The organism is Anaerosporomusa subterranea (assembly GCF_001611555.1).
Taxonomy (GTDB): domain Bacteria; phylum Bacillota; class Negativicutes; order Sporomusales; family Acetonemataceae; genus Anaerosporomusa; species Anaerosporomusa subterranea.
This window is the reverse complement of the sequence record NZ_LSGP01000023.1, coordinates 1-115,343: the sequence shown is the minus strand read 5'-3', so window position 1 is coordinate 115,343 and position 115,343 is coordinate 1. Positions and strand designations below refer to the sequence as shown.

Below are 115,343 nucleotides of genomic sequence, written 5' to 3'. Positions count from 1 at the left end.
GTTCACGATTTTTACAGGAAAAGTACAGTAAGCCTATCTATGGAGCACAGGGCGGAATTACAAGCTTGAACTATAATAATTGGAAATGGATCGAATTTGTTGATGACCGGGTTAAGGACCCTTATAAGTTGTTGCCCAAAATGTTTCAAGATGTATCTGAGAAAGATTTCGAACTGTTAAGTGACAGCGAGGATTTAAATAACGGCGGTGCGGCCTTAACAGCATATGCACGATTGCAATTTGAAGAAATGACGGATTATGAACGCAAAGAGATCCACCAGGCATTACTGAAGTACTGTGAATTGGATACGCTGGCAATGGTAATGATTTACGAGGCATGGAAGGATATGATTTTCCCGTTGGAGCATTCTGGCGAAGACAGATTAAGTTAGTCAAAGGGCGAGAACAGTTGGAATGCTACTTAAGAATCTCTAGTAAAGGGTATCATAAGTGATAAAATTAGCGGCACGATTACCAGATTGCGGTAAATAAGAGGGAAGTGTAAGTTTATGGCTGATAAAACAGTCGATGGAGAAAATATTATATATTTCTTTTTCAATAATTTGCAGAATAACCTGGATGAAGAAGATGACTTTTCAAAACGCTTAATAGAAAAGTTGCTTATTGACCTATCAATTTGGATACCCGTAGATAGTTATAAAGCACTACCTATTATGCTTCCGTACGTGGTTAGAGACGCAAGTTGTAGAATTAAACGGGAGGGAATGGATAGAGATGAATGGGGAACAGCAAATGATAAGGGATTTTTAAGGGATGATAATTCACTTGTAAAAAGTATAGTTAAGTCTTTTAGAATTAACAGCCCGAAGATAAAAAATTATAAAAATGCAAAAATTGGTACTGGATTTGTAGCAAGTCATATTTGGCGAGAGTTAAAAATAGGGAAGGGAATTACTCTAGCGTCGACCTTTCACATGACAAATACCTTTATTCCCAATCTAGTGTGGCTACCTAAGCAGATATCAAAACTAACCGATAGGGAAGGTAGCTATGCACAAAAACTATTACAGACAATGTCCTATAAAATTTATAATGAAAAGGTTGCAGAAGAGCAAACAATTTCAGAGATATGGTCATTCCTAGAAAACCCTGCTTTGCCTGTAGACTTTGATGTTAAGAATCTAAGCTATTTCAATGTTCCTAATGAATGGGTTATGAAAAAACGAAATACATTAAAAAAGGAATTTGGTTCAATTCGACAAGCTTTAGAGGGGCGGAATTTAGAAAATAAGAAAGTAAAGTGCTCTCAATATTTACCTACATTATGTTCTGCGAATAATGATAAGAGTGATTTTTTAGCATGGTTAGAGAATTACGAAAAAGCATTTTTAATGTAATCAATATTTCTTTGGAGGTTGAGTATATGGCACAAATAAGTAAACAAAATAAACGCTATAGAGAAAAAGATACGATGATTAGTGATTTAGTTGGAGTATTAAATAGTGACTTGAGTTATGGAACAAAATATGCTGTGCTTTTTGAAATATTATGGATATGGACGGAATTTGATGGGAAGTATATGGGGTGTCGCTATTGGTCAAATGAGGCATTAAAACAATTAGATTCATCTACAAATGTAAAGTTAATTCATGACCATACAGTTCCAAGAAAAATTATTATTGATAAAATATTTGGAATAAATAGCCCTACTGAAAACGATGTACGGCAAATCTTTGATAAATATCTTAATGGTGTGATAATTACAAAAGACGAAGATAAACAATTAAATGCAAATGGATATAGACAAAAAATGCCCAGTGAATTTCAAGATAGAAATCAATCTGATTATGATAATTCATGGTTAAGATATAAGAAAGTAGGGATAAAAGTTGTGCAAGTTCAATGGGAGGATGAAAAAATATTATTAACTGATTCCGTTGAGTATTAAAAAAATGGGAGCACTAACGCTTCGAGGGCTGTGCCCTCTGACGTAGCTGCCGAATGTGTGTCAAAGTGCTGCCAAATCGATAAGGCCGTCGGTCGACTGAAAAAGGAAAATTAGAAATAAAGAAATAACCTAAAAAGCCGTTACCCATTGACATGGTCAAGGTAACGGCTTTTTTACGCTTACATGTTATAAAAAATTACTTACTCATAATTTTTGAGTGACATACACCTGGCATTATCAAACGTTACAATCAATTATGAATTAAGATTTAAGGTATTGCTCTTTGAAAATTAAATAGTTTAGGTTGTTTTTGGTTGGATAAAAAAGGAGGTAGGTATGGTTGGATAGAGAGGAATTTCGATATTGGGTGGATTATGTAATGGAAGATGGGCTAAAGCCTCCACGGATTGTTGTTGAGGGGAATGGGGTTGACGACTGGAAAAGTAGGGTAAGTCTGGCTAGATGGCTATCCCGAAAAAGGTATGGAAAGCTTGAGCCAGCTATAAAATTATTTTCCTCGATTATAAATGTTGGCGTAACCGAGCCTGAAGATATTGAAAATAAGGCTTGGGCGTTATCAGACTTAGGGCTTTGTATTTGGTTGGTTGATGAAGACGCGGCAAAAGCGCTTACATATCTTGATATGTCGATTGAGCTAGCCGAAAGTACACAGGCGGAATTCCATTTTATCACAAGAGGGGAACTGTGGGCTAAGCGGTGGCAATTATTAGTGAAATCAGGAAATGGGGAGAGGGCAATTAACGAGGCGAATGACAAAATCGCGCAGGAGTTCCGTATGGGTTTAAAAAGTAATAGTTATTTGTTTCATTCATATGAGCTTAAAGCCCAAGTGGCTTATGAACAAGGGGATATACACTTGGCGCTATGTCATTACTATCAAGCACTCGCGTTCTTCCCGCATGAATATGAGGATATGAATCAACTCGGAGAAATTTGGGAAAATCGGCAAGATAACCCGCAAGAAACATTTGATGACATGCAAAACCTGACACATCACGAGGTTTGTTGGGATATTTAGCACCAAATAGAACGTTGAGCTAGCAAAGGCGAAGCTTTCTTTACTTTCAACCGACAGAATGATTAACTTTATCATTAGCGTTACTACATCTAAAGAGAGGGTGAATATTATGGCATTTATTCGGGAAGGACACAGTGGCGGAAGAATATTGGCTCATAGTGACGGTGATATGATACGGGAAGGCGTTGCTGGCGGATATGTTGTCGTTAGCATTGATGGAGAATGGATCAGGGAAGGTGCTGCCGGAGGAAGCGCAATTGCGTATGTCGATGGTGATTTTATAAGATATCCTCTAGGTGGAAGCGTAATGGCAGTTATTGACGGCAATTATATTCGAGCTCACGGATCAGGCGAAGTTTTATTTTATATTGATGGTGACGCTACAGATATGGAAAAGGCTGCATTGGCTATAGCAGTGTGGGATGTAGTACCTTGATCACACTATCACTTAGGATTGATGACGGTCAAAACGACAAAATACGGCGTCAGCACCTCCTAGCAGACCCCTTCCAGTATGCGTCGTCGGCGCTTCCTTGTCTTTTGCCGTTTTGCCTCGTCCTAAAGCTAACTTTTAACGCGGTCAAGGTACTATTTTAATGAACGGTCACGGGGTAAGACGCCAAGACGAATAGCAAATCTTGGACTACAGTACTCGGAGCTTTGTTAGAAGTTACATTAAGGCTACGGTGGTGGGCGTATTGGAAGAACAACTTGCGAAATGGCCTCTCATCCTATTGTTTTTAAGCATATTTGTAATTTCCATATTGGCAAGTAAAGTTAGGAAACTGAAGCATTGCCTAAAGTTTCAACAAGATATTGAACAGGACTTGCGTTATTGTAGTGAGCATGACGCTCTATCCGGTGTAAAAAACCGGAATGCCCTTGCAAAGCAGCTGCAAAGTCTGGAAGGAAAAGAAATTACGGCACTTGTTTGTGATATCGATGGGCAGAAAATTATCAATGATACTTTAGGTCATTGGGCAGGTGATCAATTGATTTGTAAGACCGCAGAAGTGTTAATTTCGACTAGTCCTCAAAATGCTAATATTTTTCGTACTGGCGGGGATGAATTCCTTATTTTATTGCCTGAAAAGTTATCTTCGAAACATCGAACAGAACTATATCAGAAAGTAAAACAAGAAGTTGCCATATATAATCAAAATCCTAATAGTTTGCCTTTTAGCCTGTCAGTGGGGATAGCTATTGGTGGACTAGAGGGAGAGACTGTTATGGATGTTATTCGCGAAGCTGATTATGTTATGTACCAAGAAAAACGTCAGTGTCAGGAGCGGGTCAAGCAAAGCTTAAAGCATGCTTTGAAAAATATGTAGCACGCCTGTTAACTTTATACGTTGTTCCTTCTAGAAACAGACTAAATTCTGATAACCGGTTTTGAACAGTTGAAAACATTTAAGATGACAGGAGGAAAGATATATGCTGTCAAATAGAACACGAGCTTTAAAGAGCGGCTAAGCAAGACGGCAAATGGGGTTACATGAACCGCAACGGAGAATGGTTGATTGCCCTGATACGGTTCGCGTGATCGACAGTCACGTTTGCCAGTATGTGCCGCAGTAATTGAAAACAGTATAAAAAATTCAGTGAAGGAGTGGCTATCATGAGAGCAGACATTGATAATAACGCATCGAAACATCCTATTCACAGCGGCAAGGAAGAAATGGACCGAATGATCATTGCTCCTCAAGATGCAGAGGGTAATGCAGCGGTAACCTTAATCAGGAATGGCATAAAAAAGTCATCGATTATGGAGTTTGATGTAGCTTTAGAAAAACTGTTTACATTAAAAGTAACGTACTTTACGGGGCGTGCCGATCATTCTCCTAAATGAAACGGCTTTTTTGGGGAGAAATGCTCCAGAGAGAATTGGATTTTTGTGGGATAATGATTTTGGCCTTCCCAAACCGTGGCCATGCGAGTTCGAATCCCGTCGCTCGCTCTAGAAGAATCAAGCCTTCCGGCGAATTGCCGGAAGGCTTTCAGGCCGTTGATAAAGCCCCATCTACGTTACTTCAGCGCCTCGCGATCCCATTGCTAGCGTACCCTTTAGTACGCGTCACTGCTGGGTTCGCGAGGCCGCCTAGTATCTGGGGCTTTCTGAACGGCCTGGGAACAAGGTTTCCCAACAAGCTGCAAATTTTCTGCGTTTTATCAATCACCGGCACGCGGTTTAAATATCGATTAATCTCTTACGAAGTTTGTTAATATTTTTGCCTCAGGTAACACTGGCTCTACGTGGTCTTTGCCGGCTGCCAGTACTTTTAACAGCCAAGCCATGTTTTTACCCAAGACCCTCATAATTTGACTTCCTTCCTCATCTTTTATAGCTTCTCCGGGTTGCAGGCCATGAGTTACGTTCCAGTAGTTTGACGTTGGCATAATCATCTCAGCATACATCAGATAATGATTCAGTGAATCAAAGGTCGCCACTCCGCCGGACCGTCTTACGGCTACCACCGCCGCACCAACTTTGTTCCGCATCATGGGGCCGTTGACAGTGGCAGCGAAAAATGCCCGATCCAGGAACGATTTCATCGTTCCTGGAATGCCGGCATAATGCACAGGTGCCCCTAGCAAAATTCCGTCTGCTTCTTTCATCTTTTGAATCCAGTCATTCACTTCATCATTGGCGATTACACAGCGCTCATTTTGATTCGTTACACACCCGCCGCAGGCGGCACAGCCTCTGATGGTTTTATTGCCAACGTGGATAACTGTAAATTCAATACCTGCTTTTTTGAGCTCTTCACCTACGGTGTTTAGCGCAAAGCCGGTATTGCCATCTTTGCGAGGACTCCCATTAAACGCAACAACTTTCATCATTTTGCCTCCTCAATAATTGATGTTTTCGATTTGCTTGACCTCTAATGACCTTTGCTCTCAGTTTGCTGTACTCGCAAACACTATCTATTCATGCTATAATCATAGATGGTAATATGTTAGTTAACAAGTACGCACTTTTTCGTAGCATAGTATCTATTTGTATACTATTGCTTGAAATACAACCATAACAAGGAGCGATATGAATGCTAAAATTCGGGAATACAGAATATCAGTGTGCGATGGAACTTACCTTAGACCTTATCGGCGGTAAATGGAAATCGTTAATTCTTTGGCATTTAGGTGAAAACACTCTGCGGTTTAGCGAGCTCCGGAGATCGCTGCCACAGGTAACCCAAAAGATGCTGACTCAGCAGCTCAGAGAACTGGAAGAAAACGGGCTGATAGAACGCTTTGTTTATCGGCAAGTGCCGCCAAAAGTAGAATACTCTCTCTCAGAGGCTGGTCGCAGCCTTCTGCCAATTCTTGCGACACTTTGCGAATGGGGAATCAACTTTGTCAATGAGGCAAACGCTGTTAAGAAGGCTGCTTTAAGTGACGAATAACGTCCGTTTAAACTGTAGAAACCGCAAAATAGATACAAAGGTATTATATGCTGATATTGCAGTGAAACTATACTGAAAAAACAAAGTCTCCGAAGATCGAAAATCTTCGGAGGCTTTGTCTGTCAGGCAATCTCGTCCCCGGAACGCTAACCTTTTTTGGCGGAGCTGAATCCCGTACAGCAGTAGTTGTTATCTTTGCCAGCTGTCAACCCCTGTCGATGGTGCTGGCGAAGTTGCTAAATGTAGATAGTACCATCTTGAAAAAGCAAAAGAGAATGCGCGGGCTAGCCCCAGTCCGTCATTCTCTTTGCTATTTAAGCATTACAAGACATTGATATGTTTTTGCGTTTTGACTCTCTACTACTTTATATACATAGTATATGGGTAACAGTATAGAATATTTCTCTGAAATGTATAAACGAATTGGGGTCACAATATGAACAAGAATTACTACACGATTGAGCAAGCAGCAGAGACGTTAGCTATCGACCCTTCTTACGTCGAAGATTTATTAGTGTCAGGCAAGCTATTGGGGCACAAGTCTGATACTGGAGGATGGGTCATAGCCAGCACAGCCTTGGCAAAGTTTATCAAGAGGCAATAGTCGGTGATCTTCAGGAGACACTATGTTGATTTGTGGAGGGACTGAGCTAGAATGGAAAGTTACCCTGGTTATCTTAACTGTTTGGGAAATGGCACCTTACAGCAGACTGCAAAAACGCTTATGGCAGAGCTCGATGACTGTACAGTCTGCCCTCATCAGTGTCACGTTAATCGGCGGAAAGGCGAGTTGGGCTATTGCCACAGCGGCTGGAATGTTGAAATCGGAGGCTATGAGCCTCACTTTGGTGAGGAACCTCCCCTTGTAGGTACGTATGGTTCGGGCACTATTTTTTTTAGTCACTGTAACTTAGGCTGTATATTTTGCCAAAACTGGGACATTAGTCGTAAAAAAGGCCATGAGCTATCACCAGAGGGCCTGGGAACTATAATGCTTGAGTTGCAACAGGAAGGTTGCCACAATATTAATTTGGTCAGCCCTTCGCATTATGTACCGCAGATCGTTGCAGCCGTTCTGTACGCAGCGGAAAGAGGACTGCACATACCGCTTGTCTATAATACCAGCGGCTACGATAACAAGACTACGTTAGAGCGTATTAGCGGTCTTGTTGATATTTATATGCCTGATTTTAAATATGCTAGTTCGGAAACAGGTAAACAATTATCCTGTGTCCCTTCTTACTGGGAAGTAACAACTATGGCAGTGAAAGAGATGCACCGACAGGTTGGCGATCTTGTTATTAATGAACAGGGGATTGCGCATCGGGGCTTAATTATTCGTCATTTAGTTTTACCTGGCAACCTTGCTGAAACTGCGAAAGTTATGAATTTTATTTCCAAGGAAATTTCGCCCACTTCATATATAAACATAATGGACCAGTACTTTCCTGAATTTAAAGCGAAACAGTACCCTTCGCTAGATCGCCGCATCACGCGTACCGAATTCTTAGAAGCTGTTGATGCTGCTAAGAAAGCGAGTCCAACCCTTCGTTTAACCCATGAGTTGTTGCAGTAGGTGCGGATATTATGTATGCTTATAGGTAAAGCAGCGCGATCACTCGTATAATGAGTTGGCGTTATCATAACCGTTGAGACTTGTATACTTCGCATTATTCAGAGCAAAAAGATTTCGGTCAAGTGTTTGACTGTGCCTGTTTGCTGGGCAATAACCTCTACGGCTGACCGGAGCCACCGCTGGCTGCTTGCTGATTATTTAATGAAAAAGTAGTCGGACTTAACATTGTCCATTTATAAGTCCCCTTCAGGAGGATATAGATGTCAGATCGATTGATTGAAGAAATTGCCTCTAGTTGGCTGACTGCTTCGAACGTTGTTGTTTTTACCGGTGCCGGCATGAGTACAGAGTCCGGCTTGCCGGATTTTCGCTCGGCGCAGGGATTGTGGAAACAGCGGCCGGAGTCGTTGGCGACAATGGCGGCCATGCGGCAGATGCCGGATGAGTTTTACTTTTTTTATCAGTGGCGTATTCAACGGCTTTGGTCTGTGGAACCCAATGTGGGTCATTTGGCGCTGGCGGAGCTGGAGGCAGCGGGGCGGGTACAGCATGTGATTACACAGAACGTGGACGGGCTCCATCACCGGGCAGGATCGGTCCATATCTCCGAGCTGCATGGTACATTAAAGACTGTCAGTTGCCTGAACTGCCGAACTCATTACGACAGCCGGCAGCTTTTGCCGCAGCGGGAGGGCTGGGAAGCTGAGTATCAAAACGGCGGCTATCGTCATGGTTCAGAGTGCGTCTGTCTGCAGTGCGGAGGATTTTTGCGGCCTGATGTGGTGCTATTCGGTGAAGCCTTGCCGGAGGATGCCTGGCAAATGGCACAGGCATGGAGCCGTAAGGCGGATTTGTTTGTGGTAATCGGCTCATCTTTGGTTGTCAGCCCGGCTAATTATCTGCCGCAAATAGCGGTTGATGCAGGTGCCAAACTGCTGATCATCAATCAGGAGAATACCCCGCTGGATCATAGAGCCACCTGGACCTTGCGGACAAAAGCGGCGGAAACGCTGCCGGTGATCGCGAGAAGGATAAAAAAAGCCGGTAATGGCGTTTAGAGACTGTCAATGACAGCTATTAAATCATAAGGGAGGTTTGAAAATTGAAAGAAATACCGTCAGTTAGCAATGCTTTTCAAACATTTATAAAAGAAGCTCCGGAGCAGCAGAAAATATGGTTGGAAACAGTACAACAGTTAGGGGCAGTCAGTAAACTGGACGCAAAAACCGAAGAATTAGCGTATATAGCTGTTTTGGCATCAGCCAGGCTTGAAGGTGGATTACCCTTTCACGTAAAGCATGCCAGGTCACTTGGCGCGACAAGAGACGAGATAATCAGCGCTGTTTTGGTAGGTCTGCCTGCGGTGGGAAACACCGTTATCCAGGCTCTTCCTGTTGCAATAAGCTCATTTGATAGTGAGTGATAAAATAATGAAGCGGGACAAGCAGTTAGCTCTGAAGGAACTGCGAAAAATCCCAGGGGTGGGAGAGTCAACTGCCAATGACCTTTGGAACATAGGGATTCAATCTATTGAAGAACTGCGGGATAGAAGTCCAGAACATTATACGGACAGTTGTATATTTTGGGGACGGTTCTTGACTTGAATGGAGTTTCTTAATAAAATTTTTCCATATAGCGGGAAGCGAGGATTATTATTAAGAGGAGGAAGTATGCCGCGAGTTGCAAGGCTGAAATATAACAGTGAAGCATTGTATCAGCTTAATGACGAATCATCTCTATATGCTGGCAGCTAGCCATGGTGCAGATATTTCGCAGGTGATGAAAAGTATTAATATAAGTTACGTAATTTATTAATCGTAAGTATGAGCGCTGTGGTCACCGATTCCAAGTTTAAGAGTGAACTCGTTGATAACAATGGATATGTAATAGAAGTATCAAGATATTCCACCTCAATCCCACGCGAGCAGGTAGGGTAACCAACGACAGAATACACGAATATCACAACGATAGCGGCAAACTGTGCCGTAGGTTGGGAAAACGAGTAGAGAGAACGGAGCCGTTCAGGAGCGGAATAAAATGATACGTGAGACACGGAAACAAATACAGACGACATTAAAAGAGATTGGGATACTATTCGGCAGACTGAGCGCATCAATGGTCAGTAAATCTTAAAAAAGGATTGACTATTCAAGTCAAGAACTGTCCCGGAAGGATACGGCAGCCAATTACATCTCCGACGTGCTGGAAAGCAGCGCGCCGGCGTATGCTACGAATCCTGAAGCTACGAAAGTAATGCATAAAACAATTAAAAATCCTGCTAAATTCTACAAATATTGGCAGGATTTTTATTGTTTTTCATGAATGTTGAATAGTAAAAGCATGGTAGCAAAGCCCGTGACTTCCAGAGAAGAATGCTACCCATTTCGATTCAAGTCAAGAACCCTCCCGGATCAATTAAAATTACGCAAGCTGGCACCGTTTTCATACGGTGTCAGTTTTGTTTTAAGTTGGCAGAACTGCTCGTTGGAGAGACTTGGGGACGTCAGACTGTGTGAAAACACTTTGCCTCAATTTCCATTCACCACTTTAACAGTAAAAAAGGCATTAATCTGGACATAGATGCCTTAAAAAGAACGAAAATACAGGTGGATCTCACCACTTTTTCAGAATCACTTCAGCAAATGTGGACTTTTCACACAGCCTGCCGGCCCTATGTCCTCATAACTATTCGGCGAAAGCAGAAGAGTCAATTAACCCGGAAGACCTTAAAATTTAGGACTTTGTACTACTGACAGCGCCAAAAAGGAAAAACTTAACCGATTGCCACATTTTCAAGAGACTTATATAAAAAACAGGGGTATGCGTTGGCAGATTGATAAAAATGGCCAGGAGTGTTGATAAGCTAGCGGCTAAGCCTTCCATTTGGCCGGTTAACGGAGTGGTTACCTCTGGTTTTAGCTGGCGCAACTCACCTTGGGGTGACGGTAATGAATTGCATCAGGGGCTGGACATCGCCAACAGTCTTGGTACACCTATTGTTGCTACTGCTGATGGTCAGGTTGTTCAAAGTGAATGGGCAGGGGACTACGGCAATGTTGTGCAAATTGATCATGGCAATGGTATTGCAACTGTTTATGGGCACAATTCCAGCATACTAGTAAAGGTCGGTCAAAGTGTAAGAAAAGGTCAAGTAATTTCTTTACTGGGCAGCACTGGGAAAAGTACGGGTCCACATGTTCATTATGAAGTCAGAGTAAATGGCACCCCTGTAGATCCTATTCGCTTTTTAGTTTTGTAGGGAGGACCTGTCCCCTCGTCCCTACAGACCGGGTATTCCCTGCCGCATTATTATGCGGCATCAGAGAAAAAATACCCCGGAGATCGTTATTACAACATCGGCAACGTAATGGATAGAGGCGATGAAGGTGGCAAGGTACAACCCACTAATAATCGGGTTGACCCAGTAATTGACCGCGTATTTGATGAAGTGCGCGCCCGTTCCGGGGAGTGCCATTCAATTGGAAGCTTGTCATCGTGCCTGGAGTAGGCCACTCTGACGCTGGGATGTCGACGATGGCCGCAAAACTGATCGCTGGGGAACAATAATTTATCCACTATTCTGTAAGTTATGGGTAAGATTATGCTATAATTAGCATAACAGGTTGTCTAGGGACGGTTAGCCACACCCTTTTAGAAAGGGGGTGGTAATTATGACTACTTATGAAGCCTTGACATTTGCTATCGCATTTGCCACGCTCATGGTATTAGTCGTAAAAAAGAAATAACCGCCCCTGGCTCAATAGCGGCGGTTATTCTTTAACTCCGTAATTCAGGGCTAGCCGTTCGGTTAGACAACCTGCTGGGCTGGCGTGTATCGAGCACGTCAGTCCTTTTCTTATATTATACCCATAGATTGTAAAATATGCAACCGGTCAGAGAAAATCGTTTTTTACTTGTATTATCCCCCCTGGGGGGATAATATATAAACAGGAGGGATTCACCATGCAGAACCATACACACGCTTATCGAAGACAGGTTGTGAATAGGCTAGCGCGGATTGAGGGGCACACTAAAGCCATTAAACAGATGGCTGTTGAAGGACGTGACTGTCCTGATATATTGCTCCAAATAGCCGCCGTTCGCAAGGCCCTTGACAATACTGCAAAACTTATTCTGAAGGATCACCTTGAACATTGCCTTATTCATGCGGTTAACGAGGGTGATCAGGAAAAATTTCTGAAAGAGCTCCAGGATGCAATTGATCGGTATATCAATTAGATAGGGGGAAAGATTATGCGGTCTCTGCTATTGGTTTTAACCTTATTAACGATTCCGTCTGTAGCCTTCGCGCATTCGGGCACAGTGCTTAGAACAGCAGCTAACTATTTCCCGTTGCTCTTTGCTCTTGTACCCATCATATTCAATCCATTAGTCAAGTTGGTTAAAAAGTTTCAGGCATTTTTCGCAAAGTGGAATCACCGTAACTAGGCAATCGCTAACTTACGGCCCGCTAACTTACGGGGACGCTCCTTTTTTGGCAACATTTCACCGCTAGCAGTGAGATGTTGCCAAAATCTCGCTCATGACCAGCACTAAGCATGATAGGCTGGCTGGATTCATGTCGGTCATCTGGTGAAGGGAATTATCATCTGTTGCCAAACGGAAGATTACTCAAGGGCGCTTTTTTGCTGCAGCGGTGCTGCCATCCGGAGAGGTGGCTCACATGCCGGAACGGTGGCTCATTATATCAGGCCGGATTATCTGAATAATACGAGCGAAACAGGCCACTTTCAATTATCCACAGGCGGGGCCGGGTTCATGCGAATCAATATTGCCTGCCGGAAAGCCGTGCTGGCCGAGGCGCTGCGGAGAATAGAAACAGCGGTAAATATTCTGCTGAAGTAGAATGAATACAACGCTGCATGGCTATTGCTAAATGAATAACCAGTTCACTTACTGATGCGGGAGACTGACGAGTCGATATCCCAAGCGATAAAACGGATTAGCAAGTTTCTCACCGCAGACTATTGCTCATCGCAAGCGGGAAAGCAGCCTGGCTCAAGCCCTCTAACAGGGATTGAGCCAGGCTGCAGACAAACTTATTTATCCTCCTGTCACCTACGGCAAATTCCATTATAATGGTTTGCCGTCTTTCTTTGTCAGCGATAAAACAGGACTGATAATATACTCGGAAATTAAGAAACATAAGGTAACTGCTGCAACAGACACTCCTAAATATTTAATCCATATATTAAATTGTATTTTCTGTACTGCAAAAGCCAGAGGAATAACCACACACTGGTGGATAAAATAAATCGTATAGGAATTGGCTGCCAGACGGCGCCATAAATAGGCGTCGCTGTCAGCAAACCGTTGAAATAAAGCGATAAAGGAAAACGCAGCAGTTAAAGAAAAGAAAGAAAAGACGAGCGCATGACCTGCTTTAAACAATACCGGAACATCAGGCATAAGCGTGAATGTCACACGATAATACAAGAAGACAAAAAGCATGATAACCGCCGCGATGCTCCAGGTAAATGGGCATGGTCTATAGCCATCCCGGGTAAACCAGGCATTCTTCCAGGCGTATACTCCTAACGCAAAGTAGCAAAGATATAACCCGACTCGTACCGGCTGAATCATAATAAGTCGTTTAACATGGATCCACGCATCCGACCAGAAGAATAAATTACCGATGAAAAAAGGTACAGCGGAAAACAAGGCAAATAAAAGGAAAAACCAGACCGAGGGAATCCGACTTTGAGGTTGTTCTCTGAAGTATGACGGGCGTAATACATAGGCAATAGTAAACAGCAAAAAGAAGATGGCCAATAATTCTAAAAACCAGTAATGTGCTTGCTGATAATACTCACCGAAGAAATCATTCGCCCAGAACGAAAGGTAATTGGGTTGCGTATCCGTATTGCTTACGAGCGCACTATAACCAATTAAGGGAGCAATAAATAGCACACCCGCCAGCCAGGGAAGAACAATACGCCGTAATTTATCCTGCCAAAATAGTTTTATCCCTTTGTTAAGCAAAAGCACAGGTGTAAAATAGCCGGCGATCAAAAACATGATTGGCATGATGTAAACATCTGTTGCCCAAACAAACAGATCGAAGAGTTTGTTTTTTTGCATGTCGTTAACCCACCAGACAAGATCCCAGGTTGTATAGGCCATTCCAACATGAAATACAACCATCAAAAGAATAATGAAGACTCTCAGATTGTCAAAGAAATACATCCGTTGCACAGTACCGTTCATTTTTCCGGTTCCCCTTTCGATCTTGCTGCAGGACTCTATCAGCAAAGATTGCGTTCCCGTCTATGCCTATCCACTCTTGCTAACTTATATGATGGAACCGGTAATTTGATAACCATCGCTGTCGGAGCCGCTACAACGGTGGCAGCCCGACAGCGACGAGGTGAAGGTCATCCACCCAGGGAAGGAATGGTAGGGGAGATTGAAGGTAAGGCTGCGTAAAAGCTGTTGCGGGTGCACAATCAGATAATTTAGAGGAAGAAATTATGCCCTACAGCCGGGAAAGGCTGTAGGGCATTTGTTGTTGTTTTACATACCATCATATTCACCTCCTTTAGTAGTGACATTCGAATCACAGACAAGAGGTTTGGCGCATAATATGAAAATGAGATGGGCACAATTTATAGAACAACTTCCAAAAGAAGGAAAATTGATTAGCTATATAGAAGTCCTATGCATCAGGCTTAGGGAGACGAAATTATGACTCGTTTTTCTGGGAATAGATGCGTAGAGTCACAATGCATTCATTTTCTTGCGCCGAAATGCAATGGCGAGAATTGCGAACATTATATTCAGTCTGTAAAGCCTAAAGTGCTCGGCCTGGGTTTTCGAATCTTTTACACGATTATGGGTTGGTTAGCACTTAAATCTGCTATCGGGTTAGGACTAGGGTTTTTTGTGGGAATAATGATATTTGCAATCCCCTATGTCATAGACTATCTTGACTGGGTTAATTTTCGAGGCGAACGGCGGATTTCTAACTTTTTAGCTTTTATTACTTTCTCTGTTTTGTTCATCATTGGTTTTGCTGGGATAGTAGATCACATGGAAATGTCGGTAGCGAAAAGTCAACTACAGGTAATTCATGCTGCTTTATCAGAAGATACTTTGCCTTCAGAATATGGGCGGGTATCTGCTCTGATCGATCGACTTCAAGCTAGTATTAAAAATGATTTGACTAGCTTGCAGAAAGGTAGTAACGCTGAGGGGATCGCAAAGAATCTGGGACACAGTATTGACACTATGAATAGAGTTCAAACTATCGCTACAAATAAAGCAAATCTGACCTTGAGGTTTACAGACGGTGCAGAGGATGGATTCGAATTTGGTGCACTGGATTTTTGGTATATTGTTGGAGCCGTTGCTATATCATTTACCACATATGATTGGGCAGCGCATAAGTTTATAAGAGATTCTACCGCTGCTGCACCTGGCAACACTTCAAGTCTGGGGGGAATATAGTGCTATTCGACTTAGTGTATCTCTTAATTTTTGCGTATGTTGGCCTTGCAGTTGGCACTATGATCAGGTTAAAGGGTAAAATGAGTATGTCGATATTACCTTTGTTTGGACTCTTTTCGCCTGCAGTAATAATTGTTGCACTACCATTACCACTTATGAAGAGTTTTTTATGCGATAAAGAAGACCCTCTCTTGATGAGAACGTTTAACGCGTTACTAGTTCCGGTATTTTGCCTTGCATTTTACCCGAATGTAATCGACATAATAGTGGATTCATTCACTACTAGTACTCACTCTGCATGCAATCTTACAACTATGATTCTCCAAGATAATTCAACGTGCGAAGTGATCCATAATGATAAGCTGAATACACCTTTAGAAGAGGCGGCAGGCGAACAGGCAAACGACCATGCAAGGCTCAGCCTAGGCTGTCTGCAAGATGTTGCTATCGTACTTGAACATATAATATGTCTCTTTAAAGAAAAATCTATTTTTGCGTCTGTATAATGAAATAGAATCGTATAAACACCAAAAAAGAAATACCGCTTACTAGTGGTATTTCTTTTATATTAGGCGCAGGTGGTCTCGCAACTCGTAATTAATCCACTGTTTCAAAAACGTTCTGTGTCGATGTAACAGCAGGCTGATCCTGTACATGATTGGCGGTACGATTTTTTCTTATCAGCCAATCCATAATGACGTTTTCTTGCGATGTTTTTTTGCCGATCTTTCTGGCTTTACGGAAACCTAGATACGAACCGTTGTCCCGATAGGTCATGATACCACTCCTTATATCGAAAAGCTGGTTGTAATCAGAAAGCTTCCCGAACCGATCAGCCCCTTTATATGAAACAGGTGAGCGATTACTTTATGCAGGGATGTTTCTTAGTTAGTATAGCCAACTCATGGTATTTGTTCAGCCGCCCCCACCTTTTGACTCCAAAATCTCTCTCAAAGTCAAATCTTTGTATCGACCATTTACTATTTTCAAATACATGCAGACTTTTAGGATTGTAATATATAATGTTGACTTGATTCCCTCTGGTGAGTTCTCTTACTTTTTGTTCGAATTTGACTACTTTTTCTTCATTAAATGGGTTATAGAAGTAGAAAATTGTACCTTCGGAGGGGAGGGTTTCAATTGCGTCTCCAGGGATCACTTTTACGTTGGCATGGTTTGCGAGTTGGCGAGCGGTGTTTGCAGCTATATCAGGGTCAATTTCAAGACCGATAATTTGATTTTTGTATTTTTGGCTTAGCCAGTAGTTAATTACGCGTCCTTTTCCACATCCGACGTCGACAAGGACATCATCTGGACTAACAGGTAAATTGCGAAATAACAAGGGCATAACACTATAGTCCGTATGAAAGACATCATTGGCTCCAAGGTGTTTAAAACTACTTACATTGTTACCACGCAATAGCCTGTCGCTATATTTTAAGTCTAAATACGTATCCCGTAAGTAGGCTGTGAAGGAATCAGCGCCTACCAAGACACCATATTGTAAGGTTTTTGCGTAGCCCTCTTCTCGCACTCTAGAATTTATGCGACTCAGCAGGCTCACTTACATCATCTCCTTTTATTTTGTTAACCTTAGTTTTCCCCATCTGCTTTTGAATTCTCCTGTAAGTTTCTGGCGTATACGTGCGAACTTAACCAGAATCAAAAAGCCAAGTAGACAATGATCTACTTGGCTTTTTGATTCCATACATTGTAGTGATCCTTCTTCGATGCTTGGAAAGCATATCTTTGTAAATTCTGCCTAAGTTCGTACTCTGACAGCTTTTTTAAGAGTAATTTTTAATGTATTTTTTCTGCAGGCGGATTAGTCTTACAGATAGAACGATTGCCCCGACGGCTAAACCTGTGATCAGCCCGATCCAATAGCCATATGGACTGGTATTATATTTTGCCAGGATATAACCAGTTGGCATGCCAATGATCCAATAAGATACAATGGCCATTATCAACGTAACCTTTACGTCTTTATATCCTCTTAGTGCTCCCTGTATTGGTGCGGCGAATGCATCTGACAATTGGAATAATACTGCATAAGCCAGAAAGCTCTGTATTAATTGCAGAACAATAGGGCTATTTGTATATAACCCGGCAATTTGGTGACTGAAAAGGGATAAGCCCCCAGCAAAGAACAATGCAACGGCAATTGCAATGCCAACTCCTAATAAACTATATTGCCGCGCGTCTTCATACCTTCTCGCTCCGACTTCAAACCCGATTACAATTGTCAGTGCCATGCCGATGCTTAATGGTATTATATAGATCAGACTAGCAAAATTAATAGCTGCTTGATGTGCGGCTATAATTTCCGTACCGAATTCGGCCATTAGCAGTGCTACCACTCCGAAAATACTAACCTCACAGAAGATAGAAGACCCGATAGGAATCCCTACCATTAAAAGTTCCTTCCATATGATAAGTGAGACACCATACAACCGGTTAAATATCCGGTAATCTTTAAATGGTTTGGTACGATGTACCACTAGTAGGCTTATGAAGAGTATGCACCAGTAGGTTACAGCGGAGGCGTAGCCTGCTCCGGCGCCACCCAGGCGAGGGAATCCGAAATTACCGAAAATAAGTAGATAGTTAAGGACAATATTGATAGGTAACGCACAAAGCGCAATGATCATAGTTACTCGAGTATATCCTAACGCATCAATAAAATTCCGTAAAACAGCAGATACAAATAAAGGAAACATACCAAGAGATAACGCAGCCAAAAACTGATAGGCAATGTCCCGGACCGAACTTTCTAGTCGCATTACAGCAAATATTTGCGTTAAGATAAGTGGCCCGCAGATAAGCAGGAGCAATGTGAGCACTACTGCGAGATAGATTCCCTGCATTACAATGATCGGCATAGTTTCTTTTTTCCCTGCACCATGCAGCTGGGCCAAAATGGGCGTTATACCAACGAGAACTCCATTTACCCCAGTAAATATTGGCATCCACAGGTTAGCGCCGATAGCAACCCCTGCTAAATCATTCTGACTGGCGTTTCCTGACATTACCGTATCGAAAAAGCTGGTTGCACCTAGAGAAAGCTGTGTAATCAATATTGGAAGCAAAATATTCAAGAACTGTCTAACCTTTTCCGATAATAAAGAAGCTTTTTTCATTTTCCACCTCGTTTAGTAGGAACAATAGCAGGTTTCGTTTTAACATAAATGATAGTAATCGCAATGCAACAGTACAACCCTGGTCTTTCGGAAAGCCATCTGTCTGTAAAACTCCGGGATAATAGCTCAAATATAATTCTCGGGGATCTAATGTGTAAAAGAAGGCTGTGAGTAGTTGGACCACATTATAACATATATCGATTTGTGTATTCACGTCCCATTCTGCATTTACTACTTTATCGTCTAGAGGAAGGGCGATATTTCTGGGGATATTGATGAAGTATGGGAATACTATTTTCGTAACCTACGAACAGAAAGGGAGCGCGGAAATGGCTATTGAAATAATCGGAGTACCGATGGATCTTGGAGCAAGTCGACGGGGAACGGATATGGGGCCAAGCGCCATTCGGTACGCTAGTTTAAGCGAAGTTTTGCGCAAAATGGAACTAGAGGTTATTGACCGCGGTAATATTGATATTCCAGTTCAAGAAAGTCTAAAAGTTGATAATCCTAGCCTACGGTTTATTAATGAAATAATCGAGGGATGCTTAAAACTTGGCGAATTTGTATCTGCTGCTTTAGACCGGGGGAATTTCCCGCTTGTCTTAGGTGGGGACCATAGTATCGCGTTAGGTTCTTTGCTAGGAGCATCTAGAAAGATTCCTGATATCGGGCTAATATGGATGGATGCCCATGGTGACTTCAATAGCCTGGAAACAAGTGAAACGGGTAATATTCACGGGATGTCACTCGCCTCCTCGTGTGGACGAGGAGATGCCAAGCTGGTTACTATCGGTGGATTCTCCCCGAAAGTCAAGGAAGAAAAAACGGTAATTATCGGTGTTAGAGACTTGGATCCTGAAGAAAAAATTCAATTGAAGCAGTCTAAGGTAACCGTATTTAGCATGAAGGACATTGATGAAAGGGGTATCGCCCAAATCACCAGAGAAGCTATTGCAATTGCCGGAAGCGGGGGAAATGGGATTCATTTGAGCTTTGACATGGACGTCGTAGACCCTTCGATTGCCTCAGGTGTTGGGACACCGGTGACTGGTGGACTAAATTACCGGGAGGCGCACTTAGCACTAGAGTTAATCGCAGAGGCTAAGATTTTGAAATCAATGGAAGTTGTCGAGGTGAATCCTATTTTAGACGGAAGAGCAAATTCCACTGCTGGTGTCGCAGTGGAATTTATCGCGTCTGCCTTAGGAAAGAGAATTTTTCCATAGGCGCTAGAAGGCTTGATGGGGTTCCGTTGCTTTCTTAAAGGATGAGAATTGGAATGGAATAATCGCCTCCACCCAATAAATTCACCCGAAAGGGTAGGGAGTCTTGCTTGGACGAGGATTCCGGATTATGGTTATAAGCAATAAAATAGTTGATTTTCAAGGCCGCGTATCGTCTCCATCATGTAAATCCGGAAAACCTCGGAACCCGTGAATTTCGCGGGTTCCGAGGTTTTTATGTACAGTCTCGTACGTCCGCTAGATATGTAATGCGAGAAAGTAAGGAGCTGTCCGGGTAGCAGGTATTATACAGTACAATGTGGAATGCCTATAGGTTAAAAATGCGTATAAGAGGTGTTGTTCATTGTATCATATAGGGATTTTACAGTTGACCCAAAACCTGGATGACGCAGTGCAAGGCTTTAAGTCTGGCTGCGCTGAACTCGGCCTGCCAGCTGAATTTTATTATAAAAATGCTGACGGTAACCTCATGGTACTTCCCGAATTGGCCGCTAATCTGGCTGATCTCAAGGTAGACCTTATTTTTGCTTGCTCCACTCCTGCAACCGTTGCTGCTGCTGGACTTGACGGTAGCATTCCGATTGTCTTTACACCTGTATTTGATCCAATTGGCGCCGGCTTAGTGACCAGCCTAGAACATCCTGGAGGCAAGTTGACCGGTGTTGCCGGCATGGTGAAAGCCGATGCTAAAGTTGCCTTTATTCACCGCCTTTTACCTGCTGCGCAAAATCTTGGCGTATTATACCATGCTGCAGATAGCAACTCACTGTTAGAATTAAAACACTTCCGGCAAGCTGCGGACCCATCTTTTCATGTAGAAGAAATATCAATTCAGCGTCCAGAGGATTTATCGCAACTGGCTGATATGCTACCGCCGGACTTAGATGCTTTATTTCTACCGATCGGGAAAATCGTGGAAGATAATTTTGCCACCATCGTTTATTATGCTGATGCCGTCAGTCTGCCAATTATCACATCACATGCTCCGAATGTAGCCGCCGGAGCACTTGGCGCATTGGTGGCTAATCATCGTCAGCTCGGCCATGATTGTGCCGCTAAAGCTGCTAGAATACTGAATGGTACTGCACCTGGCGATATAGCGATCAGTATCGTAAAACAGCCTGAAATTTGGTTAAATCACTTTGCCGCCCAAAATCTTGGTATTACACTATCAGCCGATCTGCTGTCAGAAGCAACAGAAGTTTTCGAATAAAGGGGTAGACATATGCGATTAACACCCACTTCAGTTGAACTATTGGCCCCCGTAGGTACCTGGGAGGTACTAGAGGAAGCAATTGCTGCCGGGGCGGATGCCGTATATTTAGGTGGAAAACGCTTTAACATGCGGATGCACCGCACTGATGCTAATTTTGATGACGAAATGCTTGCCAAAGCGATCAAGTATGCTCATGATCGCAATGTGCTCTTGTATATAACCGTGAATAATCTAATCAGTGACCGTGAACTTGACAGTATGCGTTCTTACCTTAGGCTCCTAGAGGAACTTCAGCCAGACGCCCTAATTATTCAAGATTTGGCTGTACTGGAGCTGGCTCGAGAACTGAATATTACGATACCCTTGCATGCTTCTGTCATGATGAATACCCATAATGAACATGCCGTCCGCACCCTGCAAGACTACGGGATCTCAAGGGTAGTAGTGAACCGGGAAATGACGCTGTCGCAAGTGCGTTTACTGAAAGAACGCACTGGTATTGAAGTGGAATATTTCATCCATGGTGATATGTGTGTCGCCCATGGTGGTCAGTGCCTACACTCCGGTGTGCTTTTTGGCCAAAGTTCTAACCGTGGCCGTTGTTTAAAAGGCTGCCGTTGGCCCTACCAATTAGTTGACGCTACCGGAAAGGTACTTAGCGACCGTGACCCTGGTCCTTACAAACTGGCAGTGAAGGATATGTGCATGTATTTACATTTGCCTGAGCTCATTCAAGCAGGTGTAACTTCCTTTAAGATCGAAGGCCGTATGCGGACCGCTGCGTTTGTCAAGCGGATTGTCCAAGTATACCGCCGGGCGATTGATCGCTATATCGCTGATCCGACTGGTTATACCATAGATCCGCAAGACTGGCAGGATTTGAATGAAGGACGATCGCGCGACTTCTCTACGTGTTATGCGTTAGGTAAACCTGGAACTGAATTGATTGGCTATAGCGGTGAACGCGAACCCCGTTTTTTCAGTCAAGCTGTAAAAGAAGCAAGTATGTCGACTTCTGCTTTTGTACCTAAAGCACTACCCGCACCTAATACGATGGCAGCAGATACAGGCAAAGAACTGGCTGTTCGGGTAGCTGATCGGGCCTCACTCACAGCTGCCTGCCAACACGGCGCCAACATAGTCTACATCGGCGGCGAGGCCTTTAAACCAGCTAAGCCCTGGACTCTTGCCGAAATTGCTGAAGCCATTGACGAAGCTGCTGCTTATAACACCCGGATAATTGTCACCACGCCGCGGATTACAACAGAACGAGAGTGCGGAGAATTGGAACAATTCATTGCTGCCGTAGACCGACTCAAACCCCATGGCCTGATGGTTAGCAACATTGGTATGCTCCGGCTGGCCCGCCAACTCTCGTCGCTCCCCCTGGAAGCTGATTTTTCTCTAAATGTATTTAATCATTTGACGGTGCGATGGCTGCAATCGCTTGGCGTAACAAAGGCCACCATTTCACTGGAGGCTACGCAAGAACAAATTACCGATCTACTTGACAACAGCTCGTTGCCACTGGAGCTCATTGTCCATGGATCGCTGGAAGCAATGGTGCTGGATCACTGTGTTCCCAGCGCGGTGCTTGGCTCCGATTACGGTTGCCATACACTTTGTCAGGACAACCAGTATGCTTTATTAGACACGGCCGGGGAGCGCCACCCGATCAAAATTGACCAATACTGCCGTAATCACCTGCTTTTTGCAAAAGACTTATGTTTGCTGCCTTATTTACAATCACTGGCCGGCATTAGTCGTTACCGCATTGAAGGACAGCATTATACTGCCCCGCAAGTTGGTCTGATTACTGCAATCTATCGCCAGGAACTGGATCAATGCGCTTCTCAACAAGAGGACTACCACTTCGACCAAGCCTTGCTAGACAAACTTGCTGCCATCGGACCGCGCGAACTAGGAATTGGTACATTCCGCTATCGGGTATCACGCTAGAATATAGCATAATTGAGGTGTTTAGCTTGGATCAATATATCGGACCAGAAGAAGTATTACGCAAAAAACGCGAGTATTTGATACCCTGCGTGTATCATTTTTACGACCAACCCATGCAATTGGTGCGGGGCGAGATGCAATACCTATACGACCATACAGGCAAGAGATATCTGGATTGTTTTGCCGGGGTTTCGGTCGTCAACTGTGGGCACTGCAACCCGGACATCACGAAAGCCATTTGCGACCAAGTTACCACACTGCAACATACTTGCACTATATATTTAACCCAGAATATTGTTAACTTGGCAGAACGATTATCCCAGATTACACCAGGACGACTACAAAAATCCTTTTTCTGCTCCAGCGGTAGCGAAGCTAATGAAGGAGCCGCTCTCTTGGCTTCGATTTATACTGGCAACCATGAGTTTATCAGTTTACGGCAGGGCTTGCACGGACGCACCAAACTAGGCATGAGCCTGACTGGGCTCAGTCTCTGGCGTACTGACGCATCACCGGTTGGCGGTATCAGTTTCGCTTCCAATGCCTACTGCTATCGCTGCCCGCTCGGCAAACAGTATCCAGTGTGTGATCTGGCTTGCGCCGATGAAATCGAGACTGTGATTAAAACCGCCACATCGGGGAAGGTAGCCGCCATGTTTGCTGAACCCATTCAGGGTAACGGCGGCATGATCACCCCACCGCTTGGCTATTTCAAACGAGTTAAACAAATTCTTGAGGCCTATGGTATTCTTTTCATTGTTGATGAAGTGCAGACAGGATTTGGCCGCACCGGTAAAATGTTTGCCATTGAGCACTACGAAGTGGAACCAGATATTATGACAGTAGCCAAAGCTCTGGCTAATGGTACGCCGGTAGGCGCCTTTATTGCTAAACCAGAAATTGCTGACAAGTATACGCGTCCCGGCGCCTCTACGTTGGGTGGCAATCCGGTTACCGCGGCAGCGGCGTTAGCGACCTTGGACGTAATTGCTAACAATGATCTGCCAGCCCGAGCCGCTGCGCTTGGCGCACAATTAAAAGCGGGCCTTTTGGCTTTACAAGAAAGATACCCGCTAATCGGTGATGTACGCGGTCTAGGCCTGATGCTTGGTGCTGAACTGGTATCTGCCGATAAGTCACCAGCAAGCCACGAACTTGATACTATACTAGAAAAACTAAAAGACCGGGGCATATTAGTCGGGAAAAATGGTCCCAACCGCAATGTCCTGGCCTTTCAACCTCCGTTGGTTATCACGCGTGAAGATGTTGATTATCTCTTAAATCAGTTAGATGATGTATTAGCTGAAGTATAGGTACCAGAGAGAGAAGGGAAGTTGCGTTTTATCACGGGTACACAGAGGGTGTATCGAATCCTCTGCAGGTACCCTCCGCATACTCTGCGTACTCTGCGGTTAACGCTCTCCGTCCCCGTCTTTAGACTACTTAACAAAGGAGGTATCGACCACCTCTTGATAGGAGTAGGCTTTCTTAATTAATTGCTTTGCCTGGAGCCATTGCATGACTGTCTCCACATCTTTGGGATCAGGTGCTGAGGCCTTCTGATAGGCAGGCAGGACAAGATTCCCCTTTACCTCTTTCGGGAAGCCACCCTTTGTGATCAGGATATCAATATAATTTTCGACAGGTTCCCGGGACAAATAATCAACAGCCTTGTTATAGGCATTGTACATGGCTTGTATTTCTTTGCCTTTTTCCTTTGTTGCCTTGGTTGTAAATATCATGATGCCGGGATTTATGCCTAATTGGTCAGTACTGTTTAGTACCTTTGCCCCATTCTGGACGGCAATGGTTGCTAGCGGTTCTGGCAAGGTGGCAGCCGCGATCTTGCCGTTTTTTAGCATCTCCAAACGGGCAGGCATTTGGGGAATAATGATTTTGTTGATATCATTAGAGTTCATTCCGGTCTCTGCCAGCATCTGATCGGTTACGTACTCAATGATTGTGTTTTTTGAAATCCCCACATCTTTACCCTTTAGGTCCTTGATGGAGTTTGCGGTGACATCTTTGCTGATAACCAGTTTGAAGCTGCCGTTTGTCAGCGAGGTAATAGTGGTATTAAAGCCACCTTCTTTTGTAAAGGCTTCTGCTAAGATATCAGAGTTGGCTCCGTCCAGGTTGCCGCTTTGCAGTGCGCTATCGCGTTCAACCGCGCCCTTAAAGGCTTGAAGCTTCACTGTTACTCCCTCTTCACGGAAAAATCCCTTTTCCTGGGCAATAACAAATGGGATAGAATTAACATCAGGAAAAATGCCAAGTGTAATTGTCTGTAACTGTGGCGTTGCTTTGGCGGGATTATCGCCCTTGTTGACAGAGCAGGCAGCGAGAATACTAGTAATAGCAACTAGGACAAGAACAGCAGTGAGCTTCTTCATTTTGATAGTCTCCATTTCAGCGAATAATGATTTTTTATAGTGATGGTATTTGTATTTTCGCTATCAGGTGGCATATTCCTTCTGAAGTCAAGCCCATAAATGCGGGGACGTAGGAATCTCTCAGGCCCAGTTTGAGTGGATTTGCCGGTCGCAGCTCACCTCCAACATCTAATCAGGAATCCCTGGAGCCCGCGAAATTCGCGGGCTTTTTGCTATGTGTGGGTTTGAACGATTCCCGCTTCTAAGGAGAGAATTTATGTAGAAATGGATAACTATAGTTAAATGCTGTTATGAAGCGGATGTCTTAAAGGGCCCGCCCGGTTCTGTGAGGGGGGCGTGAGGTCACTTCTATACGGCTATATGGGATTGGGATTTTATAGGATTAAAAAATATATATTGTAAATAATAATTTCAGACAAATTATTTGGAGGTTCATCATGGCAGTAGAATTAAAAAATAGTGTAACAAAAGACAATCTGATGAGGGCTTTTGCTGGAGAAAGCCAAGCAAGAAATAGGTATACCTTTGCTGCATCACAGGCAAAAAAACAAGAACTTCATGTAATTGAAGCTATCTTTACCTTCACTGCTAATCAGGAAAAAGAACATGCAGAGATTTTTTACAACCACTTAAAAGAAATGGTGGGAGAAAATATTCTAGTAGATGGAAGATATCCTGTGGACCTCCACGATGGTGCAATTCAACTACTTAGAGCTGCTCAGCACAATGAGTATGAAGAGTATGATCCTGTATATAAAGCTTTTGGTGATAAAGCAAAAGAAGAAGGTTTCTCAAAAATTGCTGCCTCCTTCCATTTAATTGCAGAAATTGAAAAAACACATGGTGACCGTTTCGGTCATTTTGCAGACATGTTAGAGCAAAATAAATTGTTTATTTCCGATGTACAAACAAAGTGGATGTGCTTAAATTGCGGCTATGTCTACAATGGTAAGGAAGCTCCCAAGGTCTGTCCTGTTTGTGATCATAATCAAGGCTTCTTTATTCGTTTAGAATTGGCACCATTTCAAAAGTAACAATGATGAATTGGAGAAAAATAGCTAAAACGTAGTGCTCTAACTAAGAAAGATGCCTTTGCCTATTCGGCATCGGCTAAAGAACGGTAATCCTAGATGATACTACCGTGGACAAAACAGAGGACGTTCCTCAATTGTCACTTAAAAAGGTGTGATTTGCAAGGCCACGGATCGTCTCTGCAAATTAAATCCGGAATGCCCTGGAGCCCGCGAATTTCGCGGGTTTTTTACTTTGTGTGGGTTAGGTGGGTGATCGCCTCCGCTAGATTGCTCCATAAAGAGACATTAAACAATTAAGTCCGAGCGTCCGTAGTGTCCGCAATAGAAAAAGCAGCCTCTTCCTAATTTGGAAGGAGCTGCATGCGTTTCATGAAGTAAAATAGAATGTTCTTTTACTGTTGAGCTTCGTCTTTTTTCTCCGCTACGAAACCTTTAATACTTTCTTGGCGTCGATCATTTTTAGCTTCAATCGCTTGCTTCTCGTCAGCAGTAATCTCACTTGCATGCTCATCCAGGTACTCCTTTGCTTCATGCAAGTTTGCTATAGTGTGGTCGATATGTTTTTGCAGATGCGCCTCATTATCTGCCCGATTATCCGGTTTGGCCAAAGTAATCCCTCCTATCGAATCATGACTGTATAATTATGATGACCTAAATCGCATGATTTTATGCAGATAAGGATCTAGCACGCTACTGGCTTAGTAAGTCATCCTTGCCACATTGCGCGGAATATGAAATTGCAATAGTAGTATGTTGGACCAATAACGTGCGAGATAGGCGACACCGATCATTCTGTGGAAGAAATCACCAAAAGCTACGCAATCAAGTCTCGCAATTATTACAATTTTCAAACAAAGTCTTAGTACAGCCTATTTTATGCTCTATTGCCCCACAACTGCATCTTTCTGAACATCAAAAAAGGAACTGTTCAAAATAGTATTTTCATACTATCTTGAACAGTTCCTTTATAGATTTTCTTAACAAAAGGTAGTAGAGCATAATTCGGCTTTATGCAATGAATCTCATTACAATCATGGCAATACAAGCATTTATGATACTTGCTAGCATTAATAGGGGCCAATATTTCTTAGGGACATCGGCTACGCCAAGTAAACGTCCCATATATTGTAACTGGGATCCAATTAGGAAAATGGCGGGAATCAATATGGCAGCATGAGTACCATTCAGAATTCCTTTATTTAGTAAGCTGACAGCAATACCGGTACCGGCTGAGGAGGAAAGCCAAGCTGTAAGTAGTACGGTAGCTGCTTCACCCGGTAGGCCGAAAAATCCCATCAGGGGACCGAATAACCGACCAATAAATTCCATAGCGCCGATGAGCTGCAAAATTTCGGCAATTACGTAGGCCATTAGTACATTTGGCATCAAATTGTTGATGGCAACATTAAAGCCTTTTCGTGCGCCGATTACAAAAATGTCAAAAGGATTACTTGGTGTAGTTGTTTTTGTATCATTGCTCATCTCGGAAATCCTCCTTGTATACGGTGTTTAATACAAATCGAACAAACATGGCTCCCACAAACTTCAAGACGAACATCAGCAATAAGGGAATGATGACCGGTGCCGTTAAAACGGCAAATAAGGCTGAACCGATAGCGAAATAATTGTTGATCATGCCAGCCCCGGAATACTGCCAAGCACTCATAACCACGAGTTCTTTTTTTGTAATTTGTTTGTCATCATATAAATTCTTGGTCAGTGCTGCACCGGCATCGGTACTTTGTAAGTCGGTAATAAGTGCCAGTCCAGTAAGACCCGGAAGGCCCAACAACGGCTTAAGGAAAGGTGTGAGCAACTTATGAGCGGCTCGGATAGCTCCGTAATGAGAAAAGATTTCTAAACATCCCAATGCCAACATTACGGTAGGAACTAACGATAAGGCGAATAAAAATCCCGCCTTTGCACTGACTCCGCCGGCACCTATAAAGGTGTTTTTTGCCGGATCTTTCATTGTACCGAATGTACCACTTAAGGAGGTAAAGTCAAAGGCGCTTATCCACTTCATTCCGTCAACTTTCATAAAGATGCCTGAAAAGAATAAAATTGCAACAAATAATGCGATGTATGCGCCTATGCCGACCTTTCGTCCATTGGTAGTCTGCAGATTTGTTTCTTCTGCCACTGCTATCACTCCTAGTTTGAATTTTTGTTCTGTATAAGTTATTATTATATGTAGGATCAATCAATAAGTCAATGGTTTGTCCGACTATCTTAGATAACATAAGAAATACTGAATCTTTGCAGAGTATAGTAAAAAGAGCCTCTCTTTCTTGAATAATAGCAATATATTCGATACAATTTAGCTAGGAGGTGATTCAATGTCAAGTGTGATTGAAGTATACGACTTTTTACACACTATACCGGAGTTGGGTTTTCAAGAGTATAAAACTGCTGCATTTTTAGCAAATGAGCTTAAAAAAGCCGGATTTACCGTTATTGAGAAAGTCGGGGGTACTACCGGAGTTATCGGAGTTTATGACAGTGGTGTAGACGGTCCGACAATGGCATTGAGAGCGGATATTGATGCTTTAGGCCATATGGTTGACGGTAAATTGTGTGCTATGCATACTTGTGGGCATGATGCTCATTCTGCTATGGTGCTCACTGCTGCCGAGGACTTGATGAAAACAGGTTCTGTAAAGCAGGGAAAACTGAAAGTCATTTTTCAGCCGGCGGAAGAGTTGGGAACCGGCGCTCTTGCCATGATCAAGGCCGGTGCTGTTGACGATGTGGACATGATTTTAGGGGTTCATTTACGCCCCGGGGAAGAAGTAAGTATGGCGCAATCGGTCCCTGCCTTATATCACGCTGCTGCCGAAAGACTGCAGGGTGTGTTTCATGGCGTTCCGGCTCACGGTGCACGGCCGCACCTAGGGGTTAATGCCATTGATGCGGCCGCTGCGGCAATCACTGCAGTCAATGCCATTCACTTAAATCCGAATGAGTCCTATAGTATCAAAGCGACTCGGTTTACCTGTGATGCGGGTGTTACCAATGCGATTCCTGCGGAAGCAACTGTCATCTGGGATGTGCGTTCTGAGTTAAACAGTACGATGGCAAAATTAATTGAGAAAGCAAAATCAGCCATCAAGGCAGGGGCCGCTACTGTGGGAGCCACAGTAGCGGTAACTAATTATCAAAGTATTCCCGCTGCTGAATATACGGGCGATATGATTGACTTATTATCAGAAGCAATTACGGCCGTATATGGTCCCGAGGGGCTTCGTGAGCCCGTTAAAACAGCCGGCGGAGAGGATTTTCATTTTTACATTAAAGAAAAGCCATCAATTAAAGCCGGTTATTTTGGCTTGGGCTGTGATTTAACACCGGGGATTCATCATCCTGATATGAAGTTTAACAAAAACGCTTTGGAAAAGGGAAAAGATGTTTTGATATATGCTGTTCGAAAAGTTTTGAATTCATAAGGAGGCGGTTCTGTTGTCAAAGGTAATAAAGCATTATGAGTATTTACATACTATCCCGGAAATTGGGTTTGAAGAAGTCAAAACCTCCGCTTACTTGGCGGACCAATTGGAAAAGGCCGGATTCCAAACAACCAGTCATGTCGGCGGTACGACAGGTATTGTCGGCGTGTATGACAGTGGAACTGCGGGGCCTACGTTAGCGTTGCGTGCGGATATGGATGCTCTGGGACATGTGATTGACGGCGTCCATTGTGCCCGCCATACTTGTGGCCATGATGCTCATTCCTCTATGGTATTGACTGCGGCCGAAGAATTAATTAAAGAAAAGGCGATTCAAAAAGGTCGTCTGAAAATTATCTTCCAACCGGCAGAAGAATTGGGAACAGGTGCCCTGGCGATGATCAAAGGCGGTGCCATTGATGATGTAGATATGTTGTTAGGCCTCCATATTCGGCCGGCAGAAGAATGTAAGACTGGCCAGGCAATCCCCGCCATGTATTATTCCGCCTCGGGAACCATAGAAACTGTTATTGCGGGTGTACCGGCCCACGGTGCCCGTCCTCACCTCGGGGTCAATGCTATTGATGCCGCCGTGGGTGCCATTAATGCGGTTAATGCGATTCACCTTAACCCCAATTTTTCCTATAGTGCCAAGGCGACCAAATTTTTGTGCGATTCAGGCGTAACCAACGCCATACCTGCAGAAGCCCATGTGTTTTGGGATATCAGAGCCCAATTTAACAGCACCATGGATGAATTGAGGACAAAGGTTTTACAGGCCATTCAAACAGGTGCGGCTACTGTCGGGGCGAAGGCAGAAGCTAAAGTGATCAAGGAGATTCCTGCGGCTGAATTGGATGAAGAAATGACGGCAATACTTGCGGATTCGATTCGCGAAGCTCTGGGAGATGAAGGGCTGCTCAAACCATTTTCCACGCCGGGAGGCGAAGACTTCTTTTTCTATACCCGGGAAAAGCCCGAAATAAAAGCAGGCTTCTTCGGACTGGGCGTCAATGCCACGCCGGGACTGCATCATCCGGATATGCATTTTGATATAGAAGCCCTCGATAGTGGAGTGGAAATTTTAAAGATCGCCGTTAAGAAAATATTAGGCTAAGGGAATAAACAGAGCTTAGGCCAAGTATGTAGCTCATTGGTAATCCGGTGCAAAATTGGGGGCGGTGGCATAAAACTCCCAGTAGAGCCAAAACCTTAACTTCCGCAATTTTATAGAGATATTTTAGTGAATTTGTATACCTCCACCTGTCCGGTGGAGGTATTTTCAATTACTATTAAAATCAATTTACTTAAGCCCTCGTCGTACTGTTCAAAATGATGCTAATGATAAGAGCCCAGTCGAAGACTGGGCTACACCGGTCAGTTGGATGACGGCTGTCCTACTGGTGATTGGCGCAATAATCGATAGCTTTAGCAAAATCAGCAGGAAGAGGGGCATGAATCGTAAGCTCTTCTTCTTTTTTTATATGGTTGAAGCTTATCGCTTCGGCATGCAAAGCTTGCCTTAGCATCCACGAAACGCGCACGCCATACATGCCATCTCCGATAATTGGATAGCCAAGATGAGCTAGGTGGACGCGAACTTGGTGGGTTCTTCCAGTCTCTAGAGTTAGTTCCAGTAGTGAGGCATCCGGAAAGGTGCGGAGCGTCCGGTAATGGGTAACCGCGGGTTCACCTTGCTCGTTGATAGCTCGCCGGTTTGGCTGGTTTGGGTGAGACCCGATGGGAGCATTGATCGTTCCTGATGGCGGCGAAACGACTCCTTTGACTAAAGCCCAGTATGTGCGTTTAATTGTCCTTGCTGATAATTGCTGTGCCAAAATGAATTGACTATGAGAATCTTTGGCAAACATTACACAGCCGGAAGTGTCTCGATCTATTCTATGTACAGCGCGAATAGCGCTTAGTATGCTGCGCTGCTGTAGCTCGAACGCTAAGAAATTCGCTAGCGTGCCGCTTGTTGTTTGTCCGGTAGGATGAACCAGTTGGCGAGCTGGCTTATTTATGACCAGCAGATACTCATCTTCGTAAAGAATTTCGACTACTCCTTGCTCCGGCTTTACTCCAAAACCGGCATCTTCAGAGATGAGGACCTGCAATTTATCCCCAAGCTTTAATTTTTTTTGCAGGAAAGTTGGCTTACCGTTTAGGAGCAGCCCCTTTTGTCTGGTCAGTCTTTGAATTTTTCTGCCGGAACATTGTAAAATTTGTTTCAGATAATTTTCAACAGTTTTGTCCTGGTGTTCCATAGCGATCATATATGAAGAAAATGATTTCATTTTCCCACCTTCCTTCCTAGGTAGTTTAGCAAAAAAAGATATATTCAGCAAATCACGTGGCGAAGCACCGGAGAAATCTGACGGCATAGTGACGCTCGTGCTATGCTTCCTAATGAATTATTTCCATCATATCCTAAGTTTTTACTAAATTTGGCAGGATTCTTGAAAAAAATAGCGAACTATCAAATAATTCGGACTTGAGTCTTTAGAGGTGCCAACATAGTGAAAAAGCTTACTCTAACAACAGCGCTGAACGCTAAGATAGTCTGTGTTGTATTATTATTAATGATCGCTGTTATGGCGTATAATTATTGGCTATCTTTGCAAGAAGAAAACGAAAAGAATAGTAAATGGCTTGCAGCGGTTACTGAGTTTCTTGTTAGAAAGGACGTAGTTGATGATTTTGCGGGAAATCTGAGTAATCAGGTTATTGCCAACAAACCGAGGCAAAAGCAAGTCCTTATAATCAGCAAAAAACTCCAACCAATTTTGGCTGACATCATTGTGCCAGTAAGCAATATCAAATTCGGCCTCTATTCTCGTCAGCACGAAAGCATTGTTGCTGTTGGCCCGCAGGCGGATGCGTCGTTACTGCTCAGTGTTGACCCCGATCGGTTCAAATATATCTATGAAACCAATACTGATCAGTTTCGGGAAAATCCCAGTTCACTGATCTGGTATGGCGCAAGAACAATCAGCCATATCAGACCAATCGAAAAAGATGGCGTTATTCTTGGCCATGCTTTTGCTTCTATCAATCAAGATGCAGTTTATACAGCCATCTGGAAACGGACGTTAAATACATTTTTAGGCGCGTTTCTTATGTTATTAGTCTGTATCGCCATCTTTCGCGAATTGTTTGTTAAGTTAAAGAATGACTTGAAATTATTCGCTGAAGCGATTCTGGACGAGCGCGGCAATGATTTTCACAGTGAAATCGCTGAATTCACTCCTATCCTTAACTATATTAATGAACAAACGAAGAAAATGACCCGCTTGGACAGATTAAACATTATTGGTGAAATGGCGGCCAGTATTGCTCATGAAGTACGAAACCCAATGACAACAGTAAGAGGCTTATTGCAGTTTATCGGCAATAAGCCGGAGTTCACCCGTCAAAAATACAATTTTGATCTAATGATTGATGAAATAGACCGTGCTAATAGTATTATTACTGAGTTTTTGGCTCTGGCCAAAAATAATGTCATGGAGTTTAATGAGCACAATCTGAATGACATTATCCATAGTATCTATCCTTTGTTGCAGGCAGATGCTTTACGCAACAACTGCGAAATGGTACTTTCGTTAGGTGATATTCCAAATATTTTGGTGGATCAACATAGCATTCGTCAACTCATTTTAAATATGGTACGAAACGGGCTGGACGCTATGCCCGAAGGTGGAACAATTACCATAACTACGCAGACAGATGAAGCAAGGGTCTTGTTATCGATAAAAGATGTTGGCATTGGCATTCCTCCGGAAATCAGAGACAAACTGGGCACCCCTTTTTTTACTACAAAAGAAACCGGCACAGGACTGGGATTGGCTGTTTGTTACCGGGTTGTGCATCGGCATCAGGCAACACTTACCGTGGAAAGTGAACCCGGCAAAGGCACTGTCTTTACAGTGGGGTTTAAGCCAATCGGATAGAGACCACTCGATATTCAGGTCGAACTGACTACGAAGGCGGTAAAACAATGGCTGACAAATTAATTACTCTATCAGTTATGCTTGGCAGTATTATTTATCTATTTGAGGCGCGGCAACTGACCTTCGGCTCTCTGGGATCACCTAAATCGGGCTTTTTGCCTATGCTGGCAGGGGCAGCTGCTCTTTTATTGTCTTTGGCAATATTTATTAGTCAATTGCGATCAGCTAAAAAGGAAACCCAGGAGCCGGTTGACTGGACAAAATTCATTTTTGTTATCATCGGTCTATTGTTTTATGTTACCATTCTAACAAATATCGGCTATTTTGCTGCGACGCTGATCCTGCTGCTTTATCTGTTCAAGGTGGCAGATACGGCAGGTTGGCTGGTTCCTCTGCTGCTCGCGACAACTAGCTCGATCGCATTTTATCTACTGTTTGCGCGCTATTTAGCGATTCCGTTGCCGTAAAAGAGCGTGTTTCAAAAAACACGCAACCATAAAAAAGGGAGGCTGTTAGAAAATGCCCAGGTGTTGTTACATATGCGACTACAAACATCGCTGTAGTACATAAGTGTAGTAGTATCACTAGGAACAGCGAGGCTTGCACCGCGCCGCGTACATAAAGGTACGCAAGCAAGCAAACGTAGTCGTGACAACGCAGATGGGCGTTTTGTAACAGCCTCTAAAAGCAATGTGAGGGAGTGGAGCTTTGGAAGTTATACATCTGCTGATGCAGGGAGTGTATGTCAGCCTCTTGCCATATAATTTGCTGGCCTGCGTGGTTGGCGTGCTGATCGGCACACTTGTCGGTGTATTGCCAGGAATTGATACCATCAGCACTATCGCTCTGCTGCTGCCGTTCAGTTATGGACTTGGCAGCACCCCGGCCTTAATCATGTTTGCAGGTATCTATTACGGATCAAAGTATGGCGGCTCCACCACGTCGATTCTGCTGAATGTCCCCGGTGAGGGATCATCAATGGTTACCTGCCTGGACGGCTATCCGATGGCGCAGAAGGGACGGGCGGGAGCGGCGCTGGCGGTTTCGGCGATCGGCTCATTTATCGCCGGTACCATCGGCGTAATCGGGCTGACGTTTCTGGCGCCGCCTCTAGCGCAGGCCGCGCTTGCCTTCGGCCCGCCGGAGTATTTCTCGCTCGCTGTGGTAGGACTGGTCGTGCTGGCTAAGCTTACCGGGACATCCTCACTGAAGTCCGCCTTAATGGCCACTATCGGGGTCATTTTTGGTACCGTTGGCATGGACAGTTTATCAGGCATCAGCCGCTTTACATTCACTGTTGGTGAGCTGGATCGTGGCATTGATTTGTCAATTATAGCGATGGGATTGTTCGGCATTGGCGAGATTTTGACTAGTATGACTCAGACGAAAATTCGCCCTAATATGCCGTCGATACGTTTGCGGGATCTATATCCCACCAAAGAAGAGCTGCGTCGGTCAATAACGCCGATATTTCGTGGCGGTATTATCGGTTTCCTGATTGGGCTGCTGCCTGGTCCGACGGGAACAATTTCCTCATTTGCCTCTTACGCGCTGGAAAAACGCTGCAGCAAAAATCCGGCTGAGTTTGGTCATGGAGCGATTGAAGGAGTTGCCGGACCGGAAGCGGCGAATAATGCTGTCACATCAGGCGCGATGGTCCCGCTGCTGTCACTGGGATTGCCTTTTTGTGCCTCAACGGCGATTTTGCTCAGCGGCTTCATGATCCACGGCATTCTCCCCGGCCCGGCGCTGATCAGCGAGCAACCTGACTTGTTTTGGGGACTGATCGCCAGCATGTATATTGGCAACGTGCTATTGCTGGTGATCAACCTGCCGCTGATTGGGATTTTCGTGCAACTGCTCAAAACCCCGCTCAATATCCTAATGCCGCTAGTCGGGGCTGTTACCTTAACCGGCGCCTATGTCGTCAATAACAGTGTATTTGACGTGATGTGGGTGATTGTATTCGGCGTGCTGGGGTTTTTGTTGCGCCGCAGCGGGTTTGAACCAGCCCCGTTGATCATCGGTCTGGTGCTGGGACCGGAGTTGGAGCGGGGCTTGGTGCAAGGCTTGATTATCCTCGATGGAAGTATCTGGTCACTGTTTACCCGGCCGATTTCCGGCGCTATTCTGACGTTGGGAGCTATGTTTATTCTATATCCTGCCGCCAGTTGGCTTGGCAAAGTCATCTGGCGGCAAACTGGGACAAGCCAATAGTTCAGGTTTATTAAAGCAAAGGAGGCGGTTGCGTGCAAAAAAAAACGATATTCTTACTAACAGCCTGTTTACTCGGTATTTCGATTATGATGGGAGGATGTGCAGGTATGCAAAACAAGCCAGTAGAAACAATAAGCAAATACCCGGATAAACCGATTACCATCATTGTCCCCTACAGCGTCGGCGGCAGTACGGATCTGACCGCTAGGGAGTTAGAGAAGACGGCGACCAAGCATTTGGGGCAGCCGCTGGTTGTGGTGAATAAGCCTGGCGGAGCGGGCACCATTGGCTGGAACGAACTGGCTGGCGCCAGTCCGGACGGCTATACGCTTGGCATTGTTGCAAATGAAATCGTGTTGCACCCGTTATACAGCCAAACCAAATACCACTATCCAACCGCCCTGGAGCCAGTGGTCCAAATATCATCGGTATCCTCAGTTCTGGCTGTTCAGGCTAAACAGCCATGGCAAACTCTTGACGACTTAGTTGCATATGCAAAAGAACACCCAGGGCAACTTAAGTTTGCTCATGGCGGGACTGGCTCAATTAACCATGTCGTTGGCGAAATGTTCGGCAAAACTGCCGGCATTACTATTGAACAGGTTCCTTTCCGAGGAGGCGGCGAAATAACTGCTGCGTTGCTGGGTGGGCATGTTCAGATTGCGGTTGTTGGTCCTGCGGCAATCAAAGAACATGTGAAAAGTGGCACAGTACGTATTTTAGCGGTTTCAGGCGAACAACGGCTGAACGATCCGGTCCTTGGCAATGTACCGACTTTCAAGGAACAGGGGCTGGATGTTGTTTGCACCTATTGGATTGGAGTAGGAGCGCCTAAAGGCCTGCCGGCCGAGGTGAAAGCCAAACTAGCCGCAGGTTTCAAAGAAATCATTACCAGCCCTGAGTTTAAAACCAATCAAGAAAAACTCGGGCTGCAACTTGATTATTTGGATCAACAGGCAGCAGCGGCAAAATGGCTGGAGGAAGGCCAGAAGTTTGCCAAAGTTGTACAAGAAACCGGCATCGCCGACCTAATCAAGGCGCAAAAGAAATAGTTAGTTTGTAATAGGATAAGCAAGGTAGCTTTACTGGATCGCCTCCGCTAATTGCACGAACACCTCCGCCAGTGTATGATGGTAGTGATACATTACACTGGTGGAGGTGTTTGGCTATCCAATTTGATTTCTGCTTCAAGCTGGTTATCATGTGTCTGTACCAGCAGCTTCTACTGATATGAATGTGGATGATTCTGCAATATAATAAAAACTAAAGCATAAGCGAGGGGAATTGAGCTAGTATGCAGAGCGACAAAGTTTGTGGGCCATGCCCGGGCAACACGTATCCAATGGCGGGACAGCCACGGGTCTGTTATATAAAAAACGTGGTTAAAAATCCTAAAATTATTGTTGGTGACTATACATATTACGATGATCCAGAGAATCCAGAAAAATTCGAGGACAACGTGTTGTACCACTATGACTTCATAGGAGACAAGTTAATCATTGGGAAGTTTTGCGCCATTGCAACCGGAGTAAAGTTCATAATGAACGGTGCTAACCACAATATGAGCTCATTCACCACATACCCTTTCGGCATATTCGGCGCTGGCTGGCAAGCGGGACTTCCTGGGATAACGGATTTGCCTAACAAGGGTGACACGATAATAGGGAATGATGTCTGGATTGGTTATGAATCGATCGTGATGCCTGGCGTTAGGATTGGCGATGGAGCCATTGTTGCCGCAAAGTCAGTTGTAACAAAGGACGTTCCACCGTATACCATAGTTGGCGGAGATCCGGCCCAAATCATCAAGCAACGATTTGATGATCAAGTAGTGGTGAAGCTGTTGTCAATCAAATGGTGGGATTGGCCTGCCGAGAAGATAACCAGCAACATACCATTGCTGGTTAGTAATGACATCAGGAAACTACAGGCGTTGGAAGAATAGTCGGTACTTACAGAAAAGGAGAATGTAATATGAAACTGATTCAAGTCGATCAAGAAAAATGTATTCGCTGCGGTTTATGCGGTAAAGCCTGTCCGATGGGCATTATTAATCTGGGAGAGCAAGGGCCGCACTATTCAGGAGGACACTGTATTGCTTGCGGACACTGTGTAGCTGTTTGCCCCACAGCAGCCTTAGATAATAACAAAGCGCCTTTAGCCAATCAACTGCCAATAGAAAATACGCCTGTTCTCGATGCAGATACGGCGGCTCGCTTTTTGCGTTCGCGGCGGTCAATCCGTGCATATAAGGAAATTGCAGTACCACGGGATAAAGTCTCTCAGCTTTTAAATATTGCCCGCCTTGCACCGACTGGCGGAAATTCGCAAGGCGTCGCCTACTATGTCTTTGATCAGCCAGAAACATTACGCCAGGTTACGGCTTTAACAATTGAGTGGATGGAGGATGCCATCAAAAGCGCTTCGCCTTGGGCTCCTTACTATCTCGGAGTAGTCGAGAAGTACCGCAAAACAGGTGCAGATGTAATTTTGCGAGGGGCCCCCTGTCTGATTGTGGCCACAGCTGCCAAGAGCCTTTTGGGCCGCGGCCGTGATAACACCCATTTCTCGCTGGCTTATGCCGAACTGTACGCGCCAACGATCGGGCTGGGTACCTGTTGGGCAGGCTTTTTTGAGGCTTGTGCTGCCAGCGGCTATCAACCGTTGCTCGATCTGCTGGGCTTGCCAAAGGATGTAGCTGTCACCGGTGGCTTGATGGTTGGTTATCCCCAATACACATATAAGCGATTGGTGGATAGAAATCCATTGCAGGTAACGTGGCAGTAGTGCAGGCAGCAATAGAAAATCAAACCCCTGCCCCAAGCGGGGGTTTTTTGTTATGATAATGAAATCAGGTGATTACGGGTTTGTTGCCTTGTAGTGATTGGAGTGTTTATAGTGGATTTGCAAACTAAATTATTGTACTTATTCATTGATCTAATCTTACCGCTCGCTATCGGGTATTTATGTCGCTTCCAATCAAAGCTCGATAAAAACTTCTTCCAGCGCTTGATTGTGATAAACATATGTGTAATATACCCGATTTTATCAGTGTTGACTTTATGGGCGCTGTCGCTAAATTACTCGTTAATTTGGTTGCCGATTATTGGCGTATTGCTTTGCATTATTCCGGGGATAGCTGCCTATTTTCGTGTGCAAAACAAATTCCAAAGTGAACTCGATAAAGGTAGCTATATTCTTAGTGCGATACTGTCTAATACTACCACGCTAGGCGGCTTATGCGCATATATACTGTATGGTGAATTGGGGTATGCCTACGCACTAATGATTGTCATGCTGCAAAACATTGTTATGTTCACGTTCTGCTTTCCACTGGCACAATATTATTATCAAAAAAGTGTCGGTAGCAATTTTAGTAAGCAGTCAGTATCAACTCTGTTTATGAACCGCACTCAGCTACCGGTTGTCGGCATGACTATCGGCATAATCCTGAACGCAACGGGTATCGTCCGCCCTGCTGCTTTGGAGCTAATGGTCGACCCTTTAGTGCATCTCGGGGCATGGACGGCCTTAATACCGATCGGCTATGCTATTGACACTGCCGGCATGCGTGAATACTATTTGAAAATTCTAGACCTAATTTCCATCAAATTTATTTTGACGCCTGTAGCTGCTTACATGATAGCAAGCTTATTGATCTCAGACGAGATTATTTTGAACACAATTGTTATTCTGGCAGCTATGCCTACGGCGATAAACACTGTAATAGCCGTACAAGTCCATAAATTAAATGTCAATATTGCCACGGCTGCTTTTGTTCTAACCACAGCAGTGTTTATTGGCATCGAACTTCCCGTGCTGTTTGTCTGGATGAGTGGTCGGTAGGTCTTTTCTGTTTCTATGCTCGTCCTGGAATATGTAGGGCGGAGTGTTTTTGAAATATAACCTATTGCTTTATAAAACAAATTTAGATATACTGAAATGGGAATATTATACATATTTACACGCGACAATGTAGGCACTTTACGCTGAATTAACTTATGCTGATTTGCATCTGCACTATCAGTTTATGTAATTCGGCTTTTTTATTGGACAAAATTGGCTTGACAGGAGGCGTCAGCGATAGTTCCAGGGGTACAGAGATTCTTATAGATAATAGGAGGTAAATATGGCCAATGTTAAAATCCCCTTTGGCAAGACCTACCTTGAGGCAGAGATCTCCGAGGATAGGTTGGCAGGCATACTAGTCTCGCAGGCTCATCACTATCAGCCGGAGAGTAGCCAGGAAGAGTTGGTCCGAAATTCCTTGATACAACCGATTGCTTCTCCACGATTGCGAGAACTCGCCAAAGGGAGAAAGAAGATTGTCATTGTTGCCAGTGACCACACCCGGCCTGTGCCTAGCAAAATCATTGCTCCACTATTGCTGGAGGAGATTCGGGCAGGCAATCCGGATGCAGACATTACTTTTTTAATTGCCACCGGATTTCATCGACCAACCTCTAGAGAAGAACTTATCGTTAAATTTGGTGAAGAACTTGTCGCCCAAGAAAGAATAGTGCTGCATGATTGCCGGGACGAGTCTATGCTTATCTCTATCGGCAAACTGCCGTCAGGCGGAGATCTTGTTATCAACAGACTGGCCATGGAGGCCGAATTATTAATTGCCGAAGGTTTTATTGAGCCGCACTTCTTTGCAGGTTTTTCCGGCGGAAGAAAAAGTATTCTTCCGGGGATTGTCAGTCAAGTAACTGTACTTGCTAACCACTGCGCCAGCTTTATTGCCGATGAGAACGCGAGGGCTGGCATTATTGACGGGAATCCTTTGCATATCGACATGATAGATGCAGCACGCCAGGCCAAGCTAGCCTTTATTCTTAATGTAGTGATTGATTCTGATAAAAAAATTATCAAGGCATTTGCAGGAGATATGGAAAAGGCACATCTGGCAGGTACGGAGTTTGTTGGGCAGATGGCAACCGTTAAAGCTATCCCTGCCGATATTGTTATTACCTCAAACGGGGGTTATCCACTTGACCAAAATATCTATCAGGCTGTCAAGGGGATGACCGCGGCAGAGGCGTCTTGCCGTAAAGGTGGAGTGATTATTATTTGCGCAGCCTGTAATGATGGGCATGGCGGAGATGCTTTTTATCGCTGGTTTGCTGAATCGCGGGGTGCGGATGAGGTGATGGCTAAGATTATGGCTATTGATGCCGACTCAACGATTGCCGATCAGTGGGAGGCCCAGATCGCCGCCAGGATATTGCTTAACCACACGGTAATTATCGTGACTGACCAGTGTTCTCACTCCATCGTTACAGATATGTACTTTAAAGCTGCCAGAACATTGGCAGAAGCGTTGACCATGGCTGAAGAGATCATGGGAGACGATGCGGCAATCACCGTCATACCTGATGGTGTTTCGGTCATTGTCAGATAGCTAATATTTATGGAGGTGGAATGAACCATGTCAAACTATAATCCTGTTACTCCGGAAATTATTAAGACGCTCGTGGACATCGTTGGCAGTAAATATGTGATCAGTGACATCGAGAAAATGGAACCGTACTCTAAAGATGAGGAAACCGATGCTCGCTATCAGCATATGCCTGAGGCCGTGGTGTTGCCGGAATCCGCCAGCCAGATTGCGGAAATTCTCGTCTTGGCTAATAAGGAACTTATCCCTGTGGTGGCAAGAGGCGGCGGTACTGGTCTGGCCGCAGCGGCAGTGCCCTTATACGGTGGCATTGTCATCAGCACTGAGCGGATGACCCAAGTACTTGAAATCAACACTAACAGCATGTATATGGTCGTCCAACCGGGTGTTCGGACTGATGATGTGCAGAAAGCGGCTAAAGAACAGGGGCTGTTTTATGCTGGTGATCCCTGCAGCGGAGACAGCTGTTATATCGGCGGCAATGTCGCCACCAACGCGGGTGGCAATCGCGCGATTAAGTATGGTACAACAAGGAATCAGGTCTATGGGTTCCAGATGGTAACTCCACAGGGGAAAATTCTCAATTTAGGTGGTCGCCTAGAGAAATCTACGACTGGCTATGCTCTCGATCAATTGGTGATCGGTGCGGAAGGTACGCTTGGGCTTATTACTGAAATCACGTTAAAACTTAAGCCTTTGCCTCCAAAGGTTGTTGACTTGTTGGCAGTTTTCCCTGATGTTGACTCTGCCATTGATATTGTGACAAAGGTAATTAAAGCTGGCATTACCCCGACCTGCGTCGAATTTATGGATAATGGCACGATTAAAAGCGTAGAGAAGTTTCTTAATGAGAAATTACCGAACAGTGAAAATGGCAACTATATCATCATTCAGGTAGAAGGCAAGGATGATGACGACCTTGATGACAAGAGCGTGATTCTCGATGAGCTGTGTAATGAGAATGGCGCATTGGCAGTACTCGTGGCCGACCCACAAAAGATTTGGCAGTCCCGTAAGGCTTTCTTGGAAGCTGCCCGGGCGGAAAGCTTGATCCAATCAAAAGAGGATATGGTTGTGCCTGTCGATAAGATTGCTACTCTTATGCATGAGGCAGCTGCCTTAAGTGCAAAACATAAACTTGCGGCGAGGATTGCCAGTCACGCAGGCGATGGCAATGTCCACTTCCATGTATTAAAAGGCAGCATGTCAGATGAGGAATGGGACAGCACCTTGGAAGTCTTCCAACAGGAAATATATACCTTGGTATATTCATTAGGCGGAAAGCTATCAGGCGAGCACGGCATTGGCTATAAGCGGCGCAAACTTATGGAACAGTTTACCAACCGGGACGAATTGGATATGATGCGGGCGATAAAAAAAGCCCTTGATCCCAATTTGATTCTGAACCCAGGTAAGATTTTCAATATGTAAAAAATAAGTACGTGGGGTTAGTTTTAGATGGAGGCAAGGCTTCAGGATCAGGCGTAGACAATAGCCAAGGAAGATCGCCGCGTTTTGGCGATGACACATATTAGTAGTCTTATTCACGGAGATGTCATCGCAAGTAACGTAGTGACGTGGCGATCTTCCTCGTAAGATGACTATGTTGATAGCCTGGGATGGATGTTAAAGACATTCATCTGAATTAAGTCTGTTTATCCAGAACGAAAAGTGAGGAGGGTTATTATAAAATGCAATGGCAACAAATATATGATCCCCTAAATAACATCTACTTTTCGGCCATAGTCTCATCCATTCCCCTGCTGATATTGCTCTATATGTTGGGAATCAGGCGCTCAAAAGGGCATTATGCAGCAATGATCGGCACGTCTGCGGCCGTAATGTTGGCTATCGCCGTTTGGAAGATGCCGATCTCTCTTGCCATCAGTGCTACCCTGAATGGGATGATGTTTGGTTTGTTTCCGATTGTCTGGATCGTAGTCACCGCAATCTGGGTATACAACATGACGGTTGAAGCGGGTGAGTTTGAGATTATTAAAAATTCTTTAGCTTCCATCACTGATGACCGTCGTCTCCAGGCGCTTTTGATTGCGTTTGCCTTCGGATCTTTTATTGAGGGCACAGCAGGTTTTGGGACTCCAGTGGCAATTACTGCGGCGATGCTGGTGGGACTTGGTTTTAATCCTATTTATGCAGCTGGTATTTGTCTGATAGCCAATACTGCTCCGGTAGCCTTTGGCGCTATCGGGATACCTATTGTTGTTGCTGCTCAAGTCTCAGGACTTGATATGATGCATATCAGCCAGATTGTTGGTCGGCAGTTGCCGCTCCTGTCGTTCTTGGTGCCCTTGTGGTTGGTAGTGACAATGTGTGGCTGGAAACGGTCGATGGAAGTGATGCCGGCTGTTCTGGTCGCAGGTGGATGTTTTGCTGTCACTCAATTTCTCACATCAAATTATGTCAATCCATACCTGCCTGATATCACTTCTTCTGTTGTCACTATTGTCGGTATGCTACTATTTTTGAAGTATTGGAAGCCCGAAAATGTTTGGCATTTCCCTGATGAAAAACCAGCTACCGGTGGTGCCGTCAAATTGAAGTATTCCACCGGTGAGGTCCTTCGCGCCTGGGCGCCATACATCATTTTGGCTGTTTTAGTCTTTTTGTGGGCAGACGATAAGTATCTCAACTTTAAATCCTGGCTGCTAAGTCAAGATAAACTGCTGCCCTTCTTCCTAATTAGTTGGCCTGGCCTTGATGGGCTTGTCATTAAGACTAGTCCGGTAGTCGTAAAGAATACGCCGTATGCAGCAAAGTATATGGTCAATATATTGTCTGCAGCCGGGACGGCCATCTTATTTTCCGGCATCCTGTCTCTGTTTCTTATCCCCAATTATGGCTTTAGTCGTGCAGCAACCTGTTTTGTCAAAACAGTGAAACAGTTAAAATTCCCTATCTGCACCATTTCGCTGATTCTTGGCTTGGCTTATATCATGAATTACTCTGGCATGAGCTCGACGTTAGGGCTGGCGTTTACCGCAACTGGGGCATTGTTCCCGTTCTTCTCGCCAATTTTAGGCTGGCTGGGAGTTTTCCTGACCGGTTCGGACACATCCTCGAATGCCTTGTTTGGTTCAATGCAGAAAACGGCGGCTGAACAGATTGGCGTTGACCCGAATCTGACAGTTGCCGCTAACTCTACTGGCGGCGTTACCGGCAAAATGATCTCTCCGCAGAGTATTTCCGTCGCTACGGCTGCCACCGGCTTAGTTGGACGGGAAGGGGATTTATTCCGATTTACTCTTGGTCATAGCATTGCCATGTTGCTAGTTATATCCGTCATCACCTATTTGCAGGCCTATGCGCTGAGATTTATGTTGCCATAATAGACATAATTCCTCAAATGTATACATCAAAACCCGCGAATTTCGCGGGTTTTTTGTACCTATTAGATAATCGTTTCCCGCATTCTCTTCAACGACAGGCAGGGGAAAGATGACAGTCTTCTTTATCTCTGTTATGATAAAGAAGACTTGATTCAATGCGATCAATAAGGAGTGCGGCGGATTTGAGGAAATTCACGAAGCTAATACTATTGCTTTATTTATGCGTATTCGCTTTCTCTACAGCGGATGCTAAACCAGCACCTAATCTGTCAAGGGTTCAAATTACCCATGTTGGCGCTGATCATACAGGCTGGATACCGGCAAGCGAAATCCCCTCGACAACCTTGTACGGACAAAAGTTTTACATAGCAGTTCAGTTTACAGGCTATCCTAATCCTAACCAGATACTCCTCTATCAAAACGGTCATTTGATTCCGAAAAGCGAAATTACGGAGCCTTTTGGCCGGACAGGGATCGGTAATCCTTTTACAGGTTGGGTATATCAGTTTGCTATGCCTATTTCCTATGGCAATGGAACCATCGCCGTGCAGGCGAGCGGTATTAACGGCGGTCAGCTTTTTGACACCCTCTATAGAGTTAAATCAAAAAACCAACCGTAGTGATACTTGGGATAATCTTATTCTCCAGCTTAAATAAGTATCCCTACCAGTAGTTGTCGTTACACTGGTAGGGATGCTTTGTATTTATGTAGAATTTTGATTTCGCAGGTTTTTTGGGGTTTTATCATAATATGAATAACTTTTCTGTTTGGGGCACATCCTGGCCTTCGCTAGCTTATTTGCCTCTGAATGTTCATTAAAGGAGGGCTTAATTTGAAAGGGTATGTACAGGTATATACTGGTAACGGCAAGGGAAAGACTACGGCTGCTATCGGAATCTCTATCCGAGCGTTGGGGGCTGGTAAGCGTGTGCTGTTTCTTCAGTTCATGAAAACGCGGGCGTACAGCGAACATAAGATCATGACAAGCCTAGAGCCTAATCTGATTACGAAAGCACTTGGCAAACCGTTTTTTGTGGCGGTTGAAGGTATGATGACTGACGAAGAAAGGGGAAAATGGCAGGATAAAGTTGTGATTTTTCCACCCGGTCAGCCGCCCAAGGAATATTTGACGGTAATTAATGCCGGATTACAAGAGGCAAAGCAGGCTGTGCAAAGCGGCGAATATGACCTAGTGGTGTTAGATGAGATTAATTGCGCCTTGCATTTTGGCTTGGTTTCTTGGGACGATCTACTTGATATTATTGATACAAAGGCGTCAACCACTGAACTTATTTTAACAGGCAGGGGAGCCACTGCAGAACTGATAGAACGAGCTGATCTGGTCACCGAAATGAAAGAAATCAAGCATTATTATGCCACAGAAGGCTTGGAAGCTCGACTTGGCATTGAGAATTAAATGAACCAGTGAATAATTACTTGCCTCAGGTTTAGACTATTCATTATGCTGCACTTTATTATTTACGGACTATTAGGCTGGTGCCTTGAAATTATCTGGACTGGTTTAGGTTCGCTGTTAAAGAGAGATGTTCGCTTGACAGGCAAAACCTATTTATGGATGTTTCCCATATATGGCTCAGTTATATTATTTGAGCCAGTGCATGATTTCATCAGACACTGGCCGGTGTGGGAGCGCGGTATAGTCTGGATTTTGCTTTGTTTTAGCGTTGAATATCTGTCAGGCTGGATGCTGCGTAAGATACTCGGCAAAGTACCTTGGAATTATTCCCGGGCCGCCCTCAATGTACATGGGCTAATTCGCTTGGACTATGCACCTGCTTGGTTTGTCGCCGGTTTGTTATTCGAAAAAATCCATGACTGGTTAGACCAGATGAGTCTAATTAATAGTCTTAGCCAACATTTTATTGAAGTCTTTCTTTGGCTACAGCCAACATTAACTTTATGCGGTTTAGCTGATTAACCTGACTAGCCCCAGGATCATAATCGATGGCGACAATATTGGCGTCCGGATAGCTGCGTCGCAACTCTCTCATCATACCTTTACCGGTAATGTGATTGGGTAGGCAGGCAAATGGCTGCAAACAAACGATGTTATCGACGCCGCTCTGAATCAGTTCTACCATTTCTCCGGTTAGCAGCCAGCCTTCTCCAGTGAGATTGCCAAGCGATAAGTGGTTTTCTGCCAACTTAGCAATATGCTCAATTGTGTATGGTGGCGCAAAGCGCTTGCTGGCGGCCAGCGCCTTGCGGAGGTGGCGGCGGTAAAATTCAACGACTTTTCTAAACAAGATACCTTTTGCCTTATTCATTAAGCTGCCTGCCAGCAAGTCGTAATGTACTTTGCTGTCATAAGCGCAGTACAGGAAGAAATCCAGCATATCAGGCACAACGGCCTCCGCGCCCTCGCTTTCCAACACATCCACCAGATGATTGTTAGCTGTAGGATGATATTTTACCAAGATTTCACCAACTACGCCGACTCGCGGTTTAATCATTTGTTCGTCAATATCTAGATTGTCAAAATCACGAACAATGCCGTAAATATTGTTTTTGAAATTATACTTTCCTCCTGTTAATAGGGACTTGCGACAATTGGCTGCCCAATAGTCATACAACTGTTGGGCTGATCCAGGCTGTTTTTCATATGGCCGAGTCCGATATAATACCCGCATTAGTAAGTCACCATAAATAATACTAATGATCAAATTCTCGAAAAGAGAGAGTGACAGGGAAAAGCCGGGTTGACTCTCTCCGCCCAAAGCAAGCACCGGAATCTGAGGCATGCCGGCATCTTTGAGAGCTTTGCGAGCTATCGCAACATAATTGGTTGCGCGGCAGCCACCGCCAGTTTGGGCTAAAAGGACTGATGTATTTCTTAAATCATACTTTCCGGATTTCAAGGCTGTCAGTAATTGGCCAATCGCAATAATGGTTGGATAACAGGCGTCATTGTGGACAAACTTTAGACCTTCCTCAATCGCGCTTTGGTCAGACGTAGCGGTTATTACGAGCTGATGGCCGGCATTACGAAAGCCAGCTTCTAAAAATTGAAAATGAATCGGAGACATTTGCGGCGCCAGTATGGTGTGGCTTTTTTTCATTTCAGCGGTAAAATCGGTCTGGCGCGTGACAGCAAGCTCGGCGGTTTGCTTGACAATAGACTTTTTGTCTCTGTCATTCAAAGCGGCCAGCAGTGAACGTACTCGAATTCTGGACGCGCCTAGGTTATTAATCTCATCCAGTTTAATTGCTGTGTAGAGTCGATTATGTGTCTCAAGAATTTCTTTTACCTGGTCCATGACAACTGCATCAAGTCCACAGCCAAACGAGTTAATCTGAATTAACTCGATAGCAGGTTCTCTGGCAACAAAGCTCGCCGCCGCATACAATCGGGAATGGTACGTCCACTGATCAACAACACGCAGTGGACGATCGATGCTGCCCAAATGCCGTACCGCATCCTCTGATAATACAGCCAATCCATACGATTGGATTAGCTCAGGTAAACCGTGATTAATCTCAGGATCGATATGATAGGGTCTACCAGCCAAAACAACTCCTTTCATATTTTGATCGGCCATATAGGCAAGTGCCTCTTGTGCTTTTCGTCTGACATCGGATTTATAGCGGTTAAGCTCAGCATAAGCCGCATCGACTGCAGCAATAAGCTCTTGTTTAGTGATATTCTCAGCCGCCAGCTCTTGTGATAGTCGGCTGATCAGTCGATTACGATGGTTAAGCGGTAAAAAGGGGTGTAGGAAAACGATTTCTTTTTCGCGCAGGACATCCATATTCGCTTTGATATTTTCCGGATAAGAGGTAACGATCGGGCAGTTATAACAGTTGTCGGCAGCGGGGTCTTCCTGCATGTTGTAAGGAATGCAGGGGTAAAAGATTTTTTTTACCCCTTTTCTGATCAAATCAGATATATGCCCATGTACAAGTTTAGCTGGATAACAAATCGAGTCTGAAGGAAGGGTCTCCATGCCCAACTCATAGAGCTGGCGTGACGAACGTCCGGATAGTATAACCTGATAACCAAGTTTAGTAAACAGAGTATGCCAGAAAGGATAATCTTCATACATATTCAACACGCGGGGAATACCAATAACCCCAAGCCGTGCTTCTCCGTCAGACAATGGTTCGTACTGAAACACGCGTTGATATTTGTAAGTATACAGATTCGGCAGCCGATCACTCGATGGTGCTTTGCCAATACCTCGCTCACAGCGATTGCCAGCATGATACTCTTGACCATTAGAAAAGCGCTGGCTGGTAATTAAACAGTGGTTACCGCATAATTGGCAGCGGTGATTTTGGGTATTAGCAGTAAAGCTATCAAGGTCAGTCGCCGACAGCAGCGAGGTCTCGGCTCCGGCGCAGCGTTCTTTGGCAATCAGCGCTGCTCCGAACGCCCCCATGAGGCCGGCAATATCAGGCCGGATAACTTCCCGACCAATCGTTTGTTCTAGAGCGCGCAGCACGGCGTCATTGTAAAAGGTTCCACCCTGGACAACGATTTTATCACCTAATTCATCTGTATTCTTCAAACGGATTACCTTAAATAAGGCATTTTTTACAATGGAAATGGAAATTCCAGCTGCAATATCGCTAACATCAGCACCTTCCTTTTGGGCTTGTTTAACCTTCGAATTCATAAACACAGTACAGCGGCTGCCGAGATCCACAGGCTTTTCCGCTTTCAAACCAAGCTGCGAAAAATCGCTAACCGTCATCCCCATTGCCTGGCCAAAGGTTTCAATAAATGAGCCGCAACCGGCTGAACAAGCTTCATTTAACATAATGGAATCAATGATGCCATCACGCACAAAAAAGCTTTTCATATCCTGGCCGCCGATATCCAGCACAAAGGTGACATCAGGTGAAAAATGTTTGGCAGCCTGGAGGTGTGCTACTGTTTCCACTTCGCCGAAATCTACCTGTAGAGCGGCCTTGATAAATTGTTCACCATAGCCGGTAACCGTCGAGTAGGCAATCCGGGTCTTATTATTTAGACGCTGATACATATCAGTAAGGGCTGTCATCACTGTTTCCAGAGGCTTGCCGCGGTTACTGCCATAATAGGAATACAATAAGCTATCGTCCTCACCAATCAGCGTCAGCTTCGTTGTTGTTGATCCGGCATCGATGCCCAAATAGGCGTTGCCGCTATATGCTTGTAGGTCTCTTCGTTTAACAGTATGTTGCGCATGGCGAGCAACAAACTGTTGATATTCTGCGTTGTCAGCAAACAGCGATGGCAATGATTGTTCACTTTTATGCTGTAAGTTGAACAATTTAGGTGCTTTTTTTTGCAACAGTTCATAGGAGCCCGGCTCTTTCTCTAAAGCCAGTGCCGCCCCAATCGCGACAAAATAAGGGGAAGATTCGGGGTTTAGTACCTGATCCGCGTTAAGTCCTAGGGTTTCAATAAATCGCCGCCGCAGTTCAGATAAAAAGTGCAAAGGCCCGCCAAGAAAAGCCACATTGCCGCTAATTGGACGGCCTTGCGATAAACTGCTGATCGTTTGATTGACAACCGCTTGCAAAATAGAAGCGGCGATGTCTACTTTGGAAACGCCTTCATTCATCAACGCTTGAACATCGGTTTTGGCAAATACCCCGCAGCGGGATGCAATGGGATAGATCGTGCGGTAACTTTTTGCAAGCTCATTTAACCCGTGCGGATCAGTATTTAAGAGGGCGGCCATATGATCAATGAATGCGCCGGTACCCCCGGCGCAAACTCCGTTCATACGCTGTTCCACAGTTTTGTCAAAATAGGTGATTTTGGCATCTTCGCCACCAAGCTCAATGGCGGTGGTGGTAGTAGGGATAATATGTTTGACAGCATTGGTGGAGGCAATTACCTCCTGGATAAATGGTAACTCAAGCAATTGGGAAATACCCATACCTGCCGAGCCGGTAAACATAATGGAAAGAAGTTTTTGCTGCAAGACATGATAAGCATTAGCCGCTACTGCCTGAAAAGTGCTTGTTATATCTGAAAAATGGCGCACATATTCTTGAAATATTATTCTGTCTTGTTCGTTGAGGACAACCATTTTTATCGTTGTCGAGCCAATATCAACACCAACACGCAATGCTTTATCCACTTGGTATCTCTCTCCTATTATCCTCAGAGATTCTTTAATATTAATTATAGAATTGGCGAAATAAAATGACAATTATTATTTTGCAAGAGGTGATCTTAGCCTCAATCTTGTGACATAAATCACCGACGAATTTTGGCGCGTGTTGTATGATATAGCCATGAGTATAATATGTGAGGAGAATACAAGATGCTGAGGAAAATTGTTCATATAGATGAAGAAAAGTGTAATGGTTGCGGAGTATGCATCGGTGGCTGTCATGAAGGCGCCCTGCAATTGATCAATGGCAAAGCGAAACTAGTAGTAGACTCCTATTGTGACGGTCTTGGCGCCTGTTTGCCAGATTGTCCGACAGACGCCATCAGCATCATCGAGCGCGAGGCACCTGCTTTTGATGAAGAAGCGGTAAAGCAACATCTCGCTACCCTAAATACTCAGACTAAGCCAGTAACAATGGCGGGTGGCTGCCCTGGAAGCAAGGCTGGTGTTATCACAAGAGAAACTAAGAATAATCAAAGCAAGGGCAAAGACGACTATCCATCAGAATTGAGACAGTGGCCATGTCAATTGCAACTTGTGCCGGCAAACGCGGCTTACTTTGACAATGCCCACCTCTTGGTGGCGGCTGACTGCGCGGCTTACGCTTACGCAAATATGCATGCCGATTTTATGCATAACCGGATTACTGTTATTGGCTGTCCAAAGCTTGATGATATGAATTATGCATCCAAGTTAACAGAGATACTGCAGTCGCATGAGATTAAAAGCGTCACTGTGGTTCGTATGGAAGTGCCTTGCTGCGGCGGCATAGTCAATGCGGTTAAAGAGGCGCTGGTAAATAGTCGCAAGATGATTCCTTGGCGTGTGGTGATAATTGGTACAGACGGTACAATTAGAGAAGATTGAACAAGGTCCCTGGATAAGTGCGACTTGCTTCAGATGGAGTTCTAACTCCACCTGAAGCAAGTCTTTTTTTATGCATTTGACACCATAATAAATCAATGTTAAAATTTAATTGATAATAATTATCAGTAGATAATCGAATAACTATAAAAAACGTGTTGAGGAGTGATTTACTATGGCAATGATATACACACGGACCGGTGATAAAGGAACTACCAGTCTATTGGATGGCAGCCGGGTTCGTAAAAATAGCATCCGAGTTGATAGCTATGGAACAATTGACGAGTTAAATTCTGTGTTGGGTTTTGCTAAGCATTTTGTCAATGATGCAGAAATCTTTGAGAGAATTCATACAGTGCAAAAGGAATTGTTTAAGGTTGCAGCCGAGTTGGCAGATCCCTCAGGCCAATCGTATCCATCACACTTGGGCGATGACGAAATACAGCGATTTGAGGTTTGGATTGATGAATATGTCAAAAAGCTAAATCCTGTTGCTAAATTTATCGTACCAGGCAGCAGTCAAGCTTCCGGTGCTTTGCATATGGCGCGCACTGTGTGTCGGCGAGCAGAACGAGCCATGATCGCACTTGATGAGATTGAACCGATAAATCCCTATGTTATTAAATATGTTAATCGACTGTCTGACTTGCTGTATAGCTTCGCGCGTTATCTGGAAGACAAACAGGAACTAGTCAACGCAGAGTGACTCAGTGAAAGAGTAGCTAATCACCTTCACCGTGTGTATAATGGTATTGATGCCAGTACACCGGTGGAGGTGTTTTTTTCTTAAACGTGTATCAGAGAGTATACGTATGCGCAGAGGGCGAGGTTACGTAGCGCGAAGCCCGCAAAGAGCGCAAGCGTCGCAAAGCGATATTTTTACTATAGCAAGTTCCTTCGCGCTCTTCGATTCTTCGCGTGCTTTGCGCTATACGTTTCCCGTTCCCCGTTTCTCAAAGACCGCCGTAGCGGTTTTACTACGAAGTATTGCAATTGTGAGGTGTGCGGAATGGATGCTAAAGAACGGCGGAATCAATTGGTGGATAAGCTCAAAAAGGCCGGCACTCCGGTGACAGGATCAGCTTTAGCGCAGGAACTTGGCGTAAGCCGTCAGGTTATTGTTGGCGATATCGCCATACTGCGGGCTGCCGGGGTTGAAATATACGCTACTCCCCAAGGGTACTTGTTGCCTACTGCAAAGTCGCAGTCTGTCAAAACGGCTAAAATAGCCTGCCATCATGGCTGGGATAAGCTAACAGATGAACTAGAAATTATTGTTGATAACGGCGGTAAAGTTCTTGATGTGATTGTCGAACATCCCATATATGGTGAATTGAAGGCCAATCTCATGCTTGCTTCACGACGTGACATCGCTGAGTTCTTGCATAACTTAAAGAATAGCGGTGCAGAGCCATTATCAGCTATAACCGGAGGAGTACATCTGCATACTGTTGAAGTCCCGTCGCAAAAAGTGCTTACCAGAATTGAAAAAGAACTGCAAGAACAAGATATATTGTTCTTGTAAACAAAGTGGTTACAAACCTTCCTAATATGCCTTGTCATTTGTAATGTGCAGCCGTATAATAACTATATCTGACAAGACACCTGTATTGTCAGATCGGTGAAATGTTACATATTTTTCTTATGATGAATAGCTAAAAACGGTCGGTAGGAGGGAAAGACGTGAGTGAGCTAAAACGAGCAGTAGAAAAGCTAAAACGGGAGCGCAATGCTCTTATTCTTGCGCATAACTATCAACTTGATGAAGTACAAGAAGTTGCTGATTATATTGGTGATTCGTTTTATTTGAGCAAAGTCGCGGCAAACATAGATTGCGATGTCATTGTGTTTAGCGGCGTGCGTTTTATGGCAGAGACAGCGAAAATACTCTCACCAGATAAGACTGTGTTACTGCCTGAGATAGATGCGGGGTGTCCATTGGCTGATACGATTACAGTCGAAGATGTGAGAAACCTTAAGCACTTGCATCCTGGCGCTCCGGTTGTTTGCTACATTAATTCATCGTCGGAAGTAAAGGCTGAGAGCGACATTTGCTGTACTTCGGCGAATGCCATTAAAGTAGTATCCTCGCTGCCTGATCGCAAGGTGATCTTTGTGCCTGATGAAAACTTAGGCGACTATGTGGCTAAACAATTGCCTGACAAGGAACTGGTTTTGTGGAAAGGGTGTTGCGTCACCCATGCGAAAGTGAAGCCAAGTGCTATCCTCGAGATGCGGGAAAGATACCCTGAGGCTAAAATTCTGGTTCATCCTGAGTGTGAACCGGCGGTAGTAGAACTGGCTGATTTTGCTGGCAGCACATCGGCTATCATTCAATATGCGGAAAACTCCGATGCGAACGTCTTTATTATCGGTACAGAAGTTGGCGTATTGTGCTGGTTAAGAAATTCTCGCCCGGAAAAGCAGTTTTTCTTGCTGCATCCCGGTTTGGTCTGTCCCAATATGAAGAAAACAAGACTGCAGAGCATTTATGATGCATTAGCAAACAATCATTACCAAATACAAGTTGATGAGGCCATTGCCGCTAAAGCAAAACATGCGATTTCTCGAATGCTGGAGGTGGTTTAGATGGCAGAAAGAAGCTATATCACTCCCGTATGGCAAAATCATAAACAGCTAGACAGTAAGAGCTATGATGTCATTGTTGTTGGGACAGGTATAGCCGGAATGACTGTGTCTTTATCGCTAGACTCCAAGCTTAGAATAGCTCTTGTCAGTAAAGAACAGTTTACGGAAAGCAGCACCTACAAAGCGCAGGGTGGAATGGCTGTTGCGGTAGGTCCGGACGATAGCGCCGAGGAGCATTTCGCAGACACAGTAAGGGTTGGGCAAGGGGTGTGTCGTGAAGAAGCCGTAAACCTATTAGCAGGCGAGGGACCTGCGGCATTGGAGTTCCTGCAATCGCTGGGGGCAGATTTCTGCCATAACCAAAATGGACTGGATTTAACCAGAGAAGCGGCGCACTCACGCAATCGGGTGGTACATTATTACGACTATACCGGAAAGTATATTGCTGAACTATTAGCTGATGAAGTCAATAGGCACAACAATATCGAGCGGCTTGACAGATCTTTTCTTGTTGATATAGTCACCGCGCAGGATGGATGCTGTGGCTGTATTGTTGAACATAACGGCAGACTGGTTTATCTCCGAGCCGCAGCGGTTGTAGTGGCCACAGGCGGCTACAGTGGGCTGTTCAAGCGTTCAACTAATGAGGTTTCGGCTAGTGGTGATGGTATTGCTGCAGCTTACCGTGCCGGCGCCATGATTGCTGATATGGAGTTTGTTCAATTTCACCCGACAGCTTTTACCACGTTGTCAGGGAAGGTTTTTTTATTAACAGAGGCGCTGCGGGGCGAGGGAGCGGTTTTACTAAATTCGGCGGGCGATCGATTTATGTTTAACTACCATCCCAGCGGAGAACTCGCGCCGCGCGACGAAGTATCAAGAGCTATCTTGCGTGAATCCACACGACAAGGTGGAGAAACGATTTATCTCGACGCTAGACATCTTGGTAAAGAGTATTTAGCGGATCGGTTCCGACAAGTGTATAGCGAATTAGCAAAAAATAACTACTTTATAGAACGAGACACAATTCCTATTGCACCGGCGGCTCACTATACGATTGGTGGAATTAAGACCGACCTTTGGGGTAGGACTAGCGTAGGCTCTTTGTATGCGTGCGGCGAAGCTGCAGCGACAGGGGTTCATGGTGCTAACCGACTGGCAAGCAATTCTCTGCTTGAAGGCATAGTATTCGGACGTAGGATTGCCACATATATTAATGAAACATATAGTGCAAAACGAGAACCCTCTGAGTTGTCTGCTGGTGTCACTGCAGCAACCGGTAGCTATACAGATCTAAATGCTTTGAGAACCAAGTTGGATGGTGTTGCAGGGGTCGTACGCCGGGGAGAAGAGCTGGAAGCTATGCTAAAGTGGCTAAGTGTTGGTGAGACAAATCATCAGGTTAGTCCGGTTGATCATAGCTATCATGTCTACAATACCTATCAATTAGCGGGGTTACTGGTGGAAGCGGCGCTACTGAGGACGGAAAGCCGAGGAGCCCACTACCGCTCGGATTTTCCCGGTAAGAATGATGAAACTTTTAGAAAACACATCTTGCAGCAATGGGGAAGGAAGGCTGTTATAGCATGAACAAGCTGGTCTTAGATCAATTATTACGCCAAGCTTTAATTGAAGATATCGGACAAGGTGATATCACCAGTGAAGCGATCTTTTCCGGGAATCATGAGTCTAAGGGCTATCTTATCGCCAAACGAGATATGGTCTTAGCTGGGTTGGAGGTTTTCACACGGGTATTTTCATTACTGGATGAGAACGTGAAGGTAACTCTTTACTATGTCGACGGTGACCGGGTTCAAAGTGGTCAAAAGTTTGCTCACATACAAGGACCAACTCGATCATTACTGGCAGGGGAAAGGGTGGCTCTAAATTTTCTGCAACGCTTAACTGGTATCGCCAATGAAACCAATCGTTATGTAGAGGCATGTGGAGGTTCTGGCACGATCATTGTCGATACTCGTAAAACGACACCCGGTCTGCGTATGCTTGAGAAATACGCTGTTACGGTGGGCGGGGGCAAGAATCACCGTTACGGTTTAGATTCAATGGTTTTAATTAAAGATAATCATATTAAGGCCGCCGGCGGCATTTTGACAGCTGTACAGAAGGTGCGTGATCATATATCGCCGTTTATAAAAATTGAGGTTGAAGTTGAAGAAATGCAGCAAGTGCATGATGCGTTGACAGCAGGTGTCGATGTGATTATGCTGGATAATATGTCTTTGCCGATGATAGAAGAGGCTGTACGGGTAATTAATCATCAAGCATTGGTAGAGGTGTCTGGCAATATAACAGGGGAAAAAATAGCTGGATTGGCGTCAAGAGGAGTCAATATTATTTCAAGCGGTGCACTCACTCACTCGGCCAAAGCGGCAGATATTAGCATGAGGCTAGAATAAAACAATTTATGTATCATTCTAGGGCTTAAGTCTTGAGCATTAAGTCCTATTTTTCTTTATTAGGTTGACGAAAAAAGATATAACAGTATAAAATTTTAAAATACCATATATCTGGCAAACCTACCGAAAGGTAGCGACGCAAAGCCATGGGTCTAAGGGCGTAAGCCAATGATTGCCAGGTTGCAACTTGTGAAAAGTGAGACTGGCATCTCACTTTTTTATTTTCAAATCACATTAAGGGCTGAAGGGTGGATCTTATGCGGGAACCAAGTGAAAAAATACGAGTACTAATAGTGGATGATTCTCCGTTTAGTCGTCAACTGCTGGCTGATTCACTAGATTCGCACTGGTTTGAGATTGTCGGTTTTGCGGATGGCTTCCGGTCCGCTCTCGAAGGTTATCGGACGCATATGCCTGACGTTATTACAATGGATATTGCTATGCCGGAAATGGACGGTCTGGAAGTTACGCGGCGGCTTATTAAGCAGGAGCCGGATGCCAAAGTTGTTATAGTATCCAGCATGAAAGATGATGATTTGGAAAAATTGGCAAAGTGTAAGGGAGCTGCAAAGTTTCTCCAAAAGCCATTTGAACCAGAGGTGTTAATGAGCGTTTTAAGAAGTGTGTGTGACGCCGACGTGGTGGATCATGATTTCAAAAGTTGCTACCCTGCCGAATTCATTGCCTCTTTTTCTAATTTCATGAAGAGATTCATAACAGATGTAACTGCTCAATCAACTGTTGATGATACAAGACTGTATTCTAGTGGTATTTCAATTCTTGTGGGGATAACTGGACAGTATAGTGGCAGAATGGTTTTGGACTTATCTGTTGAGACCGCTAAATGTATAGCCACAAGATTGCTTAAGCAAGAGCCTAAGGACTCTGATCAGATTAATGATGTAATTGCGGAGTTAGCCAATATTGTAGCCGGAAATGCATCATCAAAGCTGAACAGAGAATTCCGAGGGGCTTTTCTGCGTGTTTCACCACCAGCGATTTTTACCGGTGAGAAATTCTCAATAGCCAGCCCTAATCTAGAGATTCATGCGTGGCAAGTTGATACTCCTTTCGGAAAAGCCCGCCTGAGCGTTGGCTTTAAGAAGGAGATTGTCTAATGGATGTAAAAAGTATTGCTCCGTTCTTTGATGCAATCTTGAATGTTATGCCGCAACTAGGATTCCAAAACGTCACGCGTGGCCGGATGAGTGTAGCTGATGGCAATAAGATTGCAAGCAATGGAGTCATGGTAATTGTGGGCCTTACGCATCAGCTTCGCGGCACTATCGTATATAATATGACTGAGGAATCAGCCAAAAAGATTGCAAGTAAAATGATGATGGGGATGCCGGTTCCAGACTTTGACGCGATGGCAGAATCGGCGATTTCCGAGATGGGTAATATGCTGGCAGCAAACGCAGCTATATTATTTGAAGCACAAGGGGCAAAAATTGATATTTCGCCGCCTACTCTCATTGTGGGGGACAGCTATACCAGTACATCAGGTAATATGCGAAGGATAATTGTTGAAGTTCTTGTTGATGAGATACCCTTGGAAGTAAATATATCGCTAAATTCCTGACGTTAATGCGCTGTGTAAGTAAGCTGAATAGAGTAGTAGAAGCAACGCCGCTTGTCGATTTTGACAGGCGGCGTTGCTTCATCCCAGCGAATTCGACGGGCGTACCTTAAGCGTGTCTGTATTCGATACGTTAAATAAATATTGCCAACATGACGCTATAATGAGAAACTAAATAAATATAGATAGTTTAAGGGGGGACGTAAATGTTCAAAGAAATGAGACGCCATGATAGAGGACTTACGCGAAGTGAAACAGACGAAATTTTGCTAAATGGCGTTTATGGTGTGTTATCGATTAACGGCGAAGACGATTATGCCTATGGTGTACCGTTAAGCTATGTTTATACAGGTGGTCATATATACTTCCATTGTGCTCAAGAGGGGTATAAATTAAATTGTACCCGCAAAAGAAATAAAGTAACATTCTGCGTTGTGGGAAAAGCCAATACTTTACCAGATAAGTTCAGTATGGAGTATGCAAGCGCTATTGTTTTTGGAGAAGTTAGTGAAGTGCATGATCAGGAGAAATTAGCAGCGTTGATGGCTTTCGTAGAAAAATACTCTAGCAGCTACATGGAAAAAGGAAAAGAGTATGCTGATAGTGTCCATCATAAGACAGTGGTCCTTAAAATAGATAGTAAACACATTACTGGAAAAGCCAGAAAATAGGCCTATTCCTCCTCAAACTCATCAGAACAGTGCCACGTATTTTGGCGCTGTTTTTTTCACATCCTATGGATGTCCCAGGATTCAATTTGTCAATCTCACAGGAATGTTTCCGTCGGTTGAGACAATTATGACATATGGAGAGTGTTCAATGAAGCTTGTTGTCGTGGGATGCTTTGGAGCCTATCCGCCAAGGAATGGGGCCACGTCAGGATATCTTGTGGAAGATCATACGACAAAAGTGCTTTTAGATTGCGGCAGTGGTGTAATTGCAAGCCTGCAAAACTATATAAATTTGAATGAACTTGATGCGGTGGTTTTTAGTCATTATCATCGGGATCACTGTGCTGATCTTGAATGTATGCAGTATGCGACTATGATCGATATGCAGCTGGAAAAGAGAAAGCGACCGCTAGTGATGTGGGGAAACGAAGATGCTGGTGTTATACCCAGTCTTGACTATGAGAAATACTGCATAGGGATGAGGTATGTGGAACATGTACCTTTTACTATAGGAGGGTTGCGCTTTACAACCCAGGCTAATAAACACGATATACCTTCATTTAGTATAAAAGTCGAGGATTCTCAGGGTGGCTGCATTGTATACTCCGGAGATACTGAGTACTATGACCGCTTCAGTGATTTCGCAGAGGGAGTCGATTGGCTACTTTGTGAGTGCTCGCTTTACTCTGACCAAAGAGGCCAAGTAGAAGGCCATTTATGCGCCACTGAGGCGGGGCAGATCGCGGCAAGAGCAAGCGTGAGAAACCTAGCGCTGACACATCTGCCGAATTACGGGGATAGAGAGTCTCTCATCCAAGAAGCTGGGACAATATACGGCGGAAAGATAGTCCTTGCCTATCCAGGAATGGTACTAAAGATTTAGCTACATGTGGATCAATTGCACGGTCCCTATAAAATGCAGACGAGCCAACCTGGATAGATTGGCTCGTCTGCGTTTTGCTCCCTGATGCTTGGTGCCCCAAAAGCGGTCTGGATACATCAACATATTTCTTGTCGATGAATATTGGACTAGGAAGCGGATCGTTTGCTCTTGGTGTAGTGGCTGTCTGACGAGTTATCGTGAAATGTACTTTGTTCAGTTTTTGTTCAGAGTCGTTTGTTATCGTTTAATTGAACGAAACTAAAACAGAATATCAATAAATTGCTACTGAGGGTGTAACTAAAGAGCATACACTGAGATATGATATAGGTGATGATATATATTCATTCTAAAGGCGAAAGGGGTGCAATCCCTTCGCGAAAAGGGGGTATGTTGAACAATGGACATCAGTAAAGGTATTCGGGAAAGTTTTGAACTCTATCGTCAGAATTTTTCGACTCTCATTCTGGCGACACTGGTTGTGGCTGTTGGTTCCCTGGTTACTGCAGGTATTCTCGCCGGACCGCTAGTAGGCGGACTGTTGATGCTTTGCTTAAAACGGATGCGGGGAGAACACGCAGGAGTTAACGAAGTCTTTGCCTATTTTAACAAATTCGTTCCCACATTCTTGATCGTTGTAGCTATGTGGATCGCTATGTTCATCGCGGGGGCGCTTGGGTCCATCCCGCTGGTCGGATTCCTAATCCGGATTGCTGTTGGCCCGGCCGTTGGGATACTGTTTATTCTAGCTATCGGCTTGATCGTGGAGCGGAATCTTGAACCAATGGCGGCACTAAAACAGGCGTTGCAATACTTCATGACTGATCCGGTCATGATCTGGATGTATAGCTTCGTTATTGGACTTTTGTCTGGGATCGGGGCGATTCTATTCGTTATCCCGGTTATCCTGACCATGCCGCTCGGGGCAACCGGAATGGCTATCGCCTACCGGGAGCTTTCCAACAGGAAAATCGGCGCGATAACAGCGAAATAGGGAGGCTGGCTGAGCCTAATCGTAACAAGGCAGAGATCATTTCAAACAAATAGAAGAAGAATAAAAGTAAGCTCATTCCTGCCTTGTGCAAGAATGAGCTTACTTACTCTACACTAATGGATGGTTTGATTGTTTCTCTATAGAAGTCCAGTGATGGAATGAAACAATATGATGATAAATACGGTCGCTGTTTTGATGATTGTCATTATAAATATATCCATATAGGAATCCCGATGTGTCAATCCGCAGACAGCCAATAGTGTGATAACCGCTCCGTTTTGAGGCAAGGTATCCATACCGCCGGAGGCCATCGACGCAACCCTGTGCAGCATTTCTGGTGATATACCGGTGGAGTTGGCCCACGCCAGCCAGTCTTTTGCGAATAATTCGAGCGCGATCGACATCCCTCCAGAGGCTGACCCAGTTATGCCTGCCAAGATGTTTACGGTGACGGCTTCTGACACTAGGGGTGTCCCGCCAATTTTTATGTTGATCAATGCATTCGAAATCGCCTTAAACCCAGGTAATGATGAAATAACATTACCATAGCCAACCTCAGATGCTGTATTCATAATCGCGAGCAGCGACCCTACCGCTCCCGCATTAAGTGTTTTTGCCAGATTTTCCATTGATATACGCCCCAAGCTGAGTGCGACCGCAACCAGAATACCGCAGACAAGCGCAATAATGAGTGACCAATTGCTAGTTACATTTTTAACCGAGGCTACCAGCAGAGGTAGCTTCATTGCCTGAAAGGGCTGAAGCAGGTCGGGGTTCCAGGTATATATATTGTTCAAGAAGAAGTTAATTGCGAGAACCGTAAGTAATGGAATAACGCCAATATACCAGGAAGGTAAGCCCACTGTTACAGTGCCTTCCGGCTCATTTAGCGTATGGTTGCCATATCCTTCACCTGCTGCCAGGGCCGACCTTCTCCGATGTTCCATCCAGGCTACGCCAAGGAACAAGATTATCAGGCCGCCAAGTAAACCGCTAATCGGGGCAGCGTAGATAGTTGTGCCAAAATAGTTGGTAGGAATGATGTTCTGTATTTGCGGCGTCCCCGGAAAAGAGTCCATTGTAAAGGTGAAGGCCCCTAGTGCGATAGCTCCGGGAACTAAACGTTTCGGTATGTCGGCTTGTTTAAACAAAGCTGATGCAAAAGGATATACCGCAAAAACAACCACAAATAGGCTGACTCCGCCGTACGTAAGCACTGCACCTGCCAAAACGACGGACAGGATCGCTCGTTCTTTACCTAAACTATTAATAATCCACTGGGAAATGCCTTTTGCTAAGCCGGTATCTTCCATGACCTTCCCAAAGACGGCACCCAGTAGGAATACAGGAAAATAGGATTTAATATAGGTTACCCCTTTTGCCATGAACAACTCCGTGTACGCAGGCATCAAAGGCAACCCTGCGAGTGAGGCAGCAAGCAAAGCAAAGACCGGGGCAAACAAGATGACAGAGAAGCCTTTATACGCGAAAAACATTAGTAAAAACAGGCTGAGAATTATGCCAAATTCTTGCATGAAAATGTCCTCCTTTATACTTGTAGTCGTTGCACTCATAGTTATATCTTTGTCAAATTCATGAATCTTATTATAAGAAAACTTTCCAAATATTTTACTTTGAACCGGGAAAGCTAATGGAAATTGCCGCCGAGAAGTTGCGGACAAAATAAGATTGAATTCCGGATAGGGGGTAGTCAAATGCCGAATCCTGAGAAAGACACTCCAACTGTCAAAAATCAGGTTGAATCTACTGCCGGTGAAAATGTCATTACCGATCACATACCTGAAAAGACTAGACGAACAGTGCCTACGGTTTACCCTGATTTAGAATACATTAATCGTACCTTGCCATAAGTGTATTGCCCCTCGATAATGAAGCACCTCCCCCAGTATGGTTGATGCCATTACACTGGTGGAGGTGCTTTGTTCTTCGAGACTATAGCGAATGCGGTATGAAGTATGAAATACGGACAGTAAATATTCGATCATTAAATGTAGTCAAACAAAGACTATCCGGAACAGCTGGACGCTGCTCCGGATAGTCTTTGTTATTCTAGGTCACCCCTAGCCATGGGGATCAGTTATCAAGATTAGAATGTATAGTTTACGCAAAATCCAAGACCGTCAGCTCTCGAGGCACCATCTTCTTTATAGGATTTGTAGCCTAAATGAAGCGCAGTTTGGCTGTTCAGCTTGTAAGCTGCTCCTACTTGCCAATCGGTAGCAATGCTGCTAGTCGTAACAGATGCATAGCCATCGATCCTAGGTGCTAAAGCTGTGCTGGCGCCAATACCGTAAAACATTTTGTTAGGACCATCGCTGTAATCTCGATTGCCAACAATCAGGTAAATATTGGGTCAGCTTGTAGTGCGCATAGATATCGGTTGTGGCTCGGCGTCACCCCCCCCCCATTTACAGTTGCCGTGCTGCAGGGACCGATCCGTGTGATATGATATATGGGAGGTTTACCAGAGATTCCACGCCGCGGAGATTATCGCTCACTACGCCAGTTCGGGGGTCTTTTTATATCCTTCTTAGCAAGTAGTAGCAATGAGCAAATCGACCTATCAGATTGCACAGAATTTGAGGCATTCTCCCCTGTGTAGAATAAAACTACACATTTTTTAGGTCTGTAATACCCTAGGTTACAGAAAAAACATAATTTTTCATACTTTCCTACAAAAAAACGGATTTGTTTTTTGCAGAAAGTAGCAAAGGTATTTTCAGATAAAATCTAAAATTCTAACAATAGTTTTTGAATGTAAAAACAAGGAGCGCTTGTACGAAAAGTGGGAGGTGAGGATGCGATACATCAGGCTTTGACGCTTAATGGATAAAATAAGAAAATGAATAATTGGAGGTTGTCAAATGCACCAAGTACAAATACGTCAAGAAGAAAAAGAAAGCAGTGGTCTTGTTGTTAAATTAATCTCGGCTATAAGTGGTTTTTTTAGTGAACTTGTAAAAATGTATCTACCAGATCCGTTTTTGTTTGCAGTGGTATTGACTGTAATAACTGGTATCATGGGGGTTGCCATACAGGGTAAAAGTCCCGTCGATATGATTCTTTACTGGGGACAAGGTTTTTGGGGATTGTTGACTTTTGCGATGCAAATGATTCTGATCATGTTGGGCGGTTCGGTTTTGGCGCAGGCACCTTTGATCAGGCGTCTCTTGGATTGGATTGCAGGTATTCCCAAGACTCCAAAAGGAGCGATCGCTTTAGCCACTCTGTTTGAAGGATTGATGTCTTACTTAAATTGGGGATTCGGCCTTATTGCTGGAACGCTGCTAGCAAAGAAGTTAGCTGAGCGCGTACCAGGTGTTCATTATCCACTTATTATTGCCGCATCTTACACTGCATTTGGAATTTATGCGTTCGGAATATCATCTTCAACTCCTCTGCTAATCGCCACGAAAGGACATTTCCTAGAAAAACAAATGGGACTCATCCCTATCACTGAAACAATTTTTCATCCGATGAACCTCATGATACTTGTAGTCTTGCTTGTCACTTTGCCAATTGTGAACAGTATGATAAAGCCTCAAGGATCGCTTGTTACCCTTAAACCCGAGATTAGTGAAATAATCGTGGACAATGAGTCTAAAGTTTATGCAACTCCGGCTGAAAGAGCGGAAGCTAGTCCAATATTCATCATGATTGCGGGTGCGATGGGGGTTATCTTCCTCGGATTTTACTTCTTTGCAAAAAAAGGCGGATTTGATATCAATGCTGTCAATTTCATTTTCCTCTTTCTTGCCATGATTTTGCACGGTACGACGCGTAACTTCATCAATGCAGTTCAAGGAGCAGCCAAAGGCATGGGTTCGATGGCCATACAGTTCCCGTTTTATGCTGGCATTATGGGGATGATGACAAGTTCTGGCCTTGTGACGACAATTGCAGGATGGTTTGTAGTCATATCTACTCCACAGACTCTTCCATTTTGGGGCTTTATATCTTCAATGTTTATCAATGTCTTTGTTCCTTCAGGTGGTGGCCATTGGGTAGTACAGGGCCCATTTATGATTGAAGCCGCCAAAGCAATGGGTGCAGACCTAGCAGCCGTCTCAATGAGTGTTGCTTTAGGAAACGGTATACAAGATATGATTCAACCGATGTGGGTCTTGCCTGCGCTCGCTCTCTCGGGGCTAGGGATTAGGGATATTATGGGATACAATGTTATTGCTTTTCTATGGTCTGGTCTCGTTGTAAGTTTAGGTATTTTGGCATGGGGTTTCATTGGTTAATTTTACGTAGCGCGAAGAAGCTTACTACATTACTCCAAAGGCCTGAAAGGAGCTTATTCCTTCAGGCGAAAACCAGGTGTATATCGGAACGGAGGCGGTAACCCGCCTCAGTAAAGTCGGAATTGCTAGTAATTATAGATCAGCAGGCTGAGTAAGTACATTCCCAGGCCGTGTACGCACGGACTACGATAGGAGTCTGCAGCACCCGAAGCCGGAAAGGTCTGCTCATGCTCCTTGAAAACTGCACAGAAGAGAAGAATTATGTGTACAATTGAATTAGGTAAAGGTATGATACTCCTGAATTCTGCATTGCTATTAGTAGGCCTAAAATGACGAAATAATAAGGAGGTTGACCAATAAAATGGGTGAGAAGAAAAAATATTCTATGCTGGTATATAGTAATGCTACTGAAGGACAAGAGGATGAATATCTTACCTGGTATGCCGGACAGCACATTCATGACCTCTTGAGAATTCCGGGCTATGTAGGATGTCAATTTTATCAGGTAGCTGAGACGCAGTTATCTGACGGCCCTCAGAAATATCGTCACTTGATAATTTGGGATTTTGAAACAGATGATTTTGCAGCCGTCTGCGACGATATCCGTACGCGTATGGGAGACGGAAGAACCGTGTTTTGCCCGGCCTTTGATAAGAATTATAGTGATGTAACAGTTACCCCTATTACCAAATATGTAACTTCTGAAGAAATTAAGGGAAAGACAGTCGAGGAAGTGTTGGCTATCTCGGAACTCGTTCGCCGGTAGTAGGCTAATGGCTAAGGTGCTCTCTTTCAGAGATCTGATCTGATAATACATTACTAGTAATGTGGGAGGCTTCAACAAATCTGACTTCTATTGTACAACTTCTTCTGTGCCGTTTTGAGGGAGCATGATGTTAGTCAGGCAGCTTACCTATATCCTGAAAAAAGACTATCGTTTGCATCCATACGGCAGGCAGAGAAACCAGGCAATATCACGCTATGATGAAGCTACTGGCTGGCAAGTATCAACTAGTTGCTTTGGATATGCCGGGACATGGAAGACATTTCCGCTACGTGTTCTGCGTGTCCGCCAAATTAGGAGAATATCTAATTGTGCGAACAACTCCTGCAAGGTTTTGAAACTTTGCAAGAGTTGTTACTTTTTTATGGCTACATCAAAGATAACTACTAAGATTTGAACGAAAGTTAGGAATATATGCGCTTTTGTTTAGCTGGTTTAATGGAAGGCTTCTTTTTTTTCTCTCAGAATTTAAACAGTAATACCAATAAGCGATAAAGGAGAAAATGTTATGCATCGGTATAGCAGATGTTAGGTGGCAGGGTACCATATTAGCAGTCTAAGGGGGAATCATTATGAATGAAAAGAAGTACAATCGATGGATTATCCTGCTGGCAGCTACAATCGGTAGTTTTTGTTTAGGCGGAAGTTACGCGTGGAGCGTATTCCAAAAGCCATTAATGGCTATGTATCATTGGACTCCCAGCCAAGTTTCGATGGCTTTCACACTGTGTTACGTCATGATGGGAGTTACTATGATTGTCGCTGGCAGACTTCAAGACCAGCATGGACCTAGACGTCTGCTCCTAGTTGGCGGTTTCATGTGGGGTGGAGGGATTGCTTTGGCCGGTTTTGCAACTACACTTACGCAGCTATATCTAGCTTATGGTGTTATCAGTGGGCTGGGCAACGGTATAGTGCATTCCTGTGTGGTTGCTAATACAGTTAAGTGGTTCCCTGATAAAAAGGGGGTGGCGACAGGTTTGGTTGTCGCCGGGGCAGGAGTGGGAGCCATGGTATCTGCGCCAATCATCTCATCTATTGTTTACGGTTATGGGGTGGCTCAAGCTCTTCATGCATTGGGTTTGACATACGTGCTAGTGATCGCTACGGCGTCGATGTTTGTTATGTTACCTCCCGACAATTATCAGTCAGATTTGAAAGCCTCTGCCAATAGGATGTCAGCTTCGCACGGTGGGACCGATAAAACGTGGAAGGAAATGGTTCAAGATCCGCTATTTTATGTTCTATGGACGATGTATGCGCTTGGCGCCTCATCTGGATTAATGATTATAGGACATGCGGTGTCGATTGGGCAAGAGCTATCTAATCTTTCTGTAGCAATGGGCGCATTATCGGTTAGCATTATCTCTTTAGCCAACACCTGTGGCCGTGTATCTTGGGGATATCTATCAGATAAGATTGGTTGCTATCAAGCATTGATGGGTGTTTATCTGTTGTCGACAGTATCAATGAGTCTCCTTGTTTACAGCCAAAGCGTATACTCCTTTATACTGGCGATTTCCATCGTTGGACTCTGCTATGGCGGTGTAGTGACCATATTTCCAACAGTTACGGCTGATCTTTTTGGTTCAAAGCACCTTGGACTGAATTTCGGAATATTGTTTACTGCGTTTGCAGCAGCGGCTCTGGTTGGGCCGAGGTTGGCAGCACAATGTAAAGAGATTACAGGAACGTATTCCCTAGCATTTACAATTGGCATTGTCTTTGGATTTTGTGGCATAGCCACTACTTTATTGATGATTTGGCGCAACAAACTTCGTTACCAACAACAATTGACAGCGCAAGCGGAAAGCTAATCTTCATAATCTACTGGGCGGAGATAGTAAATGAAAAAAAGGTACACTCAATGGAATGAAAGTTCTAGACTTAACCAGGGTATTAGCCGGACCTTATTGTTGCGCTATTTTGGCAGATTTGGGGGCTGATGTCATCAGGGTTGAGTAGACAGGCACAGGGGGGATGATTCGAGGTTCTATAACCCATTTGTCAATGGTGAAAGTTCTTATTATATGAATATGAATCAAAGCCTGCTCTTGTTTTAGGACAGGATAATGAGGAGATATATCAAAAGGTTTTTGGCTTTAGCCCAAAAGAGATCGAAGCTTTTTATAGTGAAGGGATCATTTAGAATTCATTGATTATGAGAAGACTCCTGCAAGCGCTGCGAAACTTGCAGGAGTTTGTTGTTTTAAGACGAAGGTAGGATTATCTGAATTTGCTGAGATTGGGTTGCAACCATGGTTACTATCTATATATTGGCAGGTGTTTTAAATGACGGTAACAGTGTCGAAACTATGTGAATTGCCAATTTTCCAAGAAGGATTTGAATTGGTAGCGGGAAGAGAGGGGCTTACCAATAACGTTCAACACGTAACAGTTGCTGAAGTCCCCGATTTTACCGACTTTGATTTAGGAAGCCAATTATTTGTGCTAACTACATTGTACGCCTATAGTGATAATTTAGAGCATGCTACGAATGCAGTTATAAAGCTATGTGAGAAAAACATATCTGCGCTAGCAATCAAAGTTAATCGTTTCTTTGACGAAATACCCGCATCTATAAAAAAAGTTGCCGATGATCACTCCGTGCCGCTGTTTTCTGTTAAAAAAAATGTTGCCTTTCGGGCGGTAATTAACGAGATTTCTTCAGAAATAATTGACTCGCAATTAAAAACAATAAAGTCTCTAAACCAGCAACACGAAGACCTGATGGGCTTAATTTTAGAAGGCGATAAGCTGGAGACCTTTGTCAAAATTCTCGGTGAGAATTTGCACTGTTTCTGTGCGTGTCTGGCTTTTGATAAAACCATTTTAGCCCAATATACTACCGCTGGTTTTGCGGAAAATAGCAATAACATGAAAGACTTGATCGATAAAATTGATGATTTGCCTGAGGGTGTATCAACTTATGCTTTCATAGAAGAATATATGGTTTTTCCTTGTTATGTTTATAACCAAACCATGGGCTATTTGATTATAAAGCCGATGAATCCGATACATGATTCGGAAATGCTTTTTGTTAAGCAGATGATTTCGTTTATGTCGATAAAATTCCTGGAACAGCACTTAAAAATAGAGACAGAACAACGCATGATTACGGCGATAGTAGACCAAATTCTATTTAACCGTTATGCGGATGAGTCATTTATTCAAGACCGAGTTAAATTGCTGGGATTAACTCCGCAAAAGTTTCACTTAATAATTATTCTGTCTTCGCGACAGGAGAATCGTAGGGATTCTTTGCAATTTTTATATCATCATTGGAATACAAAAGTGAGAAATGTATTTCTTAACAGTGCACTTTTTATTAAAGGATCTGACTTGATCGCAATTGTTTCGCTTGGTGATAGTTCTCCATACCTACAAGAGTCGGCTATTTGTCGGGCTTTAACTGGATTTATCAACGGAAAGAGCTACAAAGAAGAAAGTCAGGTTGATTTCGGGTTTAGTCTAATAGAAAATGATCTTAGGCAGTTGCCAAATTGTTATGAACAAGCAAAGAAAGCCTTGAAATTTGGCAAGGCTTTTAAGCCTAGTTCAAGAGTATTTCCTTATAGCGAGTTCATCGAAGAAGGTCTGATTTCACATAGCTTAGGTAGTAGTGAACATGAAGAAATTATTAAAAAAATTTTGAATCCTATCAAAATGTATGATGAAAAATACAAAGCAGCTTTGTGGGTGACTTTGGAAAAGTGTCTTTTTTCTAAGACTTTGGAAAATGCAGCCCAGGAACTCCACATTCACCCTAGTACATTACGATACAGAATAGAAAAAATCGCAGATATTACTCGGGCGGATTTTTTTTCAGCTCACGGTCGTTCTCTCTTAAAATTATCTTATGTTTTGTCAAAAATAGGTTCCCCGTAGTACCACATTTAATAAAAGCAAACTGTAAAGGGGCTGTGTGAAAACACAGTAGAAAAACCCGCTTAGAACGCAAGTTTTAAGCGGGTTTTCTATCTCTAGATGGCAAGAAAATGGTAAGATTTAAGTGGATAATTACCGAGAAAAGCAGGTAGCAGGATGTTTTAAAAAGCCAAAAAGTTCATAGCAAAGTCGTCTTCAAGAATATAACCAGAATCAACTCTCGTTTTTTATGCCAAACCCTTCTGCCAAGCCGTATAAAAAAGGTCGTTCCCCTCATTGTGCCTTCTTGGACAAGTGGGTAACGATTCTTTTCATTCTCCTGTACGTTTTCCCGACCCCACAACCGGTAGTAGCGAAGCCCATGCAGTTGCTTGGCATCTGCATGGGCTTCGCTCAATCGGTTCTTTCCTCTTGGGGTACAAGTTTTTCCCTTCTAGCGTTAAGCGATTGTTCCGTACCCATTCTCTGCTCTCTTCCTAGACGTGCCGGTCAGCACTTCCTTGTGGTCTTGCGAGTTACTGTTGTACTCATTTATATATGATGTTGGATGCCTACTTCTTAAGCTAAGCTTGTGCAAGTGTGGCCTCCACCTATGATTTTAGGAAGACAACACTTGCGACAGCGAGATCCGCATGTGGTGCCTTAGTAGAAATATAGGATAATTAGTAACGTAATTTAGGAGATTATAGCAAAGGCCTGCCTGCTAAAAGGCTTGAATATACAAGTGTAAAGTGAAAATGGGGAAGCGGGTGCTCGGGGGGCGATTACTAGATTTATATAAAGGGAGAGTAGAGTGTAATTAATTAAAAGAGAATTCAGTATTAAGAAACCGGCGTATTATAGCAAACAGGAGGTTACCTCATGAAGATTGGTATTACATCCATGGGAGCGTATGTTCCCTATTACCGCATAAGCCGCACGACGATAGCCAGTGCTTGGGAACGCGGCGCTTTAAAAGGAGAAAGAAGCATCGCCAATAATGATGAAGATAGTCTTACCATGGCGGTTGAGGCGGCAACTAATTGTTTGCATGATGTTAACAAACAATCTGTCGATGTTTTGTATTTTGCTTCGACGACCGCTCCATACGCGGAAAAGTCTAGTTCCGGCTTGATTGCAACAGTTTGCGATCTGCAAACCGCTGTTTCTACCGCAGACTTTAGCAATTGCTTGAAAGCAGGCGCAACGGCGTTGCAAGCAGCAACGAACGCCGTCAAGGCGCAAGCGGCTAAACAAGCAATGGTGGTTGCCGCTGATTGCCGAATCTCTTATCCGAAATCCGACCAAGAACAGCTTTTTGGCGATGCGGCGGCCGCACTTGTCATTGGGTCGGAAAATGTTATTGCCGAAATCGAATTTTCTGCTACAGTGAATAGCGAAATTATTGATGTATGGAGACTTGCCGGCGAACAGTATGTTCATACGGCTGAGGAACGGTTCGCCATTGAAAAAGGCTATACCCAAAGTATGACTCAAGTCATCCGCGATATCCTGCGCAAATCCGGCCTGAATCCAAAAGATATCAGCAAAGTGGTCCTTTCATCGCCAGGGTTGAAAGAAAACGTCAACTTAGCTAAAAAAATGGGCTTTGGCGAAACGCAAATTCAGGATTCTGCTATGTTGCAGGTGGGAAATTGCGGAACTGCCCAACCGTTACTGATGCTGATAGCAGCTCTGGAAGATGCTAAGCCTGGAGATCGGATTTTATTGGCTGCGTATGGCAATGGGGCAGACGCTTTTATCTTCCGCGTAACTGAAAACATAGTGAGAATGACGCCAGCAAACGGCCTTAAGCGGTATTTGACAACGAAAAATCTATTTTCGTCATATAACAGGTATTTGTCATTCCGGGAATTGGTAGAACCTGTGCAGGGAGAGCCGTTTAGACTATTCCCATCAAACGCGGCGTATTGGCGAGATCAGAAAAGTATTTTGCGATTCTACGGTAGTAAGTGCAATAACTGTGGTACGAGTATTTTCCCAATAAACAGGATTTGCGACACATGCGGCAGCAAGGACAATTACGAAGAGAAACGATTTGCTGACAGACAAGGCAAGGTCTTTACGTATTCGGTTGATAAGTTGGCCGGTCGCAGCGATGATCCGGTAGTGATACAAACCGTGGTCGAAGATGACGCGGGAGTACGATACTATTTACTCATGACTGACTATGATCAAGCGGAAGTACGAGTGGGATTAGATGTGGAATTTACCTTTAGGAAGATATACGAAGGGGCAAATTACATCAACTATTTCTGGAAGTGCCGCCCAGTCCGGAACGGAGGGGATTTGTTATGACAATGAAAGATAAAGTTGCCATTGTTGGCATGGGATGTTCGAAATTTGGTGAGCGGTGGGGGCTCGGCGTTGCTGATTTAGCTATTGAGTCAGCATATGAGGCTTTTGAGGATGCGGGCGTAGGGCCGAAGGATATCGAAGCTTGTTTTGTCGGTCAGATGTACGCGCCTGTTGGCGGTCTGGCAGGTGCCCAGGTTGCAGACGCGCTAAAATTCCATAATATACCAGTATTGAGGAATGAGAACTGGTGTACTTCTGGACATATCGCATTAATTCAAGCTTGTATGGCTGTAGCAAGTGGCGCGTACGACGTCGTAATGGCGCTTGGTGTGGAGAAATTAAAAGATACCGGCTACCCTGGCTTGGGGACCGGTAGGGGAATGAGTCCTGTTTATGAGGCCAGACGCACAGCACCCGGTTCTTTCTCACTCATTGCAACTCGCTATTTTGAACAATATGGCCTTAGTCTTGAAGAAGGGAAACAGACTATCGGCAAAATTGCTGTCAAAAATCATCAAAATGGTTTACTGGCGCCCAAGGCCCATTTTCATAAAGCCATTACCTTAGAGGATGTAATGAAGGCGCCAATTATCGCGCAACCGCTGGGGCTTTTTGATTGCTGCGGCAATAGCGATGGGTCGGCCTGTGCGATTATAACCCGGGCGGATACAGCTCGTACTTTGCGTGAAGATCCTATCTATGTCAAAGGATTTGGCGTGGCTATGGATACAGTTCTTCCCCATTCCAGGCCTAATTTTAACTGGACCAGCTTTGACGCATTAAAGACCTCATCATCAAAAGCATACGCAATGGCGGGCATTAAGAGCCCAAGAGAAGAAATTGATCTAGCAGAAGTACATGATTGCTTCACCATAACAGAGATGCTTATTTATGAAGACTTTGGCTTTAGCGCTCCTGGGAGAGCCAAGGAAGACATTGATGCAGGTTTCTTTGAACTGTCTGGCGGACTTCCTGTCAATACTGACGGGGGTCTAAAGTGTTTTGGTCATCCGGTGGGGGCTAGCGGGTTGCGAATGACCTATGAGATTTACAAACAATTGCAATACAAAGTCGATAATCCCAAGCGGCAAGTACGAAATGTTAAGCGTGGGCTTGCTCACACTTTCGGCGGTGGGCCACAATTAAGTGCTGTTCTAATCGCAGGGAACGAAAAAGGATAACACTTTTTTTGCCATCTTCAGCAATGATTAACTCGGACAACTTTATCAAGGGAGGATACAGTGATGGAGAAAAAAGGAGCACTCCAAGGAGTGAAAGTTTTAGATTTGACCAGAGTTCTAGCTGGCCCTTATTGCAGTGCTATTTTGGCAGACTTAGGGGCGGACGTTATTAAGATTGAACAACCAGGTACAGGTGACGATGCAAGATTTTTCAACCCTTTTGTCAATGGTGAAAGTTCTTATTATATGAATTTGAACCGTAACAAGCGCGGAATTACCTTAGACCTTAAAAAAGGGAAAGACATATTTTTGAAGATGGTGAAAAGTGCGGATGTTGTAGTTGAAAACTTTCGCCCTGGAGTAATGACGAAGCTCGGAGTGGATTATGAGTCATTGAAAAAAGTAAATCCGCAGATTATTTATGCTGCCATTTCTGGATTCGGTCAACACGGACCATATAGCCAATGGCCAGGCTATGATCTGATTGCCCAAGCAATGAGTGGTATTATGAGTGTTACTGGTGAAGCGGACGGAGAACCAACCCGTGCGGGCGGCCCTATCTGCGATGTTATCGGCGGCATGACAGCAAGTATTGGAATTCTTGCTGCTGTGCAATATCGCAACAGGACTGGCGTTGGGCAAATGCTTGATATTTCCTTGCTTGATTCAGCAGTGGCTAGTATGGCAATCATTAATCAGCATTATTTAGTTGACGGGCGTATACCACAACGCCGGGGCAATTCGTACGAATCGGGCGCTCCGATGGAGTCTTACAAAGCAAGTGACGGAGACATAGTCCTTGCTGTTGGCAATGATAAAATGTGGAAAAAATTAGTTGAACTAATGGAAATGCCCGAGCTTCTCGAAATACCTGAGTTTGAAACCGTTCATAAGCGCGTTCAAAATCGGAAATCATGCAAAGAATTTATTGAACAATGGTCGAAAAAACGGACTGTAGCTGATTTGGTTAAAAACTTGCTTGATGTTGGTATTCCTGCAGCGCCGATTTATAATATTGCCCAGGTATGCAATGATCCGCATATTGCGGGCGCTCGGAACATGTTTGTTGAATTCGATCATCCGCAAGCAGGGAAAGTAAAAGTGACGAATTCTGCGATAAGAATGTCAGAAACCGATGCAGGCGTAACAAGGCCGGCTCCTGTTTTGGGACAGGATAACGAGGATGTTTATCAGAATGTGTTTGGTTTTCTCCCAAAAGAGATTGAAGATTTCCGTAAAGAAGGCATTATTTAGTGCCTGATTGGCAGGTCACAGCTACAGTTTTGTGTATGGGGTGTGTACTAGGCAGAACGTTATTAATCGGAGAAGCAATGCCGGCTAGCACGGCTACCAGTTAAGAGTTAAGTACCGCTGCACCTTTGTTCGCAGCAGGTTTAGACAAGTTGCGCAGTAAAATGACAACATCATGATGAGAATTATGCATACAGAGGGTATTTTAGGGTTTGTCAGAATAAATCCAACTTATTGGGCTATATGCGGCGGTGGCTTCAACGGCGGTCGATATTGAAAAAATCACTATTTAGTTGTAGTCAGGGGAAATGAGATAGTGGAGTCAGACCCGACTGTATGTCATGTGGGTGATCAATTTTTAGTTTGACAGTGGCTTCTATTGAGAGAAGAGATTATCGAATTTCAGAGAAAGGTACTATCTAAATAAAGACAGTATTATCTAAATATAGTTGAGGGGGAAATTATATTATATGAACGCTCAAACGAACGTGGTCAATCCAACGGACGTGGCCATTCCAACGGACGTGGCCATTCCAACGGATCAGCGGATAAGCAACGAAGTTTGGAGAGTATTTGTTTTTGTATTTCTAGGATGGGCTTTGGTTAATTTTAGCAATGTTTATACACTTGCTTCACCATTTATGATTGAGGAACTTCATTTTGAAATTGGCATGATCGGCATTATAGCCAGCGTCTACTCTGCGGGAGGGTTTATCAGTTCTCTCTGGCTACCACTTTTAGCGGATAAAAAAGGCAGACGCCTGGGGATGAGTCTGAGTATCCTGGCAGCCGCCTTGTTTAACGGTGGTCTGGGGCTGATTAATAGTATTTTTCAGGTATTCGGACTTCGCTTTATTGCAGCGCATGGACAGACCTGTCAGTGGGGAATAGGTGCATCCTATCTTTCCGAGATGGTTCCTGCCAAAAATCGTGGAGCATTTTTAGGTGCTATGCAGAGTGGCACACCAGTGGGTACATTTCTTTGCTCCGGCGTGTTCGCGCTAGTATCCAGCTGGGGCTGGGGCTGGAGAGAGTTTTGTTATGTAGGTTTGTTCGGGCTTATCCTGATTCCATTTATTATGGGTATGCTCAAGGAGAGTCCTCAATGGATTAGATATAGAGAAGATGTGCAAAATGGCTTGATTGATCCTACCCAGAAAAAAATCTCATTGTCTGAGCTATTTAAGGTAAAGTATCGAAAGAACACGTTGATCGCGATGTCATTGCATATCGTTGGAGCATTCTGGGCGTGGGGAAATATGACATGGTTTCTTGTTGCCATGCGCACAGACTTCCATTTTGACGCTGTGACTTGTGGTAAAATGAATATGCTTCTCTGGGGAACTGCTATTATTGGTTATCCGATTATGGGTAAGATTTCTGACATCATTGGCCGGAAGAAAGGAATGCTGTTAGCCAGTTCGCTGACAGTGATCTCCTGCATATTGCTATATATTGCTTCGAAGGGCAACGCAGCGGCAGCCTCACAGGGTAGTATGCTTTTATATATAGCAACCATTATGCTGGGATTCGGTATGGGTCAACATTCTATCCTGATAGCTTATTCGAGTGAAATATTTCCTTCTCACATTCGGGCTGTAGGTACTTCTGTTTCAATCGGCGCAGGGCGTGCATCTGCCGTCTTTACCATGCTTTTACTTGGCTATATTGCCCAGAATTCCTCAGCTACAACAGCGGAATTGGTTGCGGCATTTGGTGGTTGGCTGATGGTTCCGATTGTCTGGATCTTCGGTAAGGAAACTGCCAGAAAGAATTTGGACGATATCATCAACTAAGTGATCTAGGCGAACAGAAAGAAAGTGCAAGCTTGGACTGAAAAATGAAGTTCAGCTCCATAACATATTTACTTCTTAACAGTTAAAGCTGCTGGCTTTCTGCTATATATAATTTAGAAGGAGGATCATCAATGTTAGAAAAAATGATGCAGCTTCAAGTGCTTATTAACGGCTTAGAAGCAGAAAAGTTCCGGGAGTTTTATTATGGAAAGTTTTTTACGGGTGATATTACCATTGTCGACAGCGGTGAAACATGTACGCTTTCTTTTCACTTGGGAGAATGTGTTAGTGTTGTAAAGGGAATTCCCAACACAGGTGTGGACATTGGTGTGTCTGGTTCTAAAGAGGACTGGGAAAAGTTCGGCACGCATAAATCCCTCAGTGTAGCTACGAACAAGGGCAATACCAACAATCTAACTACCATGGGTGGCGCCATTCGTTTCAGGCAAAATTTTAATGTTGTGGCGCAACTGATCCGAGTATATGCAGGTATCCGCTAACAATGATATAAGCGAAAAGAAAGGGGCAATCACTATGGCAATTACAGGTTTTTATATTAAAGTGAATGGCATTAATATATACTGCGAGACCAATAATGCACCCGATGACAAGGCAACAATCATTTGTCTGCACACAGCAGGGCGTGAAAATAGGCAGTATCATGATATGATGAATATTTTTGCTGACAAGTATAAGATGATTTCATTCGATATGCCGGCTCATGGTAAGAGCTGGCCGCTGCCTGGTAATAAGGTTATCAATAACTATAAGGACTACGGTAAGTTTGTTTGGAATGTTATTCAGGAGCTTGGAGTAGATAATCCAATCGTTATTGGCTGCTCAATGGGCGGTAACATCGTCTACCATATAGCCCAGGAATATCCTGTCCGCGCAATCGTTTCAATGCAGGGTTCAGACTATACCCCCACTATTGATGAACGCATTTTGGAACTGCTGAACCATCCCTATGTTAGTTGCCAGCATTCCCACTTGGAATTTTCTGAGTGCCTGATTGGAAAGGCTACTACGCAGGAAAGGAAAGATTTCATTCTCTGGGGGGTTATGTCGGAGATCGGTATTACCAAACAAGGTGATCTGACGCAGTACAACGGTTTTGATGTCCGGGACAAAATGGACAAGGTTACCTGTCCAACGCTTGTTATTCATGGACTTGACGACCAGATTGCTACCGAGGAGATGGCAAAAGCCACCATTGCCCGTATTACTAATTGTAAGAAGCTAATTTACAAACCAATTCTGGACTATGGTCATTTTATTCTAGTAGAAAATCCGGAAAAAGTTTGCGAATACATGGACGAATTTATCGCGCAACTTGACTAATTGCCTGATATCAGCCCCTGCGCCGGGAGGACAGGGGCTGATATCCAGTACTTTTAGATGATTCTAACAAAGGGTGTACTGAAAAACTCAAATATATAAAATAAAAATAACTGATAAATATATTCAGGATTTATTTATAAAGTACTAAATTTTTAAATTACTGGAGAGGAATTCGGTGAATAAACTACAGTCTATGGTTCAAGCAGCTGAGATCATTCAAAAACTCAATGTTTTTGATTGCAGCGTTACAGTATGTGATATGACAGGGATGATCGTCCATTATCTTTCGCCAGCCACTTTCGACTTGAAGCTGGCTGTGGGTGATAAAGTTTCACCAACAGGTGCGCTGGCGGCATGCCTCAACACGGGTAAGCGACAGCAAGTAATTATGCAGAAAGAATTGTTTGGTACCGCCGTAAAAGTTATTGTCGAGCCTGTTTACGATGACGGAAAAATGGTTGGTATTGTTGGACTGTCGATTAATTTGTCTACCCAGAACACTCTTCTGGAAACATCGCAGACCATCGCTGCTACATCAGAAGAAATTACGGCTACCACAGAGGAACTAAGTGCTGCGTCCGTTTCGTTCGCCAACGACTTGGAAAAGCTGCGAATCAAAGGTGATGCCATTATGATGAAAATTACTCATACAGACAATATTTTAAAGTTTGTCAGCGATGTGGCGACCAACTCTAATTTATTGGGTCTTAATGCAGCTATTGAAGCGGCCAGAGCTGGGGAAACTGGGCGCGGGTTTGCCGTTGTGGCGGAAGAAATACGCAAAATGGCCGAAAATAGTGGCAACGCTGTTAAAGATATCAAGGATACGCTAATGGCAATACGACAGGAAACTGCCGAAGTTGTCTCAACTATTAATCATGCTGCGGCTTTTGGAGAGCGCCAAGCCGCTGTGGCAGGCGAAATTACGGCTTCGATGCAGCAATTGGCTTCATCAACTGTTAACATCGAAAAAATTATCGAAAGTATTTAGAGGTAGTCAGAGTCATTCGAGTATCTTACTCCCTTAAATACTTGCCAACAAGACTATCTTATAAATATTGGCTTTTCCGGACAATACCCTTTACACGAGGTGTTCAGCGACGATGTATTGGGCCAGATTCTGGACGATGCGCTAATATGCCGCTATGGAAGCGCTGTTTGGCGGTATCCCGCTCCGTAAGATAAGCACATCCGACAATTAACGGTCCGGTGGCAGTGCTGCTAGCGATGTATAATGGAAATTTTTAGTGGTTAACAAAAGCTCCAATTCCAAATCGAAAGATGATTCCAGTCATGGTATTTGTTGACCTACTCTTGCTGACGATAAAGTCGTATTGAGTAGGCTTCTTTATTGCTTTTTACGGTGAGGCTATCCATGCCTTATGCTAAGTTCGCTTTATAGATTATAAGGAAAATTGGAATATCATTTCTATATATTTCATCAAAGGCATCAAAGTGGTAAATCTTGAATTCTTAAAATATTGAGAAATGACATACAAACCGCTAAAAGGCATAGGACATTTTGCGGCAGTGGAAAATCCGGGAGTAGTAAGCCAGGTAGTAGATGAATTCTTGCATGGTTTGGAATGAAAAATTTAAGGAGTGTTAACCATGATAATAAAAAAAGTTGAAGTCATTCCTTTTAAGATCGTTAATAAACGAGAGGTATTTTGGGCTGCTGGCTCATTGCCAGCGGCAGAGCATCTCATTGTAAAGATTGAAGCAGAAGACGGGACTTATGGTGTTGCAGAAGCCATACCCCGTCCAATGATTTATGGAGAAACGCAAGAAGGCATGTATTATGCGTTGACCAAGTATCTGGCCCCCCTAATTATTGGGCAAGATTCTTTTGCTCTGCAAAAAATATGGGAAAAATTAGACCAAGTTGTTTGGAATCCAGCAGCAAAAGGTGCTATCGATGTGGCGCTGTATGATTTGAACGCCAGATTGCTCAATATTCCTGTCCACAAATTAATGGGTGGTCCTTACAGGACGCAAATTCCGATTTCCTGGCAAATTGGGTTTGGCACAAATAAAGAAATGCTAGATGAACTGAAGCAGAAAATTATAGAAGGATATCGAACTTTCAAGGTCAAAGGCGGACCACATCCGGATAATGATATTAAGGTGCTCAAATTAATGCGAGAGAATTCGCCTGATGATGTCAGACTCTATATCGATGCCAACATGGCATATAGCCGCGAAGATGCGCTAAGGGTTATGAAAGCACTGGAAGGGGTATTGGCAAGTCTGGAGGAGCCTTTGATTAGTTGGGATAATGAAGGTCGAAAAGATTTGGCCAATCGGGTAAGTACCCCTATATTGAGTGATGAAAGTACGTTTTCAGTTGTCGACGTATATCACCAGATTCAGTTAGGAGCGCTGAAACAAATCGGTATTAAGATTCCAAGGACAGGCTTTACGCTATCCACAAAGATTGTCCACCTGGCGGAAGTAGCCAATATGCCCATTCAAGTCAGCTTACAAGCCGAAACCGATTACGGGAATGCGGCATGCATCCAATTTGCGTGCGCACATAAGCAAGTCAGTTTGCCCTGTGAGGTATCGTACTATCTGGATAATATAGGCGACAGTCTGTTACAGAAACCTCTTGTCATTAAGAATGGATTTATGCAACTCCCCGAAGGACCAGGCATGGGAGTTGATCTTGATTGGGAAAAAGTGCACAAGTATGCGATAAAAATCGGATAGCATGGGAAGTTGTTATTGCTTACAGAGGCTACCCTCAAGGAAATGAAACAGATTCTAGCTGAAGTGCAGGATGATACCTTTGCCCGGCAGCGATTTCGAGTACGGTGAATAATCGTCGGGCGGTTAGTACACCGCCCGAGCTAAATGCCTTAAATTATAGGAGGAAAATTGTAATGACAACTACTATAACTACAGCCCAGGCAAATGTAGAGGTTAAATTTGTTTCCTATGGAGATGTACGTATTGAATATTTTGCCGAGGGGCAGGGCCCTCTGATTATGTTCCTGCCCTCACTCGGTCGTGATGCAGAAGATTACGAGGTAGTATCTTCATTTATAGCAAAACAGGGATTTCGAATTCTACGTCCCCAACCTCGCGGTATAGGTCAGAGTACGGGACCGATGGAAAATATCACTCTTCATGATTTGGTGCGCGATATAACAGCCGTCATCGAAAACGAAGGAGGAGGTTCAACTATTGTTGCAGGCCATGCTTTTGGAAACTGGGTCGCTCGTTTGGCCGCAGTGGATCGGCCGGATCTTGTAAAGGCCATTGCTGTTGTTGCAGCATCTGCTAAAGGAGTTATTCCACCGCATCTTCGTGAGTCAATTGACAAAAGTAGCGATATGTCTTTGTCAGATAAAGAACGTGTCGAACACCTGCGCCGTGCTTTCTTTGCTCCAGGTAATGATCCTATAGTATGGTTGAAGGGATGGCGTTCTGATATAGCTGCGGTGCAATGGAAGGCAGCTGCGGCTACACCACAAGATGAATGGTGGCATGCTGGGAATGCATCTATTCTCGAAATTCGGGCGATGGAGGACCCAATGGCTCCGAAGGAACGATCTTATGAAATGCGAGAAATGTTTGGTAGTAGAGTCACTCAAGTCGAAATACCTAATGCAAGTCACGCGTTAATACCTGAACAACCGGAGGCTGTTAGCGCAGTGATGGTAGCCTACGCTCGCATGCTTCCATAAAATATTTTGGGTAAAACATTGGTGATAGCAAATTCGATGGCAAGCTCAGGGGCTGCGTCACAATAGAAAACCCGCTTAGAACGCAGGTTCTAAGCGGGTTTGTCATACGTTGGCGATAACGGAATGATAGATAAGGAGACAAGCGCGGAGAAAAATAGGTGTCTCACTTATGCAAGATTAGAATGTATAGTTTACGCCAAATCCAAGACCGTCAGCTCTCGAGGCGCCATCCTCTTTGTAGGATTTGTAGCCTAGATGAAGCGCAGTTTGACTGTTCAGCTTGTAAGCGGCTCCTACTTGCCAATCGGTAGCAATGCTGCTAGTCGTAACAGATGCATAGCCATCGATCCTAGGTGCTAAAGCTGTGCTGGCGCCAATACCGTAAAACATTTTGTTAGGACCATCGCTGTAATTTCGATTGCCAACAATCAGGCGAAGATTGGGGTCAAGTTTATAGTGAGCATAGATATCAGTTGTATTGAAGTCGGGGCCTGGATAAGAATAGGCGTTTCTTTCAATGCCGAGAATGAATTTGTCAGAAACCGCGTTTTCCAAATAGAAGCTATCGTTGTCAATATCTACCCCACTGGCGTCCAGGTTGTAGTGGTTATAGCCGATAGTAGTTTCGTTTTGCTGCAGGTCGTTAATCGGAGCAGCGAAACTGACGCTTGCGGCTAACATGGTTCCTGTAAGAATGGTTAAAACTTTCTTTTTCATGATGTATCCTCCCTCGAAATTGGAAATAGGTTGTAGCTGGGCTATTAAACGATGAACGGCACCGGGTTGTTTGATAGGGTTGATTATAATTGCTATATCAACCGGCGCTGTTCATCGATCTATCCAAAGTGTACCATGTAAATATGACAAAGATGTGACAGCGGTTGGCAACTGCATAATTTGTCCAGTTGAGTGTAATTAGAAAAGCGAAAAACCCTGCAAAACTTTTTAGGAGAACTTTGCAGGGCTTTTTGTTATTTTGCGGAATTGGGAGGTATAGTCATTTCGGTCTCTGCCAGTTTTATCATGAGATTGTAACTAAAGGAAGTGAAATCATTTATATGCTTGTTCACCAACTTATTTACCAGGGTGAAGATGAACAGATTTTCTTCCATGGCGATACAGATATTTCCTGTGGACATGTTCGTACAGAAGTGGCTCGGTATAGAATTTATCTGTATAATGCGGGAGTTCGTCAGGGCGAAAACGTTGGACTGCTTGCCCGTAATTCACCGGCCTTTATCTATGCGTACATGGCTATCGCTAGTCTGGGAGCCATAGTGGTGCCAATCAATTATCAGTTAACGGCCCAAGAAGTCGCGTTCATTGTTAAAGATGCCCAGATGAAAAATCTGGTAATAACGAAAACCATGGATTTGACAACGCCGCTCAGTAACAACGGATATTTTACCGAAGTGGCTCAGCATGTTATAGAGCAGATTGATGACTTTTCCGTTACGCAGGAGCCTCTTGGTCTGTCATTTGATACGGAAATCAGCGAAGACCAGCCCTGCGCTATCATTTATACATCAGGGACGACAGGCAATCCGAAAGGGGCTGTTCTAACACACAGAAACCTCGTCAGTGACGCTGCATGCTTCTCTAAGGCCATGCCGGTGTATGAAACGGATAATATATTATGCATCTTACCGTTGTATCACTGCCTGGCCTGGACGTGCATTATATTATGTTCTTTACTGCATAAAGCATCGGTGACCATCGTCGACACCATTGTCCCCAAAGATGTGATCGAAGGGATCAAACGCTTTGGTGTGACAGTAATGTATGGGGTTCCTTCGGTTTACATGCTTCTGTTGAAAACTGCCGAACCTGGCGATTTAGCGCGTTTGCGGTTGTTTATGTCTGGGGGAGCGTCGCTGCCGCAGCAGGTGGCGGAAGACTTTCAACGCAAGTTTGGGACCAGTATAACAGAGGGATACGGGTTATCTGAGGCATCTCCGGTAGTTGCCACCAATCCTCAGCATAGGCCCAAGCCTCTTTCCATCGGCAAGCCTATCCCTGGGGTTGAAGTACAAATCGTCAATCCGCAAGGCGAAGCGGAGCCAACCGGCGTGGTGGGGGAACTGACTGTGCGGGGACCCAATGTGATGCAAGGTTATTTTAACTTGCCTAATGCGACCGCACAGGCTCTTCGCGGCGGGTGGCTGCACACCGGCGACTTGGCTTATCAGGATGATGAAGGCTATCTGTTTATCGTCGATCGGCTGAAGGATCTGATTATCACCAGCGGAGAGAATATTTATCGGCGGGAGATTGAAGAACTGCTTTATCGTTATCCTGGCGTCAGCGAAGCTGCGGTTGTTGGACTGCCTGATAATCTCCGCGGTCAAGTGGCCTGTGCTTACATTGTTATGGCGGAAGGCCAGATTCTAAATAAAAAGGTGGTTAAGAATTATCTTCGCGACAAGGTAGCTGCTTATAAAATCCCGCGGGATTACATACAAGTAGATCACCTGCCCAAAAATCAGTCTGGAAAGATCATGAAGCGGTCGCTGCGTGAGCAACACAAGCGATAACGCATTCTACTGTCTTTTGTGACGAAGGCGGGAATATTTGAATGAAAAAATCGCTGATACTAGCTTTAGCGGGAGTGCTGATTCTATTACTAATTGCAGTCCTTAACGGCTGCGGAAAGGGAACTCAAATGGACGCAAACAAACCGAATAGCAATGAAATGTCCACCAACTCAAAAACTCAGCCGCCAGAGAATAAGAACCTGCGTGAGATATGGTTAGCAGGAGGCTGCTTTTGGGGATCGGAAGCTTACTTGGCCAAGTTAAATGGTGTGGTATATACTGATGTGGGTTATGCCAACGGAAAGACGGAAAACCCCACTTACGAACAGGTTACGTATAGAAATACCGGTCATGCTGAGACGGTTTATGTGAAATATGATCCGGCTCAGATCAGTTTAGCGACTCTGTTGACCTACTATTTCAAAGTCGTAGATCCCACGAGCCTGAATCGACAAGGCAATGATACAGGTGTCCAATATCGCACTGGTATATACTACAAAAATGCAGCTGATAAGGCGACAATCGATGCTGTCATTAGCCAAGAACAAAAAAAGTACGCAGCGCCAATAGTCACTGAAGTGCTGCCGCTCACAAATTACTATATTGCCGAAGCAGCTCATCAACAATATCTTCGAAAGAACCCAGGAGGGTACTGCCATATTAACTTGTCGATCTTAGATAATGACCCCATCGCCAAAGGCAAATAAGAGTACATTTGTATCGCCTCTCTATCTGTCGGAATATTATGCAATATGAATAGTAAAAGAGGGGTGATTATATGTACAGACCTTATTGCGAATGTGATGAGGGTATGAGTAGCGGTCGGCGCTGCTTCAGTGCAAGTGCGGTTCATCTTCGAGATTGTTTCCGTCTGCTCTGGGAGCAGCATGTGTATTGGACGAGAATGACGATTATTAGTATTGCGATGGATTTGCCTGATGTAGAACCGACTACCAATCGTTTGCTTAGAAATGCGCCTGATTTCGCCCGACTATTTAACCGTTTTTATGGCGCCAGAGTCGCCGCTGAGTTTAATCGACTGCTGACTGACCATTTGGTTATTGCGGCAGAACTTGTTAAGGCGGCAAAAGCCGGTAACAATAAAGCAACGGCAGATGCAGAAAAGCGATGGTATGCTAATGCCGACGAAATTGTTTCTTTTTTACATTGCATAAACTCGCTCTGGCATATTGAGCCCATGCGTGCAATGTGGTATGAGCACCTTTGCCTAACAAAAGCGGAAGCTGTCGCGAGACTCTCCAAGGATTATGCTAAAGACATCGAAATTTTTAACCATATCGAAAAACAGGCTCTAATGATGGCGGATGAGTTCTCGCGAGGTATCACGTGCCAATTCTATCTAAATTACTGATGCAGCTATATGTTATTCGAAAACAAGAAAGCCTCGTTCGCCGGGATAAGCGGCAGACGAGGCCTTCTTGTACTAGTAATTAAAGAACGGCAATAAAAGTTTCTACTATCCTTGGATCAAATTGTGTTCCCGCACAGCGCTTGAGCTCTGCTATCGCCGCCTCATGAGAAACGGCTTTCCGATATGGCCGGTTACTGGTCATCGCGTCATAGGCGTCGGCAACTGCGAGTATTCTGCACTCGATAGGAATAGCTTCGCCGGCTAGGCCTAAAGGATAGCCGCTGCCGTCATACCATTCATGGTGTTTCAAAATCCACTCAGCTGAAGGCATTAGATCTACCGCTGATTGGGCGATGCGATAGCCGACTTCACAATGACGGTGCATGATCTTTTTTTCGTCGTTTGTCAAGGGACCAGGCTTTAGCAAAATATGATCAGGAATGCCGACTTTGCCGATATCGTGAAATCGTGCTAACAGTTGTAGATCGGCAATCCTTGATTCCGCAAACTGCATGCTGCGTGCAATTTTATCAATCAAATACTGCAACCGATCAGCGTGTTCTTCTGTGGCAAAGTCACGTTCCTCCAACATTTTCATGACTGTCTGGACAATCGCGCTGCGCACACTTTGCGAATGATGCAGTTTTTCCCGATACATTTGATTATCCGCTTCTTTTAATAAAGATTGTGGACTAGTAGTCGTGTCTTTTCCATTTGCATAGCCAAGGGAGATGCTGATCGGTATGCCACTATTTTCCTGGTTATGACGTTCGACTGCGGTTCGAATCCTCTTAACAATAAATTTGGCAGCCCGTTCGCCTGCTCGTGGCATAATGATGGCAAACTCGTCGCCACCGATACGAGCGGCGATGTCACCTTTCCGTATAGCAAGACGCAGTAATTGAGCGGTAGATAGTAATAATTGATCGCCTGCAGCATGACCGAACGTGTCATTAACTAATTTTAACCCATCAATATCACACATCAAGATAGTAAGCGGTTTATGCGCATCTGTCCCACAGCATGTCAAGGTTTCTTCAAAAAATGCTCTGTTATATAAATCGGTCAATGTATCATGAGTACCTATATATCTTAGTTTTTCCTCGGCTTGTTTTCGCTCTATGGCCATGGCTACCTGATTAGATACAAAGCTGAGCATGTCCTGATGCTCCTGCGTATATGTCACTCGTTCTACATAACTATAAACAGCCATTATGCCAAAAACTTTATTATTCGCCGTTTTCAAGGGAACTCCCAACCAATCTATTGCACGGGTTCCGATTGTTTGCGCAGCTCCGCTCTTTTCTAGTTCTAGCCGCAACTGGGGGGTGATCAATAAAGGCTGCCCGGTTTTTAGAAGGTATTCGACTAATCCGTTAACAAGCTTCCTGCTGCCGGGGTTTCCATCAAACTCATCAACCCGGTACGGGAAATGCAACATGTCGTTTTCCTCATCTTCAATGGCAATGTAGAAGTTTTTAGCTGGAATCAGATCGTTAATAATGACATGAACTGACTGGTAGAGCTCGTCCAAATTTCGCGCTGCGCTTGCCGTTTCGCTGATGTGGTATAACGCTGCTTGCAGTTTTTCCGCTCTAAGCCGACGCTGAATTTCCCTTTCCTTTTGCACGTTTTCTGTCGCTAAATTCGATAGCTGATTGGCAAAGAGTTCGAGAAAGTGGCAAATATCTGTGAATTTTTTTAAGGGCATTCGGGTTACCTCAGTAAAAGCGCGCCTGACTTCATGGAGATCAGCACCAATTTCTTTAGCATAGGCGATAATCTGTCCTTCTGTCTGCTCTTCGGAAAGGACTTGGCCAACAAGCCAATTCGCTATATGTTTTTTGTCAACATAGATACTAGCGCCACCGTCCCAAAGGCCGCCGCTCAGACATGGCTCAAATTTAGAATCTGCAGGATAGGCTTTGCCAATCACCGAATCAGACTTTTTGCAATTGGCGGCGCCTTGCTTGGTTGAGCGGATTATATTGCATAGTTCGCAGAAATTACTGGGTTTAGTAATGGGGTTGCCGGACACATCGGTAATGACTGACGCCACACCTGTTACAACAGCAAAAGCGTCTTGGATGCGTTGAAGCTCTCCGATGTCGAATAGGTCGGTTAGGTGAGCCGAGTCATGCTTGACCTGCTGCACAGCAGGCGCTAATTTATCATGTGCTACATTGAAATTATGCTGCATAGCCTATCTTCCCTGCCTTTTCATTCTACATCTAATATTCTTACATTTGTCTAGATATGTCAATCGATTTGAAATTATGTGATTTTTCATGACTAATATGAAGAGTATAGCGATTGAAGGAGTATGATAGCGAAGTGAAGAACAATTAGGCAAAGCTACTGAAAAAAGGCACTTATGGGAGGAATGATGATGAGCCAGATCCAGAAAATTTGTACCGATATGAATCAAAGCTTGCTCGCTGAGCACTTAACGAGTTATGAGAACAAGGCATTAGCGATGGGGGCCAGCCAGGCAGCTATTATTCGCGCAGATAGCATACCGGTGGACGAACGCGTTACTCTTAAGTGTCAGATCCCACGTTGCTTCGGTTATGGAGCTGGCGCTCATTGTCCACCTAACACACTTAAACCGGTTGAACTTAGAGAGCATTTGAAAAAATATGAATGGGCAGTGTTGTTTACTGTTGATGTGCCGTCAGAAGTGATTGTTCGGAATAAGGCTACGATTAAAGAACGTGTGGCTGCGTATCAGGTGGTTTACAAAATTGTCAGCTCACTTGAGTCGATGGCCTTTTATGACGGCCACTATTTCGCCTTCGGCTTTGGCGCCGGATCCTGTCGGCACACTTTCTGCGGTCTGCAAGAAACTTGCGCCGCCATGGAAGGAAAGAAATGTCGGTTTAGCCTGTTAGCTCGCCCGTCAATGGAAGCGGTAGGTATCAATGCCTTCGGCCTGATCGCCGCTCAAGGTTGGGAGATATATCCTATCGGCAGCGGCGCTGATCCGAACTGTGTCCCCAAAGGAATTTTGGCAGGAATTATCATTGTGCAGTAGCGAGCCCAAACCAGCTATTGACTTATTAGAAGCGGATCGTTCGCCCATGGCGCGCAAACGATCCGCTTTTGTTGTAGATCAGGAACCATTGTGCGATTCACTTATCGTCCTTTATGTCTTTGTAGTAAAACATGCTTTTTCCCCAAAGGCTCGCAACCGTTTTCTAATTGACACCGACTGCAATCAAGCATATAATGTGAAGTGTGAAATTTCACAGAAAATTCAGATCGAGGCGATGCTGCTATGTTTGCTAACCTTAAGGATTTGCCGCAATATTTAGGACTGAACGATCAGGTATATGACGTTCTTAAGAACGCTATTACCCAACATACACTTGCAACTGGCTGCAAGTTAGACGTAAATCTGTTGGCGAAAAGGTGGGGCATCAGCCGGAGTCCGGTGAATGATGCCATTCAACGCTTGATGATAGAAGGCTTAGTGTCGGTGGTCCCACGACGCGGCACTTTTGTGGCCAGTATTGATGTGACTGATATTTTACAGCTCATGGATATTCGCCTAATGTTTGAACTGAGAGCAGCAGAGCTAGTCATCGGTGAGATCCGTCGAGAACAAATGCAGGACATGAAGTCGATATTAGACAAGTTGGAGGAATTGCTGCAAAGCGAAAATCTCGATTTTCTTCAGTACAGCCAGTCGGATCTGGAATTACATGCTTTGCCAATTATTTGGACGAATAATGAAAAATTATATAAGCTGTATCAATCGCAAAACTTTCAATGGTATATGACGAGGCTTGGGCGATCATCAGCCGGACACCACGAACATTGGGCCATTTATAAAGCCTATGAAGCAGGTGATTTGGCTGCGGTGAAACAAGCTGTTACCCATCATATCGAAGCCGGAAAAGCCAGCGTGATTAAACGCAGTAATAATGGAACCCCGTTAATGTGATTTACACTTCTCTAGACGATGAGCAACAATGGGAGTGATGAACAATTGGATCAGCCAATGAATAGTGGAACTTATTTCGGAGCGCCACTTATTACTGAAATGCGAGTGATCGCGGTCGCGGGACGCGACAGTATGCTGTTAAATCTCTGCGGCGCTCATTCACCATTTTTTACGCGCAATATTGTTATTCTTAAAGACAATGCCGGGCGCACAGGAGCAGGCGAGGTGCCAGGCGGTGAAGGAATTCGCCGAACTCTGGAAAGCGCCCGACCGCTGGTCATCGGGCAATCGATCGGGCGATACAATTCCATTCTGAACAGTGTACGCCAGCAACTGGTACACAGCAATAAGACCGGACTACAATCCACGGTTCACAAAGTGACTTCTGAAGCCGAGGCCGCGGTGCTTAAGCAACCGCATGAAATCAATCTGCGGGCAGACAATGTGATCACTGCAATCGAGGCTGCCTTGCTCGACTTGCTCGGCCAATTCCTCAACGTACCCGTTGCCGCGCTGTTAGGAGCCGGACAACAGCGTACCACCGTTAGAATGCTTGGTTATCTGTTCTACATAGGCGACCGTAACAAAACAGATTTACCCTATCTCAGCAATCAGGACGCAAATGATGATTGGCTGCGGTTACGACATGAGAAAGCATTGACTCCTCAATCGATTGTCCGGCTTGCCGAAGCAGCGAATGCTCGCTATGGTTTCAAGGATTTTAAACTTAAAGGCGGGGTTATGCATGGGACAGAGGAAATGGCAGCGGTGACTGCTCTGGCGCAGCGTTTTCCCGATGCCCGCATTACGCTTGATCCAAATGGCGCTTGGTCACTAGATGAGGCCATCAGTTTATGCAAGAATCAGAATCATGTATTGGCCTACGCCGAAGATCCGTGCGGTCCGGAAAACGGCTACTCGGGGCGGGAAATCATGGCGGAATTCCGGCGAGCTGCGGGAGTGCCGACTGCGACAAATATGATCGCTACCGACTGGCGCCAATTGGGACATTCAATTCAGCTCCATTCGGTTGATATTCCGCTGGCTGATCCGCATTTCTGGACGATGCAGGGCTCAGTACGAGTTGCTCAAATGTGTCAAGAATGGGGACTAACTTGGGGATCGCACTCAAATAATCATTTTGATATTTCACTAGCTATGTTTACCCATGTAGCAGCTGCTGCCCCGGGCGACATCACAGCCATTGATACCCATTGGATTTGGCAGGAAGACCAGGAAGCTTTAACAACAGAGCCATTTACCATTAAAGGTGGTATGGTGGAGGTACCAAATAAGCCAGGCCTTGGTATTGAGATCGACATGGTCAAAATTGAAAGAGCGCACCAACTTTATAAAAAAGTTGGTCTTAGAGCCCGCGACGACGCTATGGCGATGCAGTATCTGGTTCCTGGCTGGAGGTATGATCCGAAACGCGCATGTTTCGCTAGGTAAAACAATTAAGATAAATGGGGGGGAAGTAAATGTTCCGTAAAAAGAGTTGGCAGGTATTGATGGTTACAGTCTCTGTTCTGGGCATGGTTATGCTGGCAAGTGGTTGCGGCAAAGCGCCTGAGGCCAAAAAGACAGCAGGTCCGACTGAATTTAAGCCAGATAAACCGATCACCATGATGGTCCCCGGGGCAGCAGGGGGATCGACTGACCTCCTCGCCCGCGCAGTCGAGAAGGTCTGGTCTAAATACTGCCCACAACCGTTGCAGATTGTTAATAAGGGCGGTGGCGGCGGTGTTGAAGGCGCGACTTTCGTCGCACGCGCTAAACCAGATGGCTATACGATAGCCATGGGTTACGGTTCAGGGCATGATATCGTTATGCCCCATATTTCTAAGGTTGAATATAACCCGTTCAAAGACCTTGACCCGGTTGCCCGGTTGTCCATCCACTCTGTCGTTGTCTTAGTTCCCGCAAACTCTCCTTACAATTCAATCAAGGATATTGTTGACGAGGCGAAGAAAACTGGCAAACCGGTGACTGCCGCCGTGGGACTGAAAGCAGGCGCGGTTGACCTTGTTATGCGCGGCATTGGCGCGTCCACCGGAGTCACTATCACTCCGATACCGCATGCAGGTGGCTCGCAGGCAATCACCACTCTTGTTGGCAGTCAGACAGTTATGGGCGGCGGCCATCCGGCTGAAGTCATCAGCCAGTTGAAAGCCGGTCGACTAAAAGCTATTGGCATCGCGACCCCTGATAGAGATCCATCACTTCCAAACGTACCGACCCTTAAAGAACAAGGAATCAACTTCTATACCTGGGGTTCGGTTAAAGGTATAGCTGTGCCGAAGAACACTCCGAAAGAAGTCGTGACCTATTATGAGGGTCTCTTTAAGAAAGTAGCCGAAGATCCTGACTTTAAAAAGACCATGCAGGAGATGGGCCAACCAGTACAGTATCAAGGCGCCGAAGAGTTTGGCAAGTTTGTCAAGCAAGCGCATGATGACTATGGGGTACTTGTCAAACAGTTAGGATTAGATAAGAAATAGTATTTGTGACAGCAAAAAAAGCGCTAACCTGCTTAGGTTGGCGCTTTTTTAGTCAGAAAGTATATAAACCATAACCCGGTGCGCGTGGCCTCTGTGTACTTGCGTACTCGACCACCGATGCTTATCCTATACCTATAATGCTGCGTTCAGCCAGAAAAAAAGAATAGGATAGACGACAGACAAGAAAACGATAGTGGTCATAAAAAAGGCTGCACTGGCGATATGTAAATTTAAATCATATAGGCGAGCTAGAACTACCGTGTTGGCGCCGGTTGGTACACTTGCCGCGATCAGGATTGAGCTTAGAACGATGTGATCGGTAAACAAGATGCGGGCAATAAGGTAGGCAACAAGCGGGGTAAGCACAAATTTTATCGGGATAAGGCCAATTATGCTGGCATAATAGTTTCGCATCCCGCTAAAGTTCATCGAATAACCGACGGGAATCATACCCATCCAGGCAGAAATATGAATGAGATAACTAAAAATGTTGCCCAAAATATCTGGACGAGGGACTTCACCAAGATAGAGTATCATACCAACTCCCATGCCAACGACAGGCAGTTGGTTACGAGAAAAAAATAATGACGAGAAAGATGTCTTAGCGGCGTCTTCACTAGTCTTTTGGTCGAGTTGACTGTAGTATTGAGCCATGGGGAAACAGAACAAGAACAATACGAGATTCTGGAATAACGAGATGATCTGCGTATAAGCAAAACCCCGCTCTCCCAACAGAATAAATGCACAAAGGCTGGCTAACGCTCCAATGTTAGAAAGCATGGCTGATGCGAGGTAGCTCGCTTTTTCTACGCCAGATTCATATTTCTTATTAGCCACCCAATACCCTGCCAGTCCAGGGATGAAGCTAACAAGAATACCAAATAGCGGTAACCAAAGCAATTCTTTCTGCAAAGGCAGATTCCAAAAACTTAGCGTCGATAATGCTGTACCAAAAACGGTAAGGTTAGTAACAATGATTTTCTTGCACCAAGCTTCGTTAAGCCAGTGTCTTCTTTGAAAATAGTGGCCCAGCATCAACGGAAGGATGAAGTCAACAACAATATAAAGTAACTTTACATAGACGTCCATTTTAGCACCTGAATTCTTCGATCTTTGTTACCCATGCCTAAACAGAATGTAGACTTTCCTATTGTAGCACAGGAAAACGATAGACCGCAAAAAAAAGATCAGCGAGTATTAGCAGGGACTAGACTGGCTTTGCCGAAATAAGTAATCACATGATAATCAGGACAAACAAAAATCCTGGCTGCTATAGCCAGGACTGAAGACTATTATTGAATATGGATGAAACGCTCAATTAAATCAGATGCTTGTTCTTTTGGAATTCCTTTAACTAATACAATTTCACTAATAAGAATTTGCAAAGCATTATCTAACATGTTCTTTCTTGTTGTTCCCAACTTCCGCTTTGCGCTAATTCTCACTAAATCGCGAATAACCTCGGCTCCTTCGTAGATGTTGCCACTGCGAATCTTCAACATGTTTTTACGATCAAGCTGGTTGTCGTTGCCGGACATGTCGGTCTCGCCTTCGTTAATCGTGACAAGTAGTTTATCAAGTTGTTCTGGCTCTACGATGTGGCGGATGCCTAGCTGCTCGGTCTTATCAATCGGGATCATAACTTGCATGTTTCGATGAGGCATGCTGATCGAGTAATACATTTGAGTTTCGCCGAAGACTTCTCTTTCTTCGATCGTCTCTATAGTACCCCCGCCTTGAGCTGGGTAAAAAATTTTGTCCCCTATCTGAAACACTGAGCCACCCCCTGTTCCTTTCTTATAGTATACTACAAATGAGAATATTTATCCACCCCTAATGCGTATAGGTTAGAACTCTCGGTTATATTGCTGTAAAAGACTCGTGGATAGAGTAACTATGCAATGAATACTAGATAAAATAGGGAGGGAATTGTGTGAAGTATAAGCTGTTAGGGAAGACTGGTGTTCTGGTTTCCGAACTATGTTTCGGCACAATGACGTTTGGCAGTGAAGCAGATGAAACCGAATCAACACAGATGTTTAGTCAGTGCAGAAATGCTGGTGTTAATTTTTTTGATTGTTCAAATAACTATAGTGAAGGCAGAGCAGAGACTATTCTTGGTAAATTAATCGCCGGCTGCCGAGACGAAGTGGTAATCACAACGAAAGTTTCTCAACGAGTTGGCAAAGATATAAATGCTATCGGTCCAACTAGACGCCATATTATGCTTTCAGTAGAGCAAAGTCTGACCAGATTGAGGACCGACCGGATCGATCTTTATATTATTCATTATTTCGATCCCTTCACTGCAATGGATGAAACGCTGCGGGCTTTAGATGACTTAGTACACCAAGGAAAGGTGTTGTACCTCGGTGTGAGCAATTGGGCCGCTTGGCAGATTGCCAAGGCCTTAGGCATTTCCGAAAGAAAGTGTCTTGCCCGGTTTGAGTGCATTCAGCCAATGTATAACTTAGTAAAGCGGCAGGCAGAAGTTGAGATTTTACCACTTGCTGAGTCAGAGCAATTAGGGGTTATTGCTTATAACCCCTTGGCTGGGGGCGTATTGTCAGGAAAATATTCACCAGGCATCACTCCGCAGTCAGGGCGGCTTGCAGAAAAAGACCAATATCGCAAGCGTTATGCTGAGCCCATTTATTACGAAGTAGCCGACCGCTTTGTCAATTATGCCAACGCACTCGGTGTGGACCCTGTAACACTAGCAATTAGCTGGGTCAAATCAAATCCTGCGATCACGGCCCCTATTCTTGGCGCCAGGAATACTAGCCAGCTAAGCGCCTCGCTGGCGGCGGCTGATTTTGTTATGACGTCCGAAATGCGAGAATCGATTTCACAGCTTTCCATTAAACCAGGGACTGCAACCGACCGCCTGGAAGAAGAACTGGACTCAAAATACATATTGCGTAATCGTAGCTAAGTACAGGTGCATAATTCCAGACAAAGAAACGTCTTGGTCTGAAATTCAACTTGTTGACAAACCTAGTTATAGACCGTTGAGAAATGTCCAGATGCTAGGCAGCCCGAGGAAGCGCGCGCAGACAGTACGTTTGCAGGGTACGGCAAGCGCGCTCCCGCAGGGCTAACAACGCAGATGGGCGTTTATCGACGGTCTGTATTTCAGACAAACTGCAGGAACGGTGACAGGAATGAAGACTATAGGAGCACGCACACTCAAAACAGGGATAGCAGTAACGATTACTATGTTCATCTGCAAAGTATTCAATCTCGAACCTGCTTTTTTCGGCGCAGTGTCGGCGGTGGTTAACATGCAACCATCTATTTCCCTGACACTTAAGACAACAAGAGATCAAGTCTTGGTGCATATTCTGGGGGTAACCGTAGGGTTGGGGTTCGGATATCTAATTGGTGGTAATTCAGCTGTGATGGGGCTAGTGACCATTGTTATCATCGTGCTGTACCGAAAGTTTCAGTTGAAAACCAGCCTTACGGCGGGAATCGTCGCCGCTCTGTTTATTCTCAGTTCCAGCCAGGATCAGTTCCTCTCGCACGCTCTATCGAGAACATTGGTTATCTTCGTCGGCATGGGTATAGCGATGATTATCAACATTGCTTTGATGCCTCCGCGCTATAAGAGTCAATTTGTCGCCAAGCTGCAAGCAAGCAATGAGCTTGCGGTGAACTGCTTTGGCCAAGCTGTTCAGGAATATGTCCAGTTAGCCAATCTGGAGCCTGACTATCATCTGGAGCAAAGAAAACTTATTCATCAACAGAACAAGCAAACGCGTGATCTATTTGTACTGATCAAACGAGAGAGTGACTGGCTGAGTCCGGTTGCATCTGAGCAACGTGAGTGGTTTGCCGTTGCGGAAAAACTCATGGATTATAACGAAGCTTTGGCTGAGGGGGCTGACCGGATATACGAACAGGTAGCAACCCGCTACGAGCGGCGCTCGAATCTCAATTTCCCCCCAATTACTGATGAATTCGGCGCCATCCTGGCGATGCTGGTGGGCGGTTGTCGGTCAATCGCCAGAGTCAACGGTAAGGTTAGAATGGCTATCATTGACGGCAAGACGACAGATATTGAAGAAATCAATGAAGACTACTGGGAACGCTTGATGCTAGTGATCGAACAATGGCAAAATCGATCAGCAGGCAGCTATTATTTACATACGTTACTAGAGGCAGCGGTGATGGCAAACGAAATCAAATGGGCTGCTCGGCAAGGCAAAAAGTTATTACACGAAGCTGTGCTCCAGAGTGAGTCAACGGCAAAAGAGGACTGAACCCGGGCAGGTTCAGTCCTCTTTGAAATCTTTCTGATATTAGCAGTAAATTGACGGTGAAATGCCAGATAAAAACTATAGACAAGGTATATTTTTATTTGCGGCTGTTGCCGGGCTCATTATCTATTAGTCCAATTGAGGACAAAATCGCGAAAGGCGGCAACCGGCGGCGGGTAGTGAGGTCGCTTAAGCAACGCTAAAGCAATGTGTTTTTTAATCGGATCATTTAAATGGATGATTGACACGCCAGGCGGCATATTGGCAACAATAGCATCACGCGGGAAAAGGCCGATTCCCATGCCGTTGGCAACTAGGGCAAGGCTAGACTCCGAGTGGCTGCTTTGACAAACAATCTTCGGTGAAAAGCCTGCATCACGGCATGCTTTTTCGTAAACTTTGTAAATACTCTGGTCAGGCGATGGGAAGATAAAGTCTTCTGCGGCAAGATCCGATAAGTTTATCATCTGATGGTTGGCTAGCGGGTGTGATAATGATGTGACGACAACGAATTCGTCTTCGGCTAATGGGTGAATTTCCAGATTCGTAAGATCAGTGTCAACCTGTGGGGAGAAAATTGCTGCATTGATTTCCAATGTCTGAATCATTTCTGTTAGGCGGTAACTACCGGCATTTACAATATTAATATTCAGACCTGGATATGTTCGGTGAAATGCAGTAACCATTGCTACAAAATCAATGCTTTCCAGAGTAGTAATCGCGCCGATATTCACTGTGCCTCTGGTCAGATGGGTATAACCTTGCATCGCTTGTTTCGCAGCGTCAATTTCCGCCAGAATACGGCGGGCGTGAAGTAGAAATTCTTCACCTGCTGACGTCGGATACACACTGCGGGTCGTGCGTTCAAATAGCTTAATACCCAGCTCGTCTTCGAGTTTGGTGATTTGCTGCGATAACGACGACTGAGCCACACAGATCGCTTCGGCGGCTCGCGTGAAATGACGATGCTTAGCGACTTCCACAACATACTGCAATTGATGAACTTCCATACGATACCTCCGGGACCTCTGTTATGGCTATTATATCACAGTTATTTTTGTTTCGAATGAGATTGTTCTTTTTTTGCGATTAATTCAATCGAATCTGACTATTGGATATTGTAAAATCAATAATATAAAATCAAGTTAAGCAAAATATCAGATTATTGTGAATATGAACTATTTTTCACATAGTCTGTTAAGTAAAAGGAGTGGCGCATTTGGCAAAAAAACAAATCGAACCGGGAACTAAGCCGTTAATTTGTACTCCACTGGTCGGAACGACTAAAGAGCTGATCTTTGAACAATTACAGCAAGTATTGAGCAAACGCCCAGATGTTATTGAGTGGCGAGCTGATTTTTTTCAGGATATTGCCAATACCGACGCAGTGGTTGCGATCGCTAAACAGATTCAGGCTTTGTGTGGCGACGCCCCGCTCATTTTCACCATTCGGTCCCAATTTGAAGGTGGTCAACCGATAGCTTTGTCTGACGCGGAAGTTATTGAACTAGATGCTGCGATCTGCAAAGCGGCAGCTGCCGAATATGTGGACTGTGAATTGAGAAATGACCTGCAACGGATTAATAAACTACGCCAAGCGGCCAGCCAGAGCGGGACAAAAATCATTGGTTCATTTCATAATTTTCATCAGACCCCCAGTCGCGCAGATATTGTGAATAAACTGGCGGAGGCGGCCGAGAAACAACTGGATGTAGCCAAAGTCGCGGTCATGCCGCAGACTCTCGAAGATGTTCTTACCCTGCTGAGCGCCACGCTTGAAGCCAAGAGTCGTCTTTCCATACCGCTGATTACTATGTCGATGGGCAAATATGGCATGGTCAGCCGAATGATTGGCGGGGTTTTCGGCACATCGCTTACCTTTGCTGTGGGCGCGCAAGCATCGGCGCCTGGACAAGTACCGATTGAAGAGTTACGCACCGTTTTGCAAACGGTCGAAAATACCATGGGTAACTAAATGATAGGAGGGTCACCGTGTCACACCAATTCTCTTTAGCCTACCTGACTATTCCAGGCTGCCCGCCGCCTGAACAGACTTACATCGCTGGGCGATCCGGATATGATTTTGTCAGCCTGCGCCCGATCTATATGGGCCTGCCCGGCGAGCCGAATTTTGCCTTAGCTGAAAACAAAGAAATGCTGCTGCAAACCAAACGAGCGCTGGCCGACACAGGCGTTAAGCTGCTTGACATTGAACTGGCGCGCATCTATGACGGTGTTGATCCGAAACGCTACCTGCCAGCGATGGAGGTGGCAGCCGAACTCGGCGGTCGCCATGTTCTGAGCAGTATTTGGACATCTGATCGTAATTTCTATATTGAAAAGTTTGCCGAGGTTTGCGATTTGGCTAAATCGTTCGGCCTGACAGTAGAACTTGAGTATGTGCCGATTGCCAGCGTCAATAACCTGGCGGGAGCACTCGATGTTCTGAATACGATAAAACGGGATAATGCCGGTCTGATGATCGACATTCATCACTTCCACCGCGCCAGGAATAAACCGGAGGAACTTGATGCTGTACCGCGTGAATGGTTCCGCTTTGTCCACCTTTGCGATGCGCCGGAAGAAATCCCGACCGAAAAAGAAGAAATGACCCGAATCCTGCGTGAGGCTCGTCTGTATGTGGGGGAAGAGGGCGGTATTGATGTCGCCAGCATTGTGAACAGGATACCGGAAGTTCCTTATTCTATTGAACTGCCCAATCTCAAGCGGATGAAGGAAATGGGTTTCGCTGAGCACGCATTCCGTTGTATTGAAGCGGCAAAACAATATTTGGCTGCTCACCCGCGGGGGTAAACGAGTAATGGAGTGGTTTGTGTGAAATATATTTCGATTCCCGGTCTGGAGCGCGGCTGTTCGCAACTCGTGATCGGCACATCCTTGTTTACGCCAGAACGTAAAGATGTTGTCTTTGAAATGCTTGACGCTTATGTAGAAAATGGCGGCAATACCTTAGATACATCGCGCATATACAGTCTGGGCAAGAGTGAACAGGCACTGGCGATGTGGCTGAAAGGCAGACGTAACCGCGACGAGATGGTTATCATCAGTAAATGTTGCCACCACTATATTGATGAAAACGGCTGTCATCATCCGGATCAGCAGCGTGTCAGTCCAGAATATATCCGTCAGGACTTACAGGAAAGTCTGGCAAGGATGCAGGTCGATTACTTTGATATCTGCCTGTTGCATCGCGATGATCTGCGAGTGCCTGTCAGCGAATTAATGGATGCCCTGCAAGAACACAAAGACGCCGGCCTGTATAAAGCGTATGGTGTATCAAACTGGAGTACCGAACGCATGACAGAGGCGATCGCGTATTGCGCTACCAAAGGCTATGCGGGACTCGCCGCCAACAGTCCCAGCCTTAGCTTGGCCAAGGTCAATGAGCCGCGCTGGATCGGCTGCGTCTATCCGGACGCCGACTATATCCAATGGCACAAACAGACTCAGTTGGCCATGTTCTCCTGGGCAGCCCAAGCCAGCGGCTTTTTCGCCGGCTTGTATACACCTGAGGTCATTCCCAATCCAGATATCGCCAGAGTGTATTACAGTGAGGCTAATTGGGAACGGTTCCGGCGTGCTAAAGAAATGGCGGTTCTAAAGGGTAGACAGTATACGACAAACCATATCGCTTTAGCCTATGTTCTAAACCAGCCGTATCCAACCTGTGCAGTCATCGGCCCGCAAAAGACAGAGGAATTGCTGGACAGCATCATGGCTGTCGACATTCAACTAACAGAACAGGAACTGATGTGGCTGGACTTAGAGACAAATGTACTTTAACTTGATTGGCCCAATGACAATCAGAAGGGTATTTATTGATCTTATAGAATAAAGCTGAAAGGTGGAGTTTGTGTTGAAAAAGACAGTTGTTCTTTCCCTGGTACTCCTGACAATTGCCGCTCTGTTAGCAACCGGTTGCGGCGGCGGTTCGACTCAAAAGACAGAACAATTTCCAACGAAAAATCTCAATGGAATCATTTCTTGGGGCGTCGGCGGCGTCATGGACAACGTCTCGCGTTCGGTTACGCCACATGTTGAAAAAGCGTTGGGAAAAACGATCGTACTATCCAATAAACCCGGCGCTACCGGCGCTATAGCCACGCAAAACGTTTTCGACCAAAAAGCCGATGGTTATACGGTGCTGTATCATGCCGAAAACCCGCAACTGTACAAAGTGTTAGCATTGTCTAAACTTGATTACGCTGATTTTGAGCCGATCATCATCTTTGGTAAAGGCTTGTCTGTCATCATTGTGCATAAAGACTCACCATTGAAAACTTATGATGATTTGATCGCGGCTGCGAAGCAAAATCCCGGGAAATTTAACTTTGGTTCAAGCGGCGTCGGCGGATTGCCATATAACACTAGCGCGCTGATCAAAGACCAGGAAAAGATTAACTTTAACTTTGTGGCATACGATGGCGAAGGGCCGCTGGTTACCGCGCTGTTAGGAAAACAAATTGAGGCCACTGCCATCGGCGTTGGCTCGGCGGCGCAGTATATCAAATCCGGCGACATCAGAGCGCTGGCTCTGGTGTCAAACACCCCGGTCGATATTTTAGGCGATGTGCCGGTCTTAGGAAGAATTAAACCTGCTTATCAAGAAAAACTAAAAAGCTTCGGCGCTTTCTTCGGTGCATATGTTAAAAAAGGAACCCCGGATGCTGTGATTGCGAAGCTGACTGAAGCCTATGTTGCTGGTTATAAAGATCCTAAATTTCAGGAATATATGGCAAAGAACGGCATTACCCCGATGGGAATTACGGGTAATGAAGCCAAACAATTCTTATCAGAATGGCAATCTTCTGCAACTTGGTTGATTCATGCGGCCGGCGGCGCCAAGGAATCGCCCGATAAATTCGGCATTCCGAAGCCTACTAAGTAACCTTGTCTCAGTATAACTTAACCGGCGGCTAATCAGGCGGAGTAGCACAGCTCGCCTGATTTACCTTTGCTTATTGATGCGGGTGTATACTCGCTCATAAGATAAAAGTAATTTAGGAGGGAAATCAATGCTGTTTCACACTAAAAAAACTTGTCTCCTCTTGGTCATGGTACTCCTTGCTCTGCTGGTGGTTGGTTGCGGTTCAGGTGAGAAAAAAGAGCAATATCCTAGCAAAAACATTAACGGCATTATCGCCTGGGGTGCTGGCGGCGGCACTGACCAAGTGTCCCGGACTCTGACGCCGGCGGCGGAGAAAGCGCTCGGCAAAACGATCGTTATGGCTAATAAAACCGGTGCTACCGGCGCCATTGCCACGCAAAACGTGTTTGATCAAAAAGCTGACGGCTACACTCTGATGTTCCACGCAGAGAATCCCCAAATTTATCCTATTCTTGGAATATCCAAACTGACTTATGACGATTTTGAGCCGGTTCTTATCGCAACTCAAGGCTCTACCGTTATCGTGGTTCCTAAAGACTCCCCCTATAACACATTCGCTGATCTGATTAAGGCTGCCAAAGCCAACCCTGGTCAGATCAGCATTGGTATCAGCGGCGTCGGTGGCCAGCCTTATGTAACCGCAGCCATCCTGAAAAAGATGGAAGGCGTGACCTTCAACCAAGTCGCTTACGACGGAGACGGCCCACTGACCACCGCTCTGTTGGGCAAGCAACTCCAGGTATCCGGTCTGGCAGTTGGCGCAGCATCTCAGTACATCAAGAACGGCGATCTGAAGGCGTTGGCGATCATGGCTAACAAACCGAATCCCAGCATTCCCAACGTGCCGCATATCACCCAAATCGATGCGAAGTACAATGATGTCATGAAAGCATCCGGCTTTTTCTATGGCGTGTTTGTCAAGAAGGGCACTCCGGAAGATGCACTTAAGAAACTGCGTGATGCTTTCCAAGTCGCCTATAAAGATCCCAAATTCCAGGATTATATGCAGAAAAATGGTCTGACTCCGATGGGCATCACCGGCGACGAGGCGAAAAAATACATGAAGGAATGGCAATCTATCGTTGCTTGGATGATCCATGACGCTGGCGGCGCCAAAGAATCACCGGAGAAATTCAACATTCCGAAACCTGGTAAATAACAACAATGGAGGGGGACATCCTCCTCCTGATCCCTCAAGTATTAGGAGGTGCAGGAAATTGGCTGAAAATCAAAAAGATATTGAACAGGCTGAAGCCGAAACAGTCATTGAAAAACAGATTCCGAAAGGCGAACTTAAACTACTGGTTCTTATGCTGATTATGGGCTTGGCTTGGCTCTATGAGTCAATCAAAGTAGAAGGCGTTTTCCAAGGGATTAGTAACGGACCTGGATCGATTGCCCAACTCGTTGCAACAGCCTTGGTGCTGATGGTCGCAGCGCATGCGTATACGCTGGTTAAAAACGGTCACCAGGACGGCAACTGGCAAGAGCTCAAACGCTATCTATTCGATAGACAAGTCATTATTCTGATTGTTATGATCATACTTTATGGACTGCTAGTGGAAACTCTCCACTTCGTTCCTACAAGCATTCTCTTTTTATCGATCACCATGTATCTATTGGACAGGACGAAGCCAGTGAAAAAAATTCTCGTATCGTCAACCTTTGTCGGCGTTTTGTACTTGATATTTAACACAGCATTCCAGGTGGTTCTACCTTAATACGATTGGAGTGATCAAGAGGTGTTTAATGGAATTGAAGGATTTCTGGTGCCTTTCACCAGTTTGAATCTGGTCGGACTTATTGCTCTTGGCTGTTTTGTTGGCGTCTACATGGCTGCTATTCCTGGTCTGTCGGTTACTATGGCGGTATCATTGCTAATATCCTTTACCTTCGCATGGGATGTCTTTCCGGCTTTGGCGCTGATGATTGGTGTCTATGCCGGCGGCGTGTACGGAGGCGCCCGCTCTGCCATCCTCCTGAACATCCCTGGTGCTCCGGCGTCAGTCGCTGCCGCCTTTGACGGCTATCCGCTGGCCAAACAAGGTCTGGCCGGCGAAGCGATGGGTCTGAGTACGACCCAAGCCTGTATCGGTATGTTTATCGGCATCGTTTGCTTGGCCTTGGGCGCACCGATTATTTCCGGATTTGCTCTCGACTTCGCGCCACGTGACTATTTCTTACTAGCGTTCATGGGTCTGTTCCTGATTGGCAGTCTGACAGAGGACGGCTCAGTGACCAAGGCCATGATCACAGCTTGCATCGGTATCCTAGTCGGCCTCACCGGCATGGATCCGGTAACTGGCCAAGGTCGTTTGACCTTTGGCTCGGGCGAACTGCTAGGCGGCATTCATTTCATCATCGTTATGATTGGAACTTTCGGTATTTCGGAATCCTTGGTGCAATTGCAGACCAAGGTGAAACCAGTTAAACAGAAAATTAGCCGTGTTCGTCCTACTTTTGAAGTTATTAAGAGAAATATCCCTTTAACCCTGCGCTGTTCCTTCATCGGTGTCTTTATCGGGGTACTGCCGGGGGCGGGCGGCGATATCGCGGCCTTGATGGCCTACGATCATGCTAAACGCACAGTTAAGGATCCGTTCCCAAAACCTTTTGGCCAAGGCGCTTACCAGGGCTTGCTTGCTCCTGAGACGGCCTGTACAGCGGCTATCGGCGGCGACATGACGCCAATGATCACCCTAGGTATTCCCGGCGACTCAGTAACAGCTGTGCTGATTGGCGCCTTAATGGTTCACGGCCTGCGACCAGGACCGATGTTGATGCGCGAACAACCTGAGTTCTTCTGGGTCATCGTGGCTTGTCTATTAATTGCCAATGTTTGTCTCTATATTGTCGGCATGACCGGTATTCGTGTTTTTAGTAAAATTGTAGAAATTCCCAAAGCCTATATTTTGCCGATGATTGTTATCATGACTATGATCGGTGGCTATTCGATTCAGCAGAGTGTCGCTGATATCTACTGGCTGATCTTCTTCGGTATCCTCTGCTATTTCATGAAGCGGTACGGCTATCCAGTGGCGGGCGTGGTGCTTGGGGTTATCCTGACCCCAATCATTGACAACAACTTCCGACGGGGTGTGGCCATGGAACATGGCGATGTACTAGCGTTCTTCGGCAGTATGTTCACTAATAAAATCGCTCTGTGCCTGATCGCTGTCTCGATTCTGACTGTCATGTTCTCCAGCCCGCAGCTAGCTCCGCTCAGAGTTAAGTTATTCGGCGAAAATTATCGTTAATCGATCAAAGAACCTATAACAGAAAGCCTAAAGTCAGAAGCTGAGATGCGTTTCGGCTCAGGCTGAGGGCTTTCTGTATATTTCAATCGGAGGATATTTGCATGAACTTGGCGCCTTGGCATCTGGGATTTCATTGGCAGTTAGCGATTTTCAGCTTGGCATGCGGAATTGCCAGCTATTATTACCCTGAAGGCTGGATTCATTGGCTGGTCTATGTTTTATTTGTCATTACTGCGGTTTATATGCTGACCAAATTTCGCTTATATAAACAAAATCTCTGGCGCCGTAAGCATGCGCAAGGAACGCAGATTTTTGCGAAGTTGGCCAGAGAGGAACTAGCTGCTGCGAAGAAAGAGCAGAGGGATGTGAATATCCCGCCATTATATGTGCGGCTAGCTACAAATCTTTTAGCACCTGAACATAGTACAGAATTTTGTAACAGTGATCTCTTGACCGAATCAGGCCGGAAAGAGTATTATCAGCGTTTAGTGGATGCCTATCCGATTGTATTTACAAGCAAAGTGAAGCCTGAATATCATGAGCGAGCTTTAGCTAGCATTCGCGAAGATATTGAGGCAAGTCAGTACGGACACGATATTGTCATTGCGGTGGCGATTGAGAAAGCGTATGGGCCAGTGGAGGCAACGCGGTACTTGTTGGCTATGGCCAGTGGTCTCACTACGCGGAACGGATTATTTAGTTAGCGGTTTGACAGGGCTATAACATGGCCGGCTTTATTCCCTGCGTTGAATATGCCGCCAAACACACATAGTGTGTCGGGAGCATTGTCTTCCGCCTGGGGCTGCGCCTTTGAAGGCAAAATACCGGTGCCGTAAATCGAAAAAATTGTTCGCGAATATTTGCGCCTTGGCATCACCGAATTATCTTTATCAGACGCTACCGGAATGGCAAATCCTAGACAAGTGTATGAGGTCGGAAAATATATGATCAAAACCTTCCCAGAAGTGCGCTGGGTATTACATCTTCACAATACCCGGGACATGGCATAAGCAACATCCTTGCTGGTATGCAGGCTGGTTTTACCACCTTCGATGGCGCTTTTGCCGGCTTAGGAGGATGCCCGTATATTCCGGGCGCAGCCGGTAACATCGCTACCGAAGACATTATTCACATGTTGCATGAAATCGGTATTGATACAGGCGTCGATTTGGCCAAGGCGATTGCCACTGCGCGAAGGGCAGAGCAACTCGTGGAGCATACGGGATCTGGCCATGTTCTCAAAGCCGGACGGTGTGAAGACCTGACTACCGAAAAAGCTAAGCGGCAAAACAACCGAACATCTCCTGTTGTGGCTGCTCGAACGGAGAAGTAAGCTCGCATAATTGGAGGCTTAGAATTTTGACGCAGATTGCAACAATCAATGAAGCAAAGTTATGGACAAAAAGCTATAGTTCACTCTTGCTAGTCAATTTGTTATTGTGCTTCGGGTTCTACATGTTGCCGCCAACCTTACCCGCTTATGTGAAACAGATCGGCGGCAGCAATTTGCAAGCCAGTCTAGTGTTTGGTATGTTTTCCGCTATGTCACTGGTTGCGCGGATAATTGCCGGCAGTATAGTTGAGGCAAAAGGTGAAAAAACGATTATTATAATAGGCATTGGCATAGTGGCCCTTTGCTCGGTTGCGTTTTTTTTGCTGCCGGTAAACGGCATACTTTTGTTGCGCAGTTTGCAAGGTATCGGTTGGGGCATGGCAACAGCGGCGATTGCAACTGCTGTCTACAAGACTGTACCGGAACAAAAACGTGGTGAAGGTTCAGGGTACTATGCGCTGACGACAATTATCTCTCTGTCTTTGACGCCTGTCGCGGCGATCCTCATCATGAGTCGTATTCAATTCGGGTATGTTTTGATTGCTTCAGTAACGTTGACGGTTGCGAGTGCTTTATTGCTGATCAGTGGTCTTACCGGGCTTGCGTTCCGCCCTGCGTCTGTCGCGGGGGAGAGAAAGCAGATCACTTTGCGAAACGTATTTGAAAAAGGAGCGCTGCTGCCTTCCACTCTTTGTTTCTTATTATCGATCCCGTTGTGCGGTATTATGGGGTATCTAATGTTATTTGGCAGAGAAGCCGGGATTGACAATGTATGGCTGTACTTTATCGGCAATACAGTTATGATCTTGCTAACCAGACGGTTCGTAGGTCGTTTGTTTGATAAAAGGGGACATTCGGTGATTATTTTTCCAGGCAGCGTCCTAATGATTGCTGGTTTAATTACGCTGGCTTTCACAAACTCAACTGCTATGTTGGTGTTTGCCTCTTTGCTTTATGGCTTGGGCTATGGGGCGGTACAGCCATCGCTGCAGACGTGGGCGGTAAACCGCTGTCCGGCAGACCGCAAAGGAGCAGCTAACGGATTGTTTTTGTCCTCGATTGATTTGGGGTATATGATCGGCTCCATAGTGCTAGGGTATATTGCGGGTGGCAGTAGCTATGCGGCCATGTATGGCTATTCGACGATTTTCATGGTTGCGTTTATTGTTATCTATGTGTCGGCGTTGACTAAATCATCTACAGGCAAGTAATAAAAGCTGAGGCTGTGTGAAAACACAGCCTCAGCTTGTTGAAAAACCTATTTTCCAGGCCGTTGAGAAAGGTCGAGATGCTAGGCAGCCCCGCGAGCCTAGCAGTGACGCGTACTTAAGGGTACGCTAGCAATGGGTTCGCGGGGCTAACACGCAGATTGGCCTTTATCGACGGCCTGAGGCTGTGTGAAAGCACAGCCCCTTTTCATGCTTATTCACTTTTCTTCGCTGGATCAGAGCAGGAGTCGCGGACTATGAGCTCTGGCTGCACAATGACCGATTGCGGCGGTGCATCAGCGCCATCAATTCTTGCATGCAACAGACGGGCGGCATGTTCGCCTAACAGACGAATATAGGATGAAACTGTTGTCAGTTTTGGACTAAATATCGTAGCCTCCGGAATATCGTCAAATCCGACAATTGCCAGATCGCGACCCGGAACTAAGCCGACAGATTGCAAATGCATGCAAACAGCGATGGCGATGGTGTCATTATAGCAGAAAGCCGCAGTGGGGGGGGAAGGTAATGCCAATAGTTTCTGGATGGCCTCGATGCCGCCTTGCCGGGTTGCGCGACTTTCTATGACCAGAGTAGGATCGATTTCTAATCCGGCCATACGATGGGCCTCATCGTAGCCTTGCTTGCGGCCTCGCCAGGTAGAAAGCTGGGGCAAACCACCTAAAAAGGCAATTCGCCGGTGCCCTTTGCGAATAAGATGCTCAATAGCAATTCTTCCGCCTTCCACATTGTCAACTCCGACGAAGTCACATTCGGCACCCTGCAATTTCCGGTTGATTAGTACTAGCGGAATACCCAAATCGCGGAATCGATTAATTGGCTCACTTGAGCTTCCTGGCACTGCCGATAAGATTATGCCGCCTACGCGGTTCTCCAGCATGGTAGAAAGCAAGCGTTCCTGGATAGCGGGTGAGTCAAAAGTGGTACCTAAAATAACGGTTTTGCCGAATTTATCTAACTCGTGGTGAATTCCAACTAATAGTTCCGAATAGAACGGGTTAGCCAATTCCATGATAATCAGTCCGACGGTAGACGAGTCCTTGGAGCGCAGGTTAGCGGCTACCCGGTCATAGATATAACCCAGCTCTCGCATCGACGCCTGAACCCTTTCCCGGGTCGCTTCTGAAATGTGACTGCTTCCCCGCAGGGCAAGTGAGGCTGTAGAGCGTGAAACACCAGCATGAGTTGCTACGTGCTCAAGCGTAACATGGCGTCTTTTCTGTTTCATCATGAACCACCTAAATGCCTAATAACTTGTATTTTTGCATAAATAGAATAAGTTCTACTATTCACACTATGCCCATTATATGATAACGAATTTTTCATGTCAATCGATCTAAGTACTTTTCACTAGCTTTATGATACGGCTGCTTACTTATCTTTATTAGCAAATCGATTTATTATCAATCGAGATTGCAAAAAGCAACTTGGCTTTATATTATTAAATTGTAATAGTACAAAGAAAGGATGGTATACTTGGAAATTACAAACACAGTGTGGCCTGAAAAAGTGACAATCTGTGAGGTCGGTTTGCGCGACGGATTGCAGAACGAGAAAATAATTCTAAGTGTTGAAGAAAAGCTTGAACTCTTGGATATGGTGGTAGCGTCTGGCATCAAGGTTATTGAGGTCGGCTCTTTTGTCCACCCTAAGGCTGTTCCGCAAATGGCAGACACTGAAAAAGTCGTCAAACAGATGAGACGGGTTGATGGTGTTGAATATCGGGCTTTGATTCCTAATCTTAAAGGCTTAGAACGCGCTTATGCTGCAGGTCTAACCAAAGCGAAACTGACTGTTTCGGTTAGTGAGTCGCATTGTATAAACAACTTTAATCAAACCCCGCTTGAAATGATGGCAGGCTTTGTGCCATGCGTTGAGTACGCTGCGAAGCATAACATTAATGTGTCAGGGGCATTATCTTCAGCTTGGGGCTGCGCGTTTGAAGGGAAAATACCTCTACAACAAATAGAAAAAATCGTACGGGAATACTTGAAACTTGGTATTACCGAGTTATCTCTGTCAGACGCTACCGGCATGGGAAATCCGAGGCAGGTTTACGAAATCGGTAGTTATATGGTGAAGACTTTCCCCCAGGTGAAATGGGTCTTACATTTTCACAACACTCGCGATATGGCATTAAGTAATATCGTCGCCGGCATTCAGGCGGGTATTACTACTTTTGACGGCGCATTCGCCGGACTTGGCGGCTGTCCATATATCCCCGGCGCATCGGGAAACATCGCTACTGAAGACGCTATCCACATGCTGCATGAAATGGGAATCGATACAGGTGTCGACTTGCTAAAAGCGATAGCAACTGCCCGCAGGGCCCAGCAGATGATTAGCCATGAGGCTGCCAGCTCTGTATTGAAAGCTGGGCGTTGTGAAGATCTCACCAGTGAAAGGGCGCGGCATCAAGATAACAAATAATAATTGCACAGGCGTCGTGGCAATAGCCAAGAAAGTTGCCAAATAAAAAAAGAAGTAGAAGACCGGAAGGCTTCTACTTCTTTTTTTTTATTGGCAGTAAATTAGTGATTACTGCTCGTTTCTACATTTTTAAGAACAAAATTAACAAAATTGTTGATGATAGGCCGCTTTTGTTTATCTTCAGGCACTGCTAAGTAAGTCATTCTGGGGATAATCGGATCAATATCAAGGAAAGCAAACCCGCGATGTTGATAAAACTTAGCGACTGTGGCTGATATCATTGTTCCCCCTAAGCCTGAGGATACAAAGCCTAAGGTAGAAGACAAGGTGCCATGAGTGCGCAATACAATGTTAGGGTTGATGTCAGCGCGAGAGAAGGCATCCATGGCATTCCTATAGATAGTTGTTTCGACATTAAAGATTAGTGGCTCAGTAGCCAGCTCTGTAAGGTCCACAGATTTTCGTCCGGCCAACGGATGATCTTGGTTCAGTACCACTACTGTATGATCTTTTACTAAGGGATAAAAAGTTATCCCTTCGGCGAAATGATAATGAGACAAAAATGCAACATCTATATCAAAGGCCTTAAGTGCAGTGAGCAAATTTAAACACTCAGCTTCATAAATGTCAAATTTTATCTCAGGGAAATCTTTTTTAAAATGCGAAACTAGATCGATAAAACCGAAATAACGTGATCCTGGAAAAGAGCCGATTCCGATATTACCTTTGTCTGCGGATACAAACTGTTCAATGATGGTTTTGGCAGCCTTAGAGTCCTCGATAATGCGCTCGGCAAATGGCAAAAACTCTTTTCCAACTGCAGTCAGCGATAAAGCGCGGGTTGTGCGCGCAAATAGACGAACCCCGAATTCCGCTTCTAGTTTACTGATTTGAATTGACAAAGAAGATTGTGAGACATTAATCTCTTCAGCAGCTTTCGTAAAGCTCTGATATTTTGCTACGGCCAGAAAATATTCAAGCTGATGAAATTCCACGGAGTTTGCCTCCAACGTCACGAATTTTCTTAAAAAATTATCGTATATACTTCTAATTATAATTCTTTTTGATCAAGCATAATCCTGCTATTTATTATTTATCGAAATAGAAACAATTTTTAATCTAAATTGCAAGAACAAATATAGTTTTGTAATATAAGAACAGTAACAACAGTCAGAAAATGCCGTGTATTTACACTGGCTAGAATTTGGAGAGAGTAGTAGTATGATTAAACCTGTACGAAAAGGCAATCGAGTCTCAATTATGAGTGTTGATGAAGCTGTTAATCTAATTCCGTCCGGAGTAACCGTTGCCTTTAGTGGCGCCGGGGGCGGCATTGTTGACCCAACTGAAGTAATCAACGCTCTAGCCCGGAGATACAAAGAATCGCAGCAGCCGCGCGATCTTACCCTTCTGCATTCTACGGGCCTTGGCGACCGCGCCGATCGGGGCATGTCGCCACTAGCTCAGTCTGGTTTATGCCGCCGTATTATCGGTGGACACTGGGGACAATCGCCTCGGTTAGCCGAAATGGCGGAACGCAATGAGATTGAAGCCTATAACTTCCCACAAGGTGTTATCAGTCAACTGTTTCGGACCGCAGCGGCCAAACAACCAGGCTTACTCACCCATGTGGGGCTGGGCACGTTTATTGACCCGCGTCAAGGCGGCGCAAAACTAAATGAACGGACCAAGGAAGACCTGATCCGGCTGATGGAGATCGATGGCAAGGAATGGCTATTCTATCCGACTATACCGCCTGATGTAGTTATCATCCGTGGTACAACCGCCGATACAGAAGGTTACATCAGCATGGAAGATGAGATCACATACTTGGATACGTTGGCTATGGCGCAAGCTGCTCACAACAACGGCGGACTTGTCATTTGCCAGGTGCAGCGCTTGGTCAAAGCCCGTACTCTGCATCCAAAGTCGGTCAAGATTCCCGGTTATCTGGTTGATGTCGTTGTCGTCGTTCCTGACCAACCTCAGTTGTACTCCGGTTCATTGAACCGTTTTTTCTCTGGCGATTTTGTTCTTGACACAGGCGCAGTCATACCGCTGCCGCTCAATGAACGCAAGGTCATTGCTCGCCGCGCTCTCCTGGAAGTATCTCCCGGCAATGTCGGTAATGTTGGTGTCGGGATATCGGACGGCATCGGGGTAATTGCACGGGAAGAAGGAGTAAGCGAAGAGTTTACTCTGACTGTTGAAACTGGGCCCATCGGCGGCGTCTCCGCCCAAGGCATCTTCTTCGGGGCAAGCGTCAATATGCAAGCTATGTTAGATATGCCAGCGCAGTTTGACTTTTATGACGGTGGCGGACTTGATATTTGTTTCCTCAGCTTCGCAGAGCTCGACCAAGTCGGTAACGTCAATGTGCATCGCTTTAATGGCAAAATCCAGGGAACTGGTGGCTTCGTAAACATTTGCCAAAATAGTCGCAAGGTCATTTTCAGCGGTACGTTAACAGCCGGTGGCTTGAAAACATCGATTGAAAATGGTGAGGTTCATATCGACCAAGAAGGGAATTTTAAGAAACTAATTCCGCAGGTTCCTGAAATCACATTCAACGGCAAAGATGCGATACGTCGTGGTCAAGAGGTGCTCTACATTACCGAACGAGCAGTCTTCCGTTTAACGCCAGATGGCCTGGAGCTGTGTGAAGTTGCGCCCGGTATGGATATCGAGAAAGATGTTATTAGCCAAATGGGCTTCAGACCCAAGGTAGCCGCAGATTTGAAGGAAATGGATCATCGCTTGTTCCTGGCAGAGCCCATGGGTGTAAAGCAAGACTGGCAAGTAAAATAATATCTATTTGCCAAAATTGAAGGGGGAAAATGCTATGAGTAAATTGCCGTTACAGGTTGGAGATACATGCTCCTATACGAAAACGATCAGTGAGTCAGATGTCTATTTGTTCGCCGGGATCACCGGAGACTTCAGCCAAATGCATACAAATGAAGAATTCATGAAGACGACTCCCTATAAAACTAGAATTGTGCATGGGGTGCTCACCTTTGCGCTAGGGTCTACCGCCTCTACACTAATACAAGTGCAGGCAAAAGCCGATATTCCCAGTGTCTCCTATGGTTATGACCGGCTCCGGTTTGTAAAACCAGTGTTTTTCGGTGACACGGTAACAGCGAAATATACAGTTGTCGAAGTCGATGAGGGAAGCATGAAGACATTCGCCAAAGTGGAAATCTTTAATCAAAAAAATGAGCTATGCACTGTGGCGCAACACATTTTGAAATTTATTCCCGCCTAAGACACTGGGTAGAAATAGCGAAGTGAGAAAGGGTGAATACAATGAAAATTTGCGTACTCGGTTCTGGCGCATTAGGCAGTTCCATTGGCGGGGTGCTGACTGAGGCTGGATATGACGTCTATTTGATCGACCAATGGGCTGATCATATTAACGCGATGAATAGTCGCGGACTCATCCTCAGAGAGGGAACAACCGATAGAACGGTGAAGGTCAAAGCAGCAACTAGCTGTGAAGGCATTGGGCCAGCAGACCTCATCATCGTTTTAGTGAAGTCGTTTCATACCCGGCAAGCGATTGAAAACGCTGGTGCAATCATTGGCGAGAATACGTTGATTATGTCCCTTCAAAATGGTCTCGGTAATGAGGAAATCATTGCTGAAGTGGTTGGTAAGGAACGCGTAATTGGCGGAAAAACGTATGTTGGCGGTGTGCTGCTCGGACCTGGTCATGTCATTGCTGGTACCAAGGGCAAGTACACATATATTGGCGAACTTGATGGCGCCATCACGCCAAGAATTTCTAAGTTGGCAGAACAGTTAAATAAGGCAGAGTTGTTGACTACCGTGAGCGATAATATTGTTGGAATTATTTGGGATAAACTGTTGATCAACGTTGCAACCGGTGCTATCAGCGGTATCACCAGACTCCCTTATGGCGGGTTGTATAACGTACCAGAAGTTAGAGATTGTGCACTGGCTGCAATTGCAGAGGCCATGGCAGTCGCAGCGGCAAACGGAGTAACTCTGTCAATAAAGACTCCTGAAGAAGCTTGGTTCAAAGCATCTGACGGGCTGCCTGCCGAGTTCAAAACCTCCATTCTGCAAAGCATTGAAAAAGGAACTGCGACCGAGATTGATTTTATCAATGGTTCAGTTGTCAGGTGGGGCGAAATGTGTAATGTTCCAGCTCCGGTCAACAAGACGCTGGTGGCCAGCGTCAAAGGTATTGAGTACTGGATTAAGAACTACTCGGGAAAGGCTTAAAAGGTGACTCTATGGCCTACGCGAAAAAATCATTTTTAGAGCACGTGGCGTTTCGCGTCAAAGATATCGAGTGGCACGTTCGTTTCTTTCGGGAAGCGTTGGGAATGACCATCCGGCAAATTGACGGACCAGTGGATAATCCGAATCAGGTATGGACAATCGGCGGGATACAGCTAGTTTCAGATCCCAATTTCAACGGACCAGAAGGTCGGATGGCTCACCTCGGCATTATGGTCGAGGATTTGGAAGCAGCGATACAAGAAGTTTATACATGGGGCGTAACCCAGATGCCGCAAGGGCGGAATTGGATTGCACTGCCTGATGGACTATGTGTTGAGTTACTTCAGGCGTCAGGCAACGCAGTTGCCGAAGCGCTCGCTGTCAACCCTAGAGCTTAATATAGTACCTAAGAAATATGAGGGGGAAAAGATTATGAAAAAAATTCTCATGCTTCACGGAATCAACCACAATATGTTTGGCAAAAGAGATCCTAAGCAATATGGCACAATCACACTGGCTGAGATTGACGCCAAATTACAGGCGCTGGGAGCAGAACTAGGCGCAGAAATCGAAAGTTTCCAGACTAACCATGAAGGTGAAATGTGCGAACGGGTTCACCAAGCATTTCTTGAGGGCAAAGATGCCGTTTTAATCAATGCTGGCGCCTGGACTCACTACAGCTATGGCCTGAGAGATGCACTGGCAATTCTCACGTGCCCCATTGTTGAGATTCATATGTCCAATATTCACGCACGTGAGGAGTTCCGTCACAAGTCTGTATTTGCCGAAGTGGTGAACGGGCAAATCTGCGGCTTTGGCGTCGAGAGCTACCTGATTGGTTTGCGGGCTGCTTTAGCGACGATTGAAGAAAGCAAATAAAACGATACAGAAGGTGAAACCATGCAGGAACTGTTTTTGTCCGAGCCCAACAAGCTAAGTCTGCGGGAAGTGGCAACACTGCCAGTTCCGATAGACAATGAAATAAAAGTTAAAGTTATCTATGGCGGGATTTGCGGATCCGATCTTAGAGTATACCGGGGCAGCATCGCTTATGCCTCGTATCCGATCCGGCCCGGCCATGAAGTGCTAGGAGTCGTTACAGAAGTTGGCAAAGATTCTTCCCTTGTGGTTGGAACCAACGTCGTTATCTTCCCCAATACGTTCTGTGGCAAGTGTGAACACTGTCTGCAAGGAAAGACCAACATCTGCAAGGAGAAGAAACCGCTGGGTGTTGCTGTTGACGGCGTCTTTGCCGAAGAAGTAATTATTGCATCAAAGTATGCGGTGCCTGTGCCGGCAGATATGCCTAACGAGCGCGCCATCTTAGTCGAGCCATTTGCCGTTACCGTTCATGCCCTGAAACGGGCCTATATAACTACGGGAACTACAGTGGCAATCATTGGCTCAGGCACGGAAGGTCTGCTAGCTGTCGCTTTAGCGACTAAGTTAGGCGCAAAAGTGACTGCGATCGATATTAACCCCAAGAAGCTAGAATTGGCGAAAAAGCTCGGCGATGTACAGGCTCTTACACCGGAAAACGTAGCAGGACAAACCTTTGATGTGGTTGTTGAAGCAGCCGGCGTAAAACAATCATTTGAGCAAGCATTTCAACTGGTTAAACCCGGCGGGACGATTGTTGCGCTCGGAATTTCCAGTGAACAAGTCGCTTTTTCTCCGATCCAGGTTGTCCGCAGCGAGATTAGCATCAACGGTTCCATCATCTATACGTTGAAAGATTTCGCTGACGCAATTGCACATTTAAGTGATCCTACTTTTTACGTCGAACCTATTACCTCTAAGTTTATTCCGCTCAAACAGTATCAGGAAGCCTTTGAAGACGCGTTTTCCGGCAACTATGCCAAAATCGTACTGGAGTTCCCTGAATAGAATAAATGAAATGTGAGGCGAGATTTTGATGAAGAAAGTCCTTAGTTTGGTACTGGTCGCTT

The 115,343-nt window shown here is 44.9% G+C and carries 110 protein-coding genes, 2 pseudogenes and 1 riboswitch (1 of these 113 running past the window's edge); of the genes and pseudogenes, 91 read left to right on the top strand and 21 right to left on the bottom strand.

Annotated elements, in window-relative coordinates; genetic code table 11:
• The 7 genes from AXX12_RS14515 to AXX12_RS14485 form a co-directional block, all read left to right on the top strand.
• Positions 1-392, top strand: the 3' portion of a protein-coding gene (locus AXX12_RS14515) for a DUF2779 domain-containing protein (protein WP_066244232.1). 1,600 nt of this gene lie to the left of the window's left edge; the window shows 392 of its 1,992 coding nt (coding positions 1,601-1,992); the start codon falls outside the window, past its left edge; it ends in the stop codon at positions 390-392.
• A gap of 117 nt (positions 393-509) precedes the next feature.
• Positions 510-1,358 carry a hypothetical protein gene (locus AXX12_RS14510; RefSeq protein ID WP_066244230.1) on the top strand — a complete coding sequence of 283 codons (849 nt, stop codon included), beginning with the start codon at positions 510-512 and terminating at the stop codon, positions 1,356-1,358.
• A 26-nt stretch (positions 1,359-1,384) separates the two neighbouring features.
• Complete coding sequence (locus AXX12_RS14505; protein WP_066244227.1) at positions 1,385-1,909, top strand: hypothetical protein; 525 nt, start codon at positions 1,385-1,387, stop codon at positions 1,907-1,909.
• 340 nt (positions 1,910-2,249) lie between these two features.
• Positions 2,250-2,948 (top strand): hypothetical protein, encoded by a 699-nt coding sequence (locus AXX12_RS14500; RefSeq protein ID WP_066244224.1) that lies wholly within the window; start codon positions 2,250-2,252, stop codon positions 2,946-2,948.
• Positions 2,949-3,057: 109 nt separating this feature from the next.
• The gene (locus AXX12_RS14495; protein WP_066244222.1) at positions 3,058-3,384 is read left to right on the top strand and encodes a hypothetical protein; all 327 of its coding nucleotides are present in this window, start codon (positions 3,058-3,060) and stop codon (positions 3,382-3,384) included.
• A 262-nt stretch (positions 3,385-3,646) separates the two neighbouring features.
• Positions 3,647-4,279, top strand: a complete 633-nt coding sequence (locus AXX12_RS14490) for a GGDEF domain-containing protein (protein ID WP_066244220.1) — start codon at positions 3,647-3,649, stop codon at positions 4,277-4,279.
• 287 nt (positions 4,280-4,566) lie between these two features.
• The gene (locus tag AXX12_RS14485; RefSeq protein ID WP_066244218.1) at positions 4,567-4,797 is read left to right on the top strand and encodes a hypothetical protein; all 231 of its coding nucleotides are present in this window, start codon (positions 4,567-4,569) and stop codon (positions 4,795-4,797) included.
• Between the two features lie 350 nt (positions 4,798-5,147).
• Here the strand turns inward: AXX12_RS14485 and AXX12_RS14480 are convergent, their stop codons facing one another.
• Positions 5,148-5,786, bottom strand: coding sequence for a flavodoxin family protein (locus tag AXX12_RS14480; protein WP_066244216.1), 639 nt, complete (start codon positions 5,784-5,786; stop codon positions 5,148-5,150).
• Between the two features lie 206 nt (positions 5,787-5,992).
• Here AXX12_RS14480 and AXX12_RS14475 point away from each other — a divergent pair, with 206 nt between their 5' ends.
• The 9 genes from AXX12_RS14475 (at position 5,993) to AXX12_RS14445 (ending at position 12,377) form a co-directional block, all read left to right on the top strand.
• Positions 5,993-6,352 carry a winged helix-turn-helix transcriptional regulator gene (locus AXX12_RS14475; RefSeq protein WP_066244214.1) on the top strand — a complete coding sequence of 120 codons (360 nt, stop codon included), beginning with the start codon at positions 5,993-5,995 and terminating at the stop codon, positions 6,350-6,352.
• 436 nt (positions 6,353-6,788) lie between these two features.
• Complete coding sequence (locus AXX12_RS20195; protein WP_156478678.1) at positions 6,789-6,956, top strand: helix-turn-helix domain-containing protein; 168 nt, start codon at positions 6,789-6,791, stop codon at positions 6,954-6,956.
• A 51-nt stretch (positions 6,957-7,007) separates the two neighbouring features.
• Complete coding sequence (locus AXX12_RS14470) at positions 7,008-7,928, top strand: radical SAM protein (protein WP_066244211.1); 921 nt, start codon at positions 7,008-7,010, stop codon at positions 7,926-7,928.
• A gap of 260 nt (positions 7,929-8,188) precedes the next feature.
• Positions 8,189-8,986, top strand: coding sequence for an NAD-dependent deacylase (locus tag AXX12_RS14465; protein WP_197470734.1), 798 nt, complete (start codon positions 8,189-8,191; stop codon positions 8,984-8,986).
• Positions 8,987-9,030: 44 nt separating this feature from the next.
• Positions 9,031-9,351, top strand: coding sequence for a carboxymuconolactone decarboxylase family protein (locus tag AXX12_RS14460; RefSeq protein WP_066244208.1), 321 nt, complete (start codon positions 9,031-9,033; stop codon positions 9,349-9,351).
• A 7-nt stretch (positions 9,352-9,358) separates the two neighbouring features.
• On the top strand, positions 9,359-9,532 hold the full coding sequence (locus AXX12_RS20190) for a helix-hairpin-helix domain-containing protein (protein WP_082816895.1): 174 nt from the start codon (positions 9,359-9,361) through the stop codon (positions 9,530-9,532).
• A gap of 1,238 nt (positions 9,533-10,770) precedes the next feature.
• Positions 10,771-11,187, top strand: coding sequence for a M23 family metallopeptidase (locus AXX12_RS14455; protein ID WP_082816894.1), 417 nt, complete (start codon positions 10,771-10,773; stop codon positions 11,185-11,187).
• 704 nt (positions 11,188-11,891) lie between these two features.
• On the top strand, positions 11,892-12,167 hold the full coding sequence (locus tag AXX12_RS14450; RefSeq protein ID WP_066244205.1) for a metal-sensing transcriptional repressor: 276 nt from the start codon (positions 11,892-11,894) through the stop codon (positions 12,165-12,167).
• Positions 12,168-12,182: 15 nt separating this feature from the next.
• The gene (locus AXX12_RS14445; protein ID WP_066244203.1) at positions 12,183-12,377 is read left to right on the top strand and encodes a hypothetical protein; all 195 of its coding nucleotides are present in this window, start codon (positions 12,183-12,185) and stop codon (positions 12,375-12,377) included.
• Between the two features lie 645 nt (positions 12,378-13,022).
• Here the strand turns inward: AXX12_RS14445 and AXX12_RS14440 are convergent.
• On the bottom strand, positions 13,023-14,072 hold the full coding sequence (locus tag AXX12_RS14440; protein ID WP_231881912.1) for an acyltransferase family protein: 1,050 nt from the start codon (positions 14,070-14,072) through the stop codon (positions 13,023-13,025).
• A 6-nt stretch (positions 14,073-14,078) separates the two neighbouring features.
• Here AXX12_RS14440 and AXX12_RS19630 point away from each other — a divergent pair, with 6 nt between their 5' ends.
• From AXX12_RS19630 to AXX12_RS14430, 3 genes are all read left to right on the top strand, one after another.
• Positions 14,079-14,375 carry a hypothetical protein gene (locus AXX12_RS19630; protein ID WP_197470747.1) on the top strand — a complete coding sequence of 99 codons (297 nt, stop codon included), beginning with the start codon at positions 14,079-14,081 and terminating at the stop codon, positions 14,373-14,375.
• Between the two features lie 258 nt (positions 14,376-14,633).
• On the top strand, positions 14,634-15,395 hold the full coding sequence (locus AXX12_RS14435; RefSeq protein WP_066244194.1) for a hypothetical protein: 762 nt from the start codon (positions 14,634-14,636) through the stop codon (positions 15,393-15,395).
• Positions 15,395-15,901, top strand: coding sequence for a hypothetical protein (locus AXX12_RS14430; RefSeq protein WP_066244192.1), 507 nt, complete (start codon positions 15,395-15,397; stop codon positions 15,899-15,901). Before AXX12_RS14435 ends, AXX12_RS14430 begins: the two co-directional genes overlap by 1 nt.
• Before the next feature lie 91 nt (positions 15,902-15,992).
• On the opposite strand, the gene AXX12_RS14425 is transcribed toward AXX12_RS14430, so the two are convergent.
• The 3 genes from AXX12_RS14425 to AXX12_RS14415 form a co-directional block, all read right to left on the bottom strand.
• Positions 15,993-16,172, bottom strand: coding sequence for a hypothetical protein (locus tag AXX12_RS14425; protein WP_066244190.1), 180 nt, complete (start codon positions 16,170-16,172; stop codon positions 15,993-15,995).
• Positions 16,173-16,257: 85 nt separating this feature from the next.
• Positions 16,258-16,959, bottom strand: a complete 702-nt coding sequence (locus AXX12_RS14420; RefSeq protein ID WP_066244187.1) for a methyltransferase domain-containing protein — start codon at positions 16,957-16,959, stop codon at positions 16,258-16,260.
• Positions 16,960-17,182: 223 nt separating this feature from the next.
• The gene (locus AXX12_RS14415) at positions 17,183-18,535 is read right to left on the bottom strand and encodes an MATE family efflux transporter (protein ID WP_066244184.1); all 1,353 of its coding nucleotides are present in this window, start codon (positions 18,533-18,535) and stop codon (positions 17,183-17,185) included.
• A gap of 329 nt (positions 18,536-18,864) precedes the next feature.
• Here AXX12_RS14415 and rocF point away from each other — a divergent pair, with 329 nt between their 5' ends.
• From rocF to AXX12_RS14395, 4 genes are all read left to right on the top strand, one after another.
• Entirely contained in the window at positions 18,865-19,764 is a 900-nt protein-coding gene (gene rocF, locus AXX12_RS14410) for an arginase (RefSeq protein WP_066244457.1), read from the top strand.
• A 361-nt stretch (positions 19,765-20,125) separates the two neighbouring features.
• Positions 20,126-20,995: an ABC transporter substrate-binding protein gene (locus tag AXX12_RS14405; protein ID WP_066244181.1), complete on the top strand. Its 870-nt coding sequence runs from the start codon at positions 20,126-20,128 to the stop codon at positions 20,993-20,995.
• 12 nt (positions 20,996-21,007) lie between these two features.
• Positions 21,008-22,957 carry a peptidase U32 family protein gene (locus AXX12_RS14400; RefSeq protein WP_066244178.1) on the top strand — a complete coding sequence of 650 codons (1,950 nt, stop codon included), beginning with the start codon at positions 21,008-21,010 and terminating at the stop codon, positions 22,955-22,957.
• A 26-nt stretch (positions 22,958-22,983) separates the two neighbouring features.
• Positions 22,984-24,270, top strand: a complete 1,287-nt coding sequence (locus AXX12_RS14395; RefSeq protein WP_066244176.1) for an aspartate aminotransferase family protein — start codon at positions 22,984-22,986, stop codon at positions 24,268-24,270.
• Positions 24,271-24,396: 126 nt separating this feature from the next.
• On the opposite strand, the gene AXX12_RS14390 is transcribed toward AXX12_RS14395, so the two are convergent.
• Positions 24,397-25,350, bottom strand: coding sequence for an ABC transporter substrate-binding protein (locus AXX12_RS14390; protein ID WP_066244174.1), 954 nt, complete (start codon positions 25,348-25,350; stop codon positions 24,397-24,399).
• 437 nt (positions 25,351-25,787) lie between these two features.
• Here AXX12_RS14390 and rbr point away from each other — a divergent pair, with 437 nt between their 5' ends.
• Positions 25,788-26,384 carry a rubrerythrin gene (rbr, locus tag AXX12_RS14385; protein ID WP_066244172.1) on the top strand — a complete coding sequence of 199 codons (597 nt, stop codon included), beginning with the start codon at positions 25,788-25,790 and terminating at the stop codon, positions 26,382-26,384.
• Positions 26,385-26,776: 392 nt separating this feature from the next.
• Here the strand turns inward: rbr and tlp are convergent, their stop codons facing one another.
• The 3 genes from tlp to AXX12_RS14370 form a co-directional block, all read right to left on the bottom strand.
• Positions 26,777-26,992 carry a small acid-soluble spore protein Tlp gene (gene tlp / locus AXX12_RS14380; RefSeq protein WP_066244169.1) on the bottom strand — a complete coding sequence of 72 codons (216 nt, stop codon included), beginning with the start codon at positions 26,990-26,992 and terminating at the stop codon, positions 26,777-26,779.
• A gap of 400 nt (positions 26,993-27,392) precedes the next feature.
• Positions 27,393-27,866, bottom strand: coding sequence for a YjiG family protein (locus AXX12_RS14375; protein ID WP_066244166.1), 474 nt, complete (start codon positions 27,864-27,866; stop codon positions 27,393-27,395).
• Positions 27,856-28,527 (bottom strand): nucleoside recognition domain-containing protein, encoded by a 672-nt coding sequence (locus tag AXX12_RS14370; RefSeq protein ID WP_066244163.1) that lies wholly within the window; start codon positions 28,525-28,527, stop codon positions 27,856-27,858. The genes AXX12_RS14375 and AXX12_RS14370 overlap by 11 nt, the downstream gene beginning before the upstream one ends.
• Positions 28,528-28,723: 196 nt before the next feature.
• On the opposite strand from AXX12_RS14370, the gene AXX12_RS14365 reads away from it, so the two are divergent.
• Together AXX12_RS14365 and AXX12_RS14360 are read left to right on the top strand one after the other, a co-directional pair.
• On the top strand, positions 28,724-29,830 hold the full coding sequence (locus tag AXX12_RS14365; RefSeq protein ID WP_066244160.1) for an amidohydrolase: 1,107 nt from the start codon (positions 28,724-28,726) through the stop codon (positions 29,828-29,830).
• A 13-nt stretch (positions 29,831-29,843) separates the two neighbouring features.
• On the top strand, positions 29,844-30,947 hold the full coding sequence (locus AXX12_RS14360; RefSeq protein ID WP_066244157.1) for a M20 peptidase aminoacylase family protein: 1,104 nt from the start codon (positions 29,844-29,846) through the stop codon (positions 30,945-30,947).
• A gap of 280 nt (positions 30,948-31,227) precedes the next feature.
• On the opposite strand, the gene AXX12_RS14355 is transcribed toward AXX12_RS14360, so the two are convergent.
• On the bottom strand, positions 31,228-32,127 hold the full coding sequence (locus AXX12_RS14355; protein ID WP_066244155.1) for an RluA family pseudouridine synthase: 900 nt from the start codon (positions 32,125-32,127) through the stop codon (positions 31,228-31,230).
• Positions 32,128-32,349: 222 nt separating this feature from the next.
• Between AXX12_RS14355 and AXX12_RS14350 the strand changes: the two genes are divergently transcribed.
• The 13 genes from AXX12_RS14350 to AXX12_RS18850 all read left to right on the top strand — a co-directional run bounded on the left by AXX12_RS14350 (position 32,350) and on the right by AXX12_RS18850 (position 46,685).
• Positions 32,350-33,780 (top strand): ATP-binding protein, encoded by a 1,431-nt coding sequence (locus AXX12_RS14350; RefSeq protein WP_066244151.1) that lies wholly within the window; start codon positions 32,350-32,352, stop codon positions 33,778-33,780.
• A 47-nt stretch (positions 33,781-33,827) separates the two neighbouring features.
• Positions 33,828-34,247, top strand: a complete 420-nt coding sequence (locus AXX12_RS14345; protein WP_066244148.1) for a tripartite tricarboxylate transporter TctB family protein — start codon at positions 33,828-33,830, stop codon at positions 34,245-34,247.
• A gap of 262 nt (positions 34,248-34,509) precedes the next feature.
• Positions 34,510-35,997: a tripartite tricarboxylate transporter permease gene (locus AXX12_RS14340; RefSeq protein ID WP_461781734.1), complete on the top strand. Its 1,488-nt coding sequence runs from the start codon at positions 34,510-34,512 to the stop codon at positions 35,995-35,997.
• 107 nt (positions 35,998-36,104) lie between these two features.
• On the top strand, positions 36,105-37,049 hold the full coding sequence (locus AXX12_RS14335) for a Bug family tripartite tricarboxylate transporter substrate binding protein (RefSeq protein WP_066244455.1): 945 nt from the start codon (positions 36,105-36,107) through the stop codon (positions 37,047-37,049).
• A gap of 242 nt (positions 37,050-37,291) precedes the next feature.
• Positions 37,292-37,942: a Vat family streptogramin A O-acetyltransferase gene (locus AXX12_RS14330; RefSeq protein WP_074431376.1), complete on the top strand. Its 651-nt coding sequence runs from the start codon at positions 37,292-37,294 to the stop codon at positions 37,940-37,942.
• Positions 37,943-37,971: 29 nt separating this feature from the next.
• On the top strand, positions 37,972-38,784 hold the full coding sequence (locus AXX12_RS14325; protein ID WP_066244142.1) for a nitroreductase family protein: 813 nt from the start codon (positions 37,972-37,974) through the stop codon (positions 38,782-38,784).
• A gap of 111 nt (positions 38,785-38,895) precedes the next feature.
• Positions 38,896-39,843 (top strand): AEC family transporter, encoded by a 948-nt coding sequence (locus AXX12_RS14320; protein WP_066244139.1) that lies wholly within the window; start codon positions 38,896-38,898, stop codon positions 39,841-39,843.
• A gap of 283 nt (positions 39,844-40,126) precedes the next feature.
• A complete protein-coding gene (larA, locus tag AXX12_RS14315; protein ID WP_066244136.1) occupies positions 40,127-41,401 on the top strand; it encodes a nickel-dependent lactate racemase in 1,275 nt (424 codons plus the stop codon).
• Between the two features lie 27 nt (positions 41,402-41,428).
• On the top strand, positions 41,429-42,829 hold the full coding sequence (locus tag AXX12_RS14310) for an FAD-binding oxidoreductase (protein WP_066244134.1): 1,401 nt from the start codon (positions 41,429-41,431) through the stop codon (positions 42,827-42,829).
• A 260-nt stretch (positions 42,830-43,089) separates the two neighbouring features.
• A complete protein-coding gene (locus AXX12_RS14305) occupies positions 43,090-44,745 on the top strand; it encodes an L-lactate permease (RefSeq protein ID WP_066244132.1) in 1,656 nt (551 codons plus the stop codon).
• 182 nt (positions 44,746-44,927) lie between these two features.
• Entirely contained in the window at positions 44,928-45,365 is a 438-nt protein-coding gene (locus tag AXX12_RS14300; RefSeq protein WP_066244128.1) for a DUF4879 domain-containing protein, read from the top strand.
• Positions 45,366-45,578: 213 nt separating this feature from the next.
• Positions 45,579-46,163, top strand: coding sequence for a cob(I)yrinic acid a,c-diamide adenosyltransferase (locus AXX12_RS14295; protein ID WP_231881900.1), 585 nt, complete (start codon positions 45,579-45,581; stop codon positions 46,161-46,163).
• 45 nt (positions 46,164-46,208) lie between these two features.
• A complete protein-coding gene (locus tag AXX12_RS18850; RefSeq protein WP_074431375.1) occupies positions 46,209-46,685 on the top strand; it encodes a putative ABC transporter permease in 477 nt (158 codons plus the stop codon).
• On the opposite strand, the gene AXX12_RS14290 is transcribed toward AXX12_RS18850, so the two are convergent.
• Complete coding sequence (locus tag AXX12_RS14290; RefSeq protein WP_066244125.1) at positions 46,627-50,841, bottom strand: 2-hydroxyacyl-CoA dehydratase; 4,215 nt, start codon at positions 50,839-50,841, stop codon at positions 46,627-46,629. The genes AXX12_RS18850 and AXX12_RS14290 overlap by 59 nt on opposite strands.
• A gap of 186 nt (positions 50,842-51,027) precedes the next feature.
• Here AXX12_RS14290 and AXX12_RS14285 point away from each other — a divergent pair, with 186 nt between their 5' ends.
• From AXX12_RS14285 to AXX12_RS14235, 11 genes are all read left to right on the top strand, one after another.
• Positions 51,028-51,744 carry an ATP-binding protein gene (locus tag AXX12_RS14285; protein ID WP_066244118.1) on the top strand — a complete coding sequence of 239 codons (717 nt, stop codon included), beginning with the start codon at positions 51,028-51,030 and terminating at the stop codon, positions 51,742-51,744.
• A gap of 172 nt (positions 51,745-51,916) precedes the next feature.
• Positions 51,917-52,447 (top strand): cob(I)yrinic acid a,c-diamide adenosyltransferase, encoded by a 531-nt coding sequence (locus AXX12_RS14280; protein WP_197470733.1) that lies wholly within the window; start codon positions 51,917-51,919, stop codon positions 52,445-52,447.
• A 303-nt stretch (positions 52,448-52,750) separates the two neighbouring features.
• Positions 52,751-53,266, top strand: coding sequence for a transcription repressor NadR (locus tag AXX12_RS14275; RefSeq protein WP_066244115.1), 516 nt, complete (start codon positions 52,751-52,753; stop codon positions 53,264-53,266).
• Between the two features lie 158 nt (positions 53,267-53,424).
• Positions 53,425-54,330: a quinolinate synthase NadA gene (nadA, locus tag AXX12_RS14270; RefSeq protein ID WP_066244112.1), complete on the top strand. Its 906-nt coding sequence runs from the start codon at positions 53,425-53,427 to the stop codon at positions 54,328-54,330.
• Complete coding sequence (nadB, locus tag AXX12_RS14265) at positions 54,331-55,920, top strand: L-aspartate oxidase (protein ID WP_066244110.1); 1,590 nt, start codon at positions 54,331-54,333, stop codon at positions 55,918-55,920.
• Positions 55,917-56,747: a carboxylating nicotinate-nucleotide diphosphorylase gene (gene nadC / locus AXX12_RS14260; protein WP_066244107.1), complete on the top strand. Its 831-nt coding sequence runs from the start codon at positions 55,917-55,919 to the stop codon at positions 56,745-56,747. Before nadB ends, nadC begins: the two co-directional genes overlap by 4 nt.
• A gap of 103 nt (positions 56,748-56,850) precedes the next feature.
• A riboswitch (cyclic di-GMP riboswitch) is annotated at positions 56,851-56,935 on the top strand.
• Between the two features lie 69 nt (positions 56,936-57,004).
• Positions 57,005-57,865, top strand: coding sequence for a response regulator (locus AXX12_RS14255; protein ID WP_066244105.1), 861 nt, complete (start codon positions 57,005-57,007; stop codon positions 57,863-57,865).
• Positions 57,865-58,329: a chemotaxis protein CheX gene (locus AXX12_RS14250; RefSeq protein WP_066244104.1), complete on the top strand. Its 465-nt coding sequence runs from the start codon at positions 57,865-57,867 to the stop codon at positions 58,327-58,329. Before AXX12_RS14255 ends, AXX12_RS14250 begins: the two co-directional genes overlap by 1 nt.
• 203 nt (positions 58,330-58,532) lie before the next feature.
• Positions 58,533-58,997 carry a pyridoxamine 5'-phosphate oxidase family protein gene (locus AXX12_RS14245; RefSeq protein WP_066244101.1) on the top strand — a complete coding sequence of 155 codons (465 nt, stop codon included), beginning with the start codon at positions 58,533-58,535 and terminating at the stop codon, positions 58,995-58,997.
• Positions 58,998-59,145: 148 nt separating this feature from the next.
• A complete protein-coding gene (locus AXX12_RS14240; RefSeq protein WP_066244099.1) occupies positions 59,146-59,880 on the top strand; it encodes an MBL fold metallo-hydrolase in 735 nt (244 codons plus the stop codon).
• 397 nt (positions 59,881-60,277) lie between these two features.
• Positions 60,278-60,871 carry a hypothetical protein gene (locus AXX12_RS14235; protein ID WP_066244096.1) on the top strand — a complete coding sequence of 198 codons (594 nt, stop codon included), beginning with the start codon at positions 60,278-60,280 and terminating at the stop codon, positions 60,869-60,871.
• A gap of 137 nt (positions 60,872-61,008) precedes the next feature.
• Here AXX12_RS14235 and AXX12_RS14230 read toward each other — a convergent pair whose 3' ends face one another.
• Positions 61,009-62,406, bottom strand: a complete 1,398-nt coding sequence (locus AXX12_RS14230; RefSeq protein WP_066244094.1) for a GntP family permease — start codon at positions 62,404-62,406, stop codon at positions 61,009-61,011.
• A gap of 180 nt (positions 62,407-62,586) precedes the next feature.
• Between AXX12_RS14230 and AXX12_RS19410 the strand changes: the two genes are divergently transcribed.
• A complete protein-coding gene (locus AXX12_RS19410; protein ID WP_156478676.1) occupies positions 62,587-62,742 on the top strand; it encodes a hypothetical protein in 156 nt (51 codons plus the stop codon).
• 236 nt (positions 62,743-62,978) lie between these two features.
• On the opposite strand, the gene AXX12_RS14225 is transcribed toward AXX12_RS19410, so the two are convergent.
• Positions 62,979-63,191, bottom strand: a complete 213-nt coding sequence (locus AXX12_RS14225) for a hypothetical protein (RefSeq protein ID WP_066244091.1) — start codon at positions 63,189-63,191, stop codon at positions 62,979-62,981.
• A 565-nt stretch (positions 63,192-63,756) separates the two neighbouring features.
• Between AXX12_RS14225 and AXX12_RS14220 the strand changes: the two genes are divergently transcribed.
• The 5 genes and pseudogenes from AXX12_RS14220 (at position 63,757) to AXX12_RS14205 (ending at position 69,811) form a co-directional block, all read left to right on the top strand.
• On the top strand, positions 63,757-65,139 hold the full coding sequence (locus AXX12_RS14220; protein WP_197470732.1) for a short-chain fatty acid transporter: 1,383 nt from the start codon (positions 63,757-63,759) through the stop codon (positions 65,137-65,139).
• Between the two features lie 361 nt (positions 65,140-65,500).
• Positions 65,501-65,905, top strand: coding sequence for a hypothetical protein (locus AXX12_RS14215; RefSeq protein ID WP_066244089.1), 405 nt, complete (start codon positions 65,501-65,503; stop codon positions 65,903-65,905).
• 590 nt (positions 65,906-66,495) lie between these two features.
• Positions 66,496-67,740 carry an L-lactate MFS transporter gene (locus tag AXX12_RS14210; RefSeq protein ID WP_066244087.1) on the top strand — a complete coding sequence of 415 codons (1,245 nt, stop codon included), beginning with the start codon at positions 66,496-66,498 and terminating at the stop codon, positions 67,738-67,740.
• A 55-nt stretch (positions 67,741-67,795) separates the two neighbouring features.
• Positions 67,796-67,965 (top strand): annotated as a pseudogene (locus AXX12_RS20305) (CoA transferase); the annotation flags it as partial.
• Positions 67,966-68,215: 250 nt separating this feature from the next.
• On the top strand, positions 68,216-69,811 hold the full coding sequence (locus AXX12_RS14205) for a PucR family transcriptional regulator (RefSeq protein WP_066244084.1): 1,596 nt from the start codon (positions 68,216-68,218) through the stop codon (positions 69,809-69,811).
• 273 nt (positions 69,812-70,084) lie between these two features.
• Here the strand turns inward: AXX12_RS14205 and AXX12_RS20300 are convergent.
• A pseudogene (locus AXX12_RS20300) lies at positions 70,085-70,287 on the bottom strand (transposase); the annotation flags it as partial.
• Between the two features lie 385 nt (positions 70,288-70,672).
• Here AXX12_RS20300 and AXX12_RS14195 point away from each other — a divergent pair.
• The 9 genes from AXX12_RS14195 to AXX12_RS14155 all read left to right on the top strand — a co-directional run bounded on the left by AXX12_RS14195 (position 70,673) and on the right by AXX12_RS14155 (position 81,370).
• Positions 70,673-72,109: a hydroxymethylglutaryl-CoA synthase gene (locus AXX12_RS14195; protein WP_066244078.1), complete on the top strand. Its 1,437-nt coding sequence runs from the start codon at positions 70,673-70,675 to the stop codon at positions 72,107-72,109.
• Positions 72,106-73,290 carry an acetyl-CoA acetyltransferase gene (locus AXX12_RS14190; RefSeq protein ID WP_066244073.1) on the top strand — a complete coding sequence of 395 codons (1,185 nt, stop codon included), beginning with the start codon at positions 72,106-72,108 and terminating at the stop codon, positions 73,288-73,290. The genes AXX12_RS14195 and AXX12_RS14190 overlap by 4 nt, the downstream gene beginning before the upstream one ends.
• A gap of 63 nt (positions 73,291-73,353) precedes the next feature.
• Positions 73,354-74,544, top strand: coding sequence for a CaiB/BaiF CoA transferase family protein (locus tag AXX12_RS14185; RefSeq protein WP_066244070.1), 1,191 nt, complete (start codon positions 73,354-73,356; stop codon positions 74,542-74,544).
• Between the two features lie 467 nt (positions 74,545-75,011).
• Positions 75,012-76,337 carry an MFS transporter gene (locus AXX12_RS14180; protein ID WP_066244067.1) on the top strand — a complete coding sequence of 442 codons (1,326 nt, stop codon included), beginning with the start codon at positions 75,012-75,014 and terminating at the stop codon, positions 76,335-76,337.
• A gap of 131 nt (positions 76,338-76,468) precedes the next feature.
• On the top strand, positions 76,469-76,837 hold the full coding sequence (locus AXX12_RS14175) for a hypothetical protein (RefSeq protein ID WP_066244065.1): 369 nt from the start codon (positions 76,469-76,471) through the stop codon (positions 76,835-76,837).
• A gap of 34 nt (positions 76,838-76,871) precedes the next feature.
• The gene (locus AXX12_RS14170) at positions 76,872-77,678 is read left to right on the top strand and encodes an alpha/beta fold hydrolase (protein WP_066244062.1); all 807 of its coding nucleotides are present in this window, start codon (positions 76,872-76,874) and stop codon (positions 77,676-77,678) included.
• Positions 77,679-77,853: 175 nt separating this feature from the next.
• Positions 77,854-78,669, top strand: coding sequence for a methyl-accepting chemotaxis protein (locus AXX12_RS14165; RefSeq protein WP_066244059.1), 816 nt, complete (start codon positions 77,854-77,856; stop codon positions 78,667-78,669).
• A gap of 620 nt (positions 78,670-79,289) precedes the next feature.
• A complete protein-coding gene (locus AXX12_RS14160; RefSeq protein ID WP_066244057.1) occupies positions 79,290-80,390 on the top strand; it encodes a mandelate racemase/muconate lactonizing enzyme family protein in 1,101 nt (366 codons plus the stop codon).
• 173 nt (positions 80,391-80,563) lie between these two features.
• Positions 80,564-81,370 (top strand): alpha/beta fold hydrolase, encoded by an 807-nt coding sequence (locus tag AXX12_RS14155; protein WP_082816890.1) that lies wholly within the window; start codon positions 80,564-80,566, stop codon positions 81,368-81,370.
• Between the two features lie 177 nt (positions 81,371-81,547).
• Here AXX12_RS14155 and AXX12_RS14150 read toward each other — a convergent pair whose 3' ends face one another.
• The gene (locus AXX12_RS14150; RefSeq protein ID WP_066244051.1) at positions 81,548-82,087 is read right to left on the bottom strand and encodes a hypothetical protein; all 540 of its coding nucleotides are present in this window, start codon (positions 82,085-82,087) and stop codon (positions 81,548-81,550) included.
• Between the two features lie 341 nt (positions 82,088-82,428).
• On the opposite strand from AXX12_RS14150, the gene AXX12_RS14145 reads away from it, so the two are divergent.
• The 3 genes from AXX12_RS14145 (at position 82,429) to AXX12_RS14135 (ending at position 85,276) form a co-directional block, all read left to right on the top strand.
• Complete coding sequence (locus AXX12_RS14145; RefSeq protein WP_066244444.1) at positions 82,429-83,904, top strand: class I adenylate-forming enzyme family protein; 1,476 nt, start codon at positions 82,429-82,431, stop codon at positions 83,902-83,904.
• A 41-nt stretch (positions 83,905-83,945) separates the two neighbouring features.
• Positions 83,946-84,611, top strand: a complete 666-nt coding sequence (msrA, locus tag AXX12_RS14140; RefSeq protein ID WP_231881899.1) for a peptide-methionine (S)-S-oxide reductase MsrA — start codon at positions 83,946-83,948, stop codon at positions 84,609-84,611.
• A gap of 71 nt (positions 84,612-84,682) precedes the next feature.
• Complete coding sequence (locus tag AXX12_RS14135; RefSeq protein WP_074431373.1) at positions 84,683-85,276, top strand: hypothetical protein; 594 nt, start codon at positions 84,683-84,685, stop codon at positions 85,274-85,276.
• Positions 85,277-85,355: 79 nt separating this feature from the next.
• Here the strand turns inward: AXX12_RS14135 and AXX12_RS14130 are convergent, their stop codons facing one another.
• The gene (locus AXX12_RS14130; RefSeq protein ID WP_066244047.1) at positions 85,356-87,476 is read right to left on the bottom strand and encodes a PocR ligand-binding domain-containing protein; all 2,121 of its coding nucleotides are present in this window, start codon (positions 87,474-87,476) and stop codon (positions 85,356-85,358) included.
• Positions 87,477-87,665: 189 nt separating this feature from the next.
• Here AXX12_RS14130 and AXX12_RS14125 point away from each other — a divergent pair, with 189 nt between their 5' ends.
• The 4 genes from AXX12_RS14125 to AXX12_RS14110 all read left to right on the top strand — a co-directional run bounded on the left by AXX12_RS14125 (position 87,666) and on the right by AXX12_RS14110 (position 91,723).
• Positions 87,666-88,310 (top strand): DUF2284 domain-containing protein, encoded by a 645-nt coding sequence (locus AXX12_RS14125; protein WP_066244045.1) that lies wholly within the window; start codon positions 87,666-87,668, stop codon positions 88,308-88,310.
• 243 nt (positions 88,311-88,553) lie between these two features.
• The gene (locus AXX12_RS14120) at positions 88,554-89,222 is read left to right on the top strand and encodes a GntR family transcriptional regulator (RefSeq protein ID WP_066244042.1); all 669 of its coding nucleotides are present in this window, start codon (positions 88,554-88,556) and stop codon (positions 89,220-89,222) included.
• A 57-nt stretch (positions 89,223-89,279) separates the two neighbouring features.
• On the top strand, positions 89,280-90,674 hold the full coding sequence (locus AXX12_RS14115; protein ID WP_066244438.1) for an enolase C-terminal domain-like protein: 1,395 nt from the start codon (positions 89,280-89,282) through the stop codon (positions 90,672-90,674).
• Positions 90,675-90,703: 29 nt separating this feature from the next.
• The gene (locus AXX12_RS14110) at positions 90,704-91,723 is read left to right on the top strand and encodes a tripartite tricarboxylate transporter substrate binding protein (RefSeq protein ID WP_066244039.1); all 1,020 of its coding nucleotides are present in this window, start codon (positions 90,704-90,706) and stop codon (positions 91,721-91,723) included.
• Positions 91,724-91,855: 132 nt separating this feature from the next.
• Here AXX12_RS14110 and AXX12_RS14105 read toward each other — a convergent pair whose 3' ends face one another.
• Positions 91,856-92,812, bottom strand: coding sequence for an AEC family transporter (locus tag AXX12_RS14105; RefSeq protein WP_066244036.1), 957 nt, complete (start codon positions 92,810-92,812; stop codon positions 91,856-91,858).
• 203 nt (positions 92,813-93,015) lie between these two features.
• Positions 93,016-93,498, bottom strand: a complete 483-nt coding sequence (locus tag AXX12_RS14100) for a CarD family transcriptional regulator (protein ID WP_066244034.1) — start codon at positions 93,496-93,498, stop codon at positions 93,016-93,018.
• 158 nt (positions 93,499-93,656) lie between these two features.
• Here AXX12_RS14100 and AXX12_RS14095 point away from each other — a divergent pair, with 158 nt between their 5' ends.
• Both AXX12_RS14095 and AXX12_RS14090 read left to right on the top strand, forming a co-directional pair.
• A complete protein-coding gene (locus AXX12_RS14095) occupies positions 93,657-94,658 on the top strand; it encodes an aldo/keto reductase (RefSeq protein WP_066244032.1) in 1,002 nt (333 codons plus the stop codon).
• Positions 94,659-94,887: 229 nt separating this feature from the next.
• Entirely contained in the window at positions 94,888-95,988 is a 1,101-nt protein-coding gene (locus AXX12_RS14090) for an FUSC family protein (RefSeq protein WP_066244029.1), read from the top strand.
• A gap of 119 nt (positions 95,989-96,107) precedes the next feature.
• On the opposite strand, the gene AXX12_RS14085 is transcribed toward AXX12_RS14090, so the two are convergent.
• Entirely contained in the window at positions 96,108-96,995 is an 888-nt protein-coding gene (locus AXX12_RS14085; RefSeq protein WP_066244027.1) for a LysR family transcriptional regulator, read from the bottom strand.
• 209 nt (positions 96,996-97,204) lie between these two features.
• Here AXX12_RS14085 and aroD point away from each other — a divergent pair, with 209 nt between their 5' ends.
• The 10 genes from aroD to AXX12_RS14030 all read left to right on the top strand — a co-directional run bounded on the left by aroD (position 97,205) and on the right by AXX12_RS14030 (position 106,695).
• Positions 97,205-97,960, top strand: coding sequence for a type I 3-dehydroquinate dehydratase (gene aroD, locus AXX12_RS14080; protein ID WP_066244024.1), 756 nt, complete (start codon positions 97,205-97,207; stop codon positions 97,958-97,960).
• Positions 97,961-97,977: 17 nt separating this feature from the next.
• A complete protein-coding gene (locus AXX12_RS14075; RefSeq protein WP_066244021.1) occupies positions 97,978-98,799 on the top strand; it encodes a sugar phosphate isomerase/epimerase family protein in 822 nt (273 codons plus the stop codon).
• A 21-nt stretch (positions 98,800-98,820) separates the two neighbouring features.
• Positions 98,821-99,789 (top strand): aldo/keto reductase, encoded by a 969-nt coding sequence (locus tag AXX12_RS14070; RefSeq protein WP_066244018.1) that lies wholly within the window; start codon positions 98,821-98,823, stop codon positions 99,787-99,789.
• Positions 99,790-99,862: 73 nt separating this feature from the next.
• Positions 99,863-100,894: a Bug family tripartite tricarboxylate transporter substrate binding protein gene (locus AXX12_RS14065; RefSeq protein WP_066244016.1), complete on the top strand. Its 1,032-nt coding sequence runs from the start codon at positions 99,863-99,865 to the stop codon at positions 100,892-100,894.
• 127 nt (positions 100,895-101,021) lie between these two features.
• Positions 101,022-102,053 carry a tripartite tricarboxylate transporter substrate binding protein gene (locus tag AXX12_RS14060; protein WP_074431372.1) on the top strand — a complete coding sequence of 344 codons (1,032 nt, stop codon included), beginning with the start codon at positions 101,022-101,024 and terminating at the stop codon, positions 102,051-102,053.
• Between the two features lie 58 nt (positions 102,054-102,111).
• Positions 102,112-102,615 carry a tripartite tricarboxylate transporter TctB family protein gene (locus AXX12_RS14055; RefSeq protein ID WP_066244012.1) on the top strand — a complete coding sequence of 168 codons (504 nt, stop codon included), beginning with the start codon at positions 102,112-102,114 and terminating at the stop codon, positions 102,613-102,615.
• 21 nt (positions 102,616-102,636) lie between these two features.
• On the top strand, positions 102,637-104,151 hold the full coding sequence (locus AXX12_RS14050) for a tripartite tricarboxylate transporter permease (protein ID WP_066244008.1): 1,515 nt from the start codon (positions 102,637-102,639) through the stop codon (positions 104,149-104,151).
• Positions 104,152-104,252: 101 nt separating this feature from the next.
• Positions 104,253-104,855 (top strand): hypothetical protein, encoded by a 603-nt coding sequence (locus AXX12_RS14045; RefSeq protein ID WP_066244004.1) that lies wholly within the window; start codon positions 104,253-104,255, stop codon positions 104,853-104,855.
• A gap of 236 nt (positions 104,856-105,091) precedes the next feature.
• Entirely contained in the window at positions 105,092-105,484 is a 393-nt protein-coding gene (locus AXX12_RS14035; protein WP_331711626.1) for a beta/alpha barrel domain-containing protein, read from the top strand.
• Between the two features lie 26 nt (positions 105,485-105,510).
• Entirely contained in the window at positions 105,511-106,695 is a 1,185-nt protein-coding gene (locus AXX12_RS14030) for an MFS transporter (RefSeq protein WP_197470731.1), read from the top strand.
• Between the two features lie 211 nt (positions 106,696-106,906).
• On the opposite strand, the gene AXX12_RS14025 is transcribed toward AXX12_RS14030, so the two are convergent.
• Positions 106,907-107,944, bottom strand: a complete 1,038-nt coding sequence (locus tag AXX12_RS14025; RefSeq protein ID WP_066243993.1) for a LacI family DNA-binding transcriptional regulator — start codon at positions 107,942-107,944, stop codon at positions 106,907-106,909.
• Between the two features lie 245 nt (positions 107,945-108,189).
• On the opposite strand from AXX12_RS14025, the gene AXX12_RS14020 reads away from it, so the two are divergent.
• Entirely contained in the window at positions 108,190-109,143 is a 954-nt protein-coding gene (locus tag AXX12_RS14020; protein WP_407922274.1) for a hydroxymethylglutaryl-CoA lyase, read from the top strand.
• 101 nt (positions 109,144-109,244) lie between these two features.
• Here AXX12_RS14020 and AXX12_RS14015 read toward each other — a convergent pair whose 3' ends face one another.
• Positions 109,245-110,138, bottom strand: a complete 894-nt coding sequence (locus AXX12_RS14015; protein WP_066243991.1) for a LysR family transcriptional regulator — start codon at positions 110,136-110,138, stop codon at positions 109,245-109,247.
• A 226-nt stretch (positions 110,139-110,364) separates the two neighbouring features.
• Between AXX12_RS14015 and AXX12_RS14010 the strand changes: the two genes are divergently transcribed.
• Genes AXX12_RS14010 through AXX12_RS13985 form a run of 6 tightly spaced genes read left to right on the top strand, consistent with a single transcriptional unit; the run spans position 110,365 to position 115,281 of the window.
• Positions 110,365-111,951 (top strand): acyl CoA:acetate/3-ketoacid CoA transferase, encoded by a 1,587-nt coding sequence (locus AXX12_RS14010; RefSeq protein WP_066243989.1) that lies wholly within the window; start codon positions 110,365-110,367, stop codon positions 111,949-111,951.
• A gap of 34 nt (positions 111,952-111,985) precedes the next feature.
• Positions 111,986-112,411, top strand: coding sequence for a MaoC family dehydratase (locus AXX12_RS14005; protein ID WP_066243986.1), 426 nt, complete (start codon positions 111,986-111,988; stop codon positions 112,409-112,411).
• Positions 112,412-112,452: 41 nt separating this feature from the next.
• Complete coding sequence (locus AXX12_RS14000; RefSeq protein WP_066243984.1) at positions 112,453-113,394, top strand: ketopantoate reductase family protein; 942 nt, start codon at positions 112,453-112,455, stop codon at positions 113,392-113,394.
• 11 nt (positions 113,395-113,405) lie between these two features.
• Positions 113,406-113,792 (top strand): VOC family protein, encoded by a 387-nt coding sequence (locus AXX12_RS13995; protein ID WP_066243983.1) that lies wholly within the window; start codon positions 113,406-113,408, stop codon positions 113,790-113,792.
• 34 nt (positions 113,793-113,826) lie between these two features.
• Positions 113,827-114,273: a type II 3-dehydroquinate dehydratase gene (aroQ, locus tag AXX12_RS13990; protein ID WP_066243981.1), complete on the top strand. Its 447-nt coding sequence runs from the start codon at positions 113,827-113,829 to the stop codon at positions 114,271-114,273.
• A 21-nt stretch (positions 114,274-114,294) separates the two neighbouring features.
• Positions 114,295-115,281, top strand: a complete 987-nt coding sequence (locus AXX12_RS13985) for a zinc-dependent alcohol dehydrogenase (RefSeq protein WP_066243978.1) — start codon at positions 114,295-114,297, stop codon at positions 115,279-115,281.
• Positions 115,282-115,343 lie beyond the last annotated feature (62 nt).

Bases quoted from the DNA above. Each gene is read 5' to 3' on its own strand.
- AXX12_RS14510 (WP_066244230.1), top strand. From the start codon at position 510: ATGGCTGATAAAACAGTCGATGGAGAAAATATTATATATTTCTTTTTC.
- AXX12_RS14505 (WP_066244227.1), top strand. From the start codon at position 1,385: ATGGCACAAATAAGTAAACAAAATAAACGCTATAGAGAAAAAGATACG.
- AXX12_RS14495 (WP_066244222.1), top strand. From the start codon at position 3,058: ATGGCATTTATTCGGGAAGGACACAGTGGCGGAAGAATATTGGCTCAT.
- AXX12_RS14485 (WP_066244218.1), top strand. From the start codon at position 4,567: ATGAGAGCAGACATTGATAATAACGCATCGAAACATCCTATTCACAGC.
- AXX12_RS14480 (WP_066244216.1), bottom strand. From the start codon at position 5,786: ATGAAAGTTGTTGCGTTTAATGGGAGTCCTCGCAAAGATGGCAATACC.
- AXX12_RS14475 (WP_066244214.1), top strand. From the start codon at position 5,993: ATGCTAAAATTCGGGAATACAGAATATCAGTGTGCGATGGAACTTACC.
- AXX12_RS20195 (WP_156478678.1), top strand. From the start codon at position 6,789: ATGAACAAGAATTACTACACGATTGAGCAAGCAGCAGAGACGTTAGCT.
- AXX12_RS14470 (WP_066244211.1), top strand. From the start codon at position 7,008: ATGGAAAGTTACCCTGGTTATCTTAACTGTTTGGGAAATGGCACCTTA.
- AXX12_RS14465 (WP_197470734.1), top strand. From the start codon at position 8,189: ATGTCAGATCGATTGATTGAAGAAATTGCCTCTAGTTGGCTGACTGCT.
- AXX12_RS20190 (WP_082816895.1), top strand. From the start codon at position 9,359: ATGAAGCGGGACAAGCAGTTAGCTCTGAAGGAACTGCGAAAAATCCCA.
- AXX12_RS14455 (WP_082816894.1), top strand. From the start codon at position 10,771: ATGGCCAGGAGTGTTGATAAGCTAGCGGCTAAGCCTTCCATTTGGCCG.
- AXX12_RS14450 (WP_066244205.1), top strand. From the start codon at position 11,892: ATGCAGAACCATACACACGCTTATCGAAGACAGGTTGTGAATAGGCTA.
- AXX12_RS14445 (WP_066244203.1), top strand. From the start codon at position 12,183: ATGCGGTCTCTGCTATTGGTTTTAACCTTATTAACGATTCCGTCTGTA.
- AXX12_RS14440 (WP_231881912.1), bottom strand. From the start codon at position 14,072: ATGGCCTATACAACCTGGGATCTTGTCTGGTGGGTTAACGACATGCAA.
- AXX12_RS19630 (WP_197470747.1), top strand. From the start codon at position 14,079: ATGAAATACAACCATCAAAAGAATAATGAAGACTCTCAGATTGTCAAA.
- AXX12_RS14435 (WP_066244194.1), top strand. From the start codon at position 14,634: ATGACTCGTTTTTCTGGGAATAGATGCGTAGAGTCACAATGCATTCAT.
- AXX12_RS14425 (WP_066244190.1), bottom strand. From the start codon at position 16,172: ATGACCTATCGGGACAACGGTTCGTATCTAGGTTTCCGTAAAGCCAGA.
- AXX12_RS14415 (WP_066244184.1), bottom strand. From the start codon at position 18,535: ATGAAAAAAGCTTCTTTATTATCGGAAAAGGTTAGACAGTTCTTGAAT.
- rocF (WP_066244457.1), top strand. From the start codon at position 18,865: ATGGCTATTGAAATAATCGGAGTACCGATGGATCTTGGAGCAAGTCGA.
- AXX12_RS14400 (WP_066244178.1), top strand. From the start codon at position 21,008: ATGCGATTAACACCCACTTCAGTTGAACTATTGGCCCCCGTAGGTACC.
- AXX12_RS14390 (WP_066244174.1), bottom strand. From the start codon at position 25,350: ATGAAGAAGCTCACTGCTGTTCTTGTCCTAGTTGCTATTACTAGTATT.
- rbr (WP_066244172.1), top strand. From the start codon at position 25,788: ATGGCAGTAGAATTAAAAAATAGTGTAACAAAAGACAATCTGATGAGG.
- AXX12_RS14375 (WP_066244166.1), bottom strand. From the start codon at position 27,866: ATGAGCAATGATACAAAAACAACTACACCAAGTAATCCTTTTGACATT.
- AXX12_RS14365 (WP_066244160.1), top strand. From the start codon at position 28,724: ATGTCAAGTGTGATTGAAGTATACGACTTTTTACACACTATACCGGAG.
- AXX12_RS14355 (WP_066244155.1), bottom strand. From the start codon at position 32,127: ATGAAATCATTTTCTTCATATATGATCGCTATGGAACACCAGGACAAA.
- AXX12_RS14345 (WP_066244148.1), top strand. From the start codon at position 33,828: ATGGCTGACAAATTAATTACTCTATCAGTTATGCTTGGCAGTATTATT.
- AXX12_RS14340 (WP_461781734.1), top strand. From the start codon at position 34,510: ATGCAGGGAGTGTATGTCAGCCTCTTGCCATATAATTTGCTGGCCTGC.
- AXX12_RS14335 (WP_066244455.1), top strand. From the start codon at position 36,105: ATGCAAAACAAGCCAGTAGAAACAATAAGCAAATACCCGGATAAACCG.
- AXX12_RS14330 (WP_074431376.1), top strand. From the start codon at position 37,292: ATGCAGAGCGACAAAGTTTGTGGGCCATGCCCGGGCAACACGTATCCA.
- AXX12_RS14325 (WP_066244142.1), top strand. From the start codon at position 37,972: ATGAAACTGATTCAAGTCGATCAAGAAAAATGTATTCGCTGCGGTTTA.
- larA (WP_066244136.1), top strand. From the start codon at position 40,127: ATGGCCAATGTTAAAATCCCCTTTGGCAAGACCTACCTTGAGGCAGAG.
- AXX12_RS14310 (WP_066244134.1), top strand. From the start codon at position 41,429: ATGTCAAACTATAATCCTGTTACTCCGGAAATTATTAAGACGCTCGTG.
- AXX12_RS14305 (WP_066244132.1), top strand. From the start codon at position 43,090: ATGCAATGGCAACAAATATATGATCCCCTAAATAACATCTACTTTTCG.
- AXX12_RS18850 (WP_074431375.1), top strand. From the start codon at position 46,209: ATGCTGCACTTTATTATTTACGGACTATTAGGCTGGTGCCTTGAAATT.
- AXX12_RS14285 (WP_066244118.1), top strand. From the start codon at position 51,028: ATGCTGAGGAAAATTGTTCATATAGATGAAGAAAAGTGTAATGGTTGC.
- AXX12_RS14280 (WP_197470733.1), top strand. From the start codon at position 51,917: ATGGCAATGATATACACACGGACCGGTGATAAAGGAACTACCAGTCTA.
- AXX12_RS14275 (WP_066244115.1), top strand. From the start codon at position 52,751: ATGGATGCTAAAGAACGGCGGAATCAATTGGTGGATAAGCTCAAAAAG.
- nadB (WP_066244110.1), top strand. From the start codon at position 54,331: ATGGCAGAAAGAAGCTATATCACTCCCGTATGGCAAAATCATAAACAG.
- nadC (WP_066244107.1), top strand. From the start codon at position 55,917: ATGAACAAGCTGGTCTTAGATCAATTATTACGCCAAGCTTTAATTGAA.
- AXX12_RS14255 (WP_066244105.1), top strand. From the start codon at position 57,005: ATGCGGGAACCAAGTGAAAAAATACGAGTACTAATAGTGGATGATTCT.
- AXX12_RS14250 (WP_066244104.1), top strand. From the start codon at position 57,865: ATGGATGTAAAAAGTATTGCTCCGTTCTTTGATGCAATCTTGAATGTT.
- AXX12_RS14245 (WP_066244101.1), top strand. From the start codon at position 58,533: ATGTTCAAAGAAATGAGACGCCATGATAGAGGACTTACGCGAAGTGAA.
- AXX12_RS14240 (WP_066244099.1), top strand. From the start codon at position 59,146: ATGAAGCTTGTTGTCGTGGGATGCTTTGGAGCCTATCCGCCAAGGAAT.
- AXX12_RS14235 (WP_066244096.1), top strand. From the start codon at position 60,278: ATGGACATCAGTAAAGGTATTCGGGAAAGTTTTGAACTCTATCGTCAG.
- AXX12_RS14230 (WP_066244094.1), bottom strand. From the start codon at position 62,406: ATGCAAGAATTTGGCATAATTCTCAGCCTGTTTTTACTAATGTTTTTC.
- AXX12_RS19410 (WP_156478676.1), top strand. From the start codon at position 62,587: ATGCCGAATCCTGAGAAAGACACTCCAACTGTCAAAAATCAGGTTGAA.
- AXX12_RS14225 (WP_066244091.1), bottom strand. From the start codon at position 63,191: ATGTTTTACGGTATTGGCGCCAGCACAGCTTTAGCACCTAGGATCGAT.
- AXX12_RS14220 (WP_197470732.1), top strand. From the start codon at position 63,757: ATGCACCAAGTACAAATACGTCAAGAAGAAAAAGAAAGCAGTGGTCTT.
- AXX12_RS14215 (WP_066244089.1), top strand. From the start codon at position 65,501: ATGGGTGAGAAGAAAAAATATTCTATGCTGGTATATAGTAATGCTACT.
- AXX12_RS14210 (WP_066244087.1), top strand. From the start codon at position 66,496: ATGAATGAAAAGAAGTACAATCGATGGATTATCCTGCTGGCAGCTACA.
- AXX12_RS14205 (WP_066244084.1), top strand. From the start codon at position 68,216: ATGACGGTAACAGTGTCGAAACTATGTGAATTGCCAATTTTCCAAGAA.
- AXX12_RS14195 (WP_066244078.1), top strand. From the start codon at position 70,673: ATGAAGATTGGTATTACATCCATGGGAGCGTATGTTCCCTATTACCGC.
- AXX12_RS14190 (WP_066244073.1), top strand. From the start codon at position 72,106: ATGACAATGAAAGATAAAGTTGCCATTGTTGGCATGGGATGTTCGAAA.
- AXX12_RS14185 (WP_066244070.1), top strand. From the start codon at position 73,354: ATGGAGAAAAAAGGAGCACTCCAAGGAGTGAAAGTTTTAGATTTGACC.
- AXX12_RS14180 (WP_066244067.1), top strand. From the start codon at position 75,012: ATGAACGCTCAAACGAACGTGGTCAATCCAACGGACGTGGCCATTCCA.
- AXX12_RS14175 (WP_066244065.1), top strand. From the start codon at position 76,469: ATGTTAGAAAAAATGATGCAGCTTCAAGTGCTTATTAACGGCTTAGAA.
- AXX12_RS14170 (WP_066244062.1), top strand. From the start codon at position 76,872: ATGGCAATTACAGGTTTTTATATTAAAGTGAATGGCATTAATATATAC.
- AXX12_RS14160 (WP_066244057.1), top strand. From the start codon at position 79,290: ATGATAATAAAAAAAGTTGAAGTCATTCCTTTTAAGATCGTTAATAAA.
- AXX12_RS14155 (WP_082816890.1), top strand. From the start codon at position 80,564: ATGACAACTACTATAACTACAGCCCAGGCAAATGTAGAGGTTAAATTT.
- AXX12_RS14150 (WP_066244051.1), bottom strand. From the start codon at position 82,087: ATGAAAAAGAAAGTTTTAACCATTCTTACAGGAACCATGTTAGCCGCA.
- AXX12_RS14145 (WP_066244444.1), top strand. From the start codon at position 82,429: ATGCTTGTTCACCAACTTATTTACCAGGGTGAAGATGAACAGATTTTC.
- msrA (WP_231881899.1), top strand. From the start codon at position 83,946: ATGAAAAAATCGCTGATACTAGCTTTAGCGGGAGTGCTGATTCTATTA.
- AXX12_RS14135 (WP_074431373.1), top strand. From the start codon at position 84,683: ATGTACAGACCTTATTGCGAATGTGATGAGGGTATGAGTAGCGGTCGG.
- AXX12_RS14130 (WP_066244047.1), bottom strand. From the start codon at position 87,476: ATGCAGCATAATTTCAATGTAGCACATGATAAATTAGCGCCTGCTGTG.
- AXX12_RS14125 (WP_066244045.1), top strand. From the start codon at position 87,666: ATGAGCCAGATCCAGAAAATTTGTACCGATATGAATCAAAGCTTGCTC.
- AXX12_RS14120 (WP_066244042.1), top strand. From the start codon at position 88,554: ATGTTTGCTAACCTTAAGGATTTGCCGCAATATTTAGGACTGAACGAT.
- AXX12_RS14115 (WP_066244438.1), top strand. From the start codon at position 89,280: ATGAATAGTGGAACTTATTTCGGAGCGCCACTTATTACTGAAATGCGA.
- AXX12_RS14110 (WP_066244039.1), top strand. From the start codon at position 90,704: ATGTTCCGTAAAAAGAGTTGGCAGGTATTGATGGTTACAGTCTCTGTT.
- AXX12_RS14105 (WP_066244036.1), bottom strand. From the start codon at position 92,812: ATGGACGTCTATGTAAAGTTACTTTATATTGTTGTTGACTTCATCCTT.
- AXX12_RS14090 (WP_066244029.1), top strand. From the start codon at position 94,888: ATGAAGACTATAGGAGCACGCACACTCAAAACAGGGATAGCAGTAACG.
- AXX12_RS14085 (WP_066244027.1), bottom strand. From the start codon at position 96,995: ATGGAAGTTCATCAATTGCAGTATGTTGTGGAAGTCGCTAAGCATCGT.
- AXX12_RS14060 (WP_074431372.1), top strand. From the start codon at position 101,022: ATGCTGTTTCACACTAAAAAAACTTGTCTCCTCTTGGTCATGGTACTC.
- AXX12_RS14045 (WP_066244004.1), top strand. From the start codon at position 104,253: ATGAACTTGGCGCCTTGGCATCTGGGATTTCATTGGCAGTTAGCGATT.
- AXX12_RS14025 (WP_066243993.1), bottom strand. From the start codon at position 107,944: ATGATGAAACAGAAAAGACGCCATGTTACGCTTGAGCACGTAGCAACT.
- AXX12_RS14010 (WP_066243989.1), top strand. From the start codon at position 110,365: ATGATTAAACCTGTACGAAAAGGCAATCGAGTCTCAATTATGAGTGTT.
- AXX12_RS14005 (WP_066243986.1), top strand. From the start codon at position 111,986: ATGAGTAAATTGCCGTTACAGGTTGGAGATACATGCTCCTATACGAAA.
- AXX12_RS14000 (WP_066243984.1), top strand. From the start codon at position 112,453: ATGAAAATTTGCGTACTCGGTTCTGGCGCATTAGGCAGTTCCATTGGC.
- AXX12_RS13995 (WP_066243983.1), top strand. From the start codon at position 113,406: ATGGCCTACGCGAAAAAATCATTTTTAGAGCACGTGGCGTTTCGCGTC.
- aroQ (WP_066243981.1), top strand. From the start codon at position 113,827: ATGAAAAAAATTCTCATGCTTCACGGAATCAACCACAATATGTTTGGC.
- AXX12_RS13985 (WP_066243978.1), top strand. From the start codon at position 114,295: ATGCAGGAACTGTTTTTGTCCGAGCCCAACAAGCTAAGTCTGCGGGAA.